Origin of the sequence: Micromonospora sp. CA-111912, assembly GCF_050948415.1 — a bacterium.
Lineage (GTDB): Bacteria > Actinomycetota > Actinomycetes > Mycobacteriales > Micromonosporaceae > Micromonospora.
The window spans coordinates 6349651-6461244 of sequence record NZ_CP192007.1; the positions used below are offsets into that span (position 1 = coordinate 6349651).

General features: G+C 71.5%; 120 protein-coding genes, 3 tRNA genes, 1 pseudogene and 1 riboswitch (2 of these 125 cut by a window edge). Of the genes and pseudogenes, 16 read left to right on the top strand and 108 right to left on the bottom strand.

Going from position 1 to position 111594, the window contains the following annotated elements; all coding sequences use genetic code 11:
- The 11 genes from ACQPZO_RS26735 to ACQPZO_RS26785 form a co-directional block, all read right to left on the bottom strand.
- Positions 1 to 124, bottom strand: partial view of an NUDIX hydrolase gene (locus ACQPZO_RS26735; RefSeq protein WP_433344685.1) — the start only. Its footprint begins 443 nt before the window's first position; only the first 124 of its 567 coding nucleotides appear in the window; the start codon lies at positions 122 to 124; its stop codon lies beyond the left edge, outside the window.
- A 105-nt stretch (positions 125 to 229) separates the two neighbouring features.
- Positions 230 to 484 (bottom strand): hypothetical protein, encoded by a 255-nt coding sequence (locus tag ACQPZO_RS26740; RefSeq protein WP_433351280.1) that lies wholly within the window; start codon positions 482 to 484, stop codon positions 230 to 232.
- Positions 485 to 516: 32 nt separating this feature from the next.
- Entirely contained in the window at positions 517 to 1563 is a 1047-nt protein-coding gene (gene tsaD, locus ACQPZO_RS26745) for a tRNA (adenosine(37)-N6)-threonylcarbamoyltransferase complex transferase subunit TsaD (protein WP_433344686.1), read from the bottom strand.
- A gap of 6 nt (positions 1564 to 1569) precedes the next feature.
- Entirely contained in the window at positions 1570 to 2028 is a 459-nt protein-coding gene (gene rimI / locus ACQPZO_RS26750) for a ribosomal protein S18-alanine N-acetyltransferase (RefSeq protein WP_433344687.1), read from the bottom strand.
- A gap of 235 nt (positions 2029 to 2263) precedes the next feature.
- Positions 2264 to 2941, bottom strand: coding sequence for a tRNA (adenosine(37)-N6)-threonylcarbamoyltransferase complex dimerization subunit type 1 TsaB (tsaB, locus tag ACQPZO_RS26755; protein WP_433344688.1), 678 nt, complete (start codon positions 2939 to 2941; stop codon positions 2264 to 2266).
- 74 nt (positions 2942 to 3015) lie between these two features.
- A complete protein-coding gene (locus ACQPZO_RS26760) occupies positions 3016 to 3876 on the bottom strand; it encodes a maleylpyruvate isomerase family mycothiol-dependent enzyme (RefSeq protein WP_433344689.1) in 861 nt (286 codons plus the stop codon).
- A gap of 149 nt (positions 3877 to 4025) precedes the next feature.
- On the bottom strand, positions 4026 to 4727 hold the full coding sequence (gene ung, locus ACQPZO_RS26765; RefSeq protein ID WP_433344690.1) for a uracil-DNA glycosylase: 702 nt from the start codon (positions 4725 to 4727) through the stop codon (positions 4026 to 4028).
- A gap of 217 nt (positions 4728 to 4944) precedes the next feature.
- Positions 4945 to 5427, bottom strand: a complete 483-nt coding sequence (gene tsaE / locus ACQPZO_RS26770) for a tRNA (adenosine(37)-N6)-threonylcarbamoyltransferase complex ATPase subunit type 1 TsaE (RefSeq protein ID WP_433344691.1) — start codon at positions 5425 to 5427, stop codon at positions 4945 to 4947.
- A 47-nt stretch (positions 5428 to 5474) separates the two neighbouring features.
- Positions 5475 to 6563: an alpha/beta fold hydrolase gene (locus tag ACQPZO_RS26775; RefSeq protein ID WP_433344692.1), complete on the bottom strand. Its 1089-nt coding sequence runs from the start codon at positions 6561 to 6563 to the stop codon at positions 5475 to 5477.
- Positions 6564 to 6576: 13 nt separating this feature from the next.
- The gene (gene alr / locus ACQPZO_RS26780; RefSeq protein ID WP_433344693.1) at positions 6577 to 7695 is read right to left on the bottom strand and encodes an alanine racemase; all 1119 of its coding nucleotides are present in this window, start codon (positions 7693 to 7695) and stop codon (positions 6577 to 6579) included.
- A 74-nt stretch (positions 7696 to 7769) separates the two neighbouring features.
- A complete protein-coding gene (locus ACQPZO_RS26785; RefSeq protein WP_433344694.1) occupies positions 7770 to 9239 on the bottom strand; it encodes an NAD(P)H-hydrate dehydratase in 1470 nt (489 codons plus the stop codon).
- A 256-nt stretch (positions 9240 to 9495) separates the two neighbouring features.
- Between ACQPZO_RS26785 and ACQPZO_RS26790 the strand changes: the two genes are divergently transcribed.
- A complete protein-coding gene (locus ACQPZO_RS26790) occupies positions 9496 to 9792 on the top strand; it encodes a hypothetical protein (protein ID WP_433344695.1) in 297 nt (98 codons plus the stop codon).
- Positions 9789 to 11414, top strand: coding sequence for an alpha/beta hydrolase (locus tag ACQPZO_RS26795; RefSeq protein WP_433344696.1), 1626 nt, complete (start codon positions 9789 to 9791; stop codon positions 11412 to 11414). The genes ACQPZO_RS26790 and ACQPZO_RS26795 overlap by 4 nt, the downstream gene beginning before the upstream one ends.
- Before the next feature lie 76 nt (positions 11415 to 11490).
- Here ACQPZO_RS26795 and glmS read toward each other — a convergent pair whose 3' ends face one another.
- Positions 11491 to 13404 carry a glutamine--fructose-6-phosphate transaminase (isomerizing) gene (gene glmS / locus ACQPZO_RS26800; RefSeq protein WP_433344697.1) on the bottom strand — a complete coding sequence of 638 codons (1914 nt, stop codon included), beginning with the start codon at positions 13402 to 13404 and terminating at the stop codon, positions 11491 to 11493.
- A gap of 710 nt (positions 13405 to 14114) precedes the next feature.
- Between glmS and ACQPZO_RS26805 the strand changes: the two genes are divergently transcribed.
- From ACQPZO_RS26805 to ACQPZO_RS26815, 3 genes are all read left to right on the top strand, one after another.
- Positions 14115 to 14618 carry an MmpS family transport accessory protein gene (locus tag ACQPZO_RS26805; protein ID WP_433344698.1) on the top strand — a complete coding sequence of 168 codons (504 nt, stop codon included), beginning with the start codon at positions 14115 to 14117 and terminating at the stop codon, positions 14616 to 14618.
- Between the two features lie 82 nt (positions 14619 to 14700).
- A complete protein-coding gene (locus ACQPZO_RS26810; protein WP_433351282.1) occupies positions 14701 to 15858 on the top strand; it encodes a pyridoxal phosphate-dependent aminotransferase in 1158 nt (385 codons plus the stop codon).
- Entirely contained in the window at positions 15855 to 16964 is a 1110-nt protein-coding gene (locus ACQPZO_RS26815) for a threonine aldolase family protein (RefSeq protein ID WP_433344699.1), read from the top strand. The genes ACQPZO_RS26810 and ACQPZO_RS26815 overlap by 4 nt, the downstream gene beginning before the upstream one ends.
- Positions 16965 to 17107: 143 nt before the next feature.
- On the opposite strand, the gene ACQPZO_RS26820 is transcribed toward ACQPZO_RS26815, so the two are convergent.
- Positions 17108 to 17734: a helix-turn-helix transcriptional regulator gene (locus ACQPZO_RS26820; RefSeq protein ID WP_433344700.1), complete on the bottom strand. Its 627-nt coding sequence runs from the start codon at positions 17732 to 17734 to the stop codon at positions 17108 to 17110.
- Positions 17735 to 17848: 114 nt separating this feature from the next.
- Between ACQPZO_RS26820 and ACQPZO_RS26825 the strand changes: the two genes are divergently transcribed.
- A complete protein-coding gene (locus ACQPZO_RS26825) occupies positions 17849 to 20683 on the top strand; it encodes an FtsX-like permease family protein (protein WP_433344701.1) in 2835 nt (944 codons plus the stop codon).
- A 2-nt stretch (positions 20684 to 20685) separates the two neighbouring features.
- Positions 20686 to 21432: an ABC transporter ATP-binding protein gene (locus ACQPZO_RS26830; protein ID WP_433344702.1), complete on the top strand. Its 747-nt coding sequence runs from the start codon at positions 20686 to 20688 to the stop codon at positions 21430 to 21432.
- Between the two features lie 30 nt (positions 21433 to 21462).
- Here the strand turns inward: ACQPZO_RS26830 and glmM are convergent, their stop codons facing one another.
- From glmM to ACQPZO_RS26855, 5 genes are all read right to left on the bottom strand, one after another.
- Positions 21463 to 22818, bottom strand: a complete 1356-nt coding sequence (gene glmM, locus ACQPZO_RS26835) for a phosphoglucosamine mutase (protein WP_433344703.1) — start codon at positions 22816 to 22818, stop codon at positions 21463 to 21465.
- A 115-nt stretch (positions 22819 to 22933) separates the two neighbouring features.
- Entirely contained in the window at positions 22934 to 23407 is a 474-nt protein-coding gene (rpsI, locus tag ACQPZO_RS26840) for a 30S ribosomal protein S9 (protein WP_433344704.1), read from the bottom strand.
- Between the two features lie 20 nt (positions 23408 to 23427).
- Positions 23428 to 23871: a 50S ribosomal protein L13 gene (rplM, locus tag ACQPZO_RS26845; RefSeq protein WP_433344705.1), complete on the bottom strand. Its 444-nt coding sequence runs from the start codon at positions 23869 to 23871 to the stop codon at positions 23428 to 23430.
- 244 nt (positions 23872 to 24115) lie between these two features.
- Complete coding sequence (locus tag ACQPZO_RS26850; RefSeq protein WP_433344706.1) at positions 24116 to 24409, bottom strand: type II toxin-antitoxin system PemK/MazF family toxin; 294 nt, start codon at positions 24407 to 24409, stop codon at positions 24116 to 24118.
- On the bottom strand, positions 24399 to 24656 hold the full coding sequence (locus ACQPZO_RS26855; RefSeq protein WP_433344707.1) for a DUF6364 family protein: 258 nt from the start codon (positions 24654 to 24656) through the stop codon (positions 24399 to 24401). Before ACQPZO_RS26855 ends, ACQPZO_RS26850 begins: the two co-directional genes overlap by 11 nt.
- Positions 24657 to 24961: 305 nt before the next feature.
- Here ACQPZO_RS26855 and ACQPZO_RS26860 point away from each other — a divergent pair, with 305 nt between their 5' ends.
- Positions 24962 to 26050 carry a uroporphyrinogen-III synthase gene (locus ACQPZO_RS26860; RefSeq protein WP_433344708.1) on the top strand — a complete coding sequence of 363 codons (1089 nt, stop codon included), beginning with the start codon at positions 24962 to 24964 and terminating at the stop codon, positions 26048 to 26050.
- 225 nt (positions 26051 to 26275) lie between these two features.
- On the opposite strand, the gene ACQPZO_RS26865 is transcribed toward ACQPZO_RS26860, so the two are convergent.
- From ACQPZO_RS26865 to ACQPZO_RS26880, 4 genes are all read right to left on the bottom strand, one after another.
- A complete protein-coding gene (locus ACQPZO_RS26865; protein WP_433344709.1) occupies positions 26276 to 26899 on the bottom strand; it encodes a GTP-binding protein in 624 nt (207 codons plus the stop codon).
- Positions 26880 to 27245 (bottom strand): DUF742 domain-containing protein, encoded by a 366-nt coding sequence (locus ACQPZO_RS26870; RefSeq protein ID WP_387015071.1) that lies wholly within the window; start codon positions 27243 to 27245, stop codon positions 26880 to 26882. The genes ACQPZO_RS26865 and ACQPZO_RS26870 overlap by 20 nt, the downstream gene beginning before the upstream one ends.
- A 69-nt stretch (positions 27246 to 27314) precedes the next feature.
- The gene (locus ACQPZO_RS26875; protein WP_161685846.1) at positions 27315 to 27722 is read right to left on the bottom strand and encodes a roadblock/LC7 domain-containing protein; all 408 of its coding nucleotides are present in this window, start codon (positions 27720 to 27722) and stop codon (positions 27315 to 27317) included.
- Complete coding sequence (locus tag ACQPZO_RS26880) at positions 27719 to 30829, bottom strand: nitrate- and nitrite sensing domain-containing protein (RefSeq protein WP_433344710.1); 3111 nt, start codon at positions 30827 to 30829, stop codon at positions 27719 to 27721. The genes ACQPZO_RS26875 and ACQPZO_RS26880 overlap by 4 nt, the downstream gene beginning before the upstream one ends.
- Before the next feature lie 448 nt (positions 30830 to 31277).
- Here ACQPZO_RS26880 and ACQPZO_RS26885 point away from each other — a divergent pair, with 448 nt between their 5' ends.
- The gene (locus ACQPZO_RS26885; protein WP_433344711.1) at positions 31278 to 32459 is read left to right on the top strand and encodes an ABC transporter substrate-binding protein; all 1182 of its coding nucleotides are present in this window, start codon (positions 31278 to 31280) and stop codon (positions 32457 to 32459) included.
- Between the two features lie 87 nt (positions 32460 to 32546).
- On the opposite strand, the gene ACQPZO_RS26890 is transcribed toward ACQPZO_RS26885, so the two are convergent.
- Both ACQPZO_RS26890 and ACQPZO_RS26895 read right to left on the bottom strand, forming a co-directional pair.
- Positions 32547 to 33410, bottom strand: coding sequence for an ABC transporter permease (locus ACQPZO_RS26890; protein ID WP_433344712.1), 864 nt, complete (start codon positions 33408 to 33410; stop codon positions 32547 to 32549).
- 104 nt (positions 33411 to 33514) lie between these two features.
- A complete protein-coding gene (locus ACQPZO_RS26895) occupies positions 33515 to 34543 on the bottom strand; it encodes an ABC transporter substrate-binding protein (RefSeq protein WP_433344713.1) in 1029 nt (342 codons plus the stop codon).
- A 266-nt stretch (positions 34544 to 34809) separates the two neighbouring features.
- Between ACQPZO_RS26895 and ACQPZO_RS26900 the strand changes: the two genes are divergently transcribed.
- From ACQPZO_RS26900 to ACQPZO_RS26910, 3 genes are all read left to right on the top strand, one after another.
- Positions 34810 to 35646, top strand: a complete 837-nt coding sequence (locus ACQPZO_RS26900; RefSeq protein WP_433344714.1) for an ABC transporter ATP-binding protein — start codon at positions 34810 to 34812, stop codon at positions 35644 to 35646.
- 2 nt (positions 35647 to 35648) lie between these two features.
- Positions 35649 to 36587, top strand: coding sequence for an LLM class F420-dependent oxidoreductase (locus ACQPZO_RS26905; RefSeq protein WP_433344715.1), 939 nt, complete (start codon positions 35649 to 35651; stop codon positions 36585 to 36587).
- A 235-nt stretch (positions 36588 to 36822) separates the two neighbouring features.
- The gene (locus ACQPZO_RS26910; RefSeq protein ID WP_433344716.1) at positions 36823 to 39216 is read left to right on the top strand and encodes a hypothetical protein; all 2394 of its coding nucleotides are present in this window, start codon (positions 36823 to 36825) and stop codon (positions 39214 to 39216) included.
- Between the two features lie 102 nt (positions 39217 to 39318).
- On the opposite strand, the gene thiC is transcribed toward ACQPZO_RS26910, so the two are convergent.
- The 10 genes from thiC to ACQPZO_RS26960 form a co-directional block, all read right to left on the bottom strand.
- Positions 39319 to 40911, bottom strand: coding sequence for a phosphomethylpyrimidine synthase ThiC (gene thiC, locus ACQPZO_RS26915; RefSeq protein ID WP_433344717.1), 1593 nt, complete (start codon positions 40909 to 40911; stop codon positions 39319 to 39321).
- 17 nt (positions 40912 to 40928) lie between these two features.
- A complete protein-coding gene (gene thiD, locus ACQPZO_RS26920; RefSeq protein ID WP_433344718.1) occupies positions 40929 to 41717 on the bottom strand; it encodes a bifunctional hydroxymethylpyrimidine kinase/phosphomethylpyrimidine kinase in 789 nt (262 codons plus the stop codon).
- 5 nt (positions 41718 to 41722) lie between these two features.
- Complete coding sequence (locus ACQPZO_RS26925; RefSeq protein ID WP_433344719.1) at positions 41723 to 42331, bottom strand: thiamine phosphate synthase; 609 nt, start codon at positions 42329 to 42331, stop codon at positions 41723 to 41725.
- Between the two features lie 89 nt (positions 42332 to 42420).
- A complete protein-coding gene (locus ACQPZO_RS26930) occupies positions 42421 to 43236 on the bottom strand; it encodes a thiazole synthase (RefSeq protein ID WP_433344720.1) in 816 nt (271 codons plus the stop codon).
- A gap of 5 nt (positions 43237 to 43241) precedes the next feature.
- On the bottom strand, positions 43242 to 43442 hold the full coding sequence (gene thiS / locus ACQPZO_RS26935; RefSeq protein ID WP_433344721.1) for a sulfur carrier protein ThiS: 201 nt from the start codon (positions 43440 to 43442) through the stop codon (positions 43242 to 43244).
- 140 nt (positions 43443 to 43582) lie between these two features.
- Positions 43583 to 44686, bottom strand: coding sequence for a glycine oxidase ThiO (gene thiO, locus ACQPZO_RS26940; protein WP_433344722.1), 1104 nt, complete (start codon positions 44684 to 44686; stop codon positions 43583 to 43585).
- A complete protein-coding gene (locus ACQPZO_RS26945; protein WP_433344723.1) occupies positions 44680 to 45306 on the bottom strand; it encodes a thiamine phosphate synthase in 627 nt (208 codons plus the stop codon). The genes thiO and ACQPZO_RS26945 overlap by 7 nt, the downstream gene beginning before the upstream one ends.
- Positions 45301 to 45410: riboswitch (TPP riboswitch) on the bottom strand. It overlaps the preceding gene by 6 nt.
- 71 nt (positions 45411 to 45481) lie before the next feature.
- Positions 45482 to 46444, bottom strand: a complete 963-nt coding sequence (locus ACQPZO_RS26950; RefSeq protein ID WP_433344724.1) for an aldo/keto reductase — start codon at positions 46442 to 46444, stop codon at positions 45482 to 45484.
- Positions 46445 to 46502: 58 nt separating this feature from the next.
- On the bottom strand, positions 46503 to 48182 hold the full coding sequence (locus ACQPZO_RS26955; RefSeq protein ID WP_433344725.1) for an ABC-F family ATP-binding cassette domain-containing protein: 1680 nt from the start codon (positions 48180 to 48182) through the stop codon (positions 46503 to 46505).
- A 41-nt stretch (positions 48183 to 48223) separates the two neighbouring features.
- A complete protein-coding gene (locus ACQPZO_RS26960; RefSeq protein WP_433351284.1) occupies positions 48224 to 48829 on the bottom strand; it encodes a class I SAM-dependent methyltransferase in 606 nt (201 codons plus the stop codon).
- Positions 48830 to 48950: 121 nt separating this feature from the next.
- On the opposite strand from ACQPZO_RS26960, the gene ACQPZO_RS26965 reads away from it, so the two are divergent.
- Positions 48951 to 49994: a hypothetical protein gene (locus ACQPZO_RS26965; RefSeq protein ID WP_433344726.1), complete on the top strand. Its 1044-nt coding sequence runs from the start codon at positions 48951 to 48953 to the stop codon at positions 49992 to 49994.
- A gap of 25 nt (positions 49995 to 50019) precedes the next feature.
- Here ACQPZO_RS26965 and truA read toward each other — a convergent pair whose 3' ends face one another.
- The 63 genes and pseudogenes from truA to ACQPZO_RS27280 form a co-directional block, all read right to left on the bottom strand.
- On the bottom strand, positions 50020 to 50850 hold the full coding sequence (gene truA / locus ACQPZO_RS26970) for a tRNA pseudouridine(38-40) synthase TruA (RefSeq protein ID WP_433344727.1): 831 nt from the start codon (positions 50848 to 50850) through the stop codon (positions 50020 to 50022).
- A 68-nt stretch (positions 50851 to 50918) separates the two neighbouring features.
- Complete coding sequence (gene rplQ, locus ACQPZO_RS26975; protein WP_387015046.1) at positions 50919 to 51476, bottom strand: 50S ribosomal protein L17; 558 nt, start codon at positions 51474 to 51476, stop codon at positions 50919 to 50921.
- A gap of 34 nt (positions 51477 to 51510) precedes the next feature.
- Positions 51511 to 52533: a DNA-directed RNA polymerase subunit alpha gene (locus ACQPZO_RS26980; RefSeq protein ID WP_161685869.1), complete on the bottom strand. Its 1023-nt coding sequence runs from the start codon at positions 52531 to 52533 to the stop codon at positions 51511 to 51513.
- Between the two features lie 98 nt (positions 52534 to 52631).
- On the bottom strand, positions 52632 to 53258 hold the full coding sequence (gene rpsD / locus ACQPZO_RS26985; protein ID WP_350881949.1) for a 30S ribosomal protein S4: 627 nt from the start codon (positions 53256 to 53258) through the stop codon (positions 52632 to 52634).
- Between the two features lie 13 nt (positions 53259 to 53271).
- A complete protein-coding gene (gene rpsK, locus ACQPZO_RS26990) occupies positions 53272 to 53679 on the bottom strand; it encodes a 30S ribosomal protein S11 (protein WP_161685873.1) in 408 nt (135 codons plus the stop codon).
- Between the two features lie 18 nt (positions 53680 to 53697).
- Complete coding sequence (gene rpsM, locus ACQPZO_RS26995) at positions 53698 to 54078, bottom strand: 30S ribosomal protein S13 (RefSeq protein WP_089012515.1); 381 nt, start codon at positions 54076 to 54078, stop codon at positions 53698 to 53700.
- Positions 54079 to 54336: 258 nt separating this feature from the next.
- A complete protein-coding gene (rpmJ, locus tag ACQPZO_RS27000) occupies positions 54337 to 54450 on the bottom strand; it encodes a 50S ribosomal protein L36 (protein WP_043965539.1) in 114 nt (37 codons plus the stop codon).
- Positions 54451 to 54545: 95 nt separating this feature from the next.
- Positions 54546 to 54767, bottom strand: coding sequence for a translation initiation factor IF-1 (gene infA / locus ACQPZO_RS27005; RefSeq protein ID WP_007073013.1), 222 nt, complete (start codon positions 54765 to 54767; stop codon positions 54546 to 54548).
- A gap of 354 nt (positions 54768 to 55121) precedes the next feature.
- A pseudogene (locus ACQPZO_RS27010) lies at positions 55122 to 55685 on the bottom strand (DUF1707 SHOCT-like domain-containing protein); the annotation flags it as partial.
- A gap of 201 nt (positions 55686 to 55886) precedes the next feature.
- The gene (gene map, locus ACQPZO_RS27015) at positions 55887 to 56738 is read right to left on the bottom strand and encodes a type I methionyl aminopeptidase (protein ID WP_433344728.1); all 852 of its coding nucleotides are present in this window, start codon (positions 56736 to 56738) and stop codon (positions 55887 to 55889) included.
- Between the two features lie 89 nt (positions 56739 to 56827).
- Entirely contained in the window at positions 56828 to 57481 is a 654-nt protein-coding gene (locus ACQPZO_RS27020; RefSeq protein ID WP_396670334.1) for an adenylate kinase, read from the bottom strand.
- A complete protein-coding gene (gene secY / locus ACQPZO_RS27025) occupies positions 57482 to 58810 on the bottom strand; it encodes a preprotein translocase subunit SecY (RefSeq protein WP_396670335.1) in 1329 nt (442 codons plus the stop codon). It lies immediately after the preceding gene.
- 235 nt (positions 58811 to 59045) lie between these two features.
- The gene (rplO, locus tag ACQPZO_RS27030) at positions 59046 to 59489 is read right to left on the bottom strand and encodes a 50S ribosomal protein L15 (protein WP_350881959.1); all 444 of its coding nucleotides are present in this window, start codon (positions 59487 to 59489) and stop codon (positions 59046 to 59048) included.
- The gene (gene rpmD, locus ACQPZO_RS27035; protein WP_433344729.1) at positions 59489 to 59671 is read right to left on the bottom strand and encodes a 50S ribosomal protein L30; all 183 of its coding nucleotides are present in this window, start codon (positions 59669 to 59671) and stop codon (positions 59489 to 59491) included. The genes rplO and rpmD overlap by 1 nt, the downstream gene beginning before the upstream one ends.
- Positions 59671 to 60285 (bottom strand): 30S ribosomal protein S5, encoded by a 615-nt coding sequence (rpsE, locus tag ACQPZO_RS27040; protein ID WP_387015026.1) that lies wholly within the window; start codon positions 60283 to 60285, stop codon positions 59671 to 59673. Before rpsE ends, rpmD begins: the two co-directional genes overlap by 1 nt.
- Before the next feature lie 33 nt (positions 60286 to 60318).
- Complete coding sequence (gene rplR, locus ACQPZO_RS27045; protein ID WP_161685888.1) at positions 60319 to 60708, bottom strand: 50S ribosomal protein L18; 390 nt, start codon at positions 60706 to 60708, stop codon at positions 60319 to 60321.
- Positions 60705 to 61247, bottom strand: a complete 543-nt coding sequence (gene rplF / locus ACQPZO_RS27050; protein WP_433344730.1) for a 50S ribosomal protein L6 — start codon at positions 61245 to 61247, stop codon at positions 60705 to 60707. The genes rplR and rplF overlap by 4 nt, the downstream gene beginning before the upstream one ends.
- A gap of 16 nt (positions 61248 to 61263) precedes the next feature.
- Positions 61264 to 61671, bottom strand: a complete 408-nt coding sequence (gene rpsH / locus ACQPZO_RS27055) for a 30S ribosomal protein S8 (protein WP_091242005.1) — start codon at positions 61669 to 61671, stop codon at positions 61264 to 61266.
- A gap of 117 nt (positions 61672 to 61788) precedes the next feature.
- Complete coding sequence (locus ACQPZO_RS27060; RefSeq protein ID WP_161685895.1) at positions 61789 to 61974, bottom strand: type Z 30S ribosomal protein S14; 186 nt, start codon at positions 61972 to 61974, stop codon at positions 61789 to 61791.
- Between the two features lies 1 nt (position 61975).
- Entirely contained in the window at positions 61976 to 62545 is a 570-nt protein-coding gene (rplE, locus tag ACQPZO_RS27065; protein WP_350881964.1) for a 50S ribosomal protein L5, read from the bottom strand.
- Positions 62545 to 62865, bottom strand: a complete 321-nt coding sequence (gene rplX / locus ACQPZO_RS27070) for a 50S ribosomal protein L24 (protein WP_161685897.1) — start codon at positions 62863 to 62865, stop codon at positions 62545 to 62547. The genes rplE and rplX overlap by 1 nt, the downstream gene beginning before the upstream one ends.
- Positions 62862 to 63230: a 50S ribosomal protein L14 gene (gene rplN / locus ACQPZO_RS27075; RefSeq protein WP_023358185.1), complete on the bottom strand. Its 369-nt coding sequence runs from the start codon at positions 63228 to 63230 to the stop codon at positions 62862 to 62864. Before rplN ends, rplX begins: the two co-directional genes overlap by 4 nt.
- Before the next feature lie 97 nt (positions 63231 to 63327).
- Positions 63328 to 63606, bottom strand: a complete 279-nt coding sequence (gene rpsQ / locus ACQPZO_RS27080) for a 30S ribosomal protein S17 (protein ID WP_387015016.1) — start codon at positions 63604 to 63606, stop codon at positions 63328 to 63330.
- Positions 63603 to 63839 carry a 50S ribosomal protein L29 gene (rpmC, locus tag ACQPZO_RS27085; RefSeq protein ID WP_320066523.1) on the bottom strand — a complete coding sequence of 79 codons (237 nt, stop codon included), beginning with the start codon at positions 63837 to 63839 and terminating at the stop codon, positions 63603 to 63605. The genes rpsQ and rpmC overlap by 4 nt, the downstream gene beginning before the upstream one ends.
- A complete protein-coding gene (gene rplP, locus ACQPZO_RS27090) occupies positions 63839 to 64264 on the bottom strand; it encodes a 50S ribosomal protein L16 (protein ID WP_229400536.1) in 426 nt (141 codons plus the stop codon). Before rplP ends, rpmC begins: the two co-directional genes overlap by 1 nt.
- A gap of 3 nt (positions 64265 to 64267) precedes the next feature.
- A complete protein-coding gene (rpsC, locus tag ACQPZO_RS27095; RefSeq protein ID WP_433344731.1) occupies positions 64268 to 65134 on the bottom strand; it encodes a 30S ribosomal protein S3 in 867 nt (288 codons plus the stop codon).
- Positions 65134 to 65592, bottom strand: a complete 459-nt coding sequence (gene rplV, locus ACQPZO_RS27100) for a 50S ribosomal protein L22 (protein WP_161685907.1) — start codon at positions 65590 to 65592, stop codon at positions 65134 to 65136. The genes rpsC and rplV overlap by 1 nt, the downstream gene beginning before the upstream one ends.
- Positions 65593 to 65632: 40 nt before the next feature.
- The gene (gene rpsS / locus ACQPZO_RS27105) at positions 65633 to 65914 is read right to left on the bottom strand and encodes a 30S ribosomal protein S19 (RefSeq protein ID WP_007073032.1); all 282 of its coding nucleotides are present in this window, start codon (positions 65912 to 65914) and stop codon (positions 65633 to 65635) included.
- Between the two features lie 12 nt (positions 65915 to 65926).
- The gene (gene rplB / locus ACQPZO_RS27110; RefSeq protein ID WP_161685911.1) at positions 65927 to 66766 is read right to left on the bottom strand and encodes a 50S ribosomal protein L2; all 840 of its coding nucleotides are present in this window, start codon (positions 66764 to 66766) and stop codon (positions 65927 to 65929) included.
- Positions 66767 to 66778: 12 nt separating this feature from the next.
- The gene (rplW, locus tag ACQPZO_RS27115) at positions 66779 to 67081 is read right to left on the bottom strand and encodes a 50S ribosomal protein L23 (protein WP_161685913.1); all 303 of its coding nucleotides are present in this window, start codon (positions 67079 to 67081) and stop codon (positions 66779 to 66781) included.
- Positions 67078 to 67728 carry a 50S ribosomal protein L4 gene (rplD, locus tag ACQPZO_RS27120; RefSeq protein WP_387015007.1) on the bottom strand — a complete coding sequence of 217 codons (651 nt, stop codon included), beginning with the start codon at positions 67726 to 67728 and terminating at the stop codon, positions 67078 to 67080. Before rplD ends, rplW begins: the two co-directional genes overlap by 4 nt.
- Positions 67725 to 68390: a 50S ribosomal protein L3 gene (gene rplC / locus ACQPZO_RS27125; protein ID WP_433344732.1), complete on the bottom strand. Its 666-nt coding sequence runs from the start codon at positions 68388 to 68390 to the stop codon at positions 67725 to 67727. Before rplC ends, rplD begins: the two co-directional genes overlap by 4 nt.
- A gap of 11 nt (positions 68391 to 68401) precedes the next feature.
- The gene (gene rpsJ / locus ACQPZO_RS27130) at positions 68402 to 68710 is read right to left on the bottom strand and encodes a 30S ribosomal protein S10 (protein ID WP_007073037.1); all 309 of its coding nucleotides are present in this window, start codon (positions 68708 to 68710) and stop codon (positions 68402 to 68404) included.
- A 354-nt stretch (positions 68711 to 69064) separates the two neighbouring features.
- The gene (gene tuf, locus ACQPZO_RS27135; protein ID WP_387015001.1) at positions 69065 to 70258 is read right to left on the bottom strand and encodes an elongation factor Tu; all 1194 of its coding nucleotides are present in this window, start codon (positions 70256 to 70258) and stop codon (positions 69065 to 69067) included.
- A gap of 222 nt (positions 70259 to 70480) precedes the next feature.
- The gene (fusA, locus tag ACQPZO_RS27140; RefSeq protein ID WP_433344733.1) at positions 70481 to 72577 is read right to left on the bottom strand and encodes an elongation factor G; all 2097 of its coding nucleotides are present in this window, start codon (positions 72575 to 72577) and stop codon (positions 70481 to 70483) included.
- A gap of 77 nt (positions 72578 to 72654) precedes the next feature.
- Positions 72655 to 73125 carry a 30S ribosomal protein S7 gene (gene rpsG / locus ACQPZO_RS27145; protein WP_320066534.1) on the bottom strand — a complete coding sequence of 157 codons (471 nt, stop codon included), beginning with the start codon at positions 73123 to 73125 and terminating at the stop codon, positions 72655 to 72657.
- A gap of 1 nt (position 73126) precedes the next feature.
- Positions 73127 to 73501 (bottom strand): 30S ribosomal protein S12, encoded by a 375-nt coding sequence (gene rpsL, locus ACQPZO_RS27150; RefSeq protein WP_320066535.1) that lies wholly within the window; start codon positions 73499 to 73501, stop codon positions 73127 to 73129.
- A gap of 577 nt (positions 73502 to 74078) precedes the next feature.
- Complete coding sequence (locus ACQPZO_RS27155) at positions 74079 to 74447, bottom strand: hypothetical protein (RefSeq protein WP_433351286.1); 369 nt, start codon at positions 74445 to 74447, stop codon at positions 74079 to 74081.
- Positions 74448 to 75058: 611 nt separating this feature from the next.
- On the bottom strand, positions 75059 to 75427 hold the full coding sequence (locus tag ACQPZO_RS27160; RefSeq protein WP_350881983.1) for a hypothetical protein: 369 nt from the start codon (positions 75425 to 75427) through the stop codon (positions 75059 to 75061).
- Between the two features lie 195 nt (positions 75428 to 75622).
- Complete coding sequence (locus ACQPZO_RS27165; protein WP_433344734.1) at positions 75623 to 79510, bottom strand: DNA-directed RNA polymerase subunit beta'; 3888 nt, start codon at positions 79508 to 79510, stop codon at positions 75623 to 75625.
- An 81-nt stretch (positions 79511 to 79591) separates the two neighbouring features.
- Entirely contained in the window at positions 79592 to 83023 is a 3432-nt protein-coding gene (locus ACQPZO_RS27170) for a DNA-directed RNA polymerase subunit beta (protein WP_387014991.1), read from the bottom strand.
- Between the two features lie 580 nt (positions 83024 to 83603).
- Complete coding sequence (gene rplL, locus ACQPZO_RS27175) at positions 83604 to 83987, bottom strand: 50S ribosomal protein L7/L12 (RefSeq protein ID WP_433344735.1); 384 nt, start codon at positions 83985 to 83987, stop codon at positions 83604 to 83606.
- Positions 83988 to 84041: 54 nt separating this feature from the next.
- Positions 84042 to 84587: a 50S ribosomal protein L10 gene (gene rplJ / locus ACQPZO_RS27180; RefSeq protein ID WP_433344736.1), complete on the bottom strand. Its 546-nt coding sequence runs from the start codon at positions 84585 to 84587 to the stop codon at positions 84042 to 84044.
- A 400-nt stretch (positions 84588 to 84987) separates the two neighbouring features.
- Positions 84988 to 85677, bottom strand: coding sequence for a hypothetical protein (locus ACQPZO_RS27185; RefSeq protein ID WP_433344737.1), 690 nt, complete (start codon positions 85675 to 85677; stop codon positions 84988 to 84990).
- Complete coding sequence (locus ACQPZO_RS27190; protein WP_433344738.1) at positions 85674 to 86591, bottom strand: ATP-binding cassette domain-containing protein; 918 nt, start codon at positions 86589 to 86591, stop codon at positions 85674 to 85676. Before ACQPZO_RS27190 ends, ACQPZO_RS27185 begins: the two co-directional genes overlap by 4 nt.
- A 78-nt stretch (positions 86592 to 86669) precedes the next feature.
- Positions 86670 to 87386 (bottom strand): 50S ribosomal protein L1, encoded by a 717-nt coding sequence (gene rplA / locus ACQPZO_RS27195; protein WP_350881996.1) that lies wholly within the window; start codon positions 87384 to 87386, stop codon positions 86670 to 86672.
- Between the two features lie 81 nt (positions 87387 to 87467).
- Positions 87468 to 87902 (bottom strand): 50S ribosomal protein L11, encoded by a 435-nt coding sequence (rplK, locus tag ACQPZO_RS27200; protein ID WP_405116251.1) that lies wholly within the window; start codon positions 87900 to 87902, stop codon positions 87468 to 87470.
- Between the two features lie 182 nt (positions 87903 to 88084).
- Entirely contained in the window at positions 88085 to 88807 is a 723-nt protein-coding gene (nusG, locus tag ACQPZO_RS27205) for a transcription termination/antitermination protein NusG (RefSeq protein WP_396670346.1), read from the bottom strand.
- 39 nt (positions 88808 to 88846) lie between these two features.
- Entirely contained in the window at positions 88847 to 89254 is a 408-nt protein-coding gene (secE, locus tag ACQPZO_RS27210; protein WP_433344739.1) for a preprotein translocase subunit SecE, read from the bottom strand.
- Between the two features lie 211 nt (positions 89255 to 89465).
- Positions 89466 to 89538 (bottom strand) — tRNA-Trp (locus tag ACQPZO_RS27215).
- Between the two features lie 127 nt (positions 89539 to 89665).
- Positions 89666 to 90058 carry a MaoC family dehydratase gene (locus tag ACQPZO_RS27220; protein WP_433344740.1) on the bottom strand — a complete coding sequence of 131 codons (393 nt, stop codon included), beginning with the start codon at positions 90056 to 90058 and terminating at the stop codon, positions 89666 to 89668.
- A 1-nt stretch (position 90059) separates the two neighbouring features.
- Positions 90060 to 90506: an FAS1-like dehydratase domain-containing protein gene (locus tag ACQPZO_RS27225; protein WP_387014969.1), complete on the bottom strand. Its 447-nt coding sequence runs from the start codon at positions 90504 to 90506 to the stop codon at positions 90060 to 90062.
- 119 nt (positions 90507 to 90625) lie between these two features.
- Positions 90626 to 90793 (bottom strand): 50S ribosomal protein L33, encoded by a 168-nt coding sequence (rpmG, locus tag ACQPZO_RS27230; RefSeq protein ID WP_387014966.1) that lies wholly within the window; start codon positions 90791 to 90793, stop codon positions 90626 to 90628.
- A 133-nt stretch (positions 90794 to 90926) separates the two neighbouring features.
- Positions 90927 to 90999: transfer RNA gene (locus ACQPZO_RS27235), tRNA-Met, on the bottom strand.
- 25 nt (positions 91000 to 91024) lie between these two features.
- Positions 91025 to 91097 (bottom strand) — tRNA-Thr (locus tag ACQPZO_RS27240).
- A gap of 127 nt (positions 91098 to 91224) precedes the next feature.
- Positions 91225 to 93756: a putative bifunctional diguanylate cyclase/phosphodiesterase gene (locus ACQPZO_RS27245; protein WP_433344741.1), complete on the bottom strand. Its 2532-nt coding sequence runs from the start codon at positions 93754 to 93756 to the stop codon at positions 91225 to 91227.
- Between the two features lie 108 nt (positions 93757 to 93864).
- On the bottom strand, positions 93865 to 93993 hold the full coding sequence (locus ACQPZO_RS27250) for a hypothetical protein (RefSeq protein WP_433344742.1): 129 nt from the start codon (positions 93991 to 93993) through the stop codon (positions 93865 to 93867).
- A 600-nt stretch (positions 93994 to 94593) separates the two neighbouring features.
- Positions 94594 to 95814, bottom strand: coding sequence for an RNA polymerase sigma factor (locus ACQPZO_RS27255; protein ID WP_433344743.1), 1221 nt, complete (start codon positions 95812 to 95814; stop codon positions 94594 to 94596).
- Entirely contained in the window at positions 95811 to 96149 is a 339-nt protein-coding gene (locus ACQPZO_RS27260; protein ID WP_433344744.1) for a YciI family protein, read from the bottom strand. The genes ACQPZO_RS27255 and ACQPZO_RS27260 overlap by 4 nt, the downstream gene beginning before the upstream one ends.
- Positions 96150 to 96159: 10 nt before the next feature.
- Positions 96160 to 96750 carry a dihydrofolate reductase family protein gene (locus ACQPZO_RS27265; RefSeq protein WP_433344745.1) on the bottom strand — a complete coding sequence of 197 codons (591 nt, stop codon included), beginning with the start codon at positions 96748 to 96750 and terminating at the stop codon, positions 96160 to 96162.
- A 577-nt stretch (positions 96751 to 97327) separates the two neighbouring features.
- Complete coding sequence (locus tag ACQPZO_RS27270; protein ID WP_433344746.1) at positions 97328 to 97903, bottom strand: hypothetical protein; 576 nt, start codon at positions 97901 to 97903, stop codon at positions 97328 to 97330.
- Positions 97900 to 98514 (bottom strand): RNA polymerase sigma factor, encoded by a 615-nt coding sequence (locus ACQPZO_RS27275; RefSeq protein WP_433344747.1) that lies wholly within the window; start codon positions 98512 to 98514, stop codon positions 97900 to 97902. The genes ACQPZO_RS27270 and ACQPZO_RS27275 overlap by 4 nt, the downstream gene beginning before the upstream one ends.
- Positions 98515 to 98976: 462 nt before the next feature.
- Complete coding sequence (locus tag ACQPZO_RS27280; RefSeq protein ID WP_433344748.1) at positions 98977 to 99471, bottom strand: GyrI-like domain-containing protein; 495 nt, start codon at positions 99469 to 99471, stop codon at positions 98977 to 98979.
- Positions 99472 to 99625: 154 nt separating this feature from the next.
- On the opposite strand from ACQPZO_RS27280, the gene ACQPZO_RS27285 reads away from it, so the two are divergent.
- On the top strand, positions 99626 to 100426 hold the full coding sequence (locus ACQPZO_RS27285; RefSeq protein ID WP_433344749.1) for a phytanoyl-CoA dioxygenase family protein: 801 nt from the start codon (positions 99626 to 99628) through the stop codon (positions 100424 to 100426).
- A 2-nt stretch (positions 100427 to 100428) separates the two neighbouring features.
- On the top strand, positions 100429 to 101298 hold the full coding sequence (locus ACQPZO_RS27290) for a TrmH family RNA methyltransferase (RefSeq protein ID WP_433344750.1): 870 nt from the start codon (positions 100429 to 100431) through the stop codon (positions 101296 to 101298).
- Here ACQPZO_RS27290 and ACQPZO_RS27295 read toward each other — a convergent pair.
- The 10 genes from ACQPZO_RS27295 to ACQPZO_RS27340 form a co-directional block, all read right to left on the bottom strand.
- Positions 101261 to 101659, bottom strand: a complete 399-nt coding sequence (locus tag ACQPZO_RS27295; RefSeq protein ID WP_433351288.1) for a YkvA family protein — start codon at positions 101657 to 101659, stop codon at positions 101261 to 101263. The genes ACQPZO_RS27290 and ACQPZO_RS27295 overlap by 38 nt on opposite strands.
- Before the next feature lie 660 nt (positions 101660 to 102319).
- Positions 102320 to 103546 carry a pentapeptide repeat-containing protein gene (locus tag ACQPZO_RS27300; protein WP_433344751.1) on the bottom strand — a complete coding sequence of 409 codons (1227 nt, stop codon included), beginning with the start codon at positions 103544 to 103546 and terminating at the stop codon, positions 102320 to 102322.
- A 270-nt stretch (positions 103547 to 103816) separates the two neighbouring features.
- Positions 103817 to 105253 carry a tyrosine-type recombinase/integrase gene (locus ACQPZO_RS27305; protein WP_433344752.1) on the bottom strand — a complete coding sequence of 479 codons (1437 nt, stop codon included), beginning with the start codon at positions 105251 to 105253 and terminating at the stop codon, positions 103817 to 103819.
- Positions 105250 to 105435: a helix-turn-helix transcriptional regulator gene (locus tag ACQPZO_RS27310; RefSeq protein WP_018784531.1), complete on the bottom strand. Its 186-nt coding sequence runs from the start codon at positions 105433 to 105435 to the stop codon at positions 105250 to 105252. The genes ACQPZO_RS27305 and ACQPZO_RS27310 overlap by 4 nt, the downstream gene beginning before the upstream one ends.
- Entirely contained in the window at positions 105432 to 107192 is a 1761-nt protein-coding gene (locus tag ACQPZO_RS27315; RefSeq protein ID WP_433344753.1) for a replication initiator, read from the bottom strand. The genes ACQPZO_RS27310 and ACQPZO_RS27315 overlap by 4 nt, the downstream gene beginning before the upstream one ends.
- Positions 107189 to 107761, bottom strand: a complete 573-nt coding sequence (locus ACQPZO_RS27320; protein WP_433344754.1) for a DUF2637 domain-containing protein — start codon at positions 107759 to 107761, stop codon at positions 107189 to 107191. The genes ACQPZO_RS27315 and ACQPZO_RS27320 overlap by 4 nt, the downstream gene beginning before the upstream one ends.
- On the bottom strand, positions 107758 to 107949 hold the full coding sequence (locus tag ACQPZO_RS27325; RefSeq protein WP_433344755.1) for a hypothetical protein: 192 nt from the start codon (positions 107947 to 107949) through the stop codon (positions 107758 to 107760). Before ACQPZO_RS27325 ends, ACQPZO_RS27320 begins: the two co-directional genes overlap by 4 nt.
- 5 nt (positions 107950 to 107954) lie before the next feature.
- The gene (locus ACQPZO_RS27330; RefSeq protein ID WP_433344756.1) at positions 107955 to 108209 is read right to left on the bottom strand and encodes a hypothetical protein; all 255 of its coding nucleotides are present in this window, start codon (positions 108207 to 108209) and stop codon (positions 107955 to 107957) included.
- On the bottom strand, positions 108206 to 109822 hold the full coding sequence (locus ACQPZO_RS27335; protein ID WP_433344757.1) for an FtsK/SpoIIIE domain-containing protein: 1617 nt from the start codon (positions 109820 to 109822) through the stop codon (positions 108206 to 108208). Before ACQPZO_RS27335 ends, ACQPZO_RS27330 begins: the two co-directional genes overlap by 4 nt.
- Positions 109823 to 110096: 274 nt before the next feature.
- Complete coding sequence (locus ACQPZO_RS27340) at positions 110097 to 110492, bottom strand: transcriptional regulator (RefSeq protein ID WP_433344758.1); 396 nt, start codon at positions 110490 to 110492, stop codon at positions 110097 to 110099.
- A 504-nt stretch (positions 110493 to 110996) separates the two neighbouring features.
- Between ACQPZO_RS27340 and ACQPZO_RS27345 the strand changes: the two genes are divergently transcribed.
- On the top strand, positions 110997 to 111443 hold the full coding sequence (locus ACQPZO_RS27345) for a hypothetical protein (RefSeq protein ID WP_433351289.1): 447 nt from the start codon (positions 110997 to 110999) through the stop codon (positions 111441 to 111443).
- On the opposite strand, the gene ACQPZO_RS27350 is transcribed toward ACQPZO_RS27345, so the two are convergent.
- Positions 111433 to 111594 carry the 3' portion of a glycosyltransferase family 2 protein gene (locus ACQPZO_RS27350; RefSeq protein WP_433344759.1) on the bottom strand. 615 nt of this gene lie beyond the right edge of the window, so the window shows 162 of its 777 coding nt (coding positions 616–777); its start codon lies beyond the right edge, outside the window; it ends in the stop codon at positions 111433 to 111435. The genes ACQPZO_RS27345 and ACQPZO_RS27350 overlap by 11 nt on opposite strands.

Consider the following 111594-nt stretch of genomic DNA (forward strand, 5'->3'; position numbering starts at 1 on the left):
CGAACCGGACACCGTCCGGCAGTTCCACGTCGGCGATGCTCAGCCGAGCACGCCGGCTGTCATCCAAAATCCGCTCGCCATGGATCGTCCACCGGGTCAGCCCGTTTGTCTCCTGGTCCGCCATCCCGCCAGTATCAGCCGTCCCCACGCGGACTCAGGTGGGGCCTTGATCCATGGACGCCGCCTGACGAGGTGGGGTCCACAGGGTAGCCCCACGGTTGCTCGACGGTCAGCGGTCGACCTGGGTGAAGTCCCACGAGTGCGGCGGGCGGGCGACCAGCGTCGCGGGCGGGTCGGGCAGCGGCCGGGGGCTGCTGCGCCACTTCGAGATCACCACCACCCGATGGTCGGTCGAGCTGAACACCTCGCTGGACAGGTGCAGCGGGTCGTGCTCGAACTCGGGCAGGGCGGTGTCGCAGACCCAGGTGATCAGGTCGGCGAAGCCGTAGGACTCCGCCCGCGCCTCCCACATCCGTACGATCACGTCGTCGTTCCCCTCGCCGTCACGTCGAGTCGTCACACGCTCACCGTGGTCAGCGGCAGGGCCGAGTCGGCCGGCAGGTCGAGCCGGCTCGGCGCGACCCCGGCGGCGACCAGGTGGGAGCCGAGCGCGGCCACCATCGCCCCGTTGTCGGTGCACAGTTGCGGCCGGGGCACCCGCACCCGGATGCCCAGCTTGGCCGCCCGGTCCTCCGCGAGCACCCGCAGCCGGGAGTTCGCCGCCACGCCCCCGCCGATCACCAGCGTGTCGATCCCGTGGGCCCGGCAGGCGGCCAGCGCCTTCGTGGTGAGCACGTCGCAGACCGCCTCCTGGAACGACGCGGCCACGTCGGCCACCGGCACCGGCTCGCCGGCCCGCTGCCGGGCCTCCACCCAGCGGGCCACCGCCGTCTTCAACCCGGAAAACGAGAAGTCGTACCGGTGCGCGGCGAGGTCCTTCGCGGCGGTGAGCCCGCGCGGGAAGCCGATGGCGGCGGCGTCGCCCGCCCGGGCCTCCCGGTCGATGTACGGCCCGCCGGGGAACGGCAGGCCGAGCAGCCGGGCCACCTTGTCGAACGCCTCCCCGGCGGCGTCGTCGATCGTCGCCCCGAGCGGAGTCACCCCCCGGGCCAGATCGTCGACGAGCAGCAGGGATGAGTGCCCGCCGGAGACCAGCAGGGCGATTGCCGGCTCGGGCAGCGGCCCGTGTTCGAGGGTGTCCACGGCGACATGCGCGGCGAGGTGATTGACTCCGTACACGGGCTTCTCGGCCGCCAGCGCGTACCCCTTGGCTGCGGCGACGCCGACCAGCAGCGCGCCGGCCAGCCCCGGGCCGCAGGTCACCGCGATGGCGTCGATGTCGCCGATGGTCACCCCCGCCTCCCTGAGCGCCCGCTCCATGGTCGGCACGATGGCCTCCAGGTGGGCCCGGCTGGCCACCTCGGGCACCACGCCGCCGAACCGGGCGTGCTCCTCGACGCTGGAGGCCAGCGCGTCGGCGAGCAGGGTGTGCCCGCGTACGATGCCGACCCCGGTCTCGTCGCAGGAGGTCTCGATCCCGAGGATCAGCGGTTCGTCAGCCATGTCTCCTCAGTCCTGCTCGCGCCGCATGACCAGCGCGTCGGTGTTGCTCGGTTGGTAGTAGCCGCGGCGCACCCCGATCGGCTCGAAGCCGTATGTAGCGTAGAGCCGCTGGGCGGGGGCGTTGTCCGCCGCGACCTCCAGCAGCGTGCTGCGCGCGCCACGGCGGGCCGCCTCGGCGAGCAGCGCCTCCAGCAGGGCCCGGCCCACGCCGCGCCGCTGGGCTTCCCGGCGGACGGCGATGTTCTGCACCCACGCCTCGTCCGGAGCCGCCACGGCCAGCCCGGCGTAGCCGAGCAGGGAGCCGTCGTCGTCGGTGGCGACCAGGTAGAAGTGGCCGTTGGCCAGCTCGCTCCAGAACATCGCCGGCGACCACTGCTCGGCGCCGAACAGGTCCGCCTCGATCGTCAGCACCTCGTCGATGTGCCACCAGCGGAACGGTTCCAGCCGTACCCCGGCGGGGTTCACGGCGTTGTCTCAGTTCGCGACTGCGGGGCTCGCAGACCCGGCTCACTCCTCGCGCTCACGGTTGCCACCTCAGTTCGCGACTGCGGGGCTCGCAAACCCCGCTCACTCCTCGCGCTCACGGTTGCCACCTCAGTTCGCGACTGCGGGGCTCGCAAACCCGGCTCACTCCTCGCGCTCACGGTTGCCACCTCAGTTCGCGACTGCGGGGCTCGCAAACCCGGCTCACTCCTCGCGCTCACGGTAGAACCGGTTTGCGGGCCGTGGCCGCCACGGCGTCGGGGCGGCGCAGGTACAGCGGGGTGAGCGGATCACCGGGGGCGCCGGAGCGGATCCGCTCGGCCGCCAGCGCGGCCAGCACGACCGGGTCCGGGTAGCGGGGCTCGGCCCGCAGCGGCAGGTCGAACACCTCGGCGTACCGGTGCGCGCCGTCGCCGACGGCGGTGGTGACACCGAGGTCGCGGGCGCGCCGCGCGGCCACCACCGGGGTGTCCACGTCCGGGCCGGCGATCCGCTGGCCCGCGCCGTCGTACACCGCCCAGTAGACCTCCCGGCGGCGGGCGTCGCTGGCCGCCAGGACCGGCTCGCCGGCCGCTGCCGGGTGGCCGATCCCGTCGAGCGAGCAGACGCCGTACGCGGGAACGCCGAGCACCTGGGCCATGGTGGCGGCGGTGACCAGCCCCACCCGCAGCCCGGTGAACGGGCCGGGGCCCAGCCCTGCCACGATCGCGGCCAAGTCGGCCGGGCGGGCGCCGACCTCGGCGAGGACCGCGTCGACCTGCGGCGCGAGCAGCTCGCCATGCGCGCGGGCGTCGACGGTGCGGCGCTGCGCCCGTGCCGTCACACCCTCGGCGGTGACCTCCACCAGCGCCGCGGTCACCGCGGGGGTCGAGGAGTCCAGCACCAGTACGAGCACGAACGCCACCCTAACCGCCCCGCCACTTCCCCCAGCGACCCCCCGCCGCCCGCCGGTGTGGGTGGGTGGGTCGGTCAGCTTGGGGCTCGTAGGACTCGGAGGAAGGGGAAGAGGAGCCAGGGGCGGGGGCCCCGGAGGGCGAGCTTGCCGGCGAGCACCGTGCGGACCCGGCTGACCCGGCCGAACAGCATCAGGTTGAGCGCCGCCGGGTCGAACCGGACCCGGACGTCCGGCGGGGTGCCCGGGGCGGCGACCGTCACCACCCCCCGGTGCAGGACGAGGGTGATGTCGGCGCAGTACGCGGACCGGAACTCGACGATGATCGGGCGTTCCCGGGGCGGCTCATCGTTGTCGAGCAGGTGTCCGTAGCCGGCGCGGAGCACGTTGACCAGGAAGACCTCGAAGAAGAGCACGGCCTCCGAGCCGGGCATCTTCCACGGCCGGCCGGTCGCGCGGGCGATGTCCCAGCCGTGCACGAGCAGCTCGTTGACCAGGTGGCCGAAGAGGCCGGCGAGGGGCGCGCGGGCGTCGCCGAACCAGCTGAGCAGCTCGTCCGGGTGGCGGTCGGCGGTGATCCGGAGGATCTTGTCCACGTCGGCCTGGAACCGCTCCAGCAGCGGCCGGGGCGACCGGTCGGTCAGGTGCCGCATGATCAGGTCGTTGACGTCGGCGATGGTGTCCACGGTGACGGTCGGGAGCCGGTCGCCGAGGCCGGGGACCGGCAGCGGCGGGTGGTCGGGGTCGAGTTTGGTCGCGTACCACCAGGCGACCGAGACCAGGTGGACGACAGTGTCCGCCACGGACCAGTGCGCGGTCACCATGGTGTCCGGCCGGTCGACCGTCTCGACCAGCCGGACGAACCGGGCGGTGGCCTGCTCCAGCGCCTCCCTGGCCGTCTGCCACTGCCGGGGGCTGATGGTCGCCGTCGTCGCCATGGGACGCCTCCGATCGCAGTCAGCGGGTCCCGGGAAGTCTACAGCGAACAGTGATCACCACGTCACTTCACCCGTGCCCTCGTTGGGGACGGCAGGTCGACCGGCCGAGCCCCACCCGGAGGCTGACGAGCGATCCGGTGCGGTGCGGGTCAGCTGGCGGACCGCTCCCAGTCGATGGTCGGCAGGCCGGCGTCGGCGAGGGCCTTGTTGGTCGCGCTGAACGGGCGGCTGCCGAGGAAGCCGCGCGGGTTCATCGGGCTGGGGTGGCCGGCCTCCAGCACCACGTGCTGCGGGTTGGTGACCAGGGCGGCCTTCTTGCGGGCGTACCCGCCCCAGAGCAGGAAGACCACCCGCTGGTCGAGGGCGTCCAGGGCCCGGATCGTGGCGTCGGTGAACTCCTCCCACCCCTTGTTGGCGTGCGAGCCGGGGGTGGCCTGCCGGACGGTCAGCACCGAGTTGAGCAGCAGCACGCCCTGGGCGGCCCAGCCGTCGAGGTTGCCGCTGCGCGGCTTCGCCACGCCCAGGTCCTCACCCAGTTCCTTGAAGACGTTGCGCAGCGACGGCGGCACACTCACGCCCTCCCGCACGCTGAAGCTCAGCCCGTGCGCCTGCCCCGCCTTGTGGTACGGGTCCTGCCCGAGGATCAGCACCCGGCAGTCGGCCGGCGCGCAGAGCCGGTAGGCCGAGAAGAGGTCCTCGACCGGCGGGAAGACGGTCTGGGTGGCGTACTCCCCGGCGACGAACTCGGCCAGCGCCGCCGTGCGGGCCGGGTCGAGGTGGGGGGTGAGCACGGCACGCCAGCCCTCCGGCAGCAGCGCCGGCAGGTCCAGGGTGGGGGCGTCGTCGGGCATCGGCAACCTTTCGCAGTCGGTCGGCCCTCTTCCTATCAGCCCCGTCCGACACCCCGACACCGGAGTACGGCCTCCCGCCGCTGCCCGTCGACGGGCAGCGGGAGCAGTTTCCGGGAAAGAGTGGCCTGACAACGGACGGTAGCCACTCGGTCCCGGAAACTGCACGATCTTGGGGGGCGGGCCGGGGAACCGGGCCGGGAGCGGGTGGGCGGGTGGGTCAGCGGAGGGTGGCGAGCCGGGCGGGCCAGTCGCCGCCGACCGGGTCAAGCTCGACGGTGCGGGTGTCGTCGTCGCGCCGGTCGATGCGGACCCGCAGGTGGGCGTCGACGAGCTGCTCGACCAGCCCCTCCCCCCACTCGACCACGGTGACCGAGTCGTCGACGGAGGCGTCCAGGTCGAGGTCGTCGATCTCCGCGCGCGGATCTGCGGCGTCCCCGAGCCGGTACGCGTCCGCGTGCACCAGCGCCACCGCACCACCGCGCGCCGGGTCGGGGCGGTGCACCCGGGCGATCACGAAGGTCGGTGAGGTGATGTCGCCCCGTACCCCGAGGCCCGCCCCGATGCCCTTGGTCAGCGCGGTCTTGCCGGCGCCGAGCGGGCCGGTGAGCAGCAGCAGGTCGCCGGCGCGCAGCACCCCGGCCAGCCGCCGGCCGAACGCGTGGGTGTCCTCGACCGTCGACAACGCGACGACGACGCTCACCGCGCCACCCCGAGGACGCCCGGCGGCGCGGCCGTCCCCGGCGGCGCTCACAGCGCCGCCAGGAAGTGTTCCAGGGCGGCGTCGACCTCGTCGGCGTGCTCCAGCATCACCACGTGCCCACTGTCGTGGATCTTGAGAAACTCGGCGTGCGGCAGCCGCCGGACGATCTCCTCCGAGTGCGTCACGGGCGTGATCATGTCCTTGTCGCCGACCACCACCAGCACCGGGGTGCCGCCCAGCGCGGCCAGTGCCGGGTACCGGGAGTGGGTGGCCAGGGTACGCAGGTAGCGGGTGACCGTGTCGGCGGAGGTGCGCGAGTTCATCTCCTCGACGTACGACACCAGGGCCGGGCTCGGCTTCGGGGTGCCGAAGCCGTACTGGCGGGTGAGCAGCCAGGCGATGTTCGAGGCCGACTTGCGGGCCTTGTCGATGGCCGTGCCGCCGTACCGGGTGGCGTTGTTCATCATGTAGAGCACCGGCGAGCTGACCCGCCCGAGCAGGGCCGGGGCCACCAGCTTCGTCTCGGCCAGCAGCCCGCCGGAGGTGGCCATCAGCACCGTGCCGACCACCCGGTCGCCGAACAGCTCCGGGTACAGCTCGGCGAACGCCATGATGGTCATCCCGCCCATCGAGTGGCCGACCAGCACCAGTGGCCCCTCCGGGGTGGTCCGGTCGATCACCCGGCGCAGGGTGCGGCCGAGCGCGGCGAGGTCGTACTCGCCGGTCTCCAGCCGCCCCGACCGGCCGTGGCCCGGCTGGTCGTACGCGACGATGCGGTGCTCGCCGCGCTCGGCGAGCATCTTGCGCTGGAAGTGGAAGGTGCCCATGTCCAGGCAGAAGCCGTGCACCAGCACCACCGTCGGGTGCCCGGCGACGGGGCGGGTCGGCTCGACCACCTCGACGTGGATGTCGGTGCCGTCGGCCAGCTCCAGCCGGAACGCCTCGTCGTACGGCTGCGCGCCGAAGACCTCGTCGGCGTACGGATCGGTGGGGTCGGTCTTGAGCCGGCGGACCAGGGCACGTTCGCTCACCACGCCCGCCGCGAGCCCGGCGGCGGCCACGCCGACCGCGGCCCCGAGCACGCCGGCGACCCGGCCGGCGGCGGTGCGCGGCCGGGGGATGCGGAACCTGGTCACGCCGCCACCCCGGTCACGGCCGCTCACCGTCGTAGACGCGGGGCACCCGGACCCCGCCGAACCGGGTGACGATCTCGTAGTTGATGGTGCCGGCCGCGGCGGCCCAGTCGTCGGCGGTGGGCTCGCCGTCGGTGCCGGGGCCGAACAGGGTCACCACGTCGCCGGCAACCACCGGGTCGTCGCCGCAGTCGACCACGAACTGGTCCATGCAGATCCGGCCGGAGATGGTCCGCCGCCGGCCGGCGAGCTGCACCGGGCCGGCGTTCGAGGCGTGCCGGGGCACCCCGTCGGCGTAGCCGAGCGGCACCACGGCCAGGTTGGCGTCGGCCTCGGTGAGGTAGGTGTGGCCGTACGACACGCCGCTGCCGGCCGGGACCCGCTTGGTGTGCATGACCCGGGCCCGGGCGGTCATCGCCGGGCGCAGCCCGAACCGCTCGCCGGCCACCGGGGAGAGCCCGTAGATCGCGACCCCCGGCCGGACCAGGTCGAAGTGGGTGTCGGGGCGGGTCAGGGTGGCGGCGGAGTTGGCCAGGTGCCGGTAGCGCGGGCGCAGCCCGGCCCGCTCGACCATGTCCAGCCCCTCGTGGAAGACGGCGAGCTGGCGATCTGTGGTGGGGTGGCCGGGCAGGTCCGCGTACACGAAGTGGCTCCACACGCCGGCCACCTCGACCAGACCCTCGGCCTGGGCCTTCGCGGCGGCCTCCAGCAGCACCGGCCAGTCGGCGACGGTTGCCCCACCGCGCGCCAGACCGGTGTCGATCTTCAGGTGCAGCCGGGCCGGGCTGCCGGCCTGCCGGCTCGCCTCGATCATCTCGTCGAGCTGGGTCAGGCTGGCGGCGGCCAGGTCCACCCCGACCGCGACGCCCTCGTGCAGCGGCAGCCCCGGGGCGAGCAGCCAGGCCAGCACGGGCGCGGTCACGCCGGCCCGGCGCAGGGTCAGCGCCTCGTCCAGGGTGCAGACGCCGAGCCAGTCGGCCCCCGCATCGAGCGCCGCGCGGGCCGAGGGAAGCATGCCGTGGCCGTACCCGTCGGCCTTGACCACCGCCATCAGCTCGCCGCTGGTTCCGGCCCGCAGCCGCGTCACGTTCTCCCGGATCGCGTCAAGATCGACCCGTACCTCGGACTGCCACATGCCCCCAGCCTACTGACCACGGTGATCAACCCGGGCCGGAGCCGCCCCGAACGGCGCGGCGGCGGCCCCCGAGGTCAGGGCAGCCGGGCGACGACCGGGCGGAGGGCGGCGGCCACGTCGGGTGCGGTCACCGGCCCGCCGCGGGCCGCCTCCCGGCCGGCCAGCCCGTGCAGGTACGCCGCCGCGGCGGCCGCCCGCTCCGGGGCCAACCCGGCGGCCAGCAGCGAGCCGAGCAGCCCGGCGAGCACGTCGCCCGTGCCCCCGGTGGCCAGCGCGGAGGTTCCGGTCGGGTTGACGTACGCCCGGCCGTCGGGGGTGGCGACGATCGTCCGGTCCCCCTTGAGCAGCACCACCGCGTTCATCCAGGCGGCCAGCCGCAGCGCCGCCGCGGCCCGGTCGGCTCCGGGATCCTCGCCGCAGAGCCGGCCGAACTCCCGGTCGTGCGGGGTGACCACGATCGGGGCGTCCCGGCTGCGCAGCCGATCCGCCATCGACCCGTCGACCAGCAGGGTCAACGCGTCGGCGTCGAGCACCACCGGCACCGGGGCGGCGAGCACCGCGCGCAGCTCGGCCACCGCGTCCTCGCCGGTGCCGAGGCCGGAGCCGCAGACCCACGCCTGCACCCGGCCGGCGTCGGCGACCCGCCCGCTGGCGATCACCGAGGGATGCTGGCGCAGCACGTCGTCGCGGGCGCTCCCGGCGTACCGGACCAGGCCGGTCGGCCCGGCGAGCGCGCCACCGACGGAGAGCACCGCCGCCCCCGGGTACGCCGCCGAGCCGGTCGCCAGGCCGACCACGCCCCGGGTGTACTTCTCCGAGGCCGGGCCCAGCTCCGGCCACCACTGCTCGACGTCGGACCACTCGGTGACCCGTAGCGCGGGGGTGCCGCGCAGCCAGGGCCCCAGCCCGATGTCGACCAACTCGACCTGGCCGGCCAGCGCCACGGCCGGGCCGACCACCAGCGCCGGCTTCAGCGCGCCGAACGCCACCGTCACGTCGGCGCGGACCGCGTTGGGCCGGCCGGAGGCGGTCGGGGGCACATGACCGGTGTCGACGGCGACCCCGCTCGGCACGTCCACGGCGACCACGGCGGCCCGCACGCCGTCCCGGCCGCGCAGCCCGGGCAGCTCGGCGGCGAGCCGGGCGGCCGCCTCGCGCAGCCCGCCGGTGCCGCCGATCCCGACGATCCCGTCCAGCACCAGGTCCACCTGCGCGGGCGGGCGGTCCACCAGCCGGCCCCCGGCGGCGCGCAGCGCGGCCAGCCCCTCGGCGTGCGCCCGCCCGGGGGTGAGCAGCAGGACCGACACGGCGGCACCCCGGCGGGCCAGCCGCTGCCCGGCGTACAGGGCGTCGCCGCCGTTGTCACCGGTGCCGACCAGCAGCAGCACCCGGGAGCCGTACACCCCGCCCCGCTCGGCGAGCAGCAGCGCGCAGCGGCGGGCCAGCCCCGCGGCGGCCCGCTGCATCAGCGTCCCGGCGGGGAGGGTGGCCATCAGCCCGGCCTCCGCCGCCCGTACGTCCGCGACCCGCCACACCGGTTTCATGCCACCCCGCCGATCACCGCCTCACCCTACCGGCGGAGGACGCCGCAGATTAGCTACCGGGTCGGCTGTGGGCAACGCCTGTGGACAACCGGGGGTACGGGCCGGTGCCCGTTGTCCACAGGGCGTGCCGGCCCGCACCGGGGCCACCTAACGTCGTCGCCATCGTCCGTCGTGGTGGCGGCCTCACCCGCCGCCCTTCGCGGTCGAGTGGTCCCCCCGTCGCCTGTCGACGGCACCGAGCCGGAGGAGTGCGCCGATGCGCGAGGAGCCGTTCACCGTCCGCCCCGAACTGCTGCGGGAAGTGGCCCGGGCGCTCGACGCCGACGCGTACCGGCTGGGGCACGGGCTGGCCGGGGTGCCCGGCCTGGTGGTGCGGGCGCCCGGGTGGCGGTCGGCACCCGCCCTGGCCGCCCTGGAGTCGGCGGTGCACGCGTGGTGCGGCGGGCTCGGCGGGCGGGTGGCCGCCGCCGGACATGCGTTGTCCTCCGCCGCCGAAGGATACGAGGCGGCCGACGAGCGGGCGGCCCGCCGGCTGACGGTCCTGCCCCGATGAGCACGTCGGCGGGGCCCGGCGGCGCGGTGGGCGGCCCCGCCGGGGAGGGCGGCTACGCCCGGCTGTGGGCGGCCGACCCGGTCGGCTGGGCGGCGGCCGGGACTGCCTGGCGAGGGCTGACCGGGCTGGTCGACCGGCGGTCGGCGGAGCTGGCCGGGGCTGCCGGGACGCTGCGCGCCGGGTGGACGGGTGCCGCCGCCGGGGCTGCCGGCGGGCGGATCGCCGCCTTTCGGGCCGACCTGGCCGCCCTCACGCCGGCGCTGATCGAGACCGACCAGGTGCTCGCCGAGCTGGCCGGGCGGCTGCGCCGGGCCAGGGCCGGGCTGGCCGAGGCGGTCGCCCTGGCCGAGGCCGGTGGGGTGCTCATCGACCGGCGGGGGCGGGTGAGTGCGGGCCCAACGGGTGCCCGGTCGGGCGCGCCCGACCCGCCGGTGGCGCGGGTGGCCGCCGCCGTGACCGCCGCCCTCACGCTGGCCGACGCGGCCGACCGGGAGACGGCCGGCCGGCTCGACGAGCTGGTTGCGGCGGCCCGGGCGGGCTGGGTCGCCCCGCCCCCACCCTGGCGGCCGGCGCCCGGCGCCGACCCGTCGACCGTCCGGGCCTGGTGGGCCGGGCTCACCCCAACGCAGCGCCGCTGGCTGGTGGCCCGGGAGCCGAAGCTGGTCGGCCGGCTCGACGGGGTGCCGGCGGCGGCGCGGGACCAGGCGAACCGGCTGTTGGTCGGCCGGTGGCGGGAGGTGCTGCTGGCCGAGCGACGGCGGCTGCTGGCCCGGTGGCCGCACGGGCCGCTGGAGACTGCCGGGCTGGCCCGGGTGGGGGCGACCCTGACCGGCCTGGACGCGCTGACCGCCCGGCTGACCGGCGGCGGGCAGCCGCGCGCGTATCTGCTGGGGCTCGCCCCGGGCGGCGAGGGCCGGGCGATCGTGGCGCTGGGCGACCCGGACCGGGCCGACCGGGTGCTGACGTACGTCCCGGGAATGACCGCCGGCCTCGCGGACGCCGCCGGGGAGCTGGGCCGGGCGGGCCGGGTGCAGGCCCGGTGCGCGGCGCTGGACCCGACGGGGGCGACGGCGGCGGTGCTCTGGCTGGACTACGACGCGCCGGACTTCCTGCACGAAGCCGTCCTGCCCGGCCAGGCGCGGGACGCCGGCCCGGCGCTGCACCGGTTCCAGGAGGGCCTGCGGGCCACCCACGACGGCCCGCCGGCCCGGCAGACGGTGCTCGGGCACAGCTACGGCTCGCTGGTCGTGGGCACCGCCGCCCGGGACCACGGTCTCGCCGCCGACGCGCTGGTGTTCGTGGGCTCCCCCGGGGTGGGCGTGGACCGGGCCGACGGGCTGCGCCTGCCCTCGGGCGAGGTCTGGGCGAGCACCGCGCCGGACGACGCGATCCGGCTGGCCCCTGCCCCCGACGAGCTGCCCCGCCGCGTGCTGCGTGGGCTCAGCCCGCTGGCGGCGGTGCTGACCGCCCGGGAGGACCACGCGCTGTGGTTCGGGCACGACCCGGCCGACCCGGGCTTCGGCGGCCGCACCTTCCCCAGCGGCCGGTACGGCCACACCGGCTACTGGGACCAGGGCAATCCCGCCCTTGACGGCATGGCCCGCGTCGTCCTGGGCCGGTGACGTGCCGACGTGTGCCCCGGAAGCCGCAGCGGCCCCCTGCCGCCGGCGGGCGGAGGGGGCCGGTTCCGGCGGGCGGCTACTCGACGGTGACGGACTTGGCCAGGTTGCGGGGCTGGTCGACGTCGTGGCCCCGGGCTGCGGCGATCTCCGCCGCGAGCACCTGCAACGGCACGGTGGTCACCAGCGGGGCGAGCAGCGTCGGCGTGCGCGGCACGCGGATCAGGTGGTCGGCGTAGCGCACCACGGCCTCGTCGCCCTCCTCGGCGATCACGATCGTCCGGGCGCCCCGGGCCCGGACCTCCTGGATGTTGGAGACGACCTTGTCGTGCAACATGCCCCGGCCGACCGGCGACGGCACGATGCAGATCACCGGGGTGCCCTCATCGATCAGGGCGATCGGGCCGTGCTTGAGCTCTCCGGCGGCGAAGCCCTCGGCGTGCATGTACGCCAGCTCCTTGAGCTTGAGCGCGCCCTCCAGGGCCACCGGGTAGCCGACGTGCCGGCCGATGAAGAGCACCGTCGGCTCGTTGCGGATCTCCCGGGCCAGCTCGCGCACCGGGTCGATCCGGTCCAGCAGCTCGCGCAGCTTGGCGGGCATCTGGTGGAGCTGGTCCACCACGGCGGCCACCTCGTCGGCGAACTTGATCCCGCGCACCTGGGCCAGGTGCAGCCCGATCAGGTAGCAGGCCACGAGCTGGGTGAGGAACGCCTTGGTGGAGGCGACGGCGATCTCCGGCCCGCCGTGGGTGTAGAGGACGGCGTCGGACTCGCGCGGGATGGTCGAGCCGTTGGTGTTGCAGATGGCCAGCACCCGGGCCTTCTGCTCCTTGGCGTGCCGCAGCGCCATCAGGGTGTCCATGGTCTCGCCGGACTGCGAGATCACCACGATCAGCGTGGACCGGTCGAGGACCGGGTCGCGGTAGCGGAACTCGCTGGCAAGTTCCACCTCGCAGGGAATCCGGGTCCAGTGCTCGATGGCGTACTTGGCGACCAGGCCGGAGTGGTAGGCGGTCCCGCAGGCGACGATGAAGATCTTGTCCACGTCGCGCAGGTCCTGGTCGCTGAGGCGGACCTCGTCGAGCATGATCTCGCCGCTTGCGGTGAGCCGGCCGAGCAGGGTGTCGGCGACGGCCTGCGGCTGCTCCTCGATCTCCTTGAGCATGAACCAGTCGTAGCCGCCCTTCTCGGCGGCCGAGGAGTCCCAGTCGACATGGAAGTCCTTGCCGGTCGCCGGACGGCCGGCGAAGTCGGTGATCTCGACGGCGTCGGGAGTGATCAGGACGATCTGGTCCTGGCCCAGCTCGATCGCGTCGCGGGTGTGCTCGATGAACGCGGCGACGTCGCTGGCGAGGTAGTTCTCCCCGTCGCCCCGGCCCACCACCAGGGGGGAATTGCGCCGGGCGCCGACCACCGCGCCGGGCACGGCGGCATCGACGGCCAGCAGCGTGAACGCTCCTTCGAGCCGCTGGCAGACCGCGCGCATCGCGGCGGCGAGCAGCCCCGGCCCGTCCGGCTCGCCGGCGGCGCGCAGCTCGGCCAGCGCGGCGGAGAGCAGGTGTGCGGCGCACTCGGTGTCGGTGTCGCTGCTGAACTGGACGCCGGCGTCCTCCAGCTCGGTGCGGAGCTTGGCGAAGTTCTCGATGATGCCGTTGTGGATCACGGCGACCCGGCCGTCGGGGGCGACGTGCGGGTGGGCGTTGCGGTCGGTGGGGCCACCGTGGGTGGCCCAGCGGGTGTGGCCGATGCCGGTGGTGCCGTCGCCGATGCCGATCGGGCTGGCGGCGCAGCCCTCGGGGTCGATGGCGGCGCGCTCGGCCAGCACCTTCTCGAGGTTGGCCAGCTTGCCCGCCTTCTTCTCGGTCAGCAGCTCGCCATCGCACACGACGGCCACGCCGGCCGAGTCGTAGCCGCGGTATTCCAGGCGCCGCAAGCCGTCGAGCACGATACCGAGCGCCGGGCGCGCGCCGGCGTAACCCACGATTCCACACATGACCCGCAGCCTAACCCAGTTTCGCTCATCTCGTGTGCGCGGAAGTCGGGTAAACAAGCACTGGATTTGAGCGAACGAGTGGCTGTGGTGCTCTCGGGGACGAACGCGTCGACCGGACACCGACGCCCCGCAGGGGATCCTGGCGGGCGGCTCGACGACGTACATTGCGGGTCTGTGTTTCCCTCGGGAGAAGGCCGCGCCAGCGGTCTCGACGTCCCCCATCCCCCTCGCGGCCGTGTCCGTGCCCCTCCCCGGAGCCCCTTATGTCCGAGACGTCGTCGCCAGGTCACGATCCGATCCCGTCCAGCAGGGCCGACCCCGCCGGCCCGTCAACGCCCCGGCCGCCCACGGACGCCCCGGCGAGTGGCACGACGTGGTCGCCGCCCGCCCCGATGGCCCCACCGCAGCCATGGGCCGCCCCCGAGCCATGGGCTCCGTCGGCGACGCCGAACGGGCCGGGCGACCCCACGTCCACACCGAGCCCTGCCACGTCGCACTCAGCCGGGCAGCACCCCGCCGGGCGGCCCTGGCCCGGGTACGGCCCGGCCGGTTGGCCACCAGGACATCCGGGCCAGCCGGGCCAGCCGAGTTGGTCCGGGCACCCCGACGGGCCGGGGCCGGTTGGGCAAGGCGGGTGGCCGGGGCAGAGCGGGCAGGGCGGGTGGCCCCCGGCGGGCTACCCGCCGCCGTTCGCGTACCCCGGGCAGCCGGTGGTCCGGCCCGACAACACCGCGAAGGTGATCGGCCTGGTCATCGGGCTCGTGATCGTCCTGGTCGTCGGGCTCTGCGGGTGCGCCTGCCTGGCCGGCATCCTCACCAGTCCTGAGGACCAAACGAGCGCCACCGACCCCTGGTACGGCGACCCGTCCGCCCCCGACGAGGACGGGGAACCGGTCGAGGCGTCCCCCTACCCGGAGCCCACCCGGAGCCCGGCCACCCGCCCGTCGAACGGGGCCGGCCGGGTCACCGTGGTCTACGAGGTGACCGGTCAGGGCCCGGCCTACCTCCAGTACTACGACGCCGCCGGTGACCTGATCCAGACCGAGAACGTGAAACTGCCCTGGCGCAAGAGCTTCCGGATGGTCGACGCCAGTCGCGTGATGGTGTTGGCCAGTAACAGCGACGACCGGTACGGGGTCGACTGCCGGATCACCGTCGACGGTCGCACCGTCGCCAGGGACGGCAGCCAGTCCTGGGTCAACTGCACCGGCTGAACGTGGGGTTGAACCCGCACGGCCCGCCCGTAGGCTGGCCGACGTGACGACGACCGCGAATGTCGACCCGCTGGTGGCCCGGATGCGACCGTTCGGGACGACGATCTTCGCCGAGATGTCCGCCCTGGCCGTGCGCACCGGCGCGGTCAACCTGGGCCAGGGCTTCCCGGACACCGACGGCCCGCCGGAGATGCTCGCCGCTGCCGCCGAGGCGCTGCGCGGCGGGCAGAACCAGTATCCGCCCGGTCCGGGCATCCCCGCGCTGCGCGCCGCCGTAGCCGGTCACCAGCGCCGGTTCTGGGGCCTGGAGTACGACCCGGACGGCGAGATCGTGATCACCGCCGGGGCCACCGAGGCGATCGCCGCGAGCATCCTCGCCCTCTGCGAGCCGGGCGACGAGGTGGTCTGCTTCGAGCCGTACTACGACTCGTACGCGGCCTCGATCGCCCTCGCCGGGGCGGTCCGGCGGCCGGTGACCCTGCGTCCGGGCCCGGACGGCCGGTACGCCTTCGACCCGGACGCCCTGCGCGCCGCGTTCGGGCCCCGGACCCGGCTGGTGCTGCTGAACTCGCCGCACAACCCGACCGGCAAGGTCTTCACCCCCGACGAACTGGCCCTGGTGGCCGCGCTGTGCCGCGAACACGACGCGTACGCGGTGACCGACGAGGTGTACGAGCACCTGGTCTTCGCCGACGCCGCCGCGCCCCACGTGCCGCTGGCCACCCTGCCCGGCATGCGCGAGCGCACCCTGCGGATCTCCTCGGCCGGCAAGACGTTCTCCTGCACCGGCTGGAAGGTCGGCTGGGTCAGCGGCCCCGCCCCGCTGGTGTCGGCGGTGCTGCGGGTCAAGCAGTTCCTCACCTTCGTCAACGCCGCCCCGTTGCAGCCGGCGGTGGCGGTGGCCCTCGCCCTGCCGGACGGGTACTTCGCCGACTTCGCGGCCGGCATGCGGGCCCGGCGGGACCAGCTCGTCGCCGGGCTCACCGACGCGGGCTTCGACGTGCTCACTCCCGAGGGGACGTACTTCGTCACTGCCGACGTCACCGGGCTCGGCGGGCGGGACGGGGTGGAGTTCTGCCGTTCGCTGCCGGAGCGCTGCGGGGTGGTCGCCGTGCCGACCCAGGTGTTCTACGACGACGCCGAGGCTGGCCGGCGGCTGGTCCGGTTCGCCTTCTGCAAGCGGCCCGAGGTGCTCACCGAGGCGGTGGCCCGGCTACGTGGGATGAGGGCCGCCGGATGACCGACGCGTACGCCGACCGGGTCCGCCGGATGGCGGCCATGCGCGGCTGTGACCGGCTGCTCTCCGGCGTCCGGCCGGTGTCGATGGCCGAGCATCTCGACGCCGTACGGGCCACGCTCACGCCGGACGCCCTGCCCGACTTCTACGGCGAGGGCGGCCCCCTCGAGGCCCTGGAGCTGCGGGTCGCCGAGCTGCTCGGCACGGAGGCCGCCGTCTTCTTCCCCACCGGCACGATGGCCCAGCAGGTCGCCATCCGGTACGGCGCGGAGCTGACCGGCAGCACCACCGTCGGCCTGCACCCGCTCAGCCACCTCGTGCTGCACGAGCAGGACGCGTACGCGGTGCTCGGCGGGCTGCGGGCGGTGCGCACCACGACCGCGCCGCGCAACCCGACCGCCGAGGAGGTGGCGGAGCTCGCCGAGCCGATCGGCACCCTGCTGCTGGAGCTGCCGCTGCGCGACGCGGGTTTCGTGCTGCCCACCTGGGACGAGCTGGTCGACGTGGTCGCCGCGGCTCGGGACGCCGGAGCCCGGGTGCACCTCGACGGCGCCCGGCTGTGGGAGTCGACCCCGCACCTGGGGCACCCGGCCGCCGCGATCGCCGCCCTCGCCGACAGCACGTACGTCTCGTTCTACAAGTCCCTCGACGGCATCTCCGGGGCGGCTCTCGCCGGGGACGCCGGGCTGGTCCGGTACGCCCGGGACTGGCGGCACCGGTACGGGGGCACCCTGTTCCAGCAGTGGCCGGCGGCGGCGGCCGCGCTGGTCGGGCTGGACCGGGAGCTCCCCCGCCTGCCCGGGTACGTGGCACACGCGACGGCGGTGGCCGCCGCCCTGGCCGGGTTGCCCGGCGCCCGGGTGTATCCGACGCCTCCACACACCCACCAGTTCCGGCTCTGGCTGCCGCATTCGGCGGACCGGCTCAACGCGGCCAACCTCGCCCTCGCCGAGGAGGAGAGGGCGTGGTTCGTCGGCGGCTGGCAGGACACCGAGGTCCCGGACCTGGCGATGGCCGAGGTCACCGTGGCGGCCCCGGCCCTCGACCTCGACGCCGCCCAGGTCGCCGACCTGGGCGCCCGCTTCCTGCGTCGGCTGCCGCCGACCTGACGCCCTTCCACCAGCCGGCCTGACGCCCCTGCACCAGCCGGGGGCGAGAGCTTGGAAGATGGCGGCCTCCGGAGAGTCCGTTTCCCTTCCAGGTCTCAGCGCGCGGGCCTCCCGAGGCGCTGTGGCCGACCGGCGGCGCGGCGTCAGCCGGCCGCGCGGGTCGAGGTGGGACCGGACACGGGCGGCACCGCCCCCGAACCGCTCCCGTCGAGCCCCGGAGGACTTCCCGCGAGCGTGGCGAGCAGCGCGCCACCGTCGGCGAGCAGCGCCGTCTCGGCGTCGTCGACGAACGCGAGATCGGCCTCGACGTGCCGGCTGGCGGCGGAGAGCAGCAGGGCCACCACCGGGTCGTCGGCCCGGCGGCGGAGCCCGTCGAGGTTGCGCAGCTCGCGCATGAGGTGCCCGCGCTGGTTACCGAGCACCGTCCGCACCGTGTCCGACGCGCCGGAGCGGGCCGCCGCGGTGACCTTGAGGAAGAAGTCGTCCCGGAATCCGCCGCTGCGCGGGCTGGGCTCGTTGAGCCATCCCTGTAGCGCGGCGCGGCCGTCGGGGCTGATCTCGTAGACCACCCGGTCGGGTTTGACCGGCTGGGCCTGCCGCTCGGCGACGACCAGGCCGTCGCGGGAGAGGCGATCGAGGATCTGGTAGAGGTGCCCGATGTTCAGCGGCCCCCACTGCGGGCCCACCGCCTCCTCGAACGCGCCCTTCAGTTGGTAGCCGTAGCTGGGCCCCCGGGCGAGCAGGGCCAGGACCGCGTGCTGGATCGCCACCGTCTCCTCCGTTCCGTTCGTTTCGCTTCGCCCGATCGGTATCGTTCCGGACCCGGCCTTGCATTGTCACAATGTATCCCGCAGAGTGTGCAGCAGCACACGGGGAGGCGCGACATGTTCAACTTCATCTGGAGTCAGCTACGCGGCCGTGCGGGACGGTCGGTGGCACTGTTGGCCGGCGTGCTGGTGGCGACCACCGGCTTCGTCGTCCTGACCGGTGCCACCACCACCTCCCGGCTCGAGGTCACCGGCACCGTCGAGCGGGGCACCGACGTCGCCTACGACATCCTGGTCCGCCCGAAGGGCGCGCGCACCCCACTGGAGGCCGAACGCCGGCTGGTCCAGCCCAACTACCTCTCCGGCCTCTTCGGCGGCATCACCACCGCGCAGTACGACCAGGTGAAGGCGGTCGCCGGGGTGGACGTGGCAGCACCCATCGCCATGCTCGGCTACTCCACCGCCCCGGTGCCGACCCCGCTGGACCTGACCGCCGCGGTGGACCGGTCGCTCGACCGGCAGGTCATCCGCGTCGACCCCCGGTTCGTCGCCGAGCGCGGGCTCTCCAGCGCGCCGGGCCGGCCCCGCTACGTGTACGTCACCACCCACCCGCTGATCTACCCCCGCATCGGCCTGTCGTCTCAGCACAGCGACGCCACGCCGTACACCGACGGGCGAAGCTATCCGTGGGGCTCGTGCGGGTGGGCTGCGCCCCGCGAGGTGCTGCCCGACGGCCGCACCCGGGCCGTCTGCGACCCCCAGCCCACCCTGGGCAGTCCGGGCGCGCACTCCGAGCGCGAGGAGTGGTCGCTGGAGGCCGTACGGATGCTCCCCGACGGCCGGTTCGAGGCCGGCGGGCGCGTCTTCGCCGACGCGGGGTCGGGCCCCTCGTCCACCTCGGACCGGCTACGGATCACGGTCAGCCTGACGGTGCCGCTCCTGCTCGCCGCCGTGGACCCGGCCGCCGAGAACCGCCTCGTGGGCCTCGGTGGCGCGGTGGTCGACGGGCGGGCACTGGGCCCGGACGACACGACGACCGTCAAGCACATCGACTCGGACGAGATGCACACCGTGCCGGTGCTCGTAACCAGCAGCCCCTTCGTCGACGAGGAGCTGCGCGCCAGCTTCACCCGGCTGCCCGCGGCCCGCCCGGCCGGTGTCAACCTCGACGAGCTGGAGCGGTCCCTGCAGCGCGGCCCCGAGCTCCCCGCCGGCGAAACCCGCCACGACGTGGCCGCCAGCTGGCGCACCCGGATCTCCGCGGGCATCTCCCCGGACGGCTGCTGCCTCGGCCAGCTCCAGGCGATGGTCCAGGCCGGGCCGACGCGGTACGACCGGCTGCCCGACGGCACGCTGCGGGTGGGCGCGCTCCCGGCAGCCGATCCGGAGGTGTACGGCGACCAGATCACGTTCAACCCCTTCCCGCGTCCCTGGCTGGCCGAGGACACCGGGGCGCGGGCGCTGCGCAAGCTCCCGCTGAAGAAGGGGAATCCACGCAACCTGCTGTACCGGGGCTGGCGGGCCGTGGGGGTCTTCGACCCGGAGAAGCTGACCGGCTTCAGCGACCTCGGGCGGGTGCCGCTGGAGACGTACGAGCCGCCGTCGGCGCAGGGCGCGGACGCCCGCAGCCGGGACGCCCTGGGCGGCCGTCCGCTGGAGCCGGGCGGCAACCCGGCCGGCCACCTCTCCGCCCCGCCGCTGCTGCTGACCAGCCTGGCCGCCGTACCGAAGCTGCTGGACGGCGGCGGCAGTCCGCAGGTGAAGGCCCCGATCAGTGCGATCCGGGTCCGGGTCGCCGACGTGGGCGGCTACAACGAGCGCGCCGCCGAACAGGTCCGGTTGGTCGCCGAGCGGATCGCCCAGGTCACCGGGCTCGACGTCGACATCACGCTCGGCTCGTCCCCCGCCCCGCAGGCCGTGGAGCTGCCCGCCGGGTCGTTCGGCCGGCCGGCGCTGCGGCTGACCGAGAACTGGTCGGCCCTCGGGGTCGCCTCGGTGATCACAAAGGCGGTGGACCGCAAGAGCGTCGTGCTCTTCGTGCTGGTGCTGGTCGTCTGCGCGCTCTTCCTCGGCAACGCGGTCGCCGCCGCCGTCCGGGACCGCCGGTCCGAGCTGGCGGTGCTCGCCTGCCTGGGCTGGCCGGCCCGGCGGATCGGCGCGCTGATCCTCGGCGAGGTCGGCGCGCTCGGGCTGGCCGCCGGGCTGCTCGCGCTGGCGCTCGCAGTCCCGCTCGGGGCCGCGCTCGGCATCGACGTGGGATGGCGGCGGGCGCTGCTGGCCGTACCGGTGGCCCTGCTGCTGGCGCTGGTCGCGGGCCTGACGCCAGCCCTGCGGGCCGCGCGCGCCCACCCGGCCGCCGCGCTGCGACCGCCGGTGGCGACGGCCCGCTGGGTACGCCGGCCGCGCACCCTGGCCGGCCTGGCCCTGGCCAACCTGGCCCGCACCCCCGGGCGCACCCTGCTCGGCTCCGGCGCGCTGGCCATCGGGGTGGCCGCGCTGACCCTGGTCACCGCCGCCGGCTACGCGTTCCAGGGTGCCGTCGTCGGCAGCCTGCTCGGCGACACGGTGTCGCTGAGCGTACGGGGCGCGGACACCATGGCCGCCATCGCGACGGTGCTGCTCGGTGCCGCCGCGGTCACCGACGTGCTCTACCTGAACATCCGGGACCGGGCCGCCGAGCTGGCCACCCTGCGGGCGGTCGGCTGGACCGACGCCGCGCTGACCCGCCTGATCGGGTACGAGGGGCTCCTCCTCGGCGCGCTCGGCGCCCTCGCCGGGGCGGCGCTCGGCCTGGGCGGGGCGGCCTGGCTGGTGGGCGACCTGCCGGCGGCGCTGGTGCTGGTGGCCGCCGCGGTCGCCGCCGCCGGGGTGCTGATCACCTGCGCGGCGGCGCTGGTCCCCGCCGCGCTGCTGCACCGCCTCCCGACCGCACGACTACTCGCAGAGGAGTGACGATGGACGCGACCACGGGCAGCACCGTCCGGACGGCCGAGCTGATCCGGCAGTTCCGCGCCGGCACCGAGCGACTCACCGCCGTCGACGGGGTGTCGCTGGAGATCGCCGCCGGGTCGGTGGTGGCGCTGACCGGGCCGAGTGGCTCCGGCAAGTCGACGCTACTGCACCTCGTCGGGGCGATCGAGCAGGCCGACAGCGGCACCGTGACGGTCGACGACGTGGAGATCACCGGCTTGCGGCGGGCAGCCCTCGCCCGGTACCGGCAGCGGGTCGGCTTCGTCTTCCAGCGCTACCACCTGCTGCCGGCGCTGACCGTGCTGGACAACGTGATCGCCCCGGTGCTGCCCCGGCGCGGCCGGTCCGACCAGGTGACCCGCGCCCGGGAACTGCTCGACGCGGTCGGCCTGGCCGGCCGGGAGCGGTCGCTGCCGGCGCAGCTCTCCGGCGGCCAGCAGCAGCGGGTCGCCATCGCCCGGGCGTTGATGGGCGAACCCCGGCTGTTGCTCGCCGACGAGCCGACCGGCAACCTCGACTCGACCACCGGCGGGCAGATCCTCGACCTGCTGCTGAACCTGCGCGACCGGCATGGGATGACGATCCTGCTGGCCACCCACGAGCGCGCCATCGCCGCCCGGTGCGACCGGCTGATCCGGCTCACCGACGGACGGGTCGTCGAGGACGTGGACCTCACCGACGGCGAGGACCCGGCCGAAACCTACGACCGGGTCGCCCGCCTGCGCCTGTGAGGTTCGCCAGCCCCCAAGGGCCGGCTCGGGTCAGGCGGTGGGGCTGGCGGTGCGGACCCGCTCGGCGATGCGCTCGGCGACCTCGCGGGCGGTCTGCTCGGTGGCGGCCTCGACCATGACCCGCACCAGGGGCTCGGTGCCCGAGGGGCGCAGCAGCACCCGACCGGTCTCGCCCAGCTCCGCCTCGGCCCGTTCCACCTCGGCCCGGACGGCCGGCGCGGCGGCACCCACCGAACGGTCCCCGACCGGCACGTTGATCAGCACCTGCGGCAGCTTGGTCACCACGGCGGCCAGCTCCGCGAGGGACTTCCCGGTGGCCGCCATCCGGGCCATCAGGTGCAGCCCGGTGAGCACGCCGTCGCCGGTGGTGGCGTAGGCCGGCATGACGATGTGCCCGCTCTGCTCGCCGCCGAGGGCAAGGTCGGAGGCGCGCAGCTCTTCCAGGACGTACCGGTCGCCGACCTTGGTCTCGATCAGCCGGATGCCCTGCGCGGACATGGCCAGCCGCAGTCCGAGGTTGCTCATCACGGTGGCGACCAGGGTGTCCCCGGTGAGCGTGCCGGCATCCCGCATGGCGAGGGCGAGGATCGCCATCACCTCGTCGCCGTCGACCTCGACCCCGTCGGCGGTGACCGCGATGCACCGGTCGGCGTCGCCGTCGTGGGCGATGCCCAGGTGCGCGCCGTGCTCGACCACGGCCTCGCGCAGCCCGTCGATGTGGTTGGAACCGCAGTCGTCGTTGATGTTGAGCCCGTCCGGCTCGGCGTGGATGGCGACGACCTCGGCACCGGCCTCCCGGTACACCACGGGGGCGACGTCGGCCGCGGCGCCGTTGGCGCAGTCGACCACGACCTTGAGCCCGTCGAGCCGGTGCGACACGGTGCCGGCCAGGTGCTTAACGTAGTGGTCGGCGCCGTCGAGCAGGTCGTGCACCCGCCCCACCCCGGCGCCGGTCGGCCGGTCCCACGCGGTGGCCGCGTTCGCCTCGACGGCCGCCTCGATCCGCTCCTCGATCTCGTCGGGCAGCTTGTGCCCGCCTGCGGCGAACAGCTTGATGCCGTTGTCCGGCATCGGGTTGTGCGACGCCGAGAGCATCACGCCCAGGTCGGCCTTGGTTTCGGCGGTGAGGAACGCCACGGCCGGGGTGGGCAGCACGCCGACCCGGACCACGTTGGCGCCGGCACTGGTGAGACCGGCCACCACGGCGGCCTCCAGCATCTCGCCGCTGGCCCGGGTGTCCCGGCCGACCACCGCCAGCGGCGGATGGCTCCGGTCCGTCTCGGCGAGTGTGTGGGCGGCGGCAACCGCCACCGCGAGCGCCAACTCGGGAGTGAGATCCGCGTTCGCCCGCCCGCGTATGCCGTCCGTGCCGAACAACCGGCCCATACCCGCCAACCTCCGAGGAAATGGTGCACAACAGGAAAGCGAAACGGCCGGGCCACCTCCCGTCGGGGGGAGGCGGACCCGGCCGTCCGTCAGAAGTACAACGTGCCGCTGATGATCAGCGCTTCGAGTACTGGGGAGCCTTACGGGCCTTCTTGAGGCCGTACTTCTTGCTCTCCTTGACCCGGGCGTCACGGGTCAGGAAGCCGGCCTTCTTCAGGGCCGGGCGGTCGTCCGGCTCGTTGATGATCAGCGCCCGGGCGATGGCGAGCCGCAGCGCACCGGCCTGGCCGGTGGTGCCGCCGCCGCGCAGGTTGGCGATGACGTCGAACGCCTCGGGCTTCTCGGCGGTGACCAGCGGGTCCTTGATGAGCTGCTGGTGCACCTTGCTCGGGAAGTACGCCTCAAGGTCGCGGCCGTTGCAGGTGATCTTGCCGCTGCCCGGGACGATGCGCACCCGGACGATGGCCTCCTTGCGGCGGCCGACGGTCTGGATCGGCCGGTCGCCACGAGGCGCGCGGGCGACGGGCGCCGGCGCCTCGGTGGCCTCAGGGGCCTCGGGGGCAACCTCGGTCTCGGTGATGTCGGTCATGCTGCTTCCTTCGCCCGCGCTCACTGCGCGATCTGCTTGATCTCGAACGGCACCGGCTGCTGCGCGCCGTGCGGGTGCTCGGCACCGGCGTAGACCTTCAGCTTATTGATCAGCTGACGGCCGAGCTTGTTGTGCGGGAGCATCCCCTTCACAGCCAGCTCGACGGCCCGCTCGGGACGCTTGCTGAGCAGCTCCTCGTAGCCGATCTGCTTCAGGCCGCCCGGGTAACCCGAGTGGCGATAGGCGATCTTGGTCTGGCGCTTGTTGCCGGTCAGCGCGACCTTGCCCGCGTTCACGATGACGACAAAGTCGCCCGTGTCGACGTGCGGCGCGAAAGTCGGCTTGTGCTTACCACGCAGAAGCGTGGCGGCGTGGGTCGCCAGGCGGCCCAGCACGACATCAGAGGCGTCGATGACGTGCCACTGACGCTCGATCTCACCCGGCTTCGGGCTGTACGTACGCACAGGTCTACCTTGTCTCGTCGTCGGTCTGGGGTCGCGCGCCGAGGTGACCAGGCGCGCACGAACGACCAAGCGTACCTGATGCGGCACGCCTCTGGCTGTCGTACAACAGCAGGCAACGATACCCGGGGGCACCTCCGCTGGTCAAAACGGGGGGCGTTCCCGCCCACCCCGCACCACTATCATGATCTAGGTCACATTCCGGCGGGCCCCACCGGCGGAGTTCCTGGCGGCTGCGGAGTTCCGGTCAGAGTTCCTGGAGGATGCGCAGCGCGCGCCCGACCCGGAGCATCGTGTCGGTGTCGGCCACCTCCACGCACTCGGTGAACCACTTCTTCATCGGCGAGGAGAGCCGGTCGGGCATCACCACGTACCCGCCCATCGGCACGGCCAGCGGGGAGTCGCGCAGCAGTACCGTCTCGACCACCTCGGCCACCATCACGATCGGCACGTCGGTGGAGTTGTAGACGTCGGAACTGATCACCAGACCGAGCCGCTCCCGGGCGCCCTCGATGCGCCAGACCTCTCCCCTACGCAGCACGCGGACGCCCGCCGAACATCGCGTCGTCGACCATCTCCACCTCGCGGGCGTCGGCCAGGGCGGCCGTCTCCAGGTCCAGCCCGGCGCGGCCGACGGCGACGGCGTGCGCGGTGAACACCTCGCGCAGCGCCTTTTCCCGGGCGGCCTGGTTCATCCAGGCGGAGAGCGACAGCCCCTCCCGCTTGGCGAACCGGCGCGCCTCCTCGATCGTCTCGTCGGAGAACGACAGCGTCACCTTGGCAGTCATGCCACCCAAACTACCTGCGGTATGACCACCGGTCATCCCACCTGGCGTCCATCGCTGAACCACCCAAAAACCTCGGAGGTCGGTCGGCCGGGATCCGCCTGTGCCAGGGCTTGGAGTTCGGGGTCACCCCCCGTCGTGTGGGGCGCTCTTGACAGGGCCGAAACAAACGGGACCCGGGGCCGAAACTGCCCGGCGGCACGCTTTTCTGACATGACAGACGGTGCACGTACGGCGACTCGACCGGGGCGTCGACCCCCGGAGGCGGCCAGGCACTGCCCGTGCTGCGTCATCCAGTGGGAGGGGTGATGCCCCACGAACTGGCCGGCTTCACCATCGGGGTGACCGCCGACCGGCGGCGCGACGAGCTGGCCGCGCTGCTGCAACGGCGCGGGGCCCGGGTGGTGGTCGCGCCAGCCCTGCGGATCGTGCCGCTGACCGACGACACCGAACTGCGCGAGGCGACCCACGCCTGCCTGAACCGCCCGCCGGACGTGCTGATGGCCAACACCGGCATCGGGATGCGCGGCTGGCTGGAGGCGGCCGAGGGCTGGGGGCTGAACGGGCCGCTGCGTGGCGTGCTGTCGCGGGCGTACGTGGTGGCCCGGGGGCCGGAGGCGCGGGGCGCGATCCGCGCCGCCGGCCTACGCGACCTGTGGTCACCGGACTCGGAGAGCTGTGAAGAGGTCGTCGAGCACCTCATCCGGCGCGGGGTGGCCGGGCAGGTGGTCGCCATGCAGTTGCACGGTGACCGGCAGCCCGAGTACACCACCGCGCTGGAGGAGGCCGGCGCCGAGGTCATCGAGGTGCCGGTCTACCGATGGGCGCCACCCACCGACCCGGCGCCGCTGCACCGGCTGATCGACCTGGTCGCCGGGCGGCTGGTCGACGCGGTCACCTTCACCTCCGCCCCGGCCGCCGAGGCGCTGCTGCACGCCGCCGGGGACCGCACCGAGACGGTGCTGGAGGCGCTGCGGAGCCACGTGCTGGCCAGTTGCGTCGGCCCGGTCACCGCCGAGCCGCTGGTCCGCCGAGGGGTGCCGGTCAGCGCGCCGAGCCAGGCGCGGCTCGGCGCGCTGGTGCGGACGATCGTGGACGAGCTGCCCCGGCGCACGGTCACCATCAGGGCGGCCGAGCACCTGCTGACCCTGCGGGGGCACGCGGCTGTGATCGACGGGGAGCTGCGTCCGCTGGCCCCCGCCCCGATGGCGGTGCTGCGGGCGCTCGCCACGTCACCTGGGCGGGTGCTCTCCCGTACCGCCCTGCTGCGGACGCTGCCGCGCGGCGCGGACGAGCACGCGGTGGAGATGGCGGTGGCCCGCCTCCGGGCCGGCCTGCGGGCCCCCCGGGTGGTGCAGACGGTGATCAAGCGCGGCTACCGGCTCCGGGTGGACTGACCCCTCGCCGCCGGTGACCGGGATGCGTTGAGGGGTGGAACGCCCGCCCCCGCACAAGCTTCCGGTAACAGTGGCCTCCTGTTTCCAGGACGGCCGCTGCTTCCGGGATCGGGCGCGATCCTGCGGGCCCAGCGCGCCCACGGGGCGTGGTCGGCAGCCGGGCCGTGGACGACCGCGGCGGCGGCGGCGGCGGCCCTGACGACCCCGGGCCACCGCCGATGTACGTCAGCCGACCGGGGTCGGGTAGCCGCGGCCGTGCTCGGCCTGGAGTCGCAGCATCGCGTGCTCGACGACCGTGACCAGTACCTGCTTCACCGAATCCCGGTGCCGGGCATCGGTCATTATCAACGGCACGTGGGGCGAGATGGCGAGGGCCTCGCGGACCTCCTCCAGCTCGTACTGGGGCGCGTTGTCGAACCGGTTCAACGCCACCACGTAAGGCAGGCGGCGGTTCTCGAAGTAGTCCAGCGGGGCGAACGCGTCGGCGATCCGGCGGGTGTCGACCAGCACCGCCGCGCCCACCGCGCCTTTGATGATCTCGTCCCACATGAACCAGAACCGGGTCTGGCCGGGTGTGCCGAAGAGATAGAGGATCAGGTCCTCGGCCATGGTGATTCGGCCGAAGTCCATGGCGACCGTGGTGGTCTGCTTCTCCGGCACCTTCGACGGGTCGTCGATCCCGACACCGGCCGCGGTCATCACCGCCTCGGTGGTCAGCGGAGTGATCTCCGAGACCGCGCCGACCAGGGTCGTCTTGCCCACGCCGAAGCCGCCCGCAACCACGATCTTCGCGGAGGTGATCCCGCGGTTGCGGCGTGCCCCGGCGGGGTCATAGCCTGCGAAGTCCACTTAGCACCCTTCCAAGAATTTCCATCCGCTCCTCGTACCCTTCGGGCGGAGCGGCAGCGTGTAGCGTCAACAGGCCCTCGGCCACCATGTCGGCGATGATCACCCGGGCGACGCCCAGCGGCATCCGGGTGTACGCGGCGACCTCGGCCAGCGACTGGGGCCGGCCCTCGCAGATCGTGGCGATCCGGTGCTTGTCGTGGCCGGCGAACCGGGACTCGGCGACCGCCGTGGGGCTGGCCGTCAGCACCGCCTCCAGTGCGATGGCCTGCCGCGGCTCAGTACGGCCACGGGTGACCGCGTACGGACGCACCAACGCGCCGCGCGGGTCTTCCCGTCGTTGGTCCATCCGCGATCACCTCCTCCGGTGGGTGCCGTCCCTCGACACCCGGTCAGTCCGTCCGCGTGGCCAGGTGCGCTAGGAGCGCACCGCGTCCCGGCGCAGCGGCACCAGTGCGGCGCCCACCCGTTCGACCAGCAATGCCATCTCGTACCCGACCTGGCCGACGTCGCAGCTGCGGGCGGCGAGCACCGCCATCGACGAGCCGTCGCTGATCGACATGAGGAACAGGTAGCCGCTGTCCATCTCGATGACTGTCTGGAGCACCCCGCCGGCGCTGAACATGCGGGCCGCGCCCTCGGTCAGGCTCACCACACCGGAGGTGATCGCCGCGAGCTGGTCGGCCCGGTCCGTGGGGAGGTCCCGCGACGAGGCAAGAAGCAGCCCGTCCGCGGAAACCGCCACCACGTGAGCGATGCCCGCCACGCTGTCGGCGAAGTTGGTGAGCAGCCAACCCATGTCCTGCATGGCCGCTGGCCTGTTCATCGGGTCGTCTCCTTGGTCGAGGTGCTGTTCTGGTCCGCGCCGACCGTCCGTCCGCGCTGCACGCCGCGGTGGTATGCCGACAGCAGGCCGCGTACTTCGTCCGGGGTGCGCCGGCTGCGGTCCTTGCCGCTCTTCTGTTCGATCCCGCCGGGAACGAGCTGTGCCTGCGGGACCCGCTTCGGCAGACCGGAGCGGGTGGTCCCGGACGCGGTCGGTTCGGCCGCCCGGCTGGCCCGCGACCAGCCATCGTCCGCGGCCGTCCGCCAGGCCTCGGGGTCGGTCGCCGGCGGGGTGGCTGCCGCCGACCCGCCCGGTCCGGTCGCGGCCGGTGCCGCGGGCGGGGCCACCGGCGGGGTGTACGCCGGCGGCGGGGTCGCCGCGGTCGTGCCGTCCGCCGGGGTGGCTCCCGGCGTACGGGTGGGCAGCGGTGGCCGGGGCGCGGCGGGGACCTTGGCCGGGGGCGGCTCGTCGTCGAACTTGGGCCGCTGGAAGATCGCGGTCACGTCGTCGCCGTGCGACCGGAACCAGACCGCCTCCATCTCCCGGAAGATCGGCGCCTCGGCCGGCAGGCCCGGACGGGCGACCACCGGTGCGGCCGGGGCGGCCGGCACGGTGGGAGCGGTCGGCGTCATCCCCGCGACCGGACCGCCGGGCAGCGCCGGCGGGGCGGGGGTCGAGGTGGCGGGGGTGGCCGGCTGGGCGGCCTCCCCGCCGGGTGTCCGCCGGGGCAGCGGATCGATCGTCGGGATCGCCACGGTCGGGCTGCCCACCGAGAACCCGCCGCCGGGCGTGAACGCCGGCTGGGTCGGGGCGGGTGGCTGCCCCAGGGGTGCCGGCGCGACGGCCGGAGCGGCCGGCTGGGCGGCCGGAAGGCCGAACGAAGTGGCCGGAGCGCCGAACGGACTGGATGGCGCACCGAACGGACTGGCCGGTGCGGCCTCCCGGGAATCGCCGGGAACCTGCCAGCGGGCCGGCGTCGGGGCGGAGGTCCGCCACTGGTCGGTCAGCGTGGCGGCGCGACCGGCGCCGGTGAGCGGCGAGTCGAGGCCCATCGGAGTGAGCGGCGTCTGCTCGATCTGGGCGGGCTGGCGCGACGGGGTCAACGGCGCCGGGGCCGGCTCGCGACCGCGCAGCGACGGCAGCACCACGGTCGAGCTGGGCAGCGTCACCTGGGCGACGGTGCCGCCCTCCACGTTGCGCCGCAGCTCCACCCGGATGCCGTACCGGGACGCGAGGCGGCTCACCACGGCCAGACCCATCAGCCGGAACGCGGCCACGTCGACCGTGGACGGGCCGGCGAGCCGGTGGTTGAGCGAGTCGAGCTGCTCGTCGGTGAGCCCGAGGCCCCGGTCCTCGACCTGGATCAGCACGTAGTCGCGGATCCGCCGGCCGTCGGCAACCACCACCGTGTTCGGTGGCGAGAAGCGGGTGGCGTTGTCGAGCAGCTCGGCGACCAGCCGGACGACGTCGTTGACGGCGTGCGCGGCCACCGAGATGTCGGTGTCGACGGTGCCGAACTCGATGCGGTTGTACTGCTCGACCTCGGACTGGGAGGCCCGCAGGACGTCGATCAACAGGGCGTCGTCGCGGCGCGGCACCGCCGAGTCCGCACCGGCGAGCACCAGCAGGTTCTCGTCGTTGCGGCGCATTCGGGTGGCCAGGTGGTCGAGTTCGAAGAGCTGGGCGAGGCGCTTCGGGTCCTCCTCGCCGCGCTCGATCGCGTCCAGCTCACCGATCATCCGGTCGACCAGGGTCTGACTGCGTCGGGCCAGGTTGAGGAACATCGCCGAGACGCTGGTCCGCAGCGCGGCCTGCTCGGCGGCGACCCGGACCGCCTCCCGGTGGACGACGTTGAACGCCAGCGCGACCTGGCCGACCTCGTCACGGCTGTTGAGCTTGATCGGGTCGCGGACCTGCCGGACGATCTCTTCCACGCCGCCGTCGCCGACGCTGCCGATGTTCTGCAGCCGGGCGACCGCGTCGGGCAGGTCGTGGTTGGCCACCGACAGGGCGCCCTCGCGCAGCCGGCGCAGCGAGTGGTTGAGCGACCGGGCCAGCACCACGGCGAGCGTGACGGCGACGACCAGGGTCAGCAGCACCAGCACCGACTCGATGATCGCCTGCTGGATGACGTTGGAGCGGGCCTCCTCGGTCTGGGCGAGCAGGCGGTCCTGGAGCCGGATCTCGGCCCACCGCATCAGGTCGTTGACCGCGCCGATGGAGGCGGTGGCGTCGGCGGCGGAGACCAGCGGGGCCTGCCCGACCGACCGGGTCAGGTCGGCGGCCACCCGGTCGGCGAGCGTCACCGCGTCGCCGGAGACCGTGCTGTCGACGAGGGCCCGCTGAGTCGGGTCCGCGGCCAGCGAGAAGGAGAGCAGCGCCTCCTGCTGGCTGGTCAGGGTGGCCACGAACGAGGAGAACTGCTCCTCGTCGAGGCTGCCGGCGGTGAGCGCGGTGAAGGCGACCGCCTCCTCCTCGGCGACCGCCGCCTTGGCGTGGGCGAACGCGGCCAACGCCCGGCGGGTGTCCGCCAGGCTCTCCTGACCGGGGAGCTGGGCCAGCGTGTCCCCGTAGGAGACCAGGTCGGTGAGGATGACCCCGTAGCGCAGCGCGGCCTCGGACACCGCCATCTGCTTGCGGTCGAGGACCTCCTGCCGGGTGCTGTTCAGCGTCGTCAGGTGGTCCTCGATGACCTTGAGCCGGTCCCGCACCGCAGCCGGGACGTCGCCGATCCGCCCGCGCTCGGCCTTGTACTCCTCGATCCGGGCGTCCGTGCCGCGCACCCGAAGGTTGTACGCGTCGGGCCCCTGCCCCGGCGTGGCCAGGTAGCGGGCCGCGGCCATCCGTTCCTTGTGCAGATCCTGGGTGAGTGCGGAGACGTCGATCGACAGCTCGGTCAGCGACCGCAGCCGGGTCGCCTCGATCGCGCCCTCACCGGTTGAGATCAGCCGGACGGTGGCGAGCGCGATCACCGCCGCGACCGGCACCACCAGGATCAGCGCCAGTTTCGAGCGGATCCGGGCGTCGCGCAGGCGCGGCAGCCGACGACGCCGACTCCGCTCGTCCGACTCGCCACTCTCGGGCAGGGTCGTAGGTCCGGTGCTCACGACATCGCCTCCGTCGTTTCTTCCACGCCTGAACCGCCGACCCTTGGCCGGTGCAGCGGACAGCGCCGCGCGCGGCACGGCCGCGATTTCATCAGAGATGATCGTGTTTGGGAAGCCGCGGTGAGGTTGGAAACGGTCGCACGGCACTCATCGCGTGATCCGGTCAACTAATACCTTCATTTTCTCAAGCCCCTGATCAGGGCATGTAACTCCAAGGTGGTCACGCGCTTATGCAAAGTAAGCGTTTGCAAAGATTGGGTTACCCCAGCATGTGGGACGCTCGTCCCGAAACGCTTCGACGCATCCTCGCTTGACCACAGGGCCCGGCATTGGCAAGGTTTTGCAGGCTTCGCGCACACCGTACGGCAGACCAATCCCGTTTCTCCACTGAGGACGGAACAAGCGGCGGTGACCGGGCAGCCGCCCGCGCCGCACCTGGAGGACTGAGTTGATCACCATCCGCTCCGTGACCATCACGGCGCTCGCCTCGGCCGTCCTGGCCACCACGCTCACCGGCTGCCAGTTCGGCACGGCGGAACAGGACACGAGCCCCATCGTGATCGCCGTGGACCTGGAGCTGTCCGGCTCGGCGGCCCCTGTCGGCAAGGCGTACCAGCGCGCTCTGGAACTGAAGAGAGACCAGCTGAACGCCTCGGGCGCCCTGGGCGCCCGGAAGATCGAACTCAAGGTGAAGGACAACCGCTCCGACGCGAGCGAGTCGCTACGCAACGTGGAGGACTTCAGCAACGATTCTCAGGTCAGCGCGCTCATCATGGGCGGCTGCAACGAGTGCGCCGTCGGCGCCGTCCGCACGATCAACGAGAAGAGGCTCCCGACCGTCGCGCTCGCCCCGGCCAGCGCCGTCGCCAGCCCGGTGGCCGACCGCCGGTATGTGTTCAAGCTGGCCCCGAACGCGGTGGACAGCGCCGCCGCCCTCACCAATGAGCTGCACCGACGCGGCATCAAGAAGGCCGCGGTGCTCAACAGCGAGGACAGCTATGGCCAGGAGGGGCTCGCCGCCCTGCGCAGCGAGTTCATCAAGGCCGGCATCCGGCTGGTCCGCGAGCAGGGGATCAAGGCCACCGAAACCGACGTCAAGCAGCCGGTCCGCACGCTGACCGAGCGCAAGCCGGAGGCGCTGGTCGTCTGGACCCCGCCGGGGCAGGCGTTGCTCGCCGCCGACGCCGCTCAGGAGGCCAAGTTCAAGGGCTCGCTCTTCTTCGACGCGGTGGCGGCCGGGGATCTCTTCCTGGGCGCGTCGGCCGGGTCGACCGAGGAGGCAACCCTGATCTTCACCCAGACCATGGTGATCGACGACGTCATCGCCACCACCCCCGCCAAGGCGGCCCGCCGCCAGTGGTTCCAGAACTACACGGCGCGGTTCGGCGGCTACAACGGTTTCTCCTCGTTCGCCGCGGACGCCGTGCAGCTCATCGCCGACGCCGAACTGCGGGCCGGCGGCGAGCCCGGCAAGGCCGGCCGGGACGGGCTGCGCGACGTGCTCGAGACGTCCCAGATGGACGGCCTGTCGGGCCCGATCCGAATGACCCCGGACAACCACTCCGGGCTGATGCCGCAGGCCCTCACCACCCTGGTCGCCCGGGGTGGCCGCTGGCGGCTCGCCAGCTGACGAACGGCCCGCCGTGACCGGCGTCGTCGGGCCCGCGCCGGTCACGGCGGCGCCCGGTCACGGCGGCGCCCGGGCGGCCGGCCGGGCTCACCTGGTCGAGGTGGTCTCCCGAACCCACGGCAGGGCCAGTCGCTCCAGGAAGACCAGCGCCGAGTAGAGCACGATGCTGACCAGCGCCACCAGCATGATGGCCGCCCACGCGGTGGCGGTGTCGCCGATGCCGGCATACTGGGTGACGACGTATCCGAGCCCACTCTCGCCGGCCTGGAACTCGCCGATCACCGCGCCGATCGCGGCCAGCGGCATGGCCACCTTCAGGCCGACGAAGATCTGCGGCAGCGCGGCCGGGAAGCGCACCTTGCGGAACGCCTGCCACCAGGACGCGTTCCAGGAACGGACCAGCTCGGCGAGGTCCGCCGGGGTGGTGGTCAGGCCGGTCGCCGTGGACAGCACGATCGGGAAGAAGCACAGCAGGAAGACCATGGTCAGGATCGGCTTCTGACCCCAGCCGAGCGCCACCACCAGCAGCGGCCCGAGGGTGATCTTCGGGACCGCGTTGACCGCGACGAGCAACGGGGTGAACATCCGCTCCACCGTCCGCGAGGAGGCCAGCGAGAGCCCCAGCAGGATCCCGGCCGCGGCGGAGAGCGCGAAACCGATCAGGATCTCCAGCAGGGTGCGGCCGGTGTGTTCGAGCATCCTGGCCGGCTTGTCGGTGAACGCCGACAGCACCGAGCCGGGGGTGGGCAGGGCGGCGGGGTGTACCAGCTCCAGCCGGGCGGCAAGCCACCACACCGCGAATGCGATCAGCAGGCCCGAGGCGGGCAGCAGCGCCCCGCTGAGTCGTCCGAACCGCACCCCGGCGTTGAGGCCGGAGCGACCGGGTGTGGGTGTGCGGGCGGGGGCGGGCCGGTGCGCGACCGCCGACTCCGGTGACCGGAGGTCGGTCATATTCTCCTCCTCTCCTACCGGCGCGGTGGCCGGGGGATGGGATGGAACGGGGGTACGCCCCGCCGGAGGCCGGCGGGGCGTACCCCCGAGGACGGTCTGACGGGTCAGGCCTTCGGCGCGAGGTCGAAGTCGATGATCTGGTCGGGGGTGATGTTCTGCTTGAGCTGGCCCGCGCCCTGGAGAATCGCGATGCTCTTGGCGACCCGGCCGCTGTCCAGCGTGCCGATCTGGGTGCCCGAGTTGCTGGACCGGACGTACCCGGCCATGAGCCGGAGCTCCGCGGCGGCGGCCGCGGGGTTGCCGGCGTCGACGTTCTTCTTCAGGATGTCGCCCGCCTCCTGCGGGTTGGTCAGCGCGTACTCCAGGCCCTTGATCAGGGCGGCGGAGAATCGCTTGACCATGTCCGGCTTCTCCTTGGCGATCCTGCTGGAGGTGATCAGCACGTTGCCGTAGAGGTCCTGCATCACGTTGCTGTACGGCAGCATGACGGCCTTCTTCTTGGTCACCGCCTCGATGGTCGGCTGACCGACGACGAACTGGCCGATGCCGTCGACCTTGCCGCCGGCGAGCGTGCCCATCAGGTCCTGCGCCTGGCCGTTCACCCAGGTCACCTTGCTGGCGTCCACGCCGGCCAGCCGGGCGTACGTCGGGAAGAGGTTGCGGACCACGGAGCCGGGGGTGTCGGCGAGCTTCTTGCCCTCCAGGTCCTTCGGAGAGGCGATGCCGGTGCCCTCGACGGTCGCGATGCCCGCCATCGTGCGCTGCTGGATGGCGGCCACGGCGACGAAGTCCTTGGCCTGGCCGCTACCGAGCTGGAGCAGACCACCGGTGAGGTCGATGGGGCCGAAGTCGGCCTGGCCGCCGACGATCGTCTGGATCACGGTACCGGTGCCCTGACCGGGCTTGATCTCGACGTCGAAGCCGGCCTCCTTGAAGAAGCCCTTCTCCTTCGCCACCCAGGCGTAGGAGTCCCGGCCGAAGTTGCCGAAAGAAGTGAGGTACGTCACCTTTTCCAGCGCCTTGCCGTCGCCGCCCTTGGCGCCGGACGAGTCCGCGTCACTGCTGCACGCGGACACCAGGGTGAGTGCGGTGGCCAGTGCGGCCGCGGCGACCGTGCGGGTCAGCCTTTTCATCTGTGCACCATGTCCTTTCCGACCAGGGGCGATGCGCCTCCGGAGGGGTTGTCGAGAGGGACGGCGTCGACAGAGGGGGGAGCCGACGCCACCGTCGTGAGGGGACTTCTCGCCGGCACAGACTACGCAAGGGACCTGCCGGTGTAGCAAGGAGTGTCGGTTGCGGAACGGAAACGAACTGATGTCCAACCCAGACCCCCCGGGCTGCGCCGCGGCGGGCTACCCTAGCTGCGCTCCTGACCGCTTACTCAGGGAGGACACCCGCGATGATTCGACTGTCCGGGGTGTCCCGCACCTTCGACGGCCGCTCCGGTCGGGTCGAGGCGCTGCGGGGCATCGACCTCGACGTGACCGAGGGCGAGTTCGTCGCCGTGCTCGGCCGCTCGGGCTGCGGCAAGTCCACCCTGCTGCGCATGATCGCCGGTCTGCTGCCGGTCACCGCCGGGCAGATCACCGTCGCCGGCACGCCGATCACCCGTCCCCGCCGGGACATCGCGATGCTGTTCCAGCGGCCCGCCCTGCTGCCGTGGCGCTCGGTGCTGGACAACGTCCTGCTGCCGGTGGAGATCTTCGGCTGGAAGCGGGCCAGACACCGCGACCGCGCCCGGGAGCTGCTCGAACTCGCCGGGCTGGCCGGGTTCGAGAAGCGGCTGCCGCACGAGCTGTCCGGCGGCATGCAGCAGCGGGTGTCGCTGTGCCGGTCGCTCATCGGCGACCCCCGGGTGATGCTGATGGACGAGCCGTTCTCCGCCCTCGACGCGCTCACCCGCGAGGAGCTCTCCGGCGAGCTCCAGCGGGTGCACATGACCAGCGGAGCCACCATCGTCTTCGTCACCCACTCGATCGACGAGGCGGTGCTGCTCGCCGACCGGGTGGTCGTGCTGAGCCCCCGCCCCGGCCGGATCCGCTCGGTCGTCGAGGTGGACATCCCGCGTCCCCGCACCCTCGGCCGCAACGCCCACCTGGCCGACGTGGCCCGGGTCAGCGCCGAGCTGCACGAACTGCTGATGGAACGTGACGCACCGGCCGGGCCCGCCCCGGCGCCGCTCGGCCCCGGCGCCCACCGGCAGCCCCCGGTACGGGCCGGCGCGGAGGCACGCTGACCGTGCGGGTGGCCGTCTTCACCGAGCCGCACCGGGGCGCCAGCTACGACGACCAACTCCGCTTCACCCGGACGCTCGAGGCAGGCGGCTTCGAGGGCTTCCTGCGGGCCGACCACTACCAGGCCATGGGTGCCGACCCCGGGCTACCCGGCCCCACCGACGCCTGGCTCACCCTCGCCGCGCTGGCCCGGGAGACCTCCCGGATCCGGCTCGGCACCCTGGTCACCTCGGCCACCTTCCGGCTGCCCGGGCCGCTCGCGGTGATGGTCGCCCAGGTCGACCAGATGAGCGGCGGCCGGGTGGAACTGGGCATCGGCGCCGGCTGGTACGAGCGGGAGCACACCTCGTACGGCATCCCGTTCCCCGCCGTCGGGGAGCGTTTCGACCGGCTCGCCGAGCAGCTCGAAGTGATCACCGGCCTGTGGCGCACCCCGGTCGGCGAGGCCTACAGCTTCCTCGGCGACCACTACCGGCTGGTCGACGCGCCCGCCCTGCCCAAGCCTGTGCAGCAGCCCGGCCCGCCGGTGATCGTCGGCGGGCGCGGCCCCCAGCGCACCCCGGAGCTGGCCGCCCGGTACGCCGACGAGTTCAACATGCCGTTCAAGAGCGTCGCCGAGACGGCTGCCTCGTACGACAGGGTGGTCGAGGCGTGCGACCGCCACGGCCGTACGGACTCGGGGCGGGCGCCGCTGGTGCTCTCCGCCGGGATCGTCGTGGCCATCGGGGGCACCGACGCCGAGGTACGGGAGCGGGCCGCGCCGCTGCACCGCATGAGCGCCCTGCCGCCGGAGGACCCGGTGATCGGCTCCCCCGCCCAACTCGTCGACCGGATCGGCGAGTTCGCCGCGGTCGGGGCCACCCGGGTGCACCTGCGACTGATCGACCTGGCCGACCTGGACCACCTGGAGCTCATCGCCGCCGAGGTGCTCCCGCAGCTCTAGGCGCACCGGCGTGATCGACGGGACCGAGCCGGGTGGCCCGACGCCCGGCGCCGACGGGCCGGCCGGTGAGGTGGTCCACCACGGCCCCTGGGCCCGTCCACCCGACTCACCGCTGTCGGAGACACGACGTACCTGGCCCGGCCGGCCGAGCTGAAGTAGTCGCAGGTCGGGCGCGTCGCCGCGCCGCGCTGCGCCAAGGTGGCGATCGGGGGCACCGGGCCGTAACGTGCCCGACATGGCCTTTCGGACGTGGGGCAAGCTGCTGCTCACCGCGCTCGGGGTGAGCGTGCTGGCCGGGGCCGGTCAGCTCGGCGTCGCGTACGGGTTCGGCATCGTCCGGCTCGTCGGCGACTTCACCGACGCCACCGTCAACCGGTGGCCTGCCCAGCTGGTCTGGGTGAGCTGGTTCGCGACGGTCGCCGCCGTGGTCGGGGCCGTGGTGGTCGAGCGTATCGCCCGTGCCGAACCCCTCATGGCCACCACGACGGGGCAACTCGGGGTGGCCGGCGCGGCGGCACTGGGCGCGACCGTCGTCGCCCTGCTGTGCATGCAGCCGGCCCGCGCCACCGAACTGAGCGGCGTCGACCCGGTCTGGGCGGTCGGCATCTGCGCCGTCCTCGGCGCGGTGGCCGGCGCCGGGGCGGCGTTCGCCGTGCTGCTCCGCCCGCCGCTGGGCTGGAACCTGGCGATGATGGCCGGCGCGGTGTGGCTGGTCGCCCTGTTCTCGTCCCTGCCGGCCCTGGTCGGCACCGGTCCGCTGCCGACCGTGCGGCTGGGGGTGTTCGAGCCGGGCTGGCTCGACGCCGCCGCGGCACAGCGGCTGGCCATGTTGCTGCTGCCGCTGGTGGCCCTGCTCGCCGGCGCGGCCTCGGGCGCGCTAGCCCGCTGGCGGGGCCACCCGCCGCTGATCGGCGGCGCGTCCGGCGCGGCGGGCCCCGTGCTGGTCGCCTTCGCCTACCTGGCCGCCGGCCCGGGCAACTCCGTCGACCGGTACCAGCTCGCCCCCTACCACGGCGCCCTGATCGCGGTCGCCACTGGCGCGCTCGGCTCCGCCGCCGCGACCCTGGCCCGCTGGCCGCTCGTCACCTCCGGCCGCCCCGCCGACCAGCGAGGCGACCGGCCCGCGACGCCCGGCGAGGCCGTCGGCGACCCGGCGATCGAGCCCACGGACATCCTCCGGCCGCTGCCGATCGGCCCGGCCGTGCCGATGACCGGCGACGCGGACGGCGCCGACCCCGTCGGCCCGCCCGCCTCGGACACGGCCTCGGCCCGTCGGGTCCCCGCGACCGTCGGCGATCCGCTGCCGGAAGACCGCTCCGGCGGCACCCGGGACCGTGCCGCGACGGGCACGCCGGCCGGGAGCACCCCGGCGCACTGGGAGTGGCCGACGGCCGCCGAGGCCGCCCGCGCGACGCCTGCCGCGCAGGGTGTCCCGTCCCGCCCCGCCGACCCACACGCCCCCGCCGAAGCCTCCCGCGCTGCCGACGCCACGCCCCCCGCCGCCGAAGCCTCCCGCCCCGTCGACGTCCCCCGCCCCACCGACGCCTCCCCCATCGCCGGCGCTCTCCCCGCCGACGCGTCTCCCGCCGCCGACGCGTCCCGCCCCGCCGACGAGGACGCCGGGGTGCCGGCCGCCGAGACGCCCCGGCCGAAGCGGGTCCGCAGACCGAGGGCCGGCGCCGGGCTGCAGGTGCCGGCCGCCGGGACGCCCCCACCGGCCGACATCCCCGGCCCGACCGACACCGAACCGGCCGCCGTGACGGATCGGAGCGCCGCCGACGCTGCGGACGCGAGCCGCCCCGACACGGGCGTCACCGCCACGCCGGCGGCCACCCCGGTCCGGCGGCGAGCCGAGCCCACGTTCTTCGAGGCACCCACGTTCGACGACGTGGTGCAGCCCGCTCCGCCGGAGCCGACCCGGGCGGGCGACGACGGCCCGCGCGACCCGTCGCCCCCGGCCGCGCCGGACAGCCGGCCGGACCCCGTCGACCCCGACCCGCGTCCCCGGCCTCGGCGGGCCCTTCCCGATCTGGGCCGGGTGACGAGCTGGGACGCGTTCGGCAACGCCGTCCGGCGGACCGGCCCCACGGCGACCGACAGCCGTGGCGCGGCCGGGCAGCAGCCCCCGGACCCCCGGCCGGCCGAGCCCGGACCGAGCGAACTGGGCCGGGCCGACGGCGGCGACCGGACCGGCCCCGGACAGACCGCCCACCCCGGACCGGTCGACGGCGTCCGGACGGACCCGGGACCGGACGAGTCCGGGTCGGTCCACGTTGGGTCGGTCGACGTTGGGTCGGTCCACGCCGGGTCGGTCCACGCCGGGTCGGTCGACGTTGGGCCGGGCAGCGCGAGCCCGGTGGCGGCCGGTGCGGTACCCGAGGACCCGGCCACCAGCCGGTCCCGCCTCCGGCGCGCCCTGTTCCGGCGCAACCGGGCCCGGACCGCCGAGGACGCGGCACCCACGGCCGAGCGGGACGACCGCCGGGAACAGCAGCCGCTGCCGGCGCAGGACGAGGAGTACGTCGACTGGGTCACCGGCCTGGCCCGCCCCGTGCCGGACCAGGACGGCGGGCCGGAGAGCACCGGCCAGCGGTCGCTGCGTTCCTCCGGCCGCCACCACCGGGACTGACGGCGAGATCGACGACGGACCTCCGGCGCGGCGGGGTCTCGCCCACCGGCCCCGCCGCGTCGCCCGTCCGCCCCGCCCCGACGTCTGCCGGGGCGGGACGGATCAGGCCAGCGGCAGGTAGACCCGGCCGCCGGAGGAGACGAACTGCTCGGACTTGTCCCTCATGCCGCGCGCCGCGTACTCCTTCAATTCCTGGGTGATCTTCATCGAGCAGAACTTCGGGCCGCACATCGAGCAGAAGTGGGCGGTCTTCGCCGGCGCGGCCGGCAGCGTCGCGTCGTGGTACGACCGCGCGGTCTCCGGGTCCAGCGAGAGGTTGAACTGATCGGACCAGCGGAACTCGAACCGCGCCTTCGACAGCGCGTCGTCCCAGGCCTGCGCCCCGGGATGCCCCTTGGCCAGGTCCGCCGCGTGCGCCGCGATCTTGTACGCGATCACGCCCGCCTTCACGTCGTCCCGGTCCGGCAGCCCAAGGTGTTCCTTCGGGGTCACGTAGCAGAGCATGGCGGTGCCGTACATGCCGATCATCGCCGCGCCGATCGCCGAGGTGATGTGGTCGTACGCGGGCGCAATGTCCGTGGTCAGCGGACCGAGGGTGTAGAACGGAGCTTCGTGGCACCACTCCTGCTGGAGGTCCACGTTCTCCTTGATCTTGTGCATCGGCACGTGCCCTGGGCCCTCGATCATCACCTGGACGTCGTACTCCCAGGCCACCCTCGTCAGCTCGCCGAGGGTGCGTAGCTCGGCGAACTGGGCCTCGTCGTTGGCGTCCGCGATGGACCCCGGCCGCAGCCCGTCGCCGAGCGAGAACGTCACGTCGTACCTGGCCAGCAGCGCGCACAGCTCGGCGAAGTTGGTGTACAGGAAGTTCTCCTCGTGGTGCGCCAGGCACCAGGCGGCCATGATCGAGCCGCCCCGGGAGACGATCCCGGTCACCCGGTCCACGGCCAGCGGCACGTACGGCAGCAGCACCCCGGCGTGCACGGTCATGTAGTCCACGCCCTGCTCGGCCTGCTCGACCACCGTCTCCCGGAAGACCTCCCAGCTCAGCTTGACCGGGTCCCCACCGACCTTCTCCAGGGCCTGGTAGATCGGCACCGTCCCGATCGGCACCGGCGAGTTGCGCACGATCGCCTCGCGGGTCTCGTGGATCCGGCTGCCGGTGGACAGGTCCATCACGGTGTCCGCGCCCCAGCGGGTGGCCCAGGTCAGCTTCTCCACCTCCTCGGCGACCGAGGAGGTCACCGCCGAGGTGCCGATGTTGGCGTTCACCTTCACCAGGAACGCCCTGCCGATGATCGTCGGCTCGCACTCCGGGTGGTTGACGTTGAGCGGCAGCACCGCCCGGCCGGCCGCGATCTCGTCCCGCACCAGTTCCGGGGCCACGTTCTCCCGGATCGCCACGAACTCCATCTCCGGGGTGACGAGGCCGGCCCGGGCGTACGCGAGCTGCGTCGGCCGCTTCCCGTCCGCGCCCGCCAGCGGGGTTCCGGCGCCCCGGACCGGCGCGACATCCCCCCGCTCGGCGATCCACGGCCCGCGCAGCGGAGGCAGCCCCACCTCCGGGTCCGAGCCGGGACCGGAGGTGTCGTAGAGCCGGACCGGCGGGTTGTCGCCGGTCAGCTCGACCTCGGCGAACGGCACCCGGATGTCCGGCCGGGCCCCCTCGACGTAGACCTTGCGTCGTGCCTGCATGACAGCCTCCCTGGTGGTCATCCGGACCAGCCGAAGTGGTCCAGCGGGCCGCGTCCCGCGCCCAGTTCCCAGTCCCGCGCGCCGGTCAGCGCGCGGGTGACGTACTTCTTGGCGGCCGCGACGGCCACCGGCACCGGATCGCCCAGCGCCAGCCGGACGGCGATCGCCGCCGAGAACGAGCAGCCGGTGCCGTGGCTGTGCCGGGTCGGCACCCGGGGCGCGCGCAGCAGGACGGTCGCCCCGCCCCCGTGCAGCACGTCGACCGCGTCGCCGCCGGCGTCCGCATCGCCCCCGGTGACCACCACGTACGCCGGGCCGCCGGCGACGAGCGCCCGGGCGGCGGCGACCATCTCCTCGACCGTGGTCACCGGGCGTCCGGTGAGGGCTGCGGCCTCCGCGCAGTTCGGCGTCGCCACCTCCGCGTACGGCAGCAGCCGCTCGACCGCCCCGACCACGCCGAGCCGGTGCCCGCTGGTGGCGACCAGCACCGGGTCGACGACGAGGTGCGGCAGCCGACCCGCCCGCGCCGCCCCGGCGACCGCGTCGGCGACGGCCTGGGTGCCGAGCATCCCGGTCTTCACCGCCCGGACGCGGAAGTCGCCGAGCACGCTGTCGAGCTGCTCGGTGACGGTGCGCGGCGGCAGCGGCAGGACGGCGTCCACGCCCCGGGTGTTCTGCGCGGTGACGGCGGTGAGCACGCTGGTGCCGTACGCGCCGAGGGCCGCGAAGACCTTGAGGTCGGCCTGGATGCCGGCACCCCCACCGGAGTCGGAGCCGGCGATGGTCAGCACGGTCGTCGGCGTCACGCCGGTCACCCGCGCCTTCCGGCGGTCGCCGCGTGGTCGTGCCGGGTTTGCGGCGTCTCGAAGGGAATGGCCAGCGCGGCGGCTGCCTCGCCGGGGTCGTCGGCCCGCATGATCGCGCCGAGGACCGCCACCCCGACGGCGCCCGCCTCGACGCAGGCGCGGACCTGGCCCGGGGTCTCGATGCCGCCGAGGGCGAGGACCGGCACGGGGCTGAGCCGGATCAGCCCGCCGAGCCGGGCGGGGCGCAGCGGTGGGCCGTACCCCGGCTTCGACCTGCTCGGATACACGGGCGAGACGGTGGCGTAGTCCTCGGTGGTCAGTCTCGCCAGCTCGGCCGCGTCGTGGCAGGAGCGGCCGACGAGGCCGAGGCGCGGCGGCGGGTACGGGCCGGCGGCCGGCAGGTGGGCGGCGTCCCCACCGAGGGGGTCGGGGCCGGCGACGACCAGGGTGCCGCCCGCACCGGCGAGGATCGGGCGCAGGTCGGCGGCGAGGGCGGCCCGCTCGGCGCGGGGCAGGTCCTTCTCCCGCAGCACCACCCACCGCACTCCCCCGGCCACGGCAGCGCCCACGACGTCGACCAGCCCCCGCCGCGCCTGCCACCGATCGGTGAGCACGACAACGCCCGCCGGGACCCGGGCGGTTCTGGTGGAAGGTGGACCCGCCGTTGGCCGCCTGCGACCAGGATCGGCGGTACCGGTGCGGGTCACAGGTCCGGCCTTCCCTCGTCGGGGGTGGAGGCCAGGGCGTGGAAGCGGCGGGGGATGCGGCCCGCACCGGCGGCGAGGCGGCCGGCGCGGACCGCGTACCGCATGGCGGTGGCCATCGCCACCGGGTCGGCGGCCCGGGTGACGGCGCTGGCCAGCAGCACCGCGTCGCAGCCCAACTCCATGGCCAGCGCCGCGTCGGAGGCGGTGCCGATCCCGGCGTCGAGGATCACCGGCACGTCGACGCCCTGCCGGATCAGCCGGATGTGGTGCGGGTTGTTGATGCCCAGGCCGGAGCCGATCGGTGCGCCGGCCGGCATCACCGCGGCGCAGCCGACGTCGGCCAGCCGCCGGGCCAGGATCGGGTCGTCCGACGTGTACGGCAGCACGGTGAACCCGTCGGACACCAACTCCTCGGCGGCGCGCAGCAGTTCCACCCCGTCGGGCAGCAGGGTGCGCTCGTCGCCGATCACCTCCAGCTTCACCCAGTCGGTGCCGAACGCCTCGCGGGCCAGGTGGGCGACCTTGACCGCCTCGCCGGCCGTGTGGCAGCCGGCCGTGTTCGGCAGCAGCTTCACCCCGCACCGCTCCAGCAGGTCGAGCAGCCCGCCGGCGGTGCCGGGGGCGGTGTCGACGCGGCGCAGGGCGAGGGTGACCAGCTCGGTGCCGGAGGCCCGGATCGCCTGCTCCAACGCGTGCAGGCTGGCTGCGCCGCCGGTGCCGAGGATCAGCCGCGACCCGAACGTCTCGCCGCCCAGGGCGAGGGGCGCCGGCTCGGGGGCGGCCCGGTCGGGGTACGCCGGTGCGACGGGCATCCCGCTCACCCGCCCTGGGCGGCGCTGAGCACCTCGACCCGGTCGCCGTCGCGCAGCGCGGTCGCCGGCCAGCCGGCGCGCGGCACCACCTCGCCGTTGACGGCGACGGCGAGGCCGCCGCGCTGCTCGGTGACCAGCCCGATCAGGTCCGCCACGGTCGCACCGGGGGGCAGCGTCCGCCCGGTGCCGTTCACCGTCAGTTCCATGTGCGTGCTCCTCCTCGAAGACCCGGCAGCGGATCGGTCGTGCCGGACGTGGTCAGTGGCGTCGGACGCGTCGGGACGCGGTTAGTCACGTCGGGACGTGATCGGTCGTGCCGGACGTGGTCAGTCGCGTCGGGACGTGGTCAGCCGTGCCGGCGGTGGCCGGCGAACCGCTCGGGGGTGAAGGGGGCGAGCAGCGGGTCCGCCTCCCCGGTGACGACCAGCTCGGCGACGAGGTCGGCGGTGACCGGGGTGAGCACGATGCCGTGCCGGTGGTGCCCGGTGGCGGCGAGCACCCCGGGCCGGTCGGGCAGCGGCCCGATGATCGGCGCGTTGTCCGGGGTGCCGGGGCGCAGCCCGGCGCACGCCTCCGCCAGGTCGTACTCGGCCAGTTCGGGAACCAGGTCGACGGCGGCGCGCAGCAGCCGCAGCGCCGCCCCGGCGGTGACCCGGGTGTCGGCGCGCTCCTCGACGGTCGCGCCGACCACCACCTCGCCGCCGTCCCGGGGCACCAGGTAGACGGACTCGCCGTCGGCGTACCCCCGGATCACGTGCCGGAAGCCCGGCGGGCCGCCGCCGGGCGCGCGGAGCCGCAGGATCTGCCCCTTCACCGGCCGGACCGGCAGCCCGGTGAGGGCGGCGGCGCCGCAGCCGGCGGCGACGACGGTCACCCGGGCGTCCAGCTCGGACAGCTCCCGCACCGGGCCGGCCACCAGGGTCGCGCCGGCCCGCTCGGCCGCGACCCGCAACGCGACGACCAGCCGCCGGGGGTCGACCTGGTGATCGCCGGGGGCGACCGCGCCGCCTCGCACCCGCGGGGCGAGCGCCGGCTCGCGGTCGCGCAGCTCCGAGGGCCGCAGTGGGGTGATCGGCAACCCCAGCCCCCGCTGGTACGACCACAACCGCCGCGCCTCGGCCAGGTCGTCGCTGGTCAACCCGACGACGAGGGTGCCCTCGGTGCGGTACCCGAACCCGGTCCCGGCGGCCTCGGCCAGCTCGGCGGCGAACCCGGGCCAGCGGGCGGCGGAGGCGGCGAGCAGCCCGGTCAGCTCGTGCTCGCCGAAGTACGCCTCGGCGACCGGCGACAGCATCCCGGCCGCGACGTACGACGCGCCCGACCCGGGGGCCGGGTCGTGCACCACGACCCGCAGCCCGCGCGCCGCGCACCGCCAGGCGACCGCCAGCCCGACCGGCCCGGCACCCACCACCGCCACGTCGACGGGCCCCTGCCTGGTGGCCGTCAGCACGTCAGCGCCCCGAGCAGCTCGGCGGTGGCCCGGCCCGGGTCGGCGGCGGCGGAGAGCGCCCCGACCACCGCCACCCCGTACGCCCCGGCGGCGCGCAACGCCGGGACCGTCGCGGCGGTCACCCCGCCGATGGCGATCACCGGCACGGCCACGGCGGCGGCGACCGCACGCACCCCGGCGGGGCCGATCGGGTCCGGCAGGCCGGTCTTGGTGTCGGTGGCGTGGCACGGGCCGACGCCCAGGTAGCTGGCCCCGGCGGCCACCGCGTCGGCGGCGGCGCCCGGGGACCGGGCGGTCGCGCCGAGCGTCGCGGCCGGGCCGAGGACCCGGCGGGCCGCCGCCACGGGCAGATCGTCCGCGCCGACGTGCCCACCGGCCGCGCCGACCGCGAGCGCCACGTGCAGCCGGTCGTTGACCAGGCACGTCGCCCCGTACGGCACGCACGCCGCGACCACCCGCCGGGCCAGGTCGTACGCCACGCGGTCGGTGGCGTCGTCGGTGACACGGACCTGGACGACCAGCTCGGCGCGGGCCACCGCGAGGGCGGCGTGCAGCACGGCGAGCGGGTCCCGGCCCGGCCGGGTGTCGGTGATCAGATGCAGTCGCCCGAGGGACGGCACGGCAATTCTCCTCCCTGCGCCGGCATTACCCGGATCAGGTTCGACGGTCGGGGGCTCTGAGCCCCCCTCTCAGCCCGGTACACCGGGCTCCCGTGGGTTATTGCGTGTCACCGTACGACGGATGGGCTGCTCCGCCAAGGGGGTGGGCCAGTGGGCTGGACCACGGCCGCCCGGCTCAGAGGATGGCGTCGAGCGCGTCGAGGTCTGCGTCGGTGGGCTGCCAGACGCCGGCCTCCGCGTTGGCCCGCACCTGCTCGGGCGTGGTGGCGCCGGCGATCACCGAGGTCACCGCCGGCCGGGCGGCCAGCCCGCCGATGGCCACCTGGAGCAGGGACAGCCCCCGCTCGGCGGCGTACGCCTCCAGCGCCTCGATGACGTCCCACCGCGCGCCGGCCAGGCGCTCGGCGTACCGGCCGCCCCCGGAGAGCCGGCTGCCGGCGGGTGCCGCCTCGCCGCGCTTGTACTTGCCGGTGAGCAGCCCGTTGGCCAGCGGGAAGAACGGCAGCATGCCCAGGCCGAACCGCTCGCAGGCTCCGATGACCTCAGCTTCGACGCCCCGCTCCAGCAGCGAGTAGTGGTTCTGCGCGCTGATGAACCGGGCCCGTCCGCTGGAGGAGGCGACCCAGTCGGCGTCGGCGATCTGCCAGCCGGCGAAGTTGGAGTTGCCGAGGTAGCGCACCTTGCCGGCTCGGACCAGGTCGTCCAGGGCGGCGAGGGTCTCGTCGATCGGGGTGCCCGGGTCCGGCTCGTGCATCTGGTACAGGTCGATATGGTCGGTGTCGAGCCGGCGCAGCGACGCCTCCACCGCCCGGGCGATGTACCGCCGGGCGCCCCGGGCGCCGTGGTCCGGGCCGTTGCGCCCCTGCATGTCCATGCCGAACTTGGTGGCCACCACCACGTCGTCCCGGCGGCCCTTGAGCACTTGGCCGAGCAGCTCCTCGGAGCCGCCCGGCTCATCGCCGTAGATGTCGGCGGTGTCGAAGAGGTTGATGCCGGCGTCGAGGGCGGCATCGACCACCGCCCGGGTGCCGTCGAGGTCGAGCTTACGGCCGAAGTTGTTGCAGCCGACGCCGACCACGGACACCACGAGCCCGGAGTCGCCCAGCCGTCGATAGGTCATCTCAGTCACGAGATCCACCCTATGCCTGCCCCGACGCGGTCACCGGACGGACGCCGGTCGACCAGCTCGTCGCCGATCACCCGACGTCCCAGACCGGCTCCGACGTCTGTACCACCTCGCCGTCGCTACGGAACAGCACGAACCTGTCGAAGGACCGGGTGAACCACCGGTCGTGGGTCACCGCGACCACCGTCCCGGCGAACGCGGTCAGGCCCGCCTCCAGCGCCTCCGCGCTGGCCAGGTCCAGGTTGTCGGTGGGCTCGTCGAGCAGCAGCAGCGTCGCCCCGGACAGTTCCAGCAGCAGCACCAGGAAGCGGGCCTGCTGGCCGCCGGAGAGGGTGCCGAACCGTTGGTCGCCCTGCCCGGCCAGCTCGTACCGGCTCAGCGCCGCCATCGCCGCGTGCCGGTCCATCCCGGCCCGGTGCTCGTCGCCGCGCCAGAGGATGTCGACGAGCGGGCGGTCCACCAGCTCGGGACGGTCGTGGGTCTGCGAGAAGTGGCCGGGGCGGACCCGGGCGCCGAGCCGGACCGTCCCGTCGTGCGCCACCGGGGCGAGCGCGGCGGCCCCGTCGACCGGCCCGTTGGCCGGCTCCGGGTCGGTGCCGCCCCGCGCCAGCAGCCGCAGGAAGTGCGACTTGCCGGTGCCGTTCGCGCCGAGGACCGCGACCCGGTCGCCGTACCAGATCTCCAGGTCGAAGGGGTAGGTCAGGCCGTCCAGCTCAAGCTGCTCGGCGACCACCGCGCGCTTGCCGGTCCGCCCGCCGGTCAGCTTCATCCGGATGTCCTGGTCCTTCGGGGGCACGGGCGGCGGCCCGGCCTCCTCGAACTTGCGCAGCCGGGTCTGCGCGGCCTGGTACCGCGAGGCCAGCCCGTCGTTGTACGCCGCCTTCTGCTTGTACATCAGCATCAGCTCGCGCAGCTTCTGGTGCTCCTCGTCCCAGCGGCGGCGCAGCTCGTCGAGGCGGGCGTGGCGGGCCACCCTGGCCTCGTGCCAGCTCGCGAAGCCGCCCGGGTGCACCCAGGCGCTGCCGCCCTCCACGGCGACCACCCGGTCGGCGGTGCGGGCCAGCAACTCCCGGTCGTGCGAGACGTAGAGCACCGACTTCGACGACTCACGGAGCCGGTCCTCCAGCCACCGCTTGCCGGGCACGTCGAGGAAGTTGTCGGGCTCGTCGAGCAGCAGCACCTCGTCGGGGCCGCGCAGCAGCAGTTCGAGGGCGAAGCGTTTCTGCTGGCCGCCGGAGAGGGTCCGCACCGGACGGTCCCGGGCGGTGTCCCAGGGCAGGTCGAGCACGATGATGGCGACGGTGTCGAACAGCACCTCGGCGTCGTACCCGCCGGTCTCGCCCCAGGCGGCGAGCGCGTCCGCGTACGCGAGCTGGACCCTGCCCGCGGCGGTGCTGAACTTGCCGCGGGCCTCGGCCGCCCGCATGGCCGCCTCGGTCTCGGCGAGCCGGCGGCCGGCGTCGCGCAGCCCCGGCGGGGCGAGCGACAGAGCCAGGTCGGCGAGGGTGGAGTCGTCGCCGATCATGCCGATGAACTGGCGCATCACGCCGAGGCCCCCGGAGCGGGAGACAGCACCGGACCGCACCGGCAGGTCGCCGGCGACCATCCGCAGCAACGTCGTCTTGCCGGCCCCGTTCGGCCCGACGAGGGCGACCTTGGCCCCCTCACCGACCCGGAACGACACGTCGGTGAAGAGTTCCCGGCCGTCGGGCAGGATGTGCCCGACCATCGCCACGTCCACATATCCCACGTCGGCATCCTGCCCGAGCGGGTGGGCCGGGCGACACTCGATTACCGGGTGACCCGCAGCACCCGGAAGCCCTTCTGGCTGGCGTGCCGCCCCACCTGCCAGCCCTGGTCGACCAGCCAGCGGTGCAAGGAGTCGCCGCCGAGGTGACGGGCGACCACCAGCCAGGCCACGCCGTCCGGGGCGAGCCGGGGCAGCCAGCGCAGCAGCAGCTCGTGCAGACCCTCCTTGCCGATCCGGATGGGCGGGTTGGACCAGATCTGGGCGAAGGCCAACTCGGTCGGCACGTCGTCCGGGGCGACGACCCGGACCCGGTCCGCGGCGCCGACCCGCTCGGCGTTGGCGGTGGTGAGCGCCCGGGCCCGTTCGTTGACGTCGACCGCCCAGACGGTGGCCGCCGGAGCGCTGTCGGCCAGCACGCAGGTGATCGGGCCGAAGCCGCAGCCGAGGTCGAGCAGCGGGCCGGCGACGGCAGGCGACGGCAGGTCCGCCTTGCGGAGCAGCACCGCCGTGCCCGGGTCGAGGCGGGCGGCGGAGAAGACCCCACCGGCCGACGTCAGGGTGTATTCGCGCCCGACGGCGGTGAACTCGACCTCCCGGGGACGGGCGTCGGTTCCGGGTTCAGCGCTGAAGTAGTGGTCGCCGGTCACGTGCGGCATTCTCGCACCGCCGGGTGGACCGCCGGTGGCGCGGTGGGCGGTGGCGACGACCCGGCATCGCGATATCCCGTTATTACCACCTAAAGGGACAATAAGCCCTACTCTGGGCGGCATGGTGTACCGGTACGAATCCGATGAGGACGCATTCGAGGGACGCCCTCGGCCCGGCTCGGAACTGTCGACGATCGGCGACGCCGGCCCCGCCCATGCCGGCCCTTCCCCGTCCCGCTTCCCGACGCCGTCTCTGCCCCGGACCGCCCGGACCGCCCGGGTCGCGCCGCCCGCCCCGCCGGCCCCGGTCCCGCCCCGCGGCGCACCCCCGTTCCCCCCGCCGGCCACCCCGGCTCCCGCCACCACCCAGCCGCTGAACCTGCCCCGGAACCGGCGGGCCCCGGAACCCGGCCGAAACGGCGGCCGACTCTGGCAGGTGTTGGTCGGCGGCGCGGCGGTCCTGGTGCTCCTCGCCCTCTGCGGACTGGCCGGCGCCGCCCTGTTGCCCGACGGGATCTCGCAACCGAAGGTCACCCCGAGCCTGCCGGCCGCCGCCCCGTCGCCGTCACACACCGAACGGCAGGACATCGACTCCCGGGACACCGACCCGGCGCCGCTGACCGCCAAAGAGGTCTTCGCCGGCCGGAAGCTGACCATCGGCGACGGCGAGGAGCCGTACGCGGTGCTCAAGACCCAGTCGAGCGCCAACTGCCCGACCGCCGCCACCGACGAGGTGGCCGACCTGCTCGTCCGGCTCGGCTGCAACCAGGTGATCCGGGCCACCCTGCGCTCCCCCGACGAGGAGTACCTGCTCACCGCAGGGCTGTTCAACCTGACCGACCTGGCCACCGCCCAGCGCGTCCGGGACCGCCTGCGGGAGCTGCTCGACGGGCGGGAGGGCCGGTTCCGCGGCATGCCGGCCGGCGACGACACCGAGGCGCTCACCGAGGCGCCCTCCCGGGTCGGCTGGCAGGTACGCGGCCACTACCTCGCGTACTGCCTGGTGGTCCGGGCCGACGGCAAGCCCGTGAAGGCCGGCGACCCGAAGGTCCGCGAGGTCCTGTACGACCTGATCGAGCTGCACCTGGACAAGAAGGTGCTGGAGCGCCGCGCGACCGGCGGCTCGACCGGCCAGGCCACAGCCGCCCCCGGCGGAACCAACTGACCGGCCGCCCGGGAACCCGCGGCCCTCAGGCCTGCGAGGGGACGCGAAGCCGGCGGGTGAGGTCGGAGCGGCGGGCGTACTCGGCCGGGTCGTCGGGGTAGCCGACGGCGACCAGGGTCAACCCGTGCGCCGGGGCCACCGTCACCTCGCTGGACCGGTCCCGCCGGGTCAGCAGGCCGCCCGGCCAGTCCACCGGGCGCCGGCCGTCCCCGGCGACCAGCATCGCCCCGACCAGGCTGCGGACCATCGCCTGGCAGAACGCGTCGGCCTGGACGGTGGCGACCAGGATGCCGTCCGGGTCGCGCCGCCAGTCCAGCCGGGTCACCTCCCGCAGCGTGGTGGCGTTCTCCTTGCGCCGGCAGTACGCGGCGAAGTCGTGCTCCCCCACCAGGCCCGCCGCTGCGGCGTTGAGCAGGCCAGGGTCGAGCGACCGCGGCCAGGCCAGCACCTCGTGCCGACGCAGCGGCTCGGCCCCGAACGGCGCGTCGGTCACCCGGTACTCGTAGCGGCGGAAGGTCGCCGAGAACCGGGCGTCGAAGTCGGCCGGCACCTCGGTCATCGCCCGCACCCGCACGTCGGTGGGGAGCAGCCGGGCCAGCCGGCGCAGCAACGAGCCCTCCCACTCGCGCCACGCGGCGGCGGGCAGATCGAGGTGGCACACCTGGCCGGCGGCGTGCACCCCGGCGTCCGTCCGCCCGGCCACGGTCAGCCCGGTCGCCACGCCCGCCCCGAGGACCAGGTCCAGGGTCTGCACGAGTACGCCGGCCACCGTCCGCCGGGTCGGCTGGGCCGCCCAGCCGGAGAAGTCCGTGCCGTCGTACGAGACGTCCAGCCGCAGCCGGGTCCGCTCGTCCACCTCGTGTACCTCCTCATGGGTCGGGCCCGGCATCCCCGTGGGGGTGCCGGGCCCGAAGGTGCCGTTGATCAGGCCTTGTTCTCGGTGGCCTCGTCGCTGTCCTCGCGGGCGGCGTCGGTGTCGCCGGACGCCGACACCGGCGCCTCGGCGTCCTGGTCGCCGGACTTCGCCTGCGGGGTCTCCTCCGCGGGGGCGAGCGCCTCGACCTTGTCCTGCTGTGCGGCCTTGCGAGCGGCGGTCTTCTTGTTCGCCTTGGGCTCGGCGACCTGAAGCTCCTCGACCAGCTCGATGACCGCCATCGGAGCGTTGTCACCCTTGCGCGGGCCAGTCTTCACGATCCGGGTGTAGCCACCGTTGCGGTTGGCGTACCGGGGCGCGATCTGGTCGAACAGGGAGTAGACCACGTCCTTGTCCTTGACGACGCCCAGCACCCGCCGCCGCGCGGCGAGGTCGCCCCGCTTGGCCTTGGTGATGAGCTGCTCGGCCAGCGGACGCAGCCGCCGGGCCTTCGTCTCGGTGGTCTTGATCTTGCCGTGCTGGAACAGCGCGGTGGCCAGGTTGGCCAGCATCAGGCGCTCGTGCGCGGGGCTGCCGCCGAGGCGGGGGCCCTTGGTGGGCGTGGGCATGCTTGGTGCTCCTCAGGTGTGGCGGCAGCGGGGACTAGAGCTGCTCGGTCTCGCGGTAGTCGTCGGTGTCGTAGTCGGCCTCACCGAAGGCGTCCACGACGTTCGCCGGGTCGAAGTTCGGGGCCGAGTCCTTCAGCCCCAGACCCATCCCGGCCAGCTTCATCTTGACCTCGTCGATCGACTTCTGGCCGAAGTTGCGGATGTCGAGGAGATCGGCCTCGGTGCGCCCGATGAGCTCACCGACGGAGTTGATGCCCTCGCGCTTGAGGCAGTTGTAGGAGCGGACGGTGAGGTCCAGCTCCTCGATCGGCAGGGCCAGATCCGCCGCCAGCTGCGCGTCCTGCGGGGACGGCCCGATGTCGATGCCCTCGGCGGTCTCGTCCAGCTCCCGGGCCAGCCCGAAGAGCTCCACCAGCGTCGAACCGGCGGAGGCCAGCGCAGTACGCGGGCCCATCGACGGCTTGGTCTCGACGTCGATGATCAGCCGGTCGAAGTCGGTCCGCTGCTCGACCCGGGTCGCCTCGACGCGGTACGTCACCTTCAGCACCGGCGAGTAGATCGAGTCGACCGGGATGCGGCCGATCTCGGCGCCGGACTGCTTGTTCTGCGCCGCGGTCACGTAGCCGCGACCCCGCTCGACGGTCAGCTCCATGTCGAGCCGGCCCTTGCCGTTGAGGGTGGCGAGCTTCAGGTCCGGGTTGTGCACCGAGACGCCGGCCGGGGGCTGGATGTCGCCCGCCGTCACGTCGCCCGGGCCCTGCTTACGCAGGTACATGCTGACCGGCTCGTCGTGCTCGGAGCTGACGCACAGCTCCTTGATGTTCATGACGAGTTCGACCACGTCCTCTTTGACGCCGGGGATCGTGGTGAACTCGTGCAGCACGCCGTCGATCTTGATGGAGGTGATCGCCGCACCCGGGATGGACGACAGCAGCGTACGCCGCAGCGAGTTGCCCAGGGTGTAGCCGAAGCCCGGCTCCAGCGGCTCGATGGTGAACCGGGACCGGGTCTCGTTGATCGACTCTTCGGAAAGAGACGGTCGCTGGCTGATGAGCATGTCTTCTCTTCTCTTCCGGGACGCCCGCTATTTGACGTCCGCGACACAAACTGTTCCGGTGGTCCGCCCCGCAGGGCGGACCACCGCAACGAGCCCGACTACTTGGAGTAGAGCTCGACGATCAGCTGCTCCTGGACCTGGGTGTCGATCACCTGGCGGGCCGGGAGCGAGTGCACGAGAACCTTCATCTGGCTCGGGATGGCCTCCAGCCACGCCGGGACCGTCTTCGAGCCGGCCTGAGCCTGCGCCACGATGAACGGGGTGAGCTCCTTGCTCTTGGCCCGAACCTCGATGATGTCGTGCTCCTTCACCCGGAACGACGGGATGTCGACCTTCTTGCCGTTCACCGTGAAGTGGCCGTGCTTGACCAGCTGACGGGCCATGTCACGCGAGTGCGCGAAGCCGGCCCGGTAAACGACGTTGTCCAGCCGCGACTCGAGGATCTGCAGGAGGACCTCACCGGTCTTGGCCTGCTTGCCCACGGCCTCCTCGTAGTAACCGCGGAACTGCTTCTCCAGCACGCCGTAGACACGGCGGGCCTTCTGCTTCTCGCGGAGCTGGAGCAGGTACTCCGTCTCCTTGGTGCGGCCGCGGCCGTGCTGCCCGGGCGGGAACGGCCGGGACTCGAACGGGCACTTCGGGCCATCGCACTTGCTGCCCTTGAGGAACAGCTTCATCTTCTCCCGCCGGCAACGGCGGCAGTCAGCACCGGTGTAACGAGCCATCTCTCTCTACCTCTCAGACCCGGCGACGCTTCGGCTGACGGCATCCGTTGTGCGGCTGCGGGGTGACGTCGGCGATCTGCCCGACCTCCAGCCCGACGGCCTGCAGCGAACGGATCGCGGTCTCCCGGCCGGAGCCGGGGCCCTTGACGAACACGTCGACCTTGCGCATGCCGTGCTCCATCGCCCGACGCGCGGCGGCCTCGGCGGCCAGCTGCGCGGCGAACGGGGTCGACTTGCGCGAGCCCTTGAAACCGACCTGGCCGGCGGAGGCCCAGGAGATGACCGCACCGGTCGGGTCCGTGATGGACACGATGGTGTTGTTGAAGGTGCTCTTGATGTGCGCCTGCCCGTGGGCGACGTTCTTGCGTTCCTTGCGCCGGACCTTCTTGACAGCGGCTCCGGCACGAGCCTTCGGTGGCATAAGTCTGTGCGCTCCTAGTTACTTCTTGCCGGGCTTCTTCTTGCCGGCGACGGTCCGCTTCGGGCCCTTGCGGGTCCGCGCATTGGTCTTGGTCCGCTGGCCACGCACGGGCAGACCCCGGCGGTGCCGGATGCCGGCGTAGCAGCCGATCTCGACCTTGCGGCGGATGTCAGCGGCGACCTCGCGGCGCAGGTCGCCTTCAACCTTGTAGTTGCCCTCGATGTGGTTCCGGAGCTGGACCAGCTCCTCGTCCGTGAGGTCCCGAGCGCGCTTGTCCGGCGAGATGCCGGTGGCGGCGAGCGTCTCCAGGGCGCGGGTACGACCCACGCCGAAGATGTAGGTGAGCGCGATCTCCATCCGCTTTTCGCGGGGGAGATCCACGCCGGCTAGACGTGCCATGTGCGGGCGTACTCCTTGTGGTGTTCTGCGGAGGTCTGCACCCGCCCCACCCCGCTCCGGTCGGCCCGGCGCCGTGGCGCCGGGAGGATCGACCGCTGCCCGAACGGGCCCCGGCCTCCGACCGGGGGTCAACCACGCAGGGGTACGCGCTACGCGTACCGCTCGCGGCTGGGACGAGCTGATGATGTGTTTGCTGGACCTGCGGCCCGGGCCGGTTCGACTGGCCGTGATCAGTAGATCACGGTCGATCGGACTGGTTCAGCCCTGGCGCTGCTTGTGGCGCGGGTCGCTACAGATGACCATGACCCGGCCGTGCCGACGGATCACCCGGCACTTGTTGCAGATCCTCTTGACGCTCGGCTTGACCTTCACGGTTGCCTTACTTCCCATCTGGCCCGGAGACGCGACACGCGCGACGCCGGACGTCGAAGACGGACACGGGGACTACCCGGCCGCCGTCAGGTCGCTTACTTGTAGCGGTAGACGATGCGCCCGCGGGTCAGGTCGTACGGCGAGAGCTCGACGACGACCCGGTCCTCCGGCAGGATGCGGATGTAGTGCTGCCGCATCTTGCCGCTGATGTGAGCCAGGACCTTGTGACCGTTCGCGAGCTCCACCCGGAACATTGCGTTCGGCAGGGGCTCGATGACGCGCCCCTCGATCTCGATGGCTCCGTCTTTTTTCGGCATGTCCTCCGCTGTCCTGACGTCGGTTGCTCCGGACGGCCCACAACGTCTTACACGAGCCCCGGAACGCTGTTTCGGGGCCCGCGCCAGCCGCGGCTCCGACTCCCACCGAAGCGCAGGATGGGCATGCCGGAGTGGACGCTGTGCGCCGATCAGAAAGTCTACGCCCGCCTGCAGGTCGCCGCCAAACCGGGCGCGAATCGGTGCGTCGGACCGGACAGACAAGGCCATTCAGACCTCGGCATCGGCCTCGCCCCGCCGGCGTTCCCGCTCGTCGGCCGGCAGCTCCCCCATCGGCCCCCGAGGGTCCTCCCCGTCCGGCGGGACCAGGTCCGGGCGTTCCCGCTCTTCGGCGGCCGGCAGCGCCCGCCGCTCGGGCTCCTCGGCGGCGGCAGCCAACTTCCGCGCCCGCTTGCGCGCCCGCTTCGCGAGCCGGTGTTCACGCCGCCGCTCCTGCTCCGCCGCCCACCGCCGCGGCTCCCCGGAGGTGAGACCGGCGACCGTGCGCACCAGGAGCACCGCCCCCCACGGCCCGGCCACCCAGGCGGGCCAGAAGTAGAGCAGGTCGGTGGCGAGGAGCGAGGTCACCGCCCAGACGGTCACCACGATCGCGACCACCCGCAGGTACGGAAGCCAGACCTCGGCCAGCCACCGGGCGGTCGCCGACGACCGGGCGCGTTCCACCGCTGGCGGGACCGCGTCCGGCACCGTTGCGAGTTCCGACGCTGCCGGGGCCGCCGGCACCGGCAGATCGGTCACCAGCGCGTCCAGTTCGCCGTACGTGCGCGAGGCGTACGCCCGCTGCAACCGCTCGTCGTACTCGTGCAGGTCGAGCCGGCCCTCGTCCACGGCCATCCGCAGTTGGTCCGCCACTACCTGCCGGTCCGCGTCGGCGGCCCGCATCCCGTCGCGTCCCTCCATGCCAGCAAGCATGCCACCGTCCGGCCACCACCGGCTCCTCACGTCGGCTGGAGCCGGGCCGGCACCGCGTGCCGGTGTCCGTGCACCTCGCGGGACCTCAGGAGGCCACAGCGCGGGCCTCAGGCGGGGCGGTGGTAGCCGCAGCGGTCCGGGGCGCCCCGGACACCCCCGCACAGACGCCAGCGGGACGCGGCGGAGGGCTCAGCGGGTCGGTGAGTCCGCAGGCTGGCGGGCGGTGACCAGATCGCCGAGGCGGCCCCGGCCCCCGTCGAACGCTGTGAGCACCCACACCCCGTCGGGCAGCAGCGCCATCGTGTGCTCGACGTGCACCGCCATCGAGCCGTCCCGGGTGACGACCGTCCAGCCGTCGGCCAGTTCGGCCGTGCGCGGCGAGCCCCTGGTGATCATCGGCTCGATGGCCAGCGCCATACCCGGCACCAGCCGGGGGCCCTTGCCGGGCCGGCCGTGGTTGAGCACGTGCGGGTCCTGGTGCATCTCGGTGCCGATGCCGTGCCCGCCGTACCCGTCGACGATGCCGTACCGGCCGCCCTTGCGGACCGCGCTCTCCACCGCGTGCGAGATGTCGGTCAGGCGGCCCTTGCCGCTGGCCGCCCCCCGCGCCGCAGCGGCGATCCCGGCCCACATCGAGTCCTCGGCCACCGCGGCCATCTTCAGCAGTGCCGGGTCGACCTCCCCCACGCCGGCGGTGATCGCCGCGTCGCCGTGCCAGCCGTTCAGCACCGCGCCGCAGTCGATCGAGATCACGTCGCCGTCCCGGAGCACCTGGGCGGGCGACGGGATGGCATGCACCACCTGCTCGTTGACCGACGAGCAGATCGAGGCGGGGAAGCCGTGGTAGCCCTTGAACGAGGGAACCGCGCCGGCCTCCCGGATCGTCGACTCGGCGATCGCGTCCAGGTCGGCGGTGCTGACCCCGGGAGCGACCGCCTCTCGCATCCGACGCAGCGCCTCGGCGACCACCAGCCCGGCGGCGCGCATCATCTCGATCTGGTCGGGGGTCTTCAGCTGGATGTCCAGCTGGGGACGACGCATGGAGCCGTTACCTTTCGTCGCGCGGATCAGCGGGGCACGTCGCACGTACCCCGCTGTTCGCACTCTATCCGCCGGAGCCCCGGCGGTCGTCAGCCGCCGTATGAGCGGAGGGCGTCGATGGCGCGGACGGTGACGTCCTCCACCGGGCCGGTGGCGTCGATGCCCACCAGCTTGCCCTGGGCGCCGTAGTAGTCCACCAGCGGCGCGGTCTTCTCGGCGTACTCCCGCAGCCGGGCGGCGATGGTCTCCGGCTTGTCGTCGTCGCGCTGGAACAGCTCCGCGCCGCAGCGGTCGCAGATGTCGTCCCGGGTCGTCGCGTCGAACTCGACGTGCCAGATCTTCCCGCAGCCCCGGCAGGTACGCCGGCCGGAGAGCCGCCGGATCACCTCGTCGTCGTCGACGACCAGCTCCAGCACCAGGTCCAGCGCGGTGCCGAGGTCGGCGAGCAGCTTGTCCAGCGCGGCGGCCTGCGGCGTGGTGCGCGGGAAGCCGTCGAGCAGGAAGCCCTCGCTGGCGTCCGGCTCGGCGAGCCGGTCCCGGACCATGTTGATGGTCACCTCGTCCGGGACCAGCTTGCCGGCGTCCATGTACCGCTTGGCCTCGATGCCCAGGGGTGTGCCCTGGGAGACGTTCGCCCGGAAGATGTCACCGGTCGAGATCTTGGGCACCGAGAGGTGAGCGGCGATGAACTCCGCCTGTGTGCCCTTACCCGCGCCCGGCGGGCCAACCAGAACGAGTCGCATCTACCGCAGGAACCCTTCGTAGTTCCGCTGCATGAGTTGGCTCTCGATCTGCTTCACGGTCTCCAGACCGACGCCGACCATGATGAGCACAGCGGTGCCGCCGAACGGGAAGTTCTGGAACTGCTGGTTGTTCAGCCAGATGAAGAAGAAGTTCGGCAGGACCGCGACGATACCCAGGTAGAGCGCGCCCGGCAGGGTGATCCGGCTGAGGATGAAGTCGAGGTAGTCGGCGGTCGGCTTGCCGGGGCGGATGCCCGGCACGAAGCCGCCGTACTTCTTCATGTTGTCCGCGACCTCGGTCGGGTTGAACGTGATCGAGACGTAGAAGTACGTGAAGAAGATGATCAACATGAAGTAGATCACGATGTGCGCCGGGCTCGACGGGTTGACCACGTTGTTCTGGATCCAGGCCTGGGTCTTGCCCGGGTTGTTCGGGTCGAAGAACTGGAGCGCCAGCTGCGGCAGGTAGAGCAGCGACGAGGCGAAGATGACCGGGATGACACCCGCCTGGTTGACCTTCAGCGGGATGTAGGTCGAGGTGCCGCCGTACATCCGCCGGCCGATCATCCGCTTGGCGTACTGCACCGGGATCCGGCGCTGTGCCTGCTCGATGAAGGTGACGGCGGTGATGACCACCAGGACCAGCGCGAGCACCAGGAAGAACTTGCCCCAGCCCTGCTGGGTCTTGATCTTCCAACCCTCGGCGGGAAGACGCGCCGCGATCGAGGTGAAGATCAGCACCGACATGCCGTTGCCGACGCCCCGGTCGGTGATCAGCTCGCCGAGCCACATCACCATGCCCGTGCCGGCGGTCATCGTCATGACCAGGATGGTCAGCGTCAGCCAGTTCGGGATGCCGGTGCCCTCGGGGACGATCGGGAACTGGTCGCACTTGTTCTGGAAGAGCTGCCCGGAGCGGGCCAGCGCCACGAACGCCGACGACTGGAGGATGCCCAGGCCGAGGGTGAGGTAGCGGGTGTACTGGGTGATCTTCGCCTGGCCGGCCTGACCCTCCTTGCGGAGCTGCTCCAACCGCGGGATGACCACGGTGAGCAGCTGCAGGATGATCGACGCTGTGATGTAGGGCATGATCCCCAGCGCGAAGACCGAGAGCTGAAGCAGCGCCCCGCCGGAGAAGAGGTCGAGCAGGTTCAGCACCCCGGTGGTGTCCCCCTGGATGCTGTCGAGACACTTCTGCACGTTGCCGTACGAGACACCCGGGCTGGGCAGGGTTGCGCCGAGCCGGTAGACCGCAATGATGCCTACCGTAAACAGCAGCTTCTTGCGCAGGTCAGGCGTACGGAACGCACTGAGAAAGGCGGACAGCAACTTTCTTCCTCCTGCGCGAGGCGGGCCGCCGGTGGTGGTCCCTGGCGGGTCGGGTGGGTGCCGGGCGAGCGCCCGATATCCATAGCTGGGATGGGACTCTAACAGCCCGATCCCGGTCCGGGCAGGTGTGCCCGGCTACATAAACCGAATCCGATATTACCCGGTGCACACGTTCGGGGTAGACCGTGGCGCCCGCCCAGTCACAGACAACTGAGCGGGCGCCACGGGTTCTGCCCTACAGCTCGGTGACGGAGCCACCGGCGGCGGTGATCTTCTCCTTGGCCGACGCGCTGAACGCGTGCGCCGACACCTGGATGGACACGCCGCTCAGGTCGCCGGTGCCGAGGACCTTGACCGGCTGGCCCTTGCGGACCGCGCCGGCCTCGACCAGCTCCAGCGGGCCGACCTGGCCGCCGTTCGGGAACAGCTCGGCGAGCCTGTCCAGGTTGACCACCTGGAAGACCACCTTGAACTTGTTCTTGAAGCCCTTCATCTTCGGCAGGCGCATGTGGATGGGCATCTGCCCACCCTCGAACGCAGCCGAGATGTTCTTGCGGGCCTTGGAGCCCTTGGTACCGCGACCGGCGGTCTTGCCCTTGGAGCCCTCGCCGCGACCCACGCGGGTCTTGGCGGTCTTGGCACCGGGCGCCGGGCGCAGGTGGTGGACCTTGATCGTCATTACTCGACCTCCTCGACCTTCACGAGGTGGTTGACCGCGAAGATCATGCCCCGGATCTCCGGCCGGTCCTCCTTGACCACCACGTCGTTGATCCGCTTGAGACCGAGCGAACGCAGCGACTCACGCTGGTTGCGCTTGGTCCCGATCACGGACCGGAGCTGGGTGACCTTCAGGCGAGCCATCAGGATGCCACCCCCGCCCGCGACGCCAGCATGGCGGCCGGCGCGACGTCCTCGACCGGCAGGCCACGACGGGCCGCGACAGCCTCCGGGGACTCCAGCCCCTTCAGCGCCGCCACCGTGGCGTGCACGATGTTGATCGGGTTCGACGACCCGAGGCTCTTGGAGAGCACGTCGTGGATGCCGGCACACTCCAGCACGGCACGCACCGGGCCACCGGCGATGACGCCCGTACCGGCCGAGGCCGGCTTGAGCAGCACCACGCCGGCGGCGGCCTCACCCGTGATCGGGTGCGGGATCGACTTACCGATCCGCGGCACCTTGAAGAAGTGCTTCTTGGCCTCCTCGACGCCCTTGGCGATCGCCGCGGGCACCTCCTTGGCCTTTCCATACCCCACGCCGACGTTGCCGTCGCCATCGCCCACGATCACCAGGGCGGTGAAGCTGAAGCGACGACCACCCTTCACGACCTTGGCGACGCGGTTGATCGCGACGACCCGCTCGAGGTGCGGGGTCTTTTCGACGGGCGCGTTTCCGCGGCCGCCCTCACGGCGGTTGTCGCGGCGACCACCCTCGTTGCCACCGGACCCGCCGCCACGGCGCTGTTGACCTGGCATCAGCAGCCTTCCTTCTCTCTCGTGACGGGGTTTCTAGAACTCGAGCCCGGCTTCGCGGGCGGCGTCGGCAAGCGCGGCGACCCGCCCCGCGTACCGGTTGCCACCGCGGTCGAAGACGACCTTCGAGATGCCGGCAGCCTTGGCCCGCTCGGCGAGCAGCGTGCCGACCTTGCCGGCCAGGGCGCTCTTGTCGCCCTCGGTGCCGCGCAGCGAGGCGTCCAGGGTCGAGGCCGACGCCAGGGTGTGACCCTTGGTGTCGTCCACGATCTGGGCCACGACGTGGCGCAGCGACCGGGTGACGACCAGACGGGGACGCTCGGTGGTGCCGCTGACGTTCTTGCGGACCCGGAAGTGTCGACGCGCACGGCCGACGGCGCGCTTGGCGGCAACGCCGCGGCGGCGCTTGAGCAGCGTGGCGCTCACTTCTTACCTGCCTTTCCAGCCTTGCGGCGGATGACCTCGCCCTGGTACTTCACGCCCTTGCCCTTGTAGGGCTCCGGCGGGCGGATCTTCCGGATGTTGGCGGCAACCTCGCCGACCTGCTGCTTGTCGATGCCGGCCACGTGGAACACCGTCGGCTTCTCCACCGTGAAGGTGATGCCGTTCGGCGCGGGGACCAGCACCGCGTGCGAGAACCCGAGCGCGAACTCCAGGTCCTTGCCCTTGGCCGTGACCCGGTAACCGGTGCCGGCGATCTCCAGGCTCTTGCGGTGGCCCTCGGTCACGCCGACGATCATGTTGGCGACCAGCGTACGGCTCAGGCCGTGCAGCTCCTTGGCCTTGCGCTCGTCGTTGGGCCGGTTGACCTGCAACTGGCCGTCCTCGGCGTGCTCCGCCGTGATGGGCTCGGCGAGCGTGTGCGACAGCTCGCCCTTCGGGCCCTTGACCTTGACGGTCTGGCCGTCGATCGTGATGTCGACGCCGGCAGGCACCGGGATCGACTTACGTCCAATACGCGACATTTCTACCTGTCTCCCGTTACCAGACGAAGGCGAGGACTTCCCCGCCAACGCTCCGCTTGCGGGCCTGCCGGTCGGTGAGCAGCCCCTGGGACGTCGAAATGATCGCCACGCCCAGCCCGCCGAGCACCCGCGGGAGCCCGTCCGACTTGGCGTACACCCGGAGACCGGGCTTGGACACGCGCTTGATGCCGGCCAGGCTCCGCTCGCGGCTCTGGCCGTACTTCAGCTCGACGACCAGTCGCTTGCCGACGGCGCCCTCCTCGGGCTCCTCGACCGACCAGGTGGCGATGTAACCCTCGGCCTTCAGGACCTCGGCGATGTTCGCCTTGATCTTGGAGTAGGGCATCGTCACCCGGTCGTGGTACGCCTGGTTGGCGTTACGCAGACGCGTGAGCATGTCTGCGATCGGGTCGGTCATCGTCATGGATTTCGTCAGCCTTTCTCGCCGGGGTTCCCGGGGCGGTGAGCCCCGGGCCTACGGCGAAGAGCAATACATGATCGGTGCAAGGGGCCCCGGCCGGCAGCCGGGGCGCGGTCGCCCTTACCAGGAAGCCTTGGACACGCCCGGCAGCTCACCGCGGTGGGCCATCTCCCGGATGCAGATCCGGCAGAGCCCGAACTTGCGGTAGACCGCCTTGGGACGCCCACACCGCTGGCAGCGGGTGTACGCGCGAACCGAGAACTTCGGCTTCGCGGCCGCCTTGAGGATCAGCGCCTTCTTGGCCATCTCAGTTCTCCTTGAACGGGAAGCCCAGGAGCTTGAGCAGCGCCCGGCCCTCGTCGTCGGTCGTGGCGGTCGTGACCACCGTGATGTCCATGCCCCGCTGGCGATCGATCTTGTCCTGGTCGATCTCGTGGAACACCGACTGCTCGGTCAGACCGAACGTGTAGTTGCCGTGCCCGTCGAGCTTGCGCCCGTCCAGACCGCGGAAGTCGCGGATACGAGGCAGCGCGATGGACAGCAGACGGTCCAGGAACTCCCACATCCGGTCGCCGCGCAGGGTGACCTTCGCGCCGATCGGCATGCCCTCGCGGAGCTTGAACTGCGCGATGGACTTGGTCGCCCGCCGCACCTGCGGCTTCTGGCCGGTGATGGTGGCCAGGTCCCGGACGGCGCCATCGATCAGCTTGGCGTCCCGGGCGGCCTCGCCGACACCCATGTTGACGACGATCTTGACCAGCCGCGGCACCTGCATGGGGTTGCCGAAGCTGTGCTGCTCCTGCAGCTTGGCCACGATCTCGTTGCGGTACCGCTCCTTGAGGCGCGGCATGGTCTTGGCTTCGGTAGCCGTGGTCATCACAGGTCCTTACCGGTGCTACGCGCGATGCGGACCTTCTGGCCGTTGTCGTCGAAGCGGTACCCGACGCGGGTCGGGTTCCCCTCGGAATCCAGGACCTGCACGTTGGAGACGTGGATCGGGGCTTCCTGGGTGACGATGCCACCGGTCTTGGCGCCACGCTGGGTGGTGCTGATACGGGTGTGCTTCTTGACCCGGTTCACGCCCTCGACCAGGATCTTGTCCTGCCGCGGGTAGGACGCGATGACCTTGCCCTTGGCACCCTTGTCCTTGCCGGCGATGACGACGACCGTGTCGCCCTTCTTGACCTTCACGGTCACAACACCTCCGGCGCGAGGGAAATAATCTTCATGAACCGCTTGTCCCGCAGCTCCCGGCCCACCGGGCCGAAGATACGGGTGCCGCGCGGGTCCCCACCGTCCTTGATGATGACGGCGGCGTTCTCGTCGAAGCGAATGTACGAGCCGTCCGGCCGCCGCCGCTCCTTGGCGGTGCGGACGATGACGGCCTTGACGACGTCGCCCTTCTTCACACCGGCACCCGGGATCGCGTCCTTGACCGTGGCCACGATGACGTCGCCGATGCTCGCGTAGCGCCGACCGGAGCCCCCGAGAACCCGGATGCACAGGATCTCCCGGGCACCCGTGTTGTCGGCGACGCGCAGTCGCGACTCCTGCTGAATCACGTCTATCTCCTATGTCTGCCGGTTCTCCGGCCGCCTGCCGCGGCCGGAGCCTGGCGGAACCCGCGCCCGACTGAAGCCGGGCGAGATCGAGCCTTCGCTACTTGGCCTTTTCCTGGATCTCCACGATCCGCCAACGCTTCGTGGCGGACAGCGGCCGGGTCTCCATGATCAGAACCCGATCGCCGATGCCGGCGGCGTTCTGCTCGTCGTGCACCTTCAGCTTGCTGGTACGGCGCATGATCTTGCCGTACAGCGCGTGCCTGACCCGGTCCTCGACCTCGACCACGACGGTCTTGTCCATCTTGTCGCTGACCACGAGGCCCTCGCGCACCTTGCGGCGGGCCCGCGCTTCGGCGGTGGTGGTGTTCTCGCTCATGATGCAGTCACCTCAGTCGGCGCGGCGGAGAGACCCAACTCGCGCTCACGCATGATCGTGTAGATCCGGGCGATCTCCCGACGGATGACCTGCAACCGCCGGTTGTTGTCCAGCTGCCCGGTTGCGCCCTGCACGCGGAGGTTGAACAGCTCCGCCTTAGCCTCGCGCAGCTTCGTGACCAGCTCCTCGTCGGAGTGCTCACGCAGCTCGGAGGCCTTAACGCCCGCTGCCATCAGGATTCACCCACTTCGCGCGTAACAATGCGGCACTTCATCGGGAGCTTGTGGATCGCGCGACGCATCGCTTCTCGCGCGATCTGCTCGTTGGGGAAGGACATCTCGAAGAGGATCCGCCCCGGCTTCACGTTGGCGACCCACCACTCGGGCGAGCCCTTACCGGAACCCATCCGGGTCTCGGCCGGCTTCTTGGTCAGGGCCTGGTCCGGGAAGATCGAGATCCAGACCTTACCGCCACGCTTGATGTGGCGGGTCATCGCGATACGCGCCGACTCGATCTGCCGGTTGGTCACGTACGCCGGCTCGAGAGCCTGGATCCCGAACTCGCCGAACACCACGCGGTTGCCACCCTTGGACGCGCCACTGCGGTCCGGGTGGTGCGGCTTGCGGAAGCCCTTCGGGGGCTTGCGCGGCATCAGCATCTGTCAGCCCTCCTGCTGCGTTTCTGCCGGAGCCGAAGCGACCGAGGCGACAGCAGCGCTGTCGATCGGCTCGCCGCTCGGCGTCTCAGCCTGCTGCGCGATGGTGGTCGCAGCAGCCCGGCCGGCCTCGGTGCCACCGGCGGTCGTGCCGGACGAACCGGACCGACCACGGCGCGGACGCTCGGGGCGGTCGGCACGCTCACGACGCGGGCGCGACGGCGCCTCGGCCGGGGTCTCCCGACCCGGCACCGCGTCACCCTTGTAGATCCAGACCTTCACGCCGATGCGGCCGAAGGTGGTACGGGCCTCGAAGAAGCCGTACTCGATGTTGGCCCGCAGCGTGTGCAGCGGGACGCGACCCTCGCGGTAGAACTCGGTCCGGCTCATCTCGGCGCCGCCGAGGCGACCCGAGACCTGGACCCGGATGCCCTTGCACACCGGGTTCTTCATCGCCGACTGCATCGCCTTGCGCATCGCCCGACGGAAGCTGACCCGGCTGGAGAGCTGCTCGGCGACGCCCTGGGCAACCAGCTGCGCGTCCGACTCGGGGTTCTTCACCTCGATGATGTTCAGCTGTACCTGCTTGCCGGTGAGCTTCTCCAGCTCGCCGCGGATCCGGTCGGCCTCCGCACCCTTCCGGCCGATGACGATGCCCGGCCGGGCGGTGTGGATGTCGACGCGGACCCGGTCCCGGGTGCGCTCGATGTCGACCTTGGAAATGCCGGCACGCTCGAGGCCCTTGGACATCATCCGGCGAATCTTGACATCTTCGCCGATGTAGTCCTTGTAGAGCTTGTCCGCGAACCAGCGGGACTTCCAGTCGGTCGAGATGCCGAGCCGGAACCCAGTGGGGTGAACCTTCTGACCCATTACTCGGCGCCCTCCGTCTTGCTCTCCGTCTCAGCGGCCTCAGCCTGCTTCGCCGGGGCGACCTTCTTCGCCGCGGACTTCTTCGGCGCAGCCGGCGCGACCGCCTCGACCGCCACAGTGATGTGGCAGGTCCGCTTGCGGATCCGGTACGCCCGGCCCTGCGCGCGCGGCCGGAACCGCTTCATCGTCGGGCCCTCGTCGACGAACGCCTCGCTGACGAGCAGCGCATCGGGGTCCAGCCGCTCGTTGTTCTCCGCGTTCGCGATCGCGCTCGCGAGCACCTTGTACACCTGCTCGCTCGCAGCCTGCGGCGCGAACTGCAGCACCGTAAGCGCCTCCTTCGCGGGCAGGCCGCGGACGAGGTTGACCACCCGGCGCGCCTTCATCGGCGAGATGCGCACGTGCCGCGCAATCGCCCGCGCGCCCGGAAGCACCGGAGCGTCGCCCTTTCCTGGCATCGCTGTAACCCCTTGTTCCTCTATCCGTATGCCCGCGGCGTCAGCGCCGGCGGCTCTTCCGGTCGTCCTTCTCGTGACCCTTGAACGTGCGGGTCAGCGCGAACTCGCCGAGCTTGTGCCCGACCATCGCCTCGGTAACGAACACCGGGACGTGCTTGCGTCCGTCATGCACGGCGATCGTGTGGCCGAGCATCTCGGGGATGATCGTCGAGCGCCGCGACCAGGTCTTGATGACGTTCTTCGAGCCCTTGTCGTTCTGCGTCTCCACCTTCTTGAGCAGGTGGTCGTCGACGAACGGGCCCTTCTTCAGGCTGCGAGGCATGTCTTATCTCCCTCAGCCGCGCTTACGCGTGGCGTAGCGGCGGCGAACGATCAGCCGGTCACTCGGCTGGCCCTTGCGACGGGTGCGGCCCTCGGGCTTACCCTGCGGGTTGACCGGGTGACGGCCACCTGAGGTCTTACCCTCACCACCACCGTGCGGGTGGTCGACCGGGTTCATGGCGACGCCTCGGACGGTCGGGCGCCTGCCCTTCCACCGCATGCGGCCGGCCTTGCCCCAGTTGATGTTCGACTGGTCGGCGTTGCCGATCTCGCCGACGCTGGCGCGGCACCGCACGTCGACCCGCCGGATCTCACCGGACGGCAGACGCAGGGTGGCGTACACGCCCTCCCGGCCGAGCAGCTGGACGCCGACGCCGGCCGAGCGGGCCAGCTTGGCGCCGCCGCCCGGACGCAGCTCCACGTTGTGGATGGTGGTACCGACCGGGATGTTGCGCAGCGGCAGGTTGTTACCCGGCTTGATGTCGGCGCCCGGTCCGGACTCCACCGCGTCGCCCTGCTTCAGGTCCTTCGGCGCGAGGATGTAGCGCTTCTCGCCGTCGGCGTAGTGCAGCAGCGCGATGCGCGCGGTGCGGTTCGGGTCGTACTCGATGTGCGCGACCTTCGCCGGGATGCCGTCCTTGTCGACCCGCTTGAAGTCGATCAGACGGTACTGGCGCTTGTGGCCGCCACCGTGGTGCCGGGTGGTGATCCGGCCGTGGACGTTACGCCCACCCTTCTTCGGCAGCGGTGCCAGCAGCGACTTCTCGGGCTTCGACCGGGTGATCTCGGCGAAGTCGGCGACGCTCGAGCCACGCCGGCCCGGCGTCGTCGGCTTGTATTTACGGATAGCCATTGTCTACACCCCTCAGCTGACCGGGCCGCCGAAGGCCTCGATACGGTCACCGTCAGCCAGCTTCACGATCGCCCGCTTGGTGGCCTTGCGCTGACCGAAACCGGTCTTCGTGCGCTTGCGCTTGCCCTCACGGTTGAGCGTGTTGACCGTCAGGACGCGGACGTTGAAGATCTGCTGGATAGCGATCTTGATCTCGGTCTTGTTCGCGTCCGGGCGCACCAGGAAGGTGTACCAGTTCCGGTTCAGCTCGCTGTAGCTCTTCTCCGAGACGACCGGCGCGACGATGATGTCCCGCGGATCGGCGATCGTGCTCACTTGCCACCCTCCTCGGTGGTCTCGGCGGGAACGCCCAGGAACTCGTCCAAGGCGTCCTTGGTGAAGACCACGTCGTCGGCCACCAGCACGTCGTACGTGTTGAGCTGGCCGGCCTCGATCAGGTGCACCCGCGGCTCATTGCGCAGCGACACCCAGTTCAGCTCGTCGGTGCTGCTCAGCACGACCAGGACCCGGGTGGCCTCGGTCAGCTTGACCAGCGTGGCCAGGGCGGCCTTGGTCGACGGCTTCTCGCCCGAGACGAACGCCTCGACGACGTGCACCTGGCCAGCGCGGGCCCGGTCGGAGAGAGCGCCACGCAGGGCGGCGGCCTTCATCTTCTTCGGGGTCCGCTGGCTGTAGTCACGCGGCACCGGGCCGTGGACCACGCCACCGCCGGCGAACTGCGGCGCGCGGATCGAACCCTGACGGGCCCGACCGGTGCCCTTCTGCTTGTACGGCTTCTTGCCGCCGCCGGCGACCTCGCCGCGGGTCTTGGCCTTGTGCGTGCCCTGGCGGGCTGCCGCGAGCTGGGCCACCACGACCTGGTGCATCAGCGCGAGGTTGGCCTGGACGTCGAAGATGTCGCCGGGCAGCTCGACGGAGCTGCTCTTGGCGCCTTCGACGTTGAGGACGTCAACGGTGGTCACTTGGCCACACCGCCCTTCTTCACCTTGGCCTTGGCCGCGTTGCGGACCAGGACCAGCGCGCCCTTGGGACCGGGAATGGCCCCACGAACGAGCAGGAGGTTGTTCTCGGTGTCGACCGCCTGGACGGTCAGGTTCTGGACGGTGTAGCGCACGCCACCCATCCGGCCGGCCATCCGGGTGCCCTTGAAGACGCGACCCGGGGTGGCGCACGCGCCGATCGAGCCCGGTGAGCGGTGCTTGCGCTCGACACCGTGGCTCGCGCGCAGACCGTGGAAGCCGTGCCGCTTCATCGGGCCGGCGTAGCCCTTGCCCTTGGTCCGGCCGGTGACGTCGATGCTGACGCCGACCGGGAACTCCTCGACCGTGACCTCCTGGCCCAGCGAGTAGTCCGCGGCGTCCGCGGTGCGCAGCTCGACGATGTGTCGGCGCGGCGCCACGTCCGCCTTCGCGTAGTGCCCGCTGACCGGCTTCTTCACCTTGCGCGGGTCGATCGTGCCGTAGGCGAGCTGGACTGCGGAGTAACCGTCCTTCTCGGCGCTACGAACCTGGCTGATGACGCACGGGCCGGCCTGAACCACGGTCACCGGGACAACACGGTTGTTGTCCCAGACCTGGGTCATGCCGAGCTTTGCGCCCAGGATCCCCTTGACTTGCCTGTCCATTTGTCCGGTCCCTACAGCTTGATCTCGATGTCGACGCCAGCCGGCAGGTCGAGGCGCATGAGCGAGTCGACCGTCTTCGGAGTCGGGTCGATGATGTCGATCAGCCGCTTGTGAGTGCGCATCTCGAAGTGCTCGCGCGAGTCCTTGTACTTGTGCGGCGAGCGGATGACGCAGAAACGGTTGATCTCCGTGGGCAGCGGCACCGGGCCAGCGACCTGCGCCCCGGTACGCGTCACCGTCTCGACGATCTTCCGCGCCGAGGAGTCGACGACCTCGTGGTCATAGGCCTTGAGCCGGATGCGGATCTTCTGTCCCGCCATGGTGGCTTCTGTTCCTTCTCTCGATGCCGCAGTGTTGCGGGCACCTGCACCGGCTGGCACAGGCCCACTTCCGCCGACCCCCGCGGTCGGGCGTGTCGCGCCCTCGGACCAGGCTCCGCCCCGGGTCTCCGGAGCTCTGCTGACCGCGCGGTGGGTCATGGCGCCGATCGCGTCACCGCGACCTGAACGCCGTGCGAGGGTGGTTGGCCGCCAGGGACAGGCCAACCACCCTACGCGCGACTGTTCAACGACCCGGAGGTCCAGCGGATGCCGGACGCGGGCGACGAACTGTCGTTACGCAACCTGACTAGTATGCCGCAATACCGGCGGCAACGCTAATCGGGGTTACCCAGGTCACTTGATGATCTTGGTGACCCGACCCGCGCCGACCGTACGGCCACCCTCCCGGATCGCGAACTTGAGGTTGTCCTCCATCGCGATGGGCTGGATCAGGTTCACGGTCATCGTGGTGTTGTCGCCCGGCATGACCATCTCGGTGCCCTCGGGCAGCGTGACGACGCCGGTGACGTCCGTGGTCCGGAAGTAGAACTGCGGACGGTAGTTCTGGAAGAACGGGGTGTGCCGGCCGCCCTCCTCCTTGGAGAGGATGTAGACCGTCGCCTCGAACTCCGTGTGCGGGGTGTTCGAGCCCGGCTTCACCACGACCATGCCGCGCTCGACCTCGTCGCGCTTGGTGCCACGCAGCAGCAGGCCGACGTTCTCGCCTGCGCGGGCGTCGTCCAGGGTCTTCCGGAACATCTCGATCGCGGTGACCTTGGTCTTGAAGCCCTTCTCCTTGATACCGACGAGCTCGACATCCTCGTTCGGCAGGAGAACGCCGCGCTCCACGCGACCGGTGACGACGGTGCCACGACCGGTGATCGTGAAGACGTCCTCGACCGGCATCAGGAACGGCTTGTCGATCTCGCGCTCAGGCTGCGGGATCGCGGTGTCGACCGCGTTCATCAGCTCGAGCAGCTTCTCGGTCCAGACCGGGTCGCCCTCGAGCGCCTTCAGCGCGGAGACCTGGACGACCGGCAGGTCGTCACCCGGGTACTCCTGCGACGAGAGCAGCTCGCGGACCTCGAGCTCGACGAGCTCCAGGAGCTCCTCGTCGTCGACCATGTCGCTCTTGTTGAGCGCCACGACGATGTACGGCACGCCGACCTGACGGGCCAGCAGCACGTGCTCGCGGGTCTGCGGCATCGGGCCGTCGGTCGCCGCGACCACCAGGATCGCGCCGTCCATCTGCGCGGCACCGGTGATCATGTTCTTGATGTAGTCGGCGTGCCCGGGGCAGTCGACGTGCGCGTAGTGCCGAGACTCGGTCTGGTACTCGACGTGCGCGATCGAGATCGTGATGCCGCGGGCCTTCTCCTCCGGCGCCTTGTCGATCTGGTCGAACGGCGTGTAGGGGTTCAGGTCGGGATACTGGTCGTGCAGGACCTTGGTGATGGCCGCCGTCAGCGTCGTCTTACCGTGGTCGATGTGACCAATGGTGCCGATGTTGACGTGCGGCTTAGTCCGCTCGAACTTCGCCTTCGCCACTGGTGTCCTCCTGTGGACTTCTTGGTTCGTTCGCCCCGGCGCGCCAGGTCGGCGCTTAGGACTCTGTCGACAGCCTTTCCGACCTCGCGGTCGGAGAGCTTTGGTGGGTTCTGCGGCGATGAAGCCTACAGACCCGGTCTCATGCAACCCGACCGAGGTGGCCGCCGGCGGGGATACCCTCCCGCGACCAGCCCCGGTTCATCCGATCAGCTCAGGTGAGCGTCACTCACCCGTAGCCTTGGCGATGATCTCCTTCGCCACGTTCTGCGGAACCTCGGCGTAGGAGTCGAACTGCATGCTGTAGCTGGCCCGGCCCTGGGTCTTCGACCGCAGGTCGCCGACGTAGCCGAACATCTCCGACAACGGCACCAGGGCCCTCACGATGCGGGTGCCGCTGCGCTCCTCCATCGCCTGGATGATGCCGCGGCGGGAGTTGAGGTCGCCGATGACGTCACCCATGTTCTCCTCAGGAGTGGTGACCTCAACGGCCATCATCGGCTCGAGCAGTGCGGGGTCGGCCTTGCGGGCCGCCTCCTTCATCACCATCGAGCCGGCGATCTTGAACGCCATTTCCGAGGAGTCGACCTCGTGGTACTGGCCGTCCAGCAGCGTCAGCTTGACACCGACCAGCGGGAAGCCGGCCAGGATGCCGTACTGCAGCGCGTCCTGGGCGCCAGCGTCCACCGACGGGATGAACTCCCGGGGGATACGGCCACCGGTGACGGCGTTGGCGAACTCGTACGTCGGGGAGTCGTTGCCCATCGGCAGCGGCTCCACGCTGACGATGACCCGGGCGTACTGGCCGGAGCCACCGGTCTGCTTCTTGTGGGTGTACTCGATCTTGTCCACCTTGCGGCGGATGGTCTCGCGGTACGCCACCTGCGGCTTGCCGATGTTCGCCTCGACGTTGAACTCGCGGCGCATCCGGTCGACCAGGATGTCCAGGTGCAGCTCGCCCATGCCGGCGATGACCGTCTGACCGGTCTCCTCGTCCAGCTTGACGCGGAAGGTCGGGTCCTCCTCCGCCAGCCGCTGGATGGCGGTGCTGAGCTTCTCCTGGTCGGCCTTGGTCTTCGGCTCGATGGCGACCTCGATGACCGGCTCCGGGAAGGTCATCGACTCCAGGATGACCGGGTTCGCCGGGTCGCACAGCGTGTCGCCGGTGGTGGTCTGCTTCAGACCCTGCACCGCGATGATGTCGCCAGCCTGGGCCGAGCCGCGCTCTTCCCGCTTGTTGGCGTGCATCTGGTAGATCTTGCCGATCCGCTCCTTGCGGTCCTTGGTGGAGTTGACCACCTGGTTGCCGGTCTCGACCGTGCCGGAGTAGACCCGGACGTAGGTGAGCTTGCCGAGGTGCTTGTCGGTCTGGATCTTGAAGGCCAGGCCGGCGAACGGCTCCGACTTCGACGGCTTCCGCTGCAGCGGCGTCTCGCCGTCGGCCGCGGTGCCCTCGATCGCCGGGACGTCCAGCGGCGACGGCAGGAAGTCGACCACGGCGTCGAGCATCGGCTGGACGCCCTTGTTCTTGAACGCCGAGCCGCAGAGCACCGGGTTGGCCTTGCTGGCGATGGTGGCGCGCCGGATGGCGGCCTTGATCTCCTCGACGGAGATCTCCTCGCCCTCCAGGTACTTCTCCATCACCGAGTCGTCGACGTCGGCCAGGGTCTCAATCAGCTTCTCGCGCCACTCGGCGGCGGAGTCGGCGAGGTCGGCGGGGACCTCCTCGATCGCGTAGTCCTCACCCTTCTGGGTCTCCCCGCGCCAGGTGAGGGCGCGCATGCCGATCAGGTCGACGACGCCGATGTGGTTGCCCTCGAGCCCGATCGGGATCTGGAGCACCAGCGGGGTGGCGTTGAGCCGGTCGATCATCATCTGCACGCAGCGGAAGAAGTCCGCGCCGGTCCGGTCGAGCTTGTTGACGAAGCACATCCGCGGGACGTCGTACTTGTCGGCCTGACGCCAGACGTTCTCCGTCTGCGGCTCCACGCCGGCCACACCGTCGTAGACCGCGACCGCACCGTCCAGCACCCGCAGCGACCGCTCGACCTCGACCGTGAAGTCGACGTGGCCGGGCGTGTCGATGATCTGGATCGTGTGGCCCTTCCACTCACACTTGGTAGCAGCGGAGGTGATGGTGATCCCACGCTCCTGCTCCTGCTCCATCCAGTCCATGACGGCACCGCCATCGTGGACCTCACCGATCTTGTACGTGATACCGGTGTAGAAGAGGATCCGCTCGGTGGTGGTGGTCTTACCGGCATCGATGTGAGCCATGATGCCGATGTTGCGTACGTTGGCGAGCGCGTCTGCGGCGGCCACTTCAATCCCTACTTATCGTCGTCTCGACACAACTGGTGGCGGTTCCGGCGCCCCGAGAGGCGCCGGAACCAAGTGTGTTACCAGCGGTAGTGCGCGAAGGCCTTGTTCGACTCGGCCATCTTGTGCGTGTCCTCGCGCCGCTTCACGGCAGCACCCAGGCCGTTGCTCGCGTCCAGCAGCTCGTTCATGAGCCGCTCGATCATGGTCTTCTCGCGCCGGGCCTTGGAGTACGTCACCAGCCAGCGCAGACCGAGGGTGGTCGCGCGGGTCGGACGGACCTCGACCGGCACCTGGTAGGTGGCGCCACCGACGCGGCGGCTGCGCACCTCGAGGGTCGGCTTGACGTTGTCCATCGCCCGCTTGAGGGTGACGACCGGGTCGGTGCCGGACTTCTCGCGGCAGCCCTCCAGAGCGGCGTACACGATACGCTCGGCGAGCTGACGCTTACCGCGCATGAGGATCTTGTTCACCAACTGGGTGACCAACGGCGAGTTGTACACCGGGTCAGCGACCAGCGGCTTCCGCGGAGCGGGTCCCTTACGCGGCATCTCAGCTCTTCTCCTTCTTCGCGCCGTAACGGCTGCGCGCCTGCTTGCGGTTGCGGACACCCTGGGTGTCCAGCGAACCGCGAACGATCTTGTAACGCACGCCGGGGAGGTCCTTCACCCGGCCGCCGCGGACGAGCACGATCGAGTGCTCCTGCAGGTTGTGACCCACGCCCGGGATGTAGGCGGTCACCTCGATCTGGCTGCTGAGCTTGACGCGAGCGACCTTACGGAGCGCCGAGTTCGGCTTCTTGGGGGTGGTGGTGTACACGCGGGTGCACACACCGCGCCGCTGAGGGGAACCCTTCAGCGCCGGGGTCTTGGTCTTGGTCGTCTTGGCCTTGCGGCCCTTTCGGACCAGCTGCTGAATCGTGGGCACCGGGTTTCTCCGCTCCCTTCGGCCGCCATCCGGCGGCCGCGCCGTCTACTCGTAACCGTCCCTGGTGGGAAGGCTCTCCTACATTCCGGCCAGGGCCATCTTGCGAAGGTCCCGGCACCCGCGGTCGGGCGTGTCGCCCAGCTCACGGTCCCGGTGCCGCCGCTCGCGCGCGCACCGGATTTCTGTCACCGGCCCGCGATCACCCGCGCCGGGTCTTTGGCTATGTCGTGTCGCCGCATGCTCACCAGGTCGCCCGGGTCCAGCGCACGCACGAGTCGCCCGGGCAGGCCCGGGCGCAAGGGGAAAGAGTACCTATCACAGCCGCACAGGTCAAAACGGAGAGGTCCCGGAGATCAGCGTCACCGCACTGCCGGCCGAACCGTCGTGCCTGCCCATCCGCGATGGGCACCTACGGAAACAAGTGTAACGGCTTCCGCCGGAGACGACCCGGTCGCCCCCGCCGGACCCCGGCCGGCCCGCGCCGTCCGCCCCCGCCACCTCGACGGCCCGGGAGGAACCGAACACCTCGGGCCGGCCGCCTGACGCCGTCGATCACCGGGCCCGGCGGACCACCGGCTCAGCCGAGGCCGGAGAGCAGCGCCAGGCCCAGACCGAGCAGGCTGAGCACCAGGCCCGAAGCGCCGCAACTGATCCCGGCCAGGGCCAGGCCCCGGCCGGTGAACCGCACTGCGGGCGGCGGCGCGGGTCGCCGGATCTGTCGCGTGCTGAGCAGACCGGCCACCACGGCCGCCGCCCCGGCCAGCACCCCGAGGAACGCGAACACGCCGGCGGCCCAGACCCCCTGCGAGGCCGCGGTCGCCCCCAGACAGATCACCAGGAGCGAAACCAGGGCCGAGGCGATCCCGGCCACCAACGAGCCGACCGCGAGCCCGGAGGTGACCGGGGGGACGTCGAGGTGCACCACGCCGAACGGGGTGCCGGGCACCGGGTCGACCCGCTTCGGCGGCCGGGGGGCCTCCCGCGGCGGCGGGGGCACCCGCCCCCAGCCGGTGCCCGGCCCGCCCCAGCCGGGGCCCGCGTGCTGGCCCGGATACCCCACCGGTCCCGCTACGGGGTGAGCCCCTGCCGGTTGCCCGGACCAGGGCGCCAGCGTCGGATACGGGCCGGCCGGCCGCTCACCGCCGGACGGACCCGCCGGCGACGACCAGCCGACCTGCGGCGCGGGGCCCGGGTGCGCCGCGGGGCCGGCCGGCGGGAACGGACCCGGAGGAGATCCCGCGTTCCCGGCCGGCGGGGGCGGCGGGGAGACCGGCGGCGGCGCGTACTCCACGGGGGCGACCTCCGGGGCGATGCGGGGCCCGGCGTCCGCGTCGGCAGCCGGCCTGGCCCACGGGTTCGCCCCCTGCGAGGCGGGAGGCCCGGCCGGATCCGGGGGCGCGACGGGTCGCTCCGCCGGATCGCCCGAGGGCCGCGCCGGTTCCGTCACGAGGGCCTCCAGTCGCCGGTCGCTGTCCACCGCCGCGCGACGGACACCGGTCAGGCTACCGCCGCCGCCCCAGCCCTCGTGGGTGGGCGGGGACGCATCCCCCGGGACGGTCAGTCCACGTTCGGCGCGTAGTCGTGCCCGAACGGCTGCCCGGCCAGTCGGACCAGCCCGATCACCACCGCCACCACGACGGTCGTCGCGACCAGGACCAACCCCGCCCAGGCCAGCCGCTCCCCCCGCCGCAGCCAGGCCCCGCCGGTGAGGAAACCCCCCGAGGCGTACGCCTCCCGCCGGGCCTGACGGGCCAGCACGAGGGCGAGGGTGGCCGGCACCACCCCACCGACGAAGAGCCCGGTGAGCGCGCCCATCAGGCCGAGAGCGAAGACCGCGCGGGCCTTGCTGGACCGGACCGGGTCGGGATCGAGCGGATGGCGCGGCCCCGGCTGCGCGACGGGCACCTGCCCGGGTGCGGTCGTCATGCCCACCATCATGCCCCTCCGGCCCGGTCGGGCGACCCGGCCCCGCCGCCCTCTTCCCCGCCGGAGCCACCCCGCCGCCCGGACGGGGGTTCGGCACGCACGGCACCGAGCCGGGAGACCTCTTCATCCGTTCTGTCCGAACCGAGATGCGACGAGGCCCCCGGCGGCTGCCGGGGGCCTCGTCGTTCCTACTGCTTAGCGGTACGACCCGAAGTCGAAGTCGTCCAGCGGCACGGCCTGCCCGCTGGCCGGCCCGAAGCCGTAGTCGGTCTCCGGGTAGCCGGTCATCGAGTAGACCTTGGCCTTGGCCTCCTCGGTCGGCTCGACCCGGACGTTGCGGTACTTGCTGATGCCCGTACCGGCCGGGATGAGCTTACCGATGATCACGTTCTCCTTGAGGCCGACCAGCGAGTCGCTGCGCGAGTTGATCGCCGCGTCGGTCAGCACCCGGGTGGTCTCCTGGAAGGAGGCCGCCGACAGCCAGGAGTCCGTGGCCAGCGAGGCCTTGGTGATACCCATCAGCACCGGGCGACCGGCGGCGGGTTCGCCGCCCTCGGAGACGAGCCGGCGGTTCTCCGACTCGAACAGCGCCCGGTCGACCAGCACGCCCGGCAGGAACTCGGTCGAGCCGGAGTCGATGACCGTCACCCGCTTCAGCATCTGGCGGATGATGATCTCGATGTGCTTGTCGTGGATGAGCACACCCTGCGAGCGGTAGACCTGCTGGACCTCCTGGGTCAGGTGGACCTGGACCGCGCGCGGGCCGAGGATGCGCAGCAGCTCGTGCGGGTCGATGGTGCCCTCGGTGAGCTTCTCGCCGACCTCGACGTGGTCGCCGTCGTGGGCCCGCAGCCGGACCCGCTTGGAGATCTTGTCGTAGACGATCTCCTCGCTGCCGTCGTCCGGCACAACGATGATCTTCCGCGACCGCTCGCCGTCCTCGATCCGGATCCGGCCCGGGGTGTCGGCGATCGGCGCCTTGCCCTTCGGGACCCGGGCCTCGAAGATCTCCTGGACGCGGGGCAGACCCTGGGTGATGTCCTCACCCGCGACACCACCGGTGTGGAACGTACGCATCGTCAGCTGCGTACCGGGCTCACCGATCGACTGGGCGGCGATGATGCCGACCGCCTCGCCGACGTCCACGGTCTTGCCGGTCGGCAGCGAGCGGCCGTAGCACGCACCGCAGACGCCCAGCTTCGACTCGCAGGTGAGCACACTGCGCACCCGCACCGTCTCCACCCCGGCGGCGACGATCAGGTCGACCCCGATGGAGTTGACGTCCTGGCCGCGCTCGGCGACGACGTTGCCGTCCGGCCCCTTGATGTCGTCCGCCAGGGTCCGGGCGTGCACGCTGGTCTCGGCGTGCTCGTGGACGTACAGCTTGCCGTCGCGCCGCTCGCCGATCTGCATCGGGATGGCCCGGTCGGTGCCGCAGTCCTCCTCGCGGATGATGACGTCCTGCGACACGTCCACCAGACGGCGGGTCAGGTAACCCGAGTCGGCGGTCCGCAGCGCGGTGTCGGCGAGACCCTTGCGGGCACCGTGCGTGGAGATGAAGTACTCCAGCACGGACAGACCCTCCCGGTAGCTGGCCTTGATCGGCCGGGGGATGATCTCGCCCTTCGGGTTGGCCACCAGACCACGGATCGCGGCGATCTGACGGAGCTGGAGCAGGTTACCGCGGGCACCCGAGTGGATCATCTTCCACAGGGGGTTCTCCTGCGGCAACGCGGTGTCCATCTCCTTGGCGACCTCGTTGGTCGCCTTGGTCCAGATCTCGATGAGCTCGCCGCGACGCTCCTCGGCGGTCATCAGACCCCGCTGGTACTGCTTGTCGATCCGGTCGGCTTCCTTCTCGTACTTCTCCAGGATCTCCCGCTTGCGCGGCGGAGCGATGACGTCCTCCATGCCGATCGTCACACCGGACCAGGTGGCCCAGTGGAAACCGGCCTCCTTGAGGCCGTCCAGGGTGGCGGCCAGCGCCACCTTCGGGAAGCGCTCGGCCAGGTCGTTGACGATCGCGGAGAGCTGTCCCTTGCGGATCTCGTAGTTCACGAAGCGGTAGCCCTGCGGCAGCGTCTCGTTGAACAGCACCCGGCCCAGGGTGGTCTCGACGGTGAGCGGGTCACCCTCGACCCAGCCCTCCGGCGCGACCCACGGCTCGGCGCCGACGCCGTTGTCGACCCCGACCAGCCCGCGCAGCCGGATCTTCACCGGCGCCTGCAGGTGCAGCTCGCTGGCGTCGAAGGCCATCCGGGCCTCGGCGTCCGAGCTGAACGGCCGGCCCTCGCCCTTCTCACCGGCCCTGAGGTGGGTGAGGTGGTACAGGCCGATGACCATGTCCTGGGTGGGCATCGTGACCGGCTTGCCGTCGGCCGGCTTGAGGATGTTGTTCGACGACAGCATCAGGATCCGCGCCTCGGCCTGAGCCTCGGCGGACAGCGGCACGTGCACCGCCATCTGGTCACCGTCGAAGTCGGCGTTGAACGCGGTGCAGACCAGCGGGTGGATCTGGATCGCCTTGCCCTCGACGAGCTGCGGCTCGAAGGCCTGGATGCCCAGTCGGTGCAGGGTCGGCGCGCGGTTCAGCAGCACCGGGTGCTCGCCGATGACCTCTTCCAGCACGTCCCACACGACCGGCCGCTGCCGCTCGACCATCCGCTTGGCGGACTTGATGTTCTGCGCGTGGTTGAGGTCCACGAGCCGCTTCATCACGAACGGCTTGAACAGCTCCAGCGCCATCTGCTTGGGCAGGCCGCACTGGTGCAGCTTCAGCTTCGGGCCGACCACGATGACCGAACGGCCGGAGTAGTCGACGCGCTTGCCGAGCAGGTTCTGCCGGAACCGGCCCTGCTTGCCCTTGAGCATGTCGGACAGCGACTTGAGCGGGCGGTTGCCCGGGCCGGTGACCGGCCGGCCGCGGCGGCCGTTGTCGAACAGCGCGTCGACGGCCTCCTGGAGCATCCGCTTCTCGTTGTTGACGATGATCTCGGGCGCGCCGAGGTCGATCAGCCGCTTGAGGCGGTTGTTCCGGTTGATCACGCGGCGGTACAGGTCGTTCAGGTCGGAGGTCGCGAAGCGGCCACCGTCGAGCTGCACCATCGGGCGCAGGTCCGGCGGGATGACCGGGACGCAGTCCAGCACCATGCCGAGCGGCGAGTTGCGGGTGTTCAGGAATGCCGCCACGACCTTGAGCCGCTTGAGCGCCCGGATCTTCCGCTGACCCTTGCCGGAGCGGATGGTCTCGCGCAGGCTCTCGGCCTCGGTGGAGAGGTCCATGTTCTGGACCAGCGCCTTGATGGCCTCGGCACCCATCGCGCCGGTGAAGTACTCGCCGAACCGATCGCGCAGCTCCCGGTAGAGCAGCTCGTCGGTGACCAGCTGCTTCGAGTCCAGCTTGCGGAAGGTGTCGAGCACCTCGTCCAGGCGGTCGATCTCGCGCTGGGCCCGGTCGCGGATCTGGCGCATCTCGCGCTCTCCGCCCTCCTTGACCTTGCGCCGGACGTCCGCCTTCGCGCCCTCGGCCTCCAGCTCGGCCAGGTCGGCCTCGAGCTTGGCGGCCCGCTTCTCGATCTCCGAGTCGCGGCTGTTCTCGGCCTGCCGCTTCTCGGCCAGGATCTCGTTCTCGATGGTCGAGAGGTCGCGGTGACGCGACTCGGCGTCCACGCTCGTGATCACGTACGAGGCGAAGTAGATGATCTTTTCGAGGTCCTTCGGGGCGAGGTCCAGCAGGTAACCCAGCCGGCTCGGCACGCCCTTGAAGTACCAGATGTGGGTCACCGGAGCGGCCAGCTCGATGTGACCCATCCGCTCCCGGCGGACCTTGGAGCGGGTCACCTCGACGCCGCAGCGCTCGCAGATGATGCCCTTGAACCGGACCCGCTTGTACTTACCGCAGTAGCACTCCCAGTCCCGCTGCGGGCCGAAGATCTTCTCGCAGAAGAGCCCGTCCTTTTCCGGCTTGAGGGTGCGGTAGTTGATCGTCTCAGGCTTCTTGACCTCGCCGTGCGACCACTGACGGATGTCGTCGGCGGTGGCGAGACCGATGCGCAGCTCGTCGAAGAAGTTGACGTCGAGCACTATGTCCCCTATGTCGTCGTCTGTACTGCTTAGCTAATGGGCGGGGTCGGGAGCCGGCGAACCGGCTCCCGACCGCTCACCTCAGACCTCTTCGACCGAGCTCGGCTCGCGCCGGGACAGGTCGATGCCCAGCTCCTCCGCGGCCCGGAACACCTCGTCGTCGGTCTCGCGCATCTCCAGGGCCACACCGTCGCTGGAGAGCACCTCAACGTTGAGGCACAGCGACTGCAGCTCCTTGAGCAACACCTTGAACGACTCCGGAATGCCCGGCTCCGGGATGTTCTCGCCCTTGACGATCGCCTCGTAGACCTTGACCCGGCCCAGGACGTCGTCGGACTTGATCGTGAGCAGCTCCTGCAGGGCGTACGCGGCGCCGTACGCCTGCATCGCCCAGCACTCCATCTCACCGAAGCGCTGGCCACCGAACTGCGCCTTACCACCCAGCGGCTGCTGCGTGATCATCGAGTACGGGCCGGTCGACCGGGCGTGGATCTTGTCGTCGACCAGGTGGTTGAGCTTCAGGATGTAGATGTAACCGACCGCGATCGGGTCCGGCAGCGGCTCGCCCGAGCGGCCGTCGAACAGCTGCGCCTTGCCGGTGGAGCCGATCAGCTGCTTGCCGTCCCGGTTGGGCAGGGTCGACGAGAGCAGACCGGAGATCTCCTCCTCGCGGGCGCCGTCGAAGACCGGCGTGGCCACGTTGGTGTCCGGCTCGGACTCGTGCGCCTCGATGGAGCGCAGCTGGCGCTTCCAGTCGGTGTCGTCGCCGTCCACGCTCCAACCCGTCTTGGCCACCCAGCCGAGGTGCGTCTCCAGCACCTGGCCGATGTTCATCCGGGACGGAACACCCAGCGGGTTCAGCACGATGTCGACCGGGGTGCCGTCCTCCAGGAACGGCATGTCCTCGATCGGCAGGATCTTCGAGATGACGCCCTTGTTGCCGTGCCGGCCGGCGAGCTTGTCGCCGTCCTGGATCTTCCGCTTCTGGGCGACGTAGACCCGGACCAGCTCGTTGACGCCCGGCGGCAGCTCGTCGCCGTCCTCGCGGGAGAAGGTACGCACGCCGATGACCGTGCCGGTCTCGCCGTGCGGCACCTTCAGCGAGGTGTCCCGGACCTCGCGCGCCTTCTCGCCGAAGATCGCGCGGAGCAGCCGCTCCTCCGGGGTCAGCTCGGTCTCGCCCTTGGGCGTGACCTTGCCGACCAGGATGTCGCCGGGGACGACCTCGGCGCCGATCCGGATGATGCCGCGCTCGTCGAGGTCGGCGAGCATCTCCTCGCTGACGTTCGGGATATCGCGGGTGATCTCCTCCGGGCCGAGCTTGGTGTCCCGGGCGTCGACCTCGTGCTCCTCGATGTGGATCGAGGTGAGCACGTCCTGCTGCACGAGGCGCTGCGACAGGATGATCGCGTCCTCGTAGTTGTGGCCCTCCCAGCACATGAACGCCACCAGCAGGTTGCGCCCGAGCGCCATCTCGCCCTCGTCGGTGCACGGACCGTCGGCGATGACCTGACCGGCCTCGACGCGGTCGCCCTCGAAGACGACCGGCTTCTGGTTGACGCAGGAGCCGGCGTTGGAGCGGCGGAACTTGTGCAGCAGGTACGTCCGGCGGTGGCCGTCGTCCTGGTGGATGGTGATGTAGTCGGCGCAGAGGTCCTCGATGACACCGCCGACCTCGGCCACGACCACGTCACCGGCGTCGACGGCGGCGCGGTACTCCATGCCGGTGCCGACCAACGGCGACTCCGCCTTGACCAGCGGCACCGCCTGGCGCTGCATGTTCGCGCCCATCAGTGCCCGGTTGGCGTCGTCGTGCTCGAGGAACGGGATCATCGCGGTCGCGACCGAGGTCATCTGCCGCGGCGACACGTCCATGTAGTCGACGGCGCCGGGAACCACGTCCTCGGTCTCGCCACCCTTACGGCGACACAGGACCCGGTCCTCGGCGAACGTGCCGTCGGCCTTCAGCCGCGCGTTGGCCTGCGCCTTGACGAACCGGTCCTCCTCGTCCGCGGTCAGGTAGTCGATCTGGTCGGTGACCCGACCTTCGACGACCTTCCGGTACGGCGTCTCGATGAAGCCGAACGGGTTGACCCGGGCGAAGGTGGAGAGCGCGCCGATCAGGCCGATGTTCGGGCCTTCCGGCGTCTCGATCGGGCACATCCGGCCGTAGTGGGACGGGTGTACGTCGCGGACCTCGAAGCCGGCCCGCTCCCGGGACAGACCACCCGGGCCGAGCGCGCTCAGCCGGCGCCGGTGGGTCAGACCCGCCAGCGGGTTGGTCTGGTCCATGAACTGGGACAGCTGCGACGTGCCGAAGAACTCCTTGATCGCCGCCACGACGGGACGGATGTTGATCAGGGTCTGCGGCGTGATCGCCTCGACGTCCTGGGTGGTCATCCGCTCGCGGACGACCCGCTCCATCCGGGACAGGCCGACCCGGACCTGGTTCTGGATCAGCTCGCCCACGGTACGCAGGCGCCGGTTGCCGAAGTGGTCGATGTCGTCGGCCTCGTAGCCGTCCTCGCCGGCGTGCAGCCGGCAGAGGTACTCCACGGTGGCGACGATGTCGTCCTCGGTCAGGGTGCCGGTGGTGATCGGCACGCCCACTTCGAGCTTCTTGTTGAACTTGTACCGACCGACCTTGGCGACGTCGTACCGCTTCGGGTTGAAGAAGAGGTTGTCGAGCAGGGTCTGGGCGTTCTCACGGGTCGGCGGCTCGCCAGGGCGGAGCTTCCGGTAGATGTCGAGCAACGCCTCGTCGGCGCCGGCGATGTGGTCCTTCTCGAGCGTGGTCATCAGCAGCTCGGACCAGCCGAACTTCTCGCGGATCCGCTCGGCGGACCAACCGATGGCCTTGAGCAGGACCGTGACGGCCTGCCGGCGCTTGCGGTCGATGCGGACGCCGACCGTGTCGCGCTTGTCGATGTCGAACTCCAGCCAGGCACCCCGACTCGGGATGACCTTGACGCTGGAGAGGTCGCGGTCGGAGGTCTTGTCCGGCTCTTTCGAGAAGTACACGCCCGGCGAGCGGACGAGCTGGCTGACCACGACGCGTTCGGTGCCGTTGATGATGAAGGTGCCCTTCGGCGTCATCATCGGGAAGTCACCCATGAACACCGTCTGGCTCTTGATCTCGCCGGTGGTGTTGTTGGTGAACTCCGCGGTCACGAACAGCGGGGCGCAGTAGGTCAGGTCCTTCTCCTTGCACTCCTCGATCGAGGCCTTGACCTCGTCGAAGCGCGGTGCCGAGAAGGAGAGCGACATGGTGCCGGAGAAGTCCTCAATAGGACTGATCTCTTCGAGGATTTCCGCGAGACCCGAGCGTGCGTGCGGGTCGTCCGCCGACCGGCCCTGCCAACCCTCGTTGCCGACGAGCCAGTCGAAGGACTCGTTCTGAATGGCGAGGAGGTTGGGGACCTCGAGGTGTTCGGTGATCCTGCCGAAAGAGACTCGGCGGGGAGCGAAAGCGCTCGACGTACGACTGGTCTTCGCAGGGCGGGAAGCTGCCAAGATGCGTCCTTCCGAGGACCGGTGCTGCAGAACGGCTGGTACGCGTGCACTCCAATATCCCCACCAGAAATACCCGCAATCGGACATTTCTGCGCAGGGGTCAAGTCGGAAGGCAGCGCAAACTAGCAGTGTAGCCGAGAGGCTAACCGCTGTCCAGCCCAGCCCGCAGGTCGTCGCGGAACGCGCCTCGGAGTCCCCCGAAAGAGGGACGACCGGGCCGCTCGGAACGCGGCGGACCTACGGATCCGCTCGGGTGCGGCGGCCGATGGTGCCGCCGCTGCCAATACCCAAGAGGTGGCCGTTGCAAGCGCGGAAGGTCTTGCAGGTGTCAGCGTGCCTGGCGGCCCGGGGCCGCGTCAAGGGCCGGTCTCGCCGGCGACACCTGTTTCCCCCCGACGGACGACCTCCGCTCCGGCCGTACCGCCGGGTGCCGGGCGTCCGCGCCCTGCTCAGAACGTTGCTGGCGGTCCCAACACGAACACGGCGGGCGACGATCCAAATTCGAGATCGTCGCCCGCCGTGTCGGAGTACGCCCCGGCTCACGTGAACCTGAGCCGGGCCCGCGCCCGGTCAGCCCCAATTACTTGAGGATGACCGTGGCGCCCTCGCCCTCGAGCTTGGCCTTGGCCTTGTCGGCGGCCTCCTTGTTGACCTTCTCCAGGACCGCCTTCGGCGCGGCCTCGACAAGGTCCTTGGCCTCCTTCAGGCCCAGGCCGGTCAGCTCACGCACGACCTTGATGACCTGGATCTTCTTGCCACCGGCAGCCTCGAGGACGACGTCGAACTCGTCCTTCTCCGGCTCGGCCTCGGCGGCGGTCGGGGCAGCGCCCCCGGCGGCGACGGCGACCGGAGCCGCGGCGGTGACCTCGAAGGTCGTCTCGAACTGCTTCACGAACTCGGAGAGCTCGATCAGCGTCATCTCCTTGAACGCGTCAAGCAGCTCGTCGGTGCTGAGCTTCGCCATATCTGGCGTCCTTTCCTAATGTTTGACTAAGAACGTGGGTGCGCCGCGGGGGCCTCAGGCCGCCTCGGCGCCCTCCTTCTCGCGCTTGTCCTGCAGGGCTGCCGCGACACGAACGGTCTTCGACAGCGGGGCCTGGAACAGGGCCGCGGCCTTGCTCAGGTTGCCCTTCATCGCGCCGGCCAGCTTGGCCAGCAGCACCTCGCGGGACTCCAGGTCGGCAAGCTTCGTGACCTCGGCCGCGGAAATGGCCTTGCCCTCGAAGACGCCGCCCTTGATGACAAGCTTCGGGTTGGCCTTCGCGAAGTCGCGAAGCCCCTTCGCCGCCTCGACGACGTCGCCCGAAACGAAAGTCAGCGCGGTAGGACCGGTGAACAGCTCGTCGAGCCCGGAGATGCCCGCGTCGGTCGCGGCACGCTTCGCCAGCGTGTTCTTCGCGACCGTGTAGGTGGTCTCCTTGCCGAGCGAGCGCCGCAGCTGGGTGAGCTGGGAAACCGTCAGACCACGGTACTCGGTCAGCACCGTAGCGCCCGCGTTGCGGAAGTTCTCGGTCAGCTCGACGACGGCCGTGGCCTTGTCGGCCCGGATCGGCTTGTCCGCCATGTCCCTCCTCTCTCGTTGCTCCAGGCTGGTCCACCGGGAAGCCGGCAGGCTTCCGCGGTACCGGAGGGCCACGACAACGAGAAACGCCCCGGCGCAGGGCGCACGGGGCGAGGGTCGGCCGGTCGCACCGCAGTCGGCGGACCACGGGAACACGGCCAAGTTTCGCTTGCCGCCCTGCGCGGGTCGCCCGTCGAAGCGGGACCTTCGACCGTGCCGGGGCACGGTGACCAGCGGTCTCTGGGTGTTACTTCGCCTCAGGCTACGCGACACGCCCGTGACCGCCAAATCGCCCCCGGGTGCGCCCGGTCACTCCCCCGCCGGTGATCGACCCCGTTCACCGTGCACCGGGGCCCTCAGCGGCCCGGGAGGGCGCAGCGGGCGGCGCCCCGGACGGTCGCGATCAGACGCGGACCCGCCGGCGCCAGGCGTACGCGGCCAGGGCCGTCGCGCTCCAGGCGATCCCCCAACCGCTGAGCAGGGCCAGGGTGGCACCGGACGGTCCGGCGGCGGCAGCCCGGGCGGTGGACATCACCGGCGGCGCCAACCACGGGACCACCGAGTCGGAGAGACCCAGGACCAGCGTGCCGACCACGCCGAGCGCCAGCACCGCGACGCCGTACCCGGCGCTGCCCGTGACGGCCCGGCTCGCCAGCGCGCCGAGCGCCACGGCTGACGGCAGGGCGAGCAGGTGCGCCCAGACGCCGAGGGCGACACCGGCGGCCAGCGACCGGCCGCCCGGCGGCACCTGGCTGGTCACCCCGCCCACCAGCCACGGGTAGACCAGCCCGGCGGCGACCGTACCGAGCCCGGCCACGACCGCCGCGAGCAGCCCGGCGGCCCGTTCCCTGGCCGCCCCGGCGAGCACCAGTGCCAGCCGGCGCTGCACGTCCGGCTCGACGTCGAGCAGGATCTTGGTCTGCCAGGCCAGTACCGGGAACAGCACCACCGCCGAGACGCCGTACGCCTCGCCAGGCTGGGCCCGCCCGCCGCCGTAGAGGACGCCGAGGGCGAGCAGGCCGGCCAGCAGGGGCGCGACCGCCCGTCCGGTACGCAGGAAGCCGGCCAGCCTCAGCCGGACCAGCGCGTTCACCGGCTCGCCCGCCCTGTCGGCCCGGAGGCCGGCACGTCCCCGCCCGCCCCGTCGGCAGGGCCCGGCGGACCGCTGATCGGGGGCGCGGCGGGAGCGGTCGGTTCCCCAGCAACCGTTGCCGCCAGTTCCCCGGCGACGAGGGCGGTCGGCTTCCTGGCGAGGGCGTCGGGCGGGGCGGCGTCGGAGCGTACCCGTAGGACGTGGTGGCCGTCGGCGCGCAACCGGGCGACGGTGCCGGCCACCCGCGCGGCCGGCACCGCGACCTCGACCACGACGAGCGCGTCGGCCGACGCGTCGGCCGGCCCCTGCGCGGTGACGGTGCCGTCGGCGACGGCCCAGCGGGCGGCGCCCGGCAGCCGTGCCGTCTCGCCCCGATGGTCGCTGACGAGCACCGACCCGCCGGCCGCCAGCACCTCGCCGATCAGCCCGGGGACCAGTTCCCGGGCGGCGGCATCGAGGCCTTCCCACGGCTCGTCGAGGATGAGCAGATCGGGCCGGTGCAGCATCGCCTGGGCCAGGCCCACCTTCTGGGCCGTGCCCTTGGACAGCTCGGGAAGGCGCACGCCGCGAAACCGCGTCAGGCCCAGCCGTTCGGTCCACCGGTCGACCGCCAGGTCCGCCTCGCCCCCACCCAGTCCGGCCACCCGGGCCATCCCGGTCAGGTAACGCCGCACGGTGAACGGCTGGTCGACAGGGAACCGCTCCGGCACCCAGCCGACGTGCCGCGGGCGGTCGACGACCCGGCCCCGGGTCGGCCGGAGCACCCCGGCCGCCAACTGGAGCAGCGTGGACTTGCCGACGCCGTTGCGGCCGAGCACCACGGCGGCCTCGCCCGGGTCGAGCCGCAGGCTGGTCTCCCGCAGCACCCACGGGCCGCGCCGGTGGTACCGCAGCCACACACCCTCCCACCGCATGCCGCGAGCCTGCCACACCGGAGAGACGGAAAGGGCCCCGCCACGACTCGTGGCGGGGCCCCGTCGAGGCAGCGGTGCTCAGGCCTCGGTCACGCCCTCCTGGAGGTTCTTGACCAGGTTCGGGTCGACCGGAACGCCCGGGCCCATCGTGGTGGTGAGGGTGACCTTCTTGAGGTACTTGCCCTTCGACGCCGACGGCTTGGCCCGCAGCACCTCGTCGAGGACGGCGGCGTAGTTGTCGACCAGCTGGGACTCGGAGAACGAGGCCTTACCGATGATCAGGTGGAGGTTGGAGTGCTTGTCCACCCGGAAGGTGATCTTGCCGCCCTTGATGTCCGAGACGGCCTTGGTGACGTCCATGGTCACCGTGCCGGTCTTCGGGTTCGGCATGAGGCCGCGCGGGCCCAGGATCCGCGCGATCCGGCCGATCTTGGCCATCTGGTCCGGGGTGGCGATCGCCGCGTCGAAGTCGAGCCAACCACCCTGGATCCGGGCGACGAGCTCGTCGGTGCCCACCTCGTCCGCACCGGCGGCGGCGGCCTCCTCGGCCTTCGCGCCGGAGGCGAAGACGATCACGCGGGCGGTCTTGCCGGTGCCGTGCGGCAGGTTGACCACGCCACGGACCATCTGGTCCGCCTTGCGGGGGTCGACGCCGAGGCGCATGGCGACCTCGACCGTGGCGTCGAACTTGGCGTTGGTGGTGTCCTTGGCGATCTTGACAGCCTCGGCCGGGGTGTAGAGCTTCGACCGGTCGATGACCTCGGCGGCCTTGCGGTAGGTCTTGCTGCGCTGCATTTCTTGCTACTCCTGTGGTCTATGGCGGGCCGCGGTGACCGCGCACCCTCCCACGAAATGACGGGGAAGCGGTGACCGAGGTCAGTCGGAGACGGTGATGCCCATCGACCGGGCGGTGCCGGCGATGATCTTCTGAGCCTGGTCGATGTCGTTGGCGTTGAGGTCGGCCATCTTCTTCTCGGCGATCTCCCGCAGCTGGGCGCGGGTGACGGAGCCGACCTTCTGGCTCTGCGGCACGCCGGAACCCTTCTCGGCGCCGGCGGCCTTGATCAGCAGCCGGGCGGCGGGCGGGGTCTTCAGCACGAAGGTGAAGGAACGGTCCTCGTAGACGCTGATCTCGGCGGGGACGATGTCGCCCCGCTGGGACTCGGTCTGCGCGTTGTAGGTCTTGCAGAACTCCATGATGTTCACGCCGTGCTGGCCGAGCGCGGGGCCGACCGGCGGCGCCGGCGTGGCCTGGCCCGCCTTCAGCTGAAGCGTGAACGTCTTGACGAGCTTCTTCTTCTTCGGAGGCATGTCACTTCCTGGGGCTTGGAACTGGGAAAGGTGCCGGCCGGGGGCGCGCACGGTCAGCGCGATGCGACGGCCGACGTTCTAGAGTAGCGCAATGCTCCGCCGCCCCTCCGCCGAGGTCCGGCGAGGGGGCGGAACGGATACGCCGGCGGCGGGCTGCTGCCCCACCGCCGGCGACCGGAACGTCAGATCTTGGTGACCTGGTTGAAGTTCAGCTCGACCGGGGTCTCCCGGCCGAAGATCGACACCAGCACCTTGAGCTTCTGCTGGTCGGCGTTGATCTCGCTGATCGTCGCCGGCAGCGAGGCGAACGCGCCGTCGGTGACGGTGACCGAGTCGCCCACCTCGAAGTCCAGCACCCTGACCTCGGGCTTGGCCTTCTTCTGCCCAGTCTCGACCGCCGGGGCGAGCCACTTGAGCACCTCGTCGAGGCTCAGCGGCGCCGGCCGGTCGGCCCGGTCGGTCGCCCCCACGAACCCGGTGACCCCGGGGGTGTTACGCACGCAGGAGTAGGACTCCGCGGTCAGCTCCATCCGGACCAGGATGTAGCCGGGGAACACCTTGGCCTGGATCTGGGACCGCTTGCCGTTCTTGACCTCGATCTCTTCCCGGGTCGGCACCTCGACCTGGTAGATGTAGTCCTCCATGTCGAGGGAGGTGATCCGGGTCTCGAGGTTGGTCTTGACCTTGTTCTCGTAGCCGGCGTACGAGTGCACCACGTACCAGTCGCCCGGCGCGTAGCGCAGCTTCTGACGCAGCTCCGCGACCGGGTCGAAGTCCTCTTCCGGTGCGGGCTCGGTGGTCGGAAAGTCCGGCTCGCTGGCGGCCTCGACCGACTCATCGTTGGCCGCCGTCGCCACCGCGGACTGCTCGTCCGTGGTCTCGGCGGTCTCGTCGTACTCAGGCACGCTCGCTCACTTCCGTCACTATCGGCTTGAGTCAGCCGGTCAGCTGGGGTTGCCGAAGACCCACAGCACGCCCTTCGCGAAGGCGTAGTCCAAGCCGGCCACGATCGTCAGCATCACCGCGACGAAGGTGACGACCACGGCGGTGTAGGTCAGCAGCTCCTTGCGGGTAGGCCAGATGACCTTACGCAGCTCGGCCACGACCTCGCGGAAGAACCGCGCGATGCGGGCGAACGGCCCCACCCGCTCGGTGTCCTTGCGGGTCTTCCTCTCGTCGGCCGACTCAGCCTTGGCCCGCGCCCGAGTCGCCGTGCCGCCACGGGAGACCGGCTCGTCCGCGTCGGTGGCGTCGTCGGCGACCACGTCGTCGGCGGCCACGTCGTCGACGACATCGTCGTTCAGACGGTCGTCGTCGCCGGCGTCCTCGCTACGGCGCTTGTTCTCGGCCACTTCGCCCTCCGTCGCGGGAATCGGGGTCGCACGCCGGTGCGGCGTACGCGGCGCTGGTCACGCCGGCCGGACCAACCGTCCCGCGACGGGCCGCGGCCGGCGGATCGACGGATGGGCCCGATGCCTCGGAACCACCCCGCCGATGCCACCACCACGGGCCGGACGCCGCCGGTTGGCGACGCGACCCACGGGAACGGTCAGGCCTGAGGCGCAGGGGTGACAGGACTTGAACCTGCAGCCTGCGGTTTTGGAGACCGCTGCTCTGCCAATTGAGCTACACCCCTGTGCGGCAACGCTCCCCCGACCCGGTCGTGCAGCACCGGGCGGGGTCACTTGCCCCACGGCGGACCAGTGTACGGGTAGCGAGGCCACTTTCCCAACTGGTCCACCTCCTCGCGTGGCGGAGCCCCCTCAGCGGGGTGTCCGGATCACCGCCCGGGCCTGCGAGAGCACCTTCTGTCCGCTGCACGTCGCGATGATGTCGAGCCTGGTCAGGCCCTCTTCGGTGGTGTCCTTGACCTTGGCGGTCACCTCGACCTCGGTGCCGTCGTCATCGTCGGGAACGACCACCGGACGGGTGAACCGGACCCCGTAGTCGACCACCGCGTCGGGCGCGCCGGCCCACTCGGTCACCGCCCGGCCGACCAGCGCCATGGTGAACATCCCGTGCGCGATCACCCCGGGCAGGCCGACGCCGGTGGCGAACCGGTCGCTCCAGTGGATCGGGTTGAAGTCGCCCGAGGCGCCCGCGTAGCGGACCAGGTCGGCCCGGGTGACCCGAAAGGTCTTGGTGGGCAGTTCCACGTCAGGCCTCCCCGCGTACGACGAGCTTGGACCAGACGGCGACCACCGGCTCGCCGGCGGCCGTGGTGACGTCGGTGCGGGTGGTCAGGAAGTCGTGCCCGCCCCGGCTGCTGATGTCCTCGATCGTGTTCGCACAGACCAGCTCGTCACCGGCCACCACCGGACGGGTGTAGGCGAACCGCTGGTCGCCGTGGACCACCCGGCTGTAGTCGACACCGATCGCCGGGTCGTCGATGATCTGCCGACTGGCGGCCATCGTCAGGACCACGGGGAAGGTCGGCGGGGCGACCACGTCCGGGTGGCCGAGCGCCCGGGCGGCCTCGGGATCGTGGTACGCGGGGTCGGTGGCGCCGATCGCCGTGGCGAACTCGCGGATCTTCTCTCGGCCCACCTGGTAGGGGGCGGTCGGCGGATAGGTCCGGCCGACGAAGGACTGGTCCAAGGGCATGCCGAGAACCTACACGGAAAGCACGAAAGCCGACCCGGGGGCGGACGCGCGGAAGAAGCCGCGCATCCGTTCCGGATCGGCGATCGGGTGTCGTGCGGCCGGCTCGCGCCGGCGGCGGGTCAGCGGGTCTCGCGGTGGGCCGTGTGCCGGCCGTCCCGGGGGCAGAACTTCTTCAGCTCGATGCGGTCCGGGTTGTTGCGGCGGTTCTTGCGCGTGATGTAGTTGCGCTCCTTGCACTCCACACACGCCAAAGTGATCTTCGGCCGGACATCGGTAGCCTTCGCCACGGCGGAGTGCCTTCCTCGCTAACGGTCAACAACTACAACGCCTCAGCCTATGTGCTGGAGGCGCGGACATGCAAAGTGGGCGCCTGTAGCGCCCATCCCAACGACCACCGGGAACCAGCCCGAGGGACGAGAGTAGCGGTGGCCGGAATTGAACCGGCGACACAGCGATTATGAGCCGCTTGCTCTGCCATCTGAGCTACACCGCCGCGGCGGGTCCAGCCGGACCCTTTGAGCCCCCTTACGGAATCGAACCGTAGACCTTCTCCTTACCATGGAGACGCTCTGCCGACTGAGCTAAGGGGGCCTGCACGATCACCCGGTGGCCGCGCAGGAGTAAGAGTACACGGCCCCACCCCGGAGGTGAAATCGGATCCCCCCGCCGTCGGACGGGTGAACGTCCGCCCAGGTGAGCGGCCTTCGGGGGCAGCGCCTCAGGGGACGACGCGCAGCCGGCGGACGTCCGGGCCGACGAGCGCCTCGGACTCCAACTGGGCCCCGAACCACGCCTCCAGCCGCTCGTACGGCAGCGGGCGGCTGAACAGGAAACCCTGGCCGATCTCGCAGCCGATGTCCTGGAGCAACTCCAGGGTCAGCTCGCTCTCCACACCCTCGGCCACCACCGCCAGGCCGAACTGCTGGGAGAGGGTCACCACCGCGTTGACGATGGCCAGATCACTCGGGTCCGTCGCCATGCCCTGCACAAACGACCGGTCGACCTTCACCTCGTGCACCGGCAGCCGGCGCAGGTAGGCCAGCGAGGACGATCCGGTGCCGAAGTCGTCCACCGACAGCCGGACGCCGAGGTCGCGCAGCCGGCGCAGGGTCGGAATCGGGCGGTCGGTGCCGTCCAGCACCCCGGCCTCGCGGATCTCGAAGGTGAGCCGCTGCGGTGGGACGTCGTACTCGGCCAGCAGCTCGCGCACCTGGTCGGGGAAGTGCCGGTCGGTGAGCGTACGGGCGGAGAGGTTGACCGCGACGGCGAGCGGCTGCTCGGTGTGCGTCCAGTCCCGGCTGCGCCGCAGCCCCTCCCGCAGCACCACCTCGGTGAGGCGGCCGAGCTGGCCGGTGTGCTCGGCCACCGCCACGAAGTCCTCAGGGGCGACCTCGCCGTGCGCGGGGTGTTCCCAGCGGGCCAGGCACTCCACCCCGACGAGCCGGCGGTCCCGCAGCGTCACCTTGGGCTGGAAATAGACCTCCAGCTCGCCGTCGTCGAGGGCCTTGCGCAGGTCGCCGGCCAGGCCGAGCCGGCGCAGCGACCGGGACTCCAGGGCCGGGTTGAACAGCTGGATGCTGCCAGGCATGGACTTCGCCGCCGATGCGGCCAGGTCGACCCGCTGCAACAGGGTCGCCGCGTCGCTGCCGTGATCGGGGTGCACGGCCACCCCGACCGCGGTGTCCACGTCGAGGGTGAACGCGTCGAAGACCATCTCGGCACGGATCTCCTCGCGCAGCCGCGCGGCCAACTCCAGCGCCACGTCGGCGTTCTCCAGCCGCAGCGTCACCAGGAACTCGTCGCCGCCGGCCCGACCGACCAGGGCCGACGACGGCGCGGAGGCGCGCAGCCGGACGGCGACCTCGGCGAGGACCTGGTCCCCGGCGGCGTGGCCGAGCGACTCGTTGACCTGACGCAGCCCGTCCACGTCGAACAGCAGCACGGCGACCACCTCGCCCGGGGCTCGGATCTTCACGGCCTCGTCGAGCGCGCCGCTGATCCTCCGCCGGTTGGGCAGCTTGGTCAGCGTGTCGTGGTAAGCGTCGTGCCGCAGCCGGTCGACCAGCCGGGAGTTTTCCAGGGCCACCGCCGCGTGCGCGGCCACCGTCTCGATCACCGGCACGTCGGCCGGGGTGAAGTGACCGAGGCTGCTGAGCCGGTTGACCACCTCCAGGGTGCCGATCACCGCCTCCCCCGAGCGCAGCGGCACGATGATCGCGTCCTTCGCGGGCGCGGTCCGCAGCATTTCCAGCTGCTCCCGGTCGCCGCCGAGCCGGGCGCCGAGCGCGGCGGTCTGCCGCTGCTGCACGACCCGCTCCCGGACCGCCCCCGGGATCTTGGAGAAGTCGAGCAGGCCGCGCCCGTCGACCCGGGCGGTCAGCAGCACCTCCGGGTGTCGGCCCTGGGCGGGCAGCCACAGGGTGGCGTACTCGGCCTGCATGAGGGCGCGGACCCGGCCGAGCAGCGCGTCCGGCAACGTGCCGTCCTGGCCACTGCCGGTCATGGCCCGGGTCAGCTCGTAGATGTCGGCGAGGGTGCGGTGCTGGCGGAGGAAGTGGGCGTAGGCCCGGTAGACCACGGCCACCGTCACCGCGAGCGCCCCGAGCACCAGCAGCGACCAGTAGGTGGCGGTCAACGCGAGCAGGATGATCAGGCCGACGGTGGCGTTCACTCCGGCGACCAGCAGCGGCACGGTGGACGTGCGGACCACCTCGAGCCCGGCCTGCGAGCCCTGGAGCAGGGTGATCACGCCGACCACGGCGGCGAGGGTGACCAGGGTGATGGTGCTGACCGCCGCGAAGAGGATGCCCCAGGTGCCGGGCCCCACGCCCCTGATCGGGGGGAGCGCCAGCAGGACCAGGGCGGCAAGGGAGGTCGCCGCGGCGGAGCGGGCGACGTTGAAGGCGAACTTGGCCGGGCCGAGTCGGCGCCGGAGCTGGGCGATCAGCGCGGCAAGGGTGGCAACCAGCACCAGGGTCAGCGGCGGCAGGTAGTACAGCGCCAGGACCAGCGGGATCTCGGTGATCGTGGCCGAGAACGTCTGCCGCCTGACGACGAAACTCAGGACCGGCAGGTGGGCGGCGAACAGGGCGGTGAGCAGCAGCAGACCAAGGCCCCACTCGCCGTACGGCTCCCGCTCGACCAGCGCGATCAGCAGGCAGCAGATGACAGCCAGGAACGCCAGCGGCCCGGTTATCAACCAGGCCAGGTCAGTCCCGCGTCGTCGCCCGGCTGCCGCACGGCTCGTCATCCTGCTCCCTTGTCGTCACTGAGAGTGAACTCCGCGCCGATGCCCGGTCGCTACCGCCGTCGCCCGGTGACCCGAGCGACGGCGGGTGTCAAACGAACCGCGAAGAACCTAGCTCCACTCGAACTCGAGGGTCGCCACGCCGGCGTCCGGAAAACCGGCAACCGAGGCGACGCCGGAGGCGAGCGCGAAGAGCATCAGGGTCATGCCGAGCAGCCGACCCAGCTTTTGAGTAGGCATCTGTGGGGCTCCTGTCACGAAACGGGCAGCACGGGGGGCGTGAAGATTCCATGATGGTGCCACACGCACTGAGGGCAACAAAGCCCTCGGTGGCCTGGCTCCGCCTGGACGGCAACAAGTCCGACCGATCGGCAGGACGCCCTGCCTGGCGGGGTGATACCCCCACGTTCCCGGGTTCCACGCCCTGCTTCATTTGGCGAACACTCGGACCAAGCGCGCCAATCACGGAAACTCATTGAGTGCGTCTAAAGTCGCATGGCGCTTTATCCGGGCGGCACGGCACAGTGGAGCGGATATCGAAAGGGACCTTCATTTCCGGACCCCCACCCGGCCGTTCCCCACCCCGCGTCGGCGGTCCGCCCCCTTGAAGGCGCCGACGGGCCGTCGACGCGATCGCCCCCGGCCGCCCGGCCGGCCCTCCCCCTTCACCGGCCGAGGCGTACGACGTGGTCCAGCTCCTCGTGCAGCTCGCCCAGGTGAAGAACGGCTGACCGGGTACGTCGGTGGCACGTACCCGCTGCGGGATCAGCCCTCGGGCAGGGGCCATGCCCGGGGCGGGTCGCCACAAGCGCCCCCGCAGACCAGATCAGGTCTGTGGACTCAATCGGAGGGCGCGACGCCGCGCCCGTGGAGGTAGCGGCGTTCGGCGGCGTTGCCGGTGAGCGAGGCTGCGCGCTCGTAAGCCGCCGCGGCCTCCTCGGCATGGCCGAGTCGGCGCAGCAGGTCGGCGCGCACCGCATGGAACACGTGGTGGCGGTCGATGCCTTCGAGGGCGTCAACTAGCGGCAGGGCGGCAGCCGGGCCGCGCACCTCGGCGAGCGCGACCGCGCGGTGCAGCGCGACGACAGGGCCGGGTGTCAGCGCTGTCAGGTGGTCGTACAGGGCGAGGATCTGCGGCCAGTCGGTTTCGGTGGCCGCTGGGGCCTCGCTGTGCACGGCGTTGATGGCGGCCTGCACCTGGTAGGGGCCGGGCCGGTCGTGGCGCAGGCACCGTCTGACCAGGTCCTGGCCCTCCGCGATCAGCGCGCGGTCCCAGAGTGTGCGGTCCTGGTCGTCAAGCCGCACGAGGTCGCCGCCGGGGCCGATGCGCGCCGGTCGCCGCGACTCGATCAGCAGCATCAGCGCAAGCAGGCCGAGCACCTCCGGCTCGTCGGGCATCAGCGCCGCGAGCAGGCGGCAGAGCCGTACGGCCTCGGCACTCAGGTCGTCGCGGGTGAGGTCGTCGCCGGAGCTTGCGGTGTAGCCCTCATTGAAGATCAGGTAGACGACGGCGAGGACCCCGCGGAGGCGGTCGGGAAGGTCGGCTTCGCGGGGCACGCGGTACGGGATGCCGGCGTCGCGAATCTTGCCCTTGGCGCGGACAAGCCGCTGGGCCATGGTCGGCTCGGGCACGAGGAACGCGCGCGCGATCTCGGCGGTGGTGAGTCCGCCGAGCAGCCGCAGGGTGAGCGCGACGCGGGCGGCGGGCGCGAGCGCCGGGTGGCAGCAGGTGAAGATCAGGCGGAGCCGGTCGTCGCGCACGGGACTCTCCTGTCCAGGAGCGGATGCGTCGTCGGGCGCCCGCAACAACAGCGCCGCAGCGTGTCGATCGGCCCGCGTCGACTCGCGGCGCAGGCGGTCGATCGCCCGGTTGCGGGCAGTTGTGATGATCCAACCGGCCGGACTGGTCGGCACCCCGTCAACCGGCCAGCGCTGCACGGCCGTGGCGAACGCGTCTTGGACCGCCTCCTCGGCGACGTCGATGTCGCCGAAGACGCGGACCAGGACTGCGACCGCGCGGCCGTACTCCTCCCGGAAGACTCGGCCGATGTCGCCCCTCATGCGACGGGCCGCACCTCGACCGGAAGGGTGGAGGCGTGGGCCATCCTGGCGCCCCACACCAGGGCGGCGTCGAGATCGGGCGCGTTGATGATCGTGAAACCGCCGAGGTGCTCCTTGCCCTCGGTGAACGGGCCATCGGTGAACAGCGTTTCGCCGTCGCGGTCGCGGACGACCGTGGCGGTGCTGGCCGGGTGGAGGCCTGCGGAGAAAACCCAGACTCCGGCGGCGCGCATCTCCTCGGCCAGGGCACCCAGATCGGCCATGATCGGGGCGAGAACCTCGGGCGCCGGCGGGTCGCCGTCGGGCTGGAAGACGCTGAGCAGGTACTGCCTCATCTCGGGTCTCTCAGGTGGTAGGTCGGTAGGTCGCGATGATCACGCCCGTCGTCGTCGGCACGGTCTCGACCAGTTCCATCGTGCCGTAGGCGTCCTCGCCCTCGGCGAACAACTTCATCCCCGTGCCGAGCGTGAGCGGGTGAATTAACAGCGTGTAGACGTCGATCAGGCCGACCTTGGCTAGCGACCGCACCAGCCCGCCGCTGCCGAGCACCACGAGATCGCCCACGACAACGCGCTTGAGCCCGGCCACGGCCTCAACCGCATTGCCCTCCAGCAGCGACGAGTTCTCCCACGGCAGTGGCCCGGCCAGGGTGCGCGAGGCGACGTACTTGTGCTTCCGGTTGAGGACCCCGGTGTACGGGTTGCCATCGGTCTGCTTCGACCAGAAGCCGTAGAACTGCTCGTAGGTGCGGCGGCCGAAGAGCATCCCGCCGTCCTCACTCATGCCCTTGCCCATCGTTTCGGCCAAGACCTGGTCGGCATACGGGTGGGCCCAGCCGCCGTGCGGGAAACCTCCCCGCACGTCCTCGTCGGCGCCGCCTGGTGCCTGCATGACCCCGTCGAGCGTCACGTTCTCAACTACGACGACCTTGCCCATCAACGGTCTCCCCGGGTAAGCGGCCGGCCCTTCACCGGCCTTTCACCAGCTACACGAACGGCCCACCCCCCGATCGACAACACGCCAGAAACTCACCCAACCCGTACCTGTCCGGGGGCGAAACCCGCAGCCGATCAGGCTCACAGCGAGGGCTACCAGGCCCCAGGCGAACCCCGAGCTGAAGGCCGGCACAAGGAACCTGCTCACAGCTTCCGGCGCGAGGTCGGCAGCGAACGCCGCCATTCCCAGGCCCACACCCGCAAGCACCGAGAGAAGCACCTCAGGCCGCAGGATCGACCGTCTGCTGTGGACCCTTTCTCCCCGTCACCCGGGCACCACGAGCTTCACGATGTCCCGCTCTCTCATTCGTCCGTCGGCATCGTCCAGACATCCCGAGCGTCGTCGCGAGCGGCCCCGGGTGAAGGCTCGACCATGACTGATCTGGCCCCACGTCTCATCCATCGCCAGAGCCAAGCCGCCAGGTACACCACGGCGCCCCCTGGACGCCCAACTACCCGTAGGCCAATCTTCCTCTAGTGCCGGGGGGTCGCACCTGCCGTCCCCCCGGCACGCCCGTTCAGTCGCCTGCCGGCGCTACGAACATCTTGACCGATCCACACGTCTCGGATGGGTTCTTGAACTGCTCGCCGTCGATGACGTACACAAGCTTCCCCCACCTTGTCTCGGAAGAGGGAGAGGGGGAGGCGCTACTTCTCGGAGAAGGGATCGCCTCGATACGTTGCACACAGGCATACAGGTGGACTGGTGCCTTGACACCAAAGATCCGGCTCCACGACCTCCGGCATGCATCGACCGGAGTCTCGCCAACTCTCGCCACCGTTTCCCCCATCCGGTGCATACCGGTTGTGGCGCACACAAAGGCCATATCATTTTCAGGCATTGCCTCCGGTGGCGCAGTCGGCGCATGGTAACCACCGATCGCGGCGGTCGCGCCACCAGCGGCCAGAACCCCGGCGGCAGCCGCTACAGCGATGCCCAAACGCCTCTTCCGGGACCTCTTCTCGGGCTGCTGCGGCATTTCGAGGATGCGAGCGAGCATCGCCTGTCCCTGAGGGCTTGTCGTGAACATGACCCGGGCGCTGGGCCGGGTGCGATTGATCAGGCCTTCGGTTGCTGCGTCGTAGCGCTTCACTCCAGCCCCCTCGTGTACGCGGTCAGACCGCCGATCGGAGACGATTTCGGCTCTACCCGCCGACGTCCGTATGCGTCCTCGAAGCGGCGACGAGCCCGGTGCAACCGCACGGCAAACGTCGCCGCGGTGCACCCCAGCACCTTCGCTGATTCTCTGCCGTTGAAGTCGTACCAGTACCGCAGCAGCAACACCTCGCGGTCGATCTCTGGCAGTTCCGCCAATGCCGCCATCACGTCAGCTCGTTGGGAGGCGGACGGACCGTACCCAGTCTCGTCGGCCTGGGCCTGCAAGTGCAGGCGCACCTGCAACGCCGCGTGACCCGCGCGACTGCGCCGATGCTGCAACACCAGCCGTCGCGCGACCCCGAACAACCAGGGCCGTTCCTGGCCTTCCTTGATGGTTGCCAAACGGCGCCACGCCACGGCGAACACCTCGCTCACGAGGTCCCGCGCATCCTCGCCGCCCAGTCGATGATTGGCGTACGCGAAGACCGCGTCGCCGTGTCGACAGAACAAGTCAGTCAGGCGCTGACGGTCTGCGGCCGTCCTCCGCACATCCGGCACCGATCCTCCAGGTGGTGGTCTCACACCCCTACTTGTCGCTGCGAACACGTTTCCTTACCACCATCCGGCAAGGTTCTGGCCTCCGGTTCCTCCACCTTGAGCCGTGCGTGTCCGTTCCCGGGTGGAGGAGCGCCGTCGACCTGACCGCGCTCGCCGATGCCGCGCTGGTCCGCGCTGCGTCCCGAGGGGATGCTTCACCTGCGCGAAAATGAGTACAAGCGGACTGCCAAGTCCGGCGGGTGGGGGCGTGCTGCGCCTAAACGGCTCGACGGTCGCCATGGCCGGTACTGGAGCGACGGTGACGACACGGCCGAAGATCGAGGGCTCAAGCACCACGCCAGGGCTGCTACCCGGGACGTTCCAACGCTACCCGCGCTGGCGCGGCTGCTCGATCGCCACATCAAGGAGTGCCCGCCGAGGGCGAGGCCGACTGTTCGTCACCCAGCACGGCCCGGGGCGCTGGCACGGATACGTGCTGCTCGGCCTCTACGTCGCCTACTGGGTCGTCAGCTACGCCGGCTCGACGGGCAGCCAGAGTTCACGGGTCGCGGCGCTGAGGTTGTTCGTCGGCTCGGGCACCGCGACGATCTCCGGGCCCGGCCGCAGCCGCCACGGGTGGAAGGGAAACCACTCGGCGGCGGCCGTGGCCCAGGTCTCCTGCAGGGTCTGCGGATGCGGACCCGCGGCCCGGATGACCACCCATCGGCCGGCCGGGACCTCGATGACGTCGAGGTCGTCCGGGATCGGCGTACGCGGGGACACGGCGACCCCGTGCAGGTAGGTCAGCTCGCTGCCCTCGTCGTAGTCCGCGTCGACGTCGTCACAGACGGCGAGCAGCCCGCTTGGGTCGGTGTCGCCGAGCGCCTTCAACCGCAGGTGCTCCTCCGCCGGCAGCGCGGCGATGTGCCGCTCGATGTACGGGTTGACGCCTCGGTGGATCAGCGGAACCCGGGCAGCGTGTCCCACGAGCCGGAACGCGGGACGGTCGACGATGCGCGTCTCCATGGGTTCGCTCCCTTCGACAGTTGGGCGGAACCTGAGCTGTGCTGCGGTGCGACAGGGCCTGCGTATCGTGTCCGGGCGCTGTTGCGGCACACCCGACAGAAGCGGCGCGGAAAGTGTCGGGTGATCGGGATCGGTGTCGCCGCAGGATGGGGCCATGGATGACACGACCCTGGTATCCCGGTTCCTTCGCGACGGCTTCGTGAAGTTGGCGGGTGCCGTCGCACCGCGCGTGGCCGCGGATTGCGCGCGGCTGCTGTGGCAGGAGACGGGCTGCGACCCGGACGACCCCGCCACGTGGACGCAGCCCGTGCACTGGGTGCCCGGCATGGCGCAGGGGCCGTTCGCCGCCGCACCCAACTCCCCGTTCCTCCATCACGCGTACGACCTGCTCGTCGGCGCGGGACGCTGGGAGCCGCGCTACTCGCTGGGCACGTTCCCGTTGCGCTTCCCGCACCAGGAGGAGCCGAACGACGCGGGCTGGCACATCGAGGGCAGCTACCTGCCGGAGGGTGCGACCTGGTACTTCACGAATCTGCACTCCCGGGGCCGGGCGCTGCTGATGCTGTTCCTGTTCAGCGCGGTCGGCGAGGAGGACGCCCCGACCCGGATCCGCGTCGGCTCACACCTCGACGTGCCGAAGGTGCTGGAGAAGTACGGGGAGGACGGGGCGAGCGGGCTGGACCTAGCGCCCGAGTTGGTGGCGGCGTCCGACCACCGGCCACTCGCCCTGGCCACCGGGTCCCCGGGCGATGTCTTCCTGTGCCATCCGTTCCTGGTGCACGCGGCGCAACCGCACCACGGGACGCGGCCGCGCTTCATGGCCCAGCCGCCGCTGATGCCGGCCGCGCCGTACGAGCTGGAACGGGCCGACGGCGCGTACTCGCCCGTGGAAATCGCGATCCGCCGAGGACTCGGGCAGGACACCCCCGGCCCTGACGTGCAAGGGAGGCGGTGAAGGTGCGGGTGAGTGGCCGCAACGCGCGATTCCAGCAGTGGGAGGCTCTGCTGCGCAATCGGACCAAGCGCCAGCGCCGCGGCGAGTTCCTCGTGCAGGGCGTACGCCCGATCGCCATGGCCATCGAACACGGCTGGCAAATCCGGGAGCTGCTCTACGACACCGACGTTCAGCTGTCCGGCTGGGCACGTGAGGCCCTGGACACGGTCCGGGCCGAGAAGTTCGCCGTCTCCCGTGAACTGATGCACGAGCTGGGAGGCAAGGCGGACGCGGTTCCGGAGCTGCTGGCCGTGGTCGGGCTGCCGGAGGACGACCTGCGCCGCATCCCGGCCGGGCCGACCATGCTCACCGTCGTGTTCGACCGGCCCACCAGCCCCGGCAACATCGGGACCCTCATCCGGTCCGCGGACGCCTTCGGCGCGTCCGGCGTGATCGTCACAGGCCATGCCGCCGACGTGTACGACCCGAAGGTGGTGCGGGCGAGTACCGGCTCGCTGTTCGCTCTGCCCGTGGTCCGGGCGCCCGTACCCCAGGCCGTGCTGTCCTGGGTCGCCGACCTTCGCGCCAACGGCATCGGCATCGGCGTCGTGGGCGCCGACGAGCACGGCACGCTGGATGCCGCCGAGTACGACCTCACGCAGCCCACGCTGCTCCTGATCGGCAACGAGACCACCGGTCTCAGCGTCGGCTGGCGGGAGTCCTGCGACCAGCTCGTCCGGATCCCGATGTCCGGGGCCGCCAGCTCCCTGAACGCGGCGGCCGCCGCGACCGTAGTGCTCTACGAGTCGGCACGCCAGCGGAGCACCAGCCGCCCGGCGGTAGCGCAGACATCGCCTACGAGGCTGACGGCGCGCCGAGAAGCCGCTCGATGAGACGGGTCTCGCCCGGCCAGGCGGCCAGCAGGACGTCCCGGGGCACCTGCCGGCCGGCGTAGCGCAGGGCGAGCACCACCACGACGATGTCGTCGAGGGGGCCGATGACGGGCAGGAACTCGGGGATCAGGTCGACAGGGCTGGCCACCCACAGGCCGGCGAGCAGGACGGCGAGCTTCGCCCGGCGGGGCACCCGGGGATCCCGGCGCAGCCGCCGGACCATGGTGACGCAGTCCGGGATGAAGGCGGCAAGGTCCCGCAGCAGGCCGGGTGGGAGCCGGCGGGCCAGCAGGATCAGCAGCGCCCACGAGGCGAGCAGCAGCGCGACCGAGCCGGCCAGGGCAACGGCCCAGTCGCGCAAGGCCAGGTCGTGATCGAGTACGACGTGCACGACCGGCTAACGTGTCCGCGCCCCCGGGGACGCGGACACGCGGTGCCGGTCGGTTTGAATCCGGCCTCGAAGCGGACTCAGGAACAGCGACACGTCCCCAGCAACGACGGGACCACCCAGGGCGATTGCATAGTCGGCCAGCGGTCCGTTGACCAGGAGTCTCGAGACGAGTTCGGCCTCTATGGAGGCGCAAGAAGCGGGTGAGGCCGCATCGGTGATCATGGAGTTGCGACGCTTCACGACTCCGAGGAAGACCCCACCCGCCGATGGCATCATCTCTCATCCCTGCACTGCCGTAGCAGCACCGCCTCCATCACCGAGGCAGGGCCAGTCACCGACGGTGAACCCGGCGGATTGCTGCATGCGCTCGCCGCTGTTCCTGATCCACACGACCCACGAGGCGCACAACCAGTCGTCAAAAAACGGCTGGACTCAGCCGGACTTCCCTAGATCAACGGAAACGGCCCCCGATCAGCATTCCTGCTGGTCAGGGGCCGTTCTCGCACCTGGTGGCGGGTAGAGGATTCGAACCTCTGAAGCTTTCGCGACGGATTTACAGGGCGTCCGCGATCTTGCCTCGCTCTACGCCGTTGAGCTGCTGTTTATCCCCCATACGCCAACACCGTTCGGTCAACGGCCCACCATTTGCCCACGCTCACCCTCTGGCAGGGACAGACCATGCGGAGGAATTCCGTTCGGCCAAGTATCGAAGGTGGGCGGCACTTTGAACGCCGCTCCTTCGAGGCTCACCTCTCCGCCATCGAACCTCGCCCTGCGGAAGGACACTCGCCCACCAATAAACGTCGCCTCGTCTCCGGACGTTTCGCCACCAAAGTAGACCAGTCCGCCACTGAACCACGCCCGGTTGAAGGACACCTCCCCAGCGCTGAACGTAGCCCCGCCGAAGAACACTTCGCCGTCACTAAACCTCGCTCCGATGAAAGACACCCGCCCGCCACTGAACCCAGCCCTTTCGAAGGACACGTCTCCGCCACTGAACTGCGCGTGGGAAAAGGACACCTCCCCGTCAGTGAAGGTCGCCCTGTTGAAGGACACGTCCCCGCCAGTGAACCTCGCCGCGAGGAAGGACACCCGCCCGCCACTGAACCTAACCCCATCGAAGGACACCCGTCCGCCACTGAACGTCACACGCGAGAAGTCGCCACCGTCGAGAACCGCGCCGGTGAAGTCGAAGTCAAAGCCGCCCCATGATGCCGCATCTTCAATCCCGAGACGTAAATGCCTACCGATGAGACGAATGACGGTATGACGTACCTCGCGCTCCTCGCGAGCACGCCGGTCACTCTCCACGTCCACCGTTAAGATTTGTTCATTAGCCGGGGTTGGCGCTTCGCTCCGAGCTTCCGGTGGGTCGTAGGGCATGCGAAGGTAGGCGCAGAGGACGTCGATGCAGGTTTGTCGCCCTTCCCGCCAGTCATCTGCAAGGCCTGCCATGGCGTAGACACCGGCCAGACGTACCGCAGCCTTCTCCGACCCAAGTTGCTCCGATGCCTTGGCGAAGCGTTCGTTGAACAGGCGAATGCCATTGCGGTCCGTCTCGATCTTCGCCCGTTCGTCAGCAGCCTCAGCGAGGGCCTTGGTGACTTCGGCTCGCAAGTCAGCCGTGTGCGCCAACTGGTGGGCGAACTCGGCGAGCGCGTTCGTGTGCTCCGCAACCCGCTGCCGACGGTAGGCGACCACCAGGGCCGCGACGCCTCCGATGCCCGCTACTACGGCGAAGACGAGCTTCAGAAGCTCGAAAATCGTCGCGACTGTGACGGTTCCATCCCGCTGGATGCCAGGCCAGCCCCCGTACCACAGCGCCGCAGCAACCAACGCGCCGACAAGCGCCAACACGGCTACAACCGCCGAAGTCATTGACCGGCGGATGCCCCAGAGCCTCAGCGCCGGTACCGGGCTTGCAGTAGGCGGGGTCGAACCGACTGATATACGGACACTAGGCTTGGAAGATCCGTTCGCTGCGGGCAACTCCATCCCCCAACTTCTAGCCCATCTCGTCCACCTCAACGATCAGCAAGACGGACACAGAATCGCCACTGTCAGCGGCGCTACATCCGTCCGTCGGCCAGACCGCCCTGATCTTCCGCCGCCGGTTGATCGGCTACGTCATCCGAGGGCGTCGCCGATCTTGTCGTTCATGGTGTCGTCTCCCCCGTCGATGCAGTTGGCGTATACGCGGAGCAGGACGGCGACGCCGTGGCCCAGGCGCCGGGCGACCTCGGTCGGCGGGACGCCAGCATTCAGCCAGAGCGAGGCCGCCGCGTGCCGCAGGTCGTAGGGCCGGCGGACGAGCGGCGAGGCAACCTGCGATTCGGTCAGCGCCTTCTCGCGGGCGAGCTTCCACCACCGGTCGTACACCGACTCGGAGAGCGGCCCGCCGTGCAGGCCCCGGAAGAACCGGCCGTCCGGGCCGATCCCGTGGTTGTCGACGTGCGCGCACAGCAGCTCGACGAGCCGGGGCGGGATCGGGACCGTCCGAGTTTCCTGCCGGCCCCGGTGCTTGAGGCCGCGCCGCTCGTGCGATCCACCGTCGTCGGTCCAATGTGAGCCGGCGCGCGGGGAAGTACCGGCGAGCACCAGGCGGCCCCAGCGGTATTCGATCTTCTCGTGGTCGCAGGACGCGGAGGGCTTGACCGCCGCCAGGTCGTCGAAGTCGGTGCCGCAGTCGAGGCAGTGGCCGGGCAGGTCGCAGTCATCGCGCCGCAGGTCGGCCGCTTCGGAGGGGCGCATTCCCGCGTAGTAGAGACAGCCGAAGAACGCGGTGACCTTGTCGGCCCGTTTGCCGAGAGATTTCACCGCCTCCAGCAGCGTGGCGACCTGGGCCGGGTTCGCCACCACCCGCCGGTCGATGGACTGCGCGACCTCGGGGGCGGTCCACTGGACCCGGTCGACCGGGTTGGAGTCGATCAGCTCCAGCTCGACGGCGTACCCGAGCGCGTTGTACAAGGTGGCCCGCTTCCGCTGGACGGTCGAGGCAGCCGCAGGCTTGCCGTCGAGGCGTACGCAGAGGCTGTCGAGGACGCGGCGCACCATCGCGGGCGAGTCCAGCTCGACGACCGGCAGCGACGCGGTTTCCAGCCAGGCGAGCGCCGCCGCGTGATCGGCCGGGATTTCGTCGGACCAGCGGCGCGGGTTGAGGCCGTAGAGGTACAGCGCTTCGCGGAGCAGGGCGGTATCCGGTCGGCCCCGCTTCGCTGGCCGGGTCAGGGTCACCGTGATAGAGGTCAGCGCCTCGACGATCGACCGCCGGGTCTTGGCCGCCGCCCGGGGCCACTTCATCTCGACGTACGCGCGGCTGTGCGCGTACCAGGTGGTGGGGTTCTTGGTTCTGGCCTCGGAGACCGGGCGGCCGGTGGCCGGGTCGAAGGGCTCCCCCGCGTTGGCCGCCTGGACCAGCTCGGCGCGGAACGAGTGCGCCAGCGCCTTGGTACGGAACATCTCCTCGAAGCGCTGGCTGCTCACCGCCCAGCGGACCCGCCAGGGCCGAGCCTTCCGGTCGGCGCGCTTGCCGATCTCCCAGATCTGAACCTCGTAGCTCTTCACGCGGCGTCCTGCTCCAGCTCACCGAGCCACCGGCCCAGCGCCGACCGACGGACCCGCAGTTGCCCGTTCGGGAGCTTGATGACCCGTGGCCCCTTGCCGGTCTGCCGCCAGTAGAACCAGGTCGAGCGCGGCACCCGCAGCTCGGCGAGCACCTCCGGCACGGTCAACAGCTCCTCGTTCAACGTGATCCCTCCCCGTGGTGCTGTGCGCTGTGCTGAGTTGCCGAAAGATCTGGCGGCCCCTGGGCGGCCCGGTCCTTGGCGGCGAGCAGTTCGGACCGCCAGCGGGCGCGTTCGCTGATCGACCGCATGAGCCGGTACGACAGGGGTCCCACGTCGGGGTCGTCGGGTCGGGCGAGTTCCCAGGCGTGCCGGACCCGCTCGGCGGTGTCGGCCTGGTCGTCGACGAGTTGGGCGCCGTCGGTGGTCGTGCCGAGCAGTGCCCGGACCCAGGCGCGGGCGTCGTGTTTGTGGTCGGCGAGGGTCTTGCCGGACCAGTCGCGGGAGACGAGGATGCGCCGGCCACCGATGCCGAGGGTGTCGCGCTGGTGGACCTTGCCCTTGCAGCGGCCCGGCTTGAGCTTGGCGTTGGCCTTGCGGGGTTGGACGCCGTAGAGCAGCCAGTTGGCGCACCGGTCGGTGCACGGGGTGACCCGCAGTTGGCGCCAGAGCCGGTCGAGGTGCTTGCGTTGCCGGTCGGTGGTTGCCTTGTGGCAGTCGCCGGTGTGCTTGGTGATGTACTTCGTGACGTACCGGATGGTCCGTTCGGCGTCGGTGGTGCCGGGCATGACGCCGCGGGCGTCGACCTGGGCGCCGAAGCGGGCGACGTGCACCGGTTCGGCGTCCGGGTTGTCGTCGAGGGCGTCGAGGGCTTCCGTCCAGGTGGTCAGCGGGTGGTGGGTGTCCGGGTCGACCCACGCGGAGGCGTCTACGTCCCAGACCGGGGGTCGGTCGGCGGTGTACCGCTGGACGTCGACGCTCGGCCACCACACCTGGTGGTAGGTGGCCGCCGCCACGGTGCGCAGGGTGTCGCGGGGGATGGTGCCCCGGATGGCGAAGTGGGCGTGTGGGGCGAGTCGGCGTTGGGGCTCGACGCAGCCGGCGTACTGGACGTTCCAGCCCTCGCACCGTCGGAGGTTCTGCCAGAACCGGTCGAGCAGTCGGGGGAAGTGGATGGCGTCCCAGGCGGCGCGGCGGTAGTCGTACCGGTCGGGGTTGACCGGGGTGCCGTCGGGACGGACCGGGCCGTACGAGTCGAGCGTCAGCGTGAGCCACATCGACGGCCGGTAGGTCGAGCCGTCCGAGGCGGTGTAGGTCTTGCCGACGGTGCGCCGCTCGACCTTGCGCCGGGGCAGGTCGGGTGCGTCCTGGCGGCGCTTGGTGGAGCGTTTGCGCCGGCGGCCGGTGTCCTCGTCGCTCTGGTCCTCGTCGACGTCCGCGTGGGGTGGTCCGACGCGTCCGCGTAGACCCTCGGTGGCGATGGCTTCTTCTACCTCGCGGATGGCCTCGTCGAGGTCGGCGACCTGGTTCCATTGGCTCGCGCGTACCGCTTCGTCGCGGGAGAACTCCAGGTGTGCGCGGAACAGGATCAGCGACTTCTGCGTCTCGGTGGCGGGTTCGGGGCCGGGTAGTGGTTCGTCGTCGCGGTGCCAGCCTTCGCGGATCTGGGCCTGCCGCAGCCGGCGGTTCTTCTTGGCGCACGGGGCGCACTTGTCCTCGCGGGTTGCCCCGCAGGGTAGGTCGATGACCTCGGTCAGGCCGGTGTCGAGGTCGGTGCGGCGCATCGCGAGGGGACGGACGCAGACGCCGTACTCGGTGGCAATCTGCTTGAGCACGTCGACGGAACGGGGCAGCGCCATGCGGGCCGCCCGCGACCCCGGCCGAGGTGCAGCAGCCGGGGTCGGGGCGGGTTCGAGTCCGGGCAGGGTCGGTGCGGTCATCGGATGATCCCGACGACGTGCGGCCGGTTCGAGTGGATGACGCCACGCGGAGGCAGCACCGCCGCCGGGGCGGAGACGACAGCCGGAGCCGGGACAGCCGGCGGCGCGGGGTCGGCCGGACGCTCGGGGTCGATGGTGACCTGCTCGGGCCTCTCGTGCCGGTCGGTCGGGGGTTGGTCTGGTTCGGGAGCCGGCGGGGTGGCCGGGGTGTTGGACAGGACGACCTTGACCAGGGCGAGGAACGCCAGGGAGGGCACGGCTGCCACGGTCCAGCCCCATACCGAGGGTTCGGCTTCGGCGACCTGGGCGGCGAGGGAGAGCAGCGCGAACGCGACGAGCAGCGAGGCGACCAGGCCGACCGGGCGACGAGCACGCCGACGAGCGCGCAGTTCCAGGCCGAGGTAGATCGCCATCAGTTCGACGGCAACGGCGTTGGCCCAGCCGATCCAGTTCGGTTGGCCGTGGGCTACGGACAGGTCGTGGACGTGGGTGAAGGCGGCGGCGCCGGCCATGGTGCCGATGGCGAGCAGGATCACCAGGCGTACGGCGGATTCGGTGCGCTCGGTCATCGCCACTCCTGCAACGGCTTCTCGCGGATGGTCAGGTCGATGCGGATGCGGCGGTCGCTCATGTCGGGTCGGCGGTTGACCATGTGCGCCAGTCCGTGCAGGGCGGCGGCGGTCTGGTCGGCCGGGCCGACGAGCCGGATGCGCAGCGGACGCCGGAGCCGGTTGATGAGGCGGGTGAGGGGGTTCATGGCGGTTACCTCCGGGCCGGTCGGATGTCGGTGCGGATGTAGTCGGGAGGGGTGCCGAGCGCGGCGACGGCTTCGGAGAGGCAGCGCCACAGCGCCCACGCCTCGTCGGGGGTCAGGGACATGCGGCGCCGGCCACCGCCGACCGCGAGATAGACCGGGTACGGGTCCGGCCGGTCGGGGTCGACGCGCACTGAGACAGCCGTACTGCTCGCTCCGTCGGCGGCGGGGGCGCGGAGCCGGTAGAAGGTCGAGGTGGTCACCGCGGCTCGCCCCCGTCGGCGTCGAGGATGTCGCGAAGCGCGTCAGGCAGCAGTGGCCCGCGACGCGGCCGGGGCAGTGGCCGGCGAACCGGTTCGGGGGTCGACTCGCGGCCGACCTGGGCGAGGATGTCCGCCGCGTCGGCCGGGGCCGGGTACTGGCGGGCGAGGTCGCGGATGTGGTCGTCGGTGACGTACGAGAAGCGGACCCGCAGGGGTTCCGGGGTGCCGTCGAGGATCACGTAGCCGACGCCCTTGGCCCATCGGGGCATCTGGTCGGCCAGGGCACCCCGGTTGCGGGCGCCGTCGCCAAGCACCAAGTCGACCTGCGACGCCTCGGTCAGCCCGAGCGCGATGCGGGTCGGGAACAGGTCCCGGAACGGCAACACCTCCTTGCGCGGGTCCTGCAACGCGGCCACCACCAGGACGCCGACACCGGTACCCTGCGACAGCAGCAGCCCGAGCGAGCCGGCGATGCGCTTGCGCAGGTCGACGTCTTGCAGGTACGCGGTGAGCGCGGCCATCTCGTCGATGACGACCACGACCAGGGGGTCAGCCTCGGTCGGGGTGTGCACCCGGACGGTTCCGGCGAGCCGTGCCTGACGTTCCCGCATGACCGTCACGGCCTCGTCGAGGAGGTCGGCCATGGCCTCGAACGACTTGCAGGCGAACCGGGCGAACAGCGGCCGGCCCATGGCGAACTCCATCCCGCCCTTGGGGTCGATCACCCAGAGCCGGACCAGACCGGAAGTGACGCCGCCGGCCAGCGAACGAACCAGGGACCAGAGCACCGAGCCCTTGCCGGAGCGGGTGGCCCCGCCGATGAGGACGTGCGTGGCGAGCAGGTGCAGGGACCAGGTGCCCAGGTCTTCCCGCCGGGCCAGGGGCAGGGCGGTGAGGTCGGGGACGGTTGGGGCGTCGAACGGTGCCACGACCGGCCGCAGGGCGTCGGTGCGGACGAGCACCAGGTAGACGACGGTCGGCCGGTCGCGGAATCGGATCCGGTCCACCAGCCCCAGCAGCAACGCCCAGTAGCCGGTACGGGTCGGCGGGTCGTCGGGCCGCTCGGAGTAGACGCGGGCGTGCCGCCGGCCGAAGGCGTACGCGAGGTTCGCCGTCACTCTTTGGAAGTCGGCCGGGGTCTGCCCCCGGACCATGCGGACGGTCAGCACGTCGAGTGCCTGATCCGAGCGCACCCGCAGCAGCTCGGGCAGGACGCCCCGATGGTCGTACGTCTCGGCCAGGCCGCACAGGGTCATGGCCTCGTGCCACGCCCGGCGGTACACGAAGACCTGACGGAACCGGCCGAGCAGCGGCCCGGCGCACCACCGCCACCATGACGTTTCATCGCGCCACCGCCACACGGCCGACACCGCCGAGGTCAGGACCAGCGGCACGACCAGGCCCGGCCAGCCGTGGTCGGCGTAGAGGACGACGGCGAGCACGGCCAGGGCGACGGTGATCGGATGGCGCAGGCACCACCAGCAGCCACGGGCGAGCCAGCGCAGCACCAGGCCGAGCACGACCGCCCACATCGGCAGCGCGAACCGCTTCGGCCGGATCACCATCAGATCCCCGGCGGTCGTCATGATCACCTCGCCGCGAGGCCGGCGCATCATCGCGCACCCCCCAGCGACACGAACCGGCCCGACGCGTCGCGGACCGGGGGAAACGGAAGGACGAGCTGCCCGACACAGCCGCCACACCGGCCGTCGACGCCGGTGGCCGGGTCGAACCGGGACTGACACACGCCGCACCGAGGCTGAGCCGGGGCAGCCGAACGCCTACGCTTGGACACGTCACTACCTCTCTCGACAGAGCAGGGGGAAGAGACAGAGGGCGGGGCTGCCGTCCGCCAAGACCTGACAGCCCCGCCCCCACCTGATGCGGCTACGCCGCCGCCTTGTTTGCCACGCCCGCCGGGGCACGCATCCCGGTCGCCCGCAGCGAGTACGCCATGCGGTTGTTGTTCGACACGTACGGGGTGACCGTCATGCCCTCGAACTCGACGCCCTCGAACGGGGCGCCCGTCGGCGGGACCGGCTGGTAGTCAGCCGAGATCTTCACCGTCGTCTCCCGCGATCGCTTCCCCAGCTCGGGGTCCAGGTCCATCACGCGGACCTGCCACACCCGCTGGCCGGTCAGCTTGTCCTTCGCCGGGCTACGCCGGCCCGTCTTTTCGTCGTAGTCCTCGACCTCACCCAGGGACTCGGGGACCAGGGCGCACCCCGCCGGGAACACGTCCTCACAACGCACGGCGAACCTCGTACCGCCACGCAGAGCCATTGCTCAACCTCCAGGTTGTTGGCATGTCTGCCAAGTTGAGACCCCAAGGTAGACGGCACTTGGCAGACAAGTCAACAAGTCGCAGCCCACTTCGCCCCGCAACCCCGTCGCGAGCGGCCCGAGAACCAGGAAGCCAAGGCACCAAGAATTGACGTAAATTAATTAATCCCGAGTGATTCCGATGGGGAAAAGTTTTCTAAACTAAATTAATCCCGACGTTTGACACAAAAGCGCTTAACCGTCTATGGTTCCCACATCAAGGCCGGCGGATGCGGCCACAATCCATCGAGGCAAGGGGATCGCTTGTTCGAGTGCGAACCGAAGTTCAAAGTCAAGATAACCTCGAATGGCTTAATAGCCATTTTAGTTATACTACTTGCATTCCGGAACCACCTACCCATCTGACAGAATTAGGCAGCAGAAAGGCGGGGGCTTCCAAACCGTTGCGAAGTCCCCGCCAGGTAGACGCAAGGCAGTGTGACTAGGGCCTGCTGCGGGTACGAGATACACGTGAGCAGCGAAAATGCAAGATCATCGGACAGTCGGCACACGCGCCCAGTTAGCGTCGACGACAAGACAGTTGAGGCCCTCGGCGAACTCAGCAAGGCGCTAGAAACGATCCACCGCGTACGCGGACACCTGTACTCGGCGCACCAGCTCGTCGGTGGCGCGGATCTGACCCTTGACCGGGTGGTGAAGTTGCTTCGCGAGGCCGGGCACGACAAGGTGGCCGACCGGGTCGAGCGCGATCTGTTGGGGCGCAACGTGCTACCTGGGCGCTGGACGTTCCAAATTATGGAGGAGTTCGACGACGGCTACTACGCCGCGTTCCAGGAGATCGAGCGGGAAGCGCGCGAGAAGCTGGCCGGCGGACGACGGCACATCTACGAGGCAGAGATGAAGGAGCGGCGGCGTACCCACGGGATGCCGGGGCACGAGGCTACGCCGTAGCGCCGCCGCCGAAGCCGTTCGGAACCATCGAGGTCAGGGCCTGGGCTCTGGCCTCGATGATCCTCATCCGCGCCTGATACTCGGCCGGTTCTCGGTGCGCGGCCTGGCTGGTCACCTGGCCGGGCCACTTGCGGTAGAGCAGGCCGTACTC

Coding starts and splice junctions, on each gene's coding strand:
- tsaD (WP_433344686.1), bottom strand. CDS start 1,563: ATGGCTGACGAACCGCTGATCCTCGGGATCGAGACCTCCTGCGACGAG.
- ACQPZO_RS26760 (WP_433344689.1), bottom strand. CDS start 3,876: ATGGCGACGACGGCGACCATCAGCCCCCGGCAGTGGCAGACGGCCAGG.
- ung (WP_433344690.1), bottom strand. CDS start 4,727: ATGCCCGACGACGCCCCCACCCTGGACCTGCCGGCGCTGCTGCCGGAG.
- alr (WP_433344693.1), bottom strand. CDS start 7,695: ATGTGGCAGTCCGAGGTACGGGTCGATCTTGACGCGATCCGGGAGAAC.
- ACQPZO_RS26785 (WP_433344694.1), bottom strand. CDS start 9,239: ATGAAACCGGTGTGGCGGGTCGCGGACGTACGGGCGGCGGAGGCCGGG.
- ACQPZO_RS26790 (WP_433344695.1), top strand. CDS start 9,496: ATGCGCGAGGAGCCGTTCACCGTCCGCCCCGAACTGCTGCGGGAAGTG.
- ACQPZO_RS26795 (WP_433344696.1), top strand. CDS start 9,789: ATGAGCACGTCGGCGGGGCCCGGCGGCGCGGTGGGCGGCCCCGCCGGG.
- glmS (WP_433344697.1), bottom strand. CDS start 13,404: ATGTGTGGAATCGTGGGTTACGCCGGCGCGCGCCCGGCGCTCGGTATC.
- ACQPZO_RS26810 (WP_433351282.1), top strand. CDS start 14,701: ATGCGACCGTTCGGGACGACGATCTTCGCCGAGATGTCCGCCCTGGCC.
- ACQPZO_RS26815 (WP_433344699.1), top strand. CDS start 15,855: ATGACCGACGCGTACGCCGACCGGGTCCGCCGGATGGCGGCCATGCGC.
- ACQPZO_RS26825 (WP_433344701.1), top strand. CDS start 17,849: ATGTTCAACTTCATCTGGAGTCAGCTACGCGGCCGTGCGGGACGGTCG.
- ACQPZO_RS26830 (WP_433344702.1), top strand. CDS start 20,686: ATGGACGCGACCACGGGCAGCACCGTCCGGACGGCCGAGCTGATCCGG.
- glmM (WP_433344703.1), bottom strand. CDS start 22,818: ATGGGCCGGTTGTTCGGCACGGACGGCATACGCGGGCGGGCGAACGCG.
- rpsI (WP_433344704.1), bottom strand. CDS start 23,407: ATGACCGACATCACCGAGACCGAGGTTGCCCCCGAGGCCCCTGAGGCC.
- ACQPZO_RS26855 (WP_433344707.1), bottom strand. CDS start 24,656: ATGACTGCCAAGGTGACGCTGTCGTTCTCCGACGAGACGATCGAGGAG.
- ACQPZO_RS26860 (WP_433344708.1), top strand. CDS start 24,962: ATGCCCCACGAACTGGCCGGCTTCACCATCGGGGTGACCGCCGACCGG.
- ACQPZO_RS26870 (WP_387015071.1), bottom strand. CDS start 27,245: ATGGACCAACGACGGGAAGACCCGCGCGGCGCGTTGGTGCGTCCGTAC.
- ACQPZO_RS26875 (WP_161685846.1), bottom strand. CDS start 27,722: ATGAACAGGCCAGCGGCCATGCAGGACATGGGTTGGCTGCTCACCAAC.
- ACQPZO_RS26890 (WP_433344712.1), bottom strand. CDS start 33,410: ATGACCGACCTCCGGTCACCGGAGTCGGCGGTCGCGCACCGGCCCGCC.
- ACQPZO_RS26895 (WP_433344713.1), bottom strand. CDS start 34,543: ATGAAAAGGCTGACCCGCACGGTCGCCGCGGCCGCACTGGCCACCGCA.
- ACQPZO_RS26900 (WP_433344714.1), top strand. CDS start 34,810: ATGATTCGACTGTCCGGGGTGTCCCGCACCTTCGACGGCCGCTCCGGT.
- ACQPZO_RS26910 (WP_433344716.1), top strand. CDS start 36,823: ATGGCCTTTCGGACGTGGGGCAAGCTGCTGCTCACCGCGCTCGGGGTG.
- thiC (WP_433344717.1), bottom strand. CDS start 40,911: ATGCAGGCACGACGCAAGGTCTACGTCGAGGGGGCCCGGCCGGACATC.
- ACQPZO_RS26930 (WP_433344720.1), bottom strand. CDS start 43,236: ATGCCCGTCGCACCGGCGTACCCCGACCGGGCCGCCCCCGAGCCGGCG.
- thiS (WP_433344721.1), bottom strand. CDS start 43,442: ATGGAACTGACGGTGAACGGCACCGGGCGGACGCTGCCCCCCGGTGCG.
- ACQPZO_RS26965 (WP_433344726.1), top strand. CDS start 48,951: ATGGTGTACCGGTACGAATCCGATGAGGACGCATTCGAGGGACGCCCT.
- rplQ (WP_387015046.1), bottom strand. CDS start 51,476: ATGCCCACGCCCACCAAGGGCCCCCGCCTCGGCGGCAGCCCCGCGCAC.
- ACQPZO_RS26980 (WP_161685869.1), bottom strand. CDS start 52,533: ATGCTCATCAGCCAGCGACCGTCTCTTTCCGAAGAGTCGATCAACGAG.
- rpsD (WP_350881949.1), bottom strand. CDS start 53,258: ATGGCTCGTTACACCGGTGCTGACTGCCGCCGTTGCCGGCGGGAGAAG.
- rpsK (WP_161685873.1), bottom strand. CDS start 53,679: ATGCCACCGAAGGCTCGTGCCGGAGCCGCTGTCAAGAAGGTCCGGCGC.
- rpsM (WP_089012515.1), bottom strand. CDS start 54,078: ATGGCACGTCTAGCCGGCGTGGATCTCCCCCGCGAAAAGCGGATGGAG.
- infA (WP_007073013.1), bottom strand. CDS start 54,767: ATGCCGAAAAAAGACGGAGCCATCGAGATCGAGGGGCGCGTCATCGAG.
- map (WP_433344728.1), bottom strand. CDS start 56,738: ATGCGTCGTCCCCAGCTGGACATCCAGCTGAAGACCCCCGACCAGATC.
- ACQPZO_RS27020 (WP_396670334.1), bottom strand. CDS start 57,481: ATGCGACTCGTTCTGGTTGGCCCGCCGGGCGCGGGTAAGGGCACACAG.
- rplO (WP_350881959.1), bottom strand. CDS start 59,489: ATGACGATCAAGGTCCACCACCTGCGCCCGGCGCCCGGTGCCAAGACC.
- rpmD (WP_433344729.1), bottom strand. CDS start 59,671: ATGGCTCGCCTGAAGGTCACCCAGCTCCGGTCCGTGATCGGGACCAAG.
- rpsE (WP_387015026.1), bottom strand. CDS start 60,285: ATGCCAGGTCAACAGCGCCGTGGCGGCGGGTCCGGTGGCAACGAGGGT.
- rplF (WP_433344730.1), bottom strand. CDS start 61,247: ATGTCGCGTATTGGACGTAAGTCGATCCCGGTGCCTGCCGGCGTCGAC.
- rpsH (WP_091242005.1), bottom strand. CDS start 61,671: ATGACGATGACCGACCCGATCGCAGACATGCTCACGCGTCTGCGTAAC.
- ACQPZO_RS27060 (WP_161685895.1), bottom strand. CDS start 61,974: ATGGCCAAGAAGGCGCTGATCCTCAAGGCGGCCGCGAAGCCGAAGTTC.
- rplE (WP_350881964.1), bottom strand. CDS start 62,545: ATGACCACGGCTACCGAAGCCAAGACCATGCCGCGCCTCAAGGAGCGG.
- rpsQ (WP_387015016.1), bottom strand. CDS start 63,606: ATGAGCGAGAACACCACCACCGCCGAAGCGCGGGCCCGCCGCAAGGTG.
- rpmC (WP_320066523.1), bottom strand. CDS start 63,839: ATGGCAGCGGGCGTTAAGGCCTCCGAGCTGCGTGAGCACTCCGACGAG.
- rplP (WP_229400536.1), bottom strand. CDS start 64,264: ATGCTGATGCCGCGCAAGCCCCCGAAGGGCTTCCGCAAGCCGCACCAC.
- rpsC (WP_433344731.1), bottom strand. CDS start 65,134: ATGGGTCAGAAGGTTCACCCCACTGGGTTCCGGCTCGGCATCTCGACC.
- rplV (WP_161685907.1), bottom strand. CDS start 65,592: ATGCCAGGAAAGGGCGACGCTCCGGTGCTTCCGGGCGCGCGGGCGATT.
- rpsS (WP_007073032.1), bottom strand. CDS start 65,914: ATGCCTCGCAGCCTGAAGAAGGGCCCGTTCGTCGACGACCACCTGCTC.
- rplB (WP_161685911.1), bottom strand. CDS start 66,766: ATGGCTATCCGTAAATACAAGCCGACGACGCCGGGCCGGCGTGGCTCG.
- rplC (WP_433344732.1), bottom strand. CDS start 68,390: ATGGACAGGCAAGTCAAGGGGATCCTGGGCGCAAAGCTCGGCATGACC.
- rpsJ (WP_007073037.1), bottom strand. CDS start 68,710: ATGGCGGGACAGAAGATCCGCATCCGGCTCAAGGCCTATGACCACGAG.
- rpsG (WP_320066534.1), bottom strand. CDS start 73,125: ATGCCGCGTAAGGGACCCGCTCCGCGGAAGCCGCTGGTCGCTGACCCG.
- ACQPZO_RS27160 (WP_350881983.1), bottom strand. CDS start 75,427: ATGACGACCGCACCCGGGCAGGTGCCCGTCGCGCAGCCGGGGCCGCGC.
- rplL (WP_433344735.1), bottom strand. CDS start 83,987: ATGGCGAAGCTCAGCACCGACGAGCTGCTTGACGCGTTCAAGGAGATG.
- rplJ (WP_433344736.1), bottom strand. CDS start 84,587: ATGGCGGACAAGCCGATCCGGGCCGACAAGGCCACGGCCGTCGTCGAG.
- ACQPZO_RS27190 (WP_433344738.1), bottom strand. CDS start 86,591: ATGCGGTGGGAGGGTGTGTGGCTGCGGTACCACCGGCGCGGCCCGTGG.
- rplA (WP_350881996.1), bottom strand. CDS start 87,386: ATGCAGCGCAGCAAGACCTACCGCAAGGCCGCCGAGGTCATCGACCGG.
- rplK (WP_405116251.1), bottom strand. CDS start 87,902: ATGCCTCCGAAGAAGAAGAAGCTCGTCAAGACGTTCACGCTTCAGCTG.
- ACQPZO_RS27225 (WP_387014969.1), bottom strand. CDS start 90,506: ATGCCCTTGGACCAGTCCTTCGTCGGCCGGACCTATCCGCCGACCGCC.
- ACQPZO_RS27245 (WP_433344741.1), bottom strand. CDS start 93,756: ATGACGAGCCGTGCGGCAGCCGGGCGACGACGCGGGACTGACCTGGCC.
- ACQPZO_RS27250 (WP_433344742.1), bottom strand. CDS start 93,993: ATGCCTACTCAAAAGCTGGGTCGGCTGCTCGGCATGACCCTGATGCTC.
- ACQPZO_RS27255 (WP_433344743.1), bottom strand. CDS start 95,814: ATGAGGGGCGACATCGGCCGAGTCTTCCGGGAGGAGTACGGCCGCGCG.
- ACQPZO_RS27260 (WP_433344744.1), bottom strand. CDS start 96,149: ATGAGGCAGTACCTGCTCAGCGTCTTCCAGCCCGACGGCGACCCGCCG.
- ACQPZO_RS27265 (WP_433344745.1), bottom strand. CDS start 96,750: ATGGGCAAGGTCGTCGTAGTTGAGAACGTGACGCTCGACGGGGTCATG.
- ACQPZO_RS27280 (WP_433344748.1), bottom strand. CDS start 99,471: ATGGAGACGCGCATCGTCGACCGTCCCGCGTTCCGGCTCGTGGGACAC.
- ACQPZO_RS27285 (WP_433344749.1), top strand. CDS start 99,626: ATGGATGACACGACCCTGGTATCCCGGTTCCTTCGCGACGGCTTCGTG.
- ACQPZO_RS27315 (WP_433344753.1), bottom strand. CDS start 107,192: ATGACCGCACCGACCCTGCCCGGACTCGAACCCGCCCCGACCCCGGCT.
- ACQPZO_RS27320 (WP_433344754.1), bottom strand. CDS start 107,761: ATGACCGAGCGCACCGAATCCGCCGTACGCCTGGTGATCCTGCTCGCC.
- ACQPZO_RS27325 (WP_433344755.1), bottom strand. CDS start 107,949: ATGAACCCCCTCACCCGCCTCATCAACCGGCTCCGGCGTCCGCTGCGC.
- ACQPZO_RS27335 (WP_433344757.1), bottom strand. CDS start 109,822: ATGCGCCGGCCTCGCGGCGAGGTGATCATGACGACCGCCGGGGATCTG.
- ACQPZO_RS27340 (WP_433344758.1), bottom strand. CDS start 110,492: ATGGCTCTGCGTGGCGGTACGAGGTTCGCCGTGCGTTGTGAGGACGTG.